The following is a 111,921-nucleotide window of genomic DNA, read 5'->3' on the forward strand; positions in this document are numbered from 1 at the left end:
TGAACCCCGAAGGCCGTCAATCGATCATCCGTCGTTTCATCACGTTGCAACGGGAAACCGGCGACGTGATCCACCGCATCACCGGCGATATGCGGCACGAGCTGGAAAAGGCGGGGATCGATGCCGAGGTGTTTGGCCGTGCCAAGAAACCCTATTCGATCTGGCGCAAGATGCAGGAAAAGGATCAGGGCTTTTCGCGCCTGTCCGACATCTATGGGTTCCGCATCATCACCCAGACGGAAGAAGACTGCTATCGTACCCTGGGCGCGATCCACCAGCGCTGGCGCGCGGTGCCAGGGCGGTTCAAGGATTATATCAGCCAGCCGAAATCGAACGGCTACCGCTCAATCCACACCACGGTGTCGGGGCGTGACGGTAAACGGGTCGAGGTTCAGATCCGCACCCGCCAGATGCACGATGTCGCCGAAACCGGCGTTGCGGCGCACTGGTCCTACCGCGACGGTGTGCGTACCGAGAACCCCTTTGCTGTCGATCCGGCCAAATGGATTTCCAACCTGACCGAACAGTTCGACAACGAAGAAGATCACGAGGACTTCCTCGAAGCCGTCAAGCTTGAGATGTATTCGGACCAGGTCTTCTGCTTCACGCCCAAGGGGGATGTGGTGAAGCTGCCGCGCGGGGCGACACCGATCGATTTTGCCTACGCCATTCACACCCGGATCGGTCATGCTTGTGTCGGGGCCAAGGTGGATGGTATCCGCGTGCCGCTCTGGACGCGGCTGAAAAACGGCCAGTCGGTGGACATCATCACCGCAGACGGTCAGACGCCGCAGGTCACATGGCTTGAGATTGCTGTCACCGGCAAGGCCCGCACCGCCATCCGCCGGGCCCTGCGCGAAGTGGATCGCGAACGGTTCATCAAGCTTGGTAAGGAACTGGCGCGTTCGGGGTTCGAGCACGTTGGGCGCAAGGCCACTGAAAAGGCGCTCGACACCGCAGCCAAGCACCTGCGACTGAAAGACCGGCATGAATTACTCGCCAGATTGGGCAGTGCCGAATTGACTGCCCATGAGGTGGTTCAGGCTGTCTATCCTGAACTGGCGAAAGACGATGGCGACGCCATTCCGCTGCGCCGTGCGGTGATTGGTCTTGAGCCCGGCCAGAAATTCGACCGCGCCCCTTGTTGTCAGCCGCTGCCGGGCGAGCGCATTGTCGGCATCACCTATCGTGGCAAGGGCGTGGTTGTGCATGCCATCGATTGCGACCGGCTCAGCGAGTTCGAAAGCGAACCCGAGCGTTGGGTCGATCTGCACTGGCATTCCGGCACCCATCCGGCCGTTTATGGCGCGACGCTGGATCTGACCATAGGCAATGATGCCGGGGTATTGGGGCGCATTTGCACATTGATCGGCGAGAAAAAGGCCAATATCTCGAACCTGGAATTTGTTGACCGCAAACCGGATTTTTACCGCCTTTTGATCAATGTCGAGCTGCGAGACCTTGAACAGTTGCATTCGCTTATGCTGATGCTCGAGGCGGAAAGTGATGTTGCGGCGGTCGAACGGTATCGGGACCGGACCAGGACTTCGGTTGCGGCTGGCTGAGAAGGGGTGATCACGGGTGGTATTCAAGCGCCGAGACCGACGCTCTCCTGTTCAGGTCGCATCGGACTTCGTCTATCCGCGTGGCGGATGGACCCGCGCCTTTCATTACGTGAAACACCGTGTCCGGCGTTTGCCGGATACCCCTGACCGGATCGCGCGTGGCATTGGGGCAGGCGTTTTTGCAGCCTTCACACCATTTTACGGGCTGCATTTTCTGGTCGCTGCCATCGGCGCCAGGCTGTTCAAGGGCAATCTTCTGGCGGCACTCAGTGGCACGTTTTTCGGCAACCCTCTGACCTATGTTCCGATTGGGGTGATCTGCCTTCAAACCGGGCATTTCCTGCTGGGCACCGAATATGAAGAAGGCGACACGCAGGGCCTGATGGGAAAATTCGCCAACGCCATCGGAGACCTCAAGAACAATTTTCTGGCGTTGTTCACGGATCGCGTGGCCGACTGGCATGGGCTTTCAAAGTTCTACGATGACGTCTTCTATCCCTATATGATCGGCGGTATCATTCCCGGCATCGTGGCAGGTGTGGTCTGCTATTATCTCAGCCTGCCGCTGATCCGCACTTACCAACAGCGCCGTCGCGCCAGGATCAAGGCGAAGTTCGACGAAATTAAACGTTTGGCCGAAGAAACGGCTGCCGTTCCTCCGTCAAAGCCACTAGGCTCGGCAAAAAATTCTACAAAAGGAATCGAGTGATGTCTGAGAACCACTTGCGCCTGGGTGTGAACATCGATCACGTCGCCACCGTGCGCAATGCGCGGGGCGGGGCTTATCCTGATCCGCTGCGCGCCGCCAAACTGGCGGAAGAGGCCGGAGCCGATGGTATCACGGCACATCTGCGCGAAGACCGCCGCCATATCTCGGATGCAGATATTGACGGGCTGATGGATGTCCTGTCGGTGCCGCTGAACTTTGAGATGGCCGCGACGGATGAGATGCAGAAAATCGCCCTGCGCCATAAACCACATGCAGTCTGTATCGTTCCAGAAAAGCGCGAGGAACGCACCACAGAAGGTGGGCTCGAAGTCGCGCGCGAAGAAAACAAACTGGCGCATTTCATCGCTCCGCTGCGCGATGTCGGTTGCCGTGTTTCAATCTTTATCGCCGCCGACCAGCGCCAGATCGAGGCCGCGCATCGCATCGGTGCCGAGGTGATCGAACTGCACACAGGCGCCTATTGTGACGCCCATGCCGAAGGCCGTATGGAGGATGCTGAGCACGAGCTAGAAGCGCTGCGCCAGATGTCCACCTTTGCCCATTCGCTGGGGCTTGAGGTTCACGCAGGCCACGGTCTGACCTATGACACGGTAAAGCCGGTCGCGGCCTTCCCCGAGGTCAAAGAACTGAATATCGGCCACTTCCTGATTGGCGAGTCGATCTTTCTGGGCCTCACCCCCGCCATTCAGGACATGCGCCGCCTGATGGACGAGGCGCGCGCGTGATCACCCCCGGCTTTGTCGCCATCTGGCTGGCCTGGCTGATGGCTGGCGGTTCTCCGGGGCCCGCCACGATGGGCATTGCGGGAACTGCCATGAATGAAGGCCGCCGCGCAGGTTTGGCCTTTGCGCTGGGCATCTGTGTCGGGTCCGCCGCCTGGGGCATTGCCGCCGCTTTGGGCCTGTCGGCGATCATGCTGGCCAATGTCTGGGTTTTCGAGGTGATCCGCTATATCGGTGTGGCCTATCTGGGCTGGCTGGCGCTGAGGGCCCTGAAGCGGGCAATGACCTCGGACGAGGTCGCCTTGGGCAAACCGGTCACCGGTTCTTTGCCGACGATCTTCGCCAAAGGTGCGGCGATCCACCTGACCAACCCCAAAGCAATCCTCAGCTGGGGCTCGATCTACGCCATCGTCGCTCCCAATGATGCCAGCCTGTCGATGCTGCTGGGTTATTTCGCGATGCTCTACGCGGGATCGCTGCTGATCTTCATCGGCTACGCGTTTCTGTTCTCATCCGAGCGCATGGTCCGCACCTACCGCCGCGCCCGCCGCTGGTTCGATTTCGCCTTTGCCGGGTTCTTTGGGGTGGCAAGTTACAAGATCCTGACGGTGCGATTGACTTAAACAAGACAGTCTTAAGGGTTTTTGAGTGAACTATTTGTTTTCGAAAGATAAACAGGTTGGATTACATCGCCCTTTGTTTGTGGGCATTGTGCTCATGAACTATGCGGCTTTTAGTATGGCAAGAAGATTTTTTTTGTTTGAATGGCCGACAAGGCTTTCCCCATTCGTTCTTTCGCTTGCGGTGGCTGCTTTGCTGTATGGTTTTGATACAGGTCGCAGAGGTTTCCAATGCGGCCCGCCAGTAAAGAACTGGATACTCGCTCGCAAAATGGTTCTGACCACTTTTCTCGCAGTACTTGCATTAGTTGTTTTTAACGTCCTGACAGACTCTCCCCGACGTTGGCATCCGCCCGAGCATTTTACACTACTGTGCTTTGAGCTCTTAATAAGTTTTGGTGTTTCCTTGATTCTGTGTCGTTACGCTTTTGTCGTTGGAGTTGGCCGGGCGTACAGCATGCATTTACGAAAAAAAGAGCAAGAAACATGATCCTCGGCATCGGCACAGACCTCGCAAACATCGACCGCATTCAGGGCACGCTTGACCGATTTGGCGACCGGTTCCGTAGCCGTGTCTTCACCGACGCCGAACAGTACAAGGCGGAACGCCGCGCCGATACCGCGGGCACCTATGCCAAACGCTGGGCCGCGAAAGAGGCGTGTTCCAAGGCGCTGGGCACCGGTCTGCGCATGGGCATTTCGTGGAAAGACATGGCGGTCACCAATCTGCGCACGGGTCAGCCTGTCATGCACGTGACCGGATGGGCCGCTGAACGCCTGAAGGAAATGACCCCCGAAGGACATGAGGCGATTATCCACGTCACCCTGACCGATGATCACCCTTGGGCACAGGCCTTTGTCGTGATCGAGGCGCGCCCGCTTCAAGATCACGCCACGCAGCCTTGACTTGCCTTCATCCCCCCCGCATGTAGCAGCGAAGCCAAGCAAAGAACTGGAGAGAGCAGTATGGCCGAAGAAGCCAAAACCGGAAGCGGCATCTGGGAGACGATCAAAACCATCGTCTATGCTCTGCTGATCGCAGGAGTATTCCGCACCCTCTTCTTTCAACCGTTCTGGATTCCCTCAGGTTCGATGAAGCAGACGCTGCTGATTGGCGATTTTCTCTTCGTCAACAAGATGGCCTATGGCTATTCGTATGCATCCTGCCCTAGTCTGATCATTCCAAGCGTCGGCCTGAATGTCGACGCCGAAGATATCTGTGGCTGGATGCAGGGCGAGGGCGACACCCGCATCTGGGGCGGCGATCCCGAGCGCGGCGATGTCATAGTCTTTCGCCATCCGGTCACAGGGCGCGACTATATCAAACGTCTGATTGGTTTGCCAGGCGACCGTATCCAGATCCGCGAAGGTCAGATCATCCTGAACGGCACACCGGTTCCACAGCAGCCCGATGGCGTATTTACCGAAGTTGCCGAACCGCAAGGCCCGCAACGTCTGCGCCCTCGCTGTGAAAATGGCCCTGTTGGTATTGGTGGCACTTGCGAAAAGTCGCGCCAGATCGAAACCTTGCCCAATGGTGTGTCCTATGACGTGCTGAACATTGGCAATCAGGGATCGGACAATACCGGCATCTATACCGTGCCCGAAGGCCACTATTTCTTCATGGGTGATAACCGCGACAATTCCAGCGACAGCCGCCTGCCGCAATCTGCGGGTGGCGTGGGTTATGTGCCGTATGAAAACCTGATCGGACGCGCCGACCGGATCATGTTCTCGTCCGCTGGCCGGTCGATGCTGTTCTTCTGGACCTGGCGCGGAGATCGGTTCTTCAAGGCGGTCAATTGAAGCTTTCGGCTGAAATAAAGGCGTTCCAGCAGCGTTTGGGGTATGAGTTCGCCAACGCTGAACTGCTGGTGCGTGCGCTGACCCATGGCTCAGTCTCGTCGACCACCCGGCCGGATAATCAGCGGCTGGAGTTTCTGGGCGACCGAGTACTGGGCCTTGTCATGGCCACCGCGCTGCTCGAAGCGGACAAAAAAGCATCCGAAGGCCAGCTGGCCCCGCGGTTCAATGCGCTGGTCCGCAAAGAGGCCTGCGCTGACGTGGCCCGCCAGATCGATCTGGGCGCGGTGCTGAAACTGGGCCGGTCCGAGATGCTGTCCGGCGGCCGCCGCAAACAGGCCCTGCTGGGTGACGCGATGGAGGCGGTGATTGCCGCCATCTACCGCGATGCAGGGTTCGAGGCCGCCCGCGATGTCATCCTCGCCCTTTGGGGGGACCGTGTCCACACGGTCGAGGCCGACGCCCGTGACGCCAAAACCGCGCTGCAGGAATGGGCACAGGCCCGTGGGCAAAAGCCGCCCTCTTATATTGAGGTCAAACGCAGTGGCCCCGACCACGCGCCGATATTCACCATTGCGGCGCGGCTGCAGGACGGCGCCGAGGCACAGGCTACCGCCGGATCCAAACGTCAGGCCGAACAGGCAGCGGCGAAGGCTCTGCTGGAGCAGTTGAGCCCGGCCAGTTCATCCTAAGGACATGAAGCTCAGACCAGCCCAGAAGGCAGATGCCGCCAGCCTGGCCGCTTTGTCGATCGAAGTCTGGATCGGCACTTACCTGCGATATGGCGTGAGTTCGTTCTTCGCCGAGTTTGTATTGTCCGAGTTCACAACGCGACGGTTCGAAGCCCTTCTCGACGAGGGGAAAGACCTTCTGGTCGTCTCCGAAAACCGCGATGGAGTCGACGGCTACATTCGGCTGGCAGAAGGTTGCGATCCGCCCGTTGACGGGCTGTCCGATCTTGAGATTGTGACGTTTTACGTGCAGCCGCGCCATCATGGTAGGGGCATCGGTTCAGCTCTGTTGCAGGTGGCGATTGACTTCTGCCGGGCCAAAGGCCGGAACGCGATTTGGCTGACGACAAATTCCGAGAATACAGCCGCGATTGATTTCTATCTGTCCAAAGGGTTCCGGCAGGTTGGCATCACGGATTTCCATATCGCAGACCAAGCCTATCCCAATCACATTCTGGCGTTAGACATTTCAGCGCGGGGCTAAGGTCAGACCACCCGGATGAACCCGGCCAGCCCGGTTTTCTGGTGCTCGATCACATGACAATGAAACGCCCAGTCGCCGGGATTGTCGGCAACCAACGCGATATCAATGATCTCGTCTTTTAACATAAGCACCGTATCGGTTACCAACGGCGGCAGCTTGCGTAGGTTTGACTTTAGCGGGACAAAAGCAAGCCCGTGCAGGTGGATCGGGTGCAGATTCGGAGACTCATTGCGCAGTCGCAGAACATAACTCTTGCCCCGTTCCAGCACGGCCAGCGGCCCGGTTCCCTGTACTGCATCCCCGGGCCACGGCGTGCGGTTAATGGACCAGAAACTGTAGCCCAGCGACCCGCAGAATCCGTCATTGGGCGCACCCCCTTCCGGGGTCCAGCCGAACACGAATTCATGCAATTCGGCCTGATTCAGATCGGGCCGCGCTGCGGGGTTTGAATTCAATGGGCGCAGCTCTCGCAGATCACGTGCAATCGATTGCCCTGTGGCCCGCAACTGTGCCATGGCGCGATGTTTCTGACCGGGAAACTTGCCAACAAGCGCTGCGGATTGTCCTTCATCGTCCGGCATGCGCAACGCAAAATCCACCCGTTGACCGGGACCCATCAACAGCGGCTCGGCTGCTGTGGGCATTGATACATCAATCTCAACCGGATGCCCGTCCCATGCGATAATCCGGGCCTCGGCCTCTTCCAAGTGTAGCTTGTAGATACGGGTCGTGTCTGTATTGACCACGCGCAACCGCACCAGGCTGCCTGCGGCGTGGTCATATATCGCCTCGCTTTGCCAGTTCGCGGTCTGCACATTACCAAACGTGCCCGCCCGTGCGGCACCACGCGCAGTATAGGCCGGCAGAAACGCACCGTCCTCGTCCAACCGGAAGTCTCGCAGATTGATCACCTGCTCACCGTCGAACCCGGAGTCTTCTGGCTCGGCAATCACCATCACACCGGTCAGCCCGTGGGCCATCTGATCCATTGTCATGCAATGGGGATGATACCAATACGTGCCCGCATCCGGAGGTGTGAACTCGTAGACAAAGCTCTCATCCTCGCCGATGGGCATCTGGGTCAGGTAGGGCACCCCGTCCATCTCGTTGGGAATGCGCAGCCCGTGCCAATGCATCGCGGTATAATCGGGCAGGGTATTGCGCACCGTCAGACGCATTGCTTCGCCCTGTTGTCCGTACAGAACCGGTGGCGGCGCATCAGGGGACAGGCTGACCATCCCTGTGGTCAGCTGATCGAGCAACCGATAGCTGGCGGATTGCAGAACCAGTTCCTGCGCCGGATCGCCTGCGGCCAGAGACAATCCTCCCAATCCCATGACACTTGCGGCGGCACCGCTTCCAAAAAGAAACTCGCGACGTTTCATGAAAACCTCACTGAACGGATCTGATGCCGGGCTGGGAATGGCTGGGCGTCTGCGTCCGTCCTGCCACCCTGCGTGCATGGCTGCAATGCGACAAATCCCTCTGGCCCGCCGGGCCTTTCTGCTATAGGGGTGCGCACTTGCAAACAGGATCGCCAGACTTATGACCACACGCGCCGGATTTATCGCCCTGATCGGAGAGCCCAACGCAGGCAAATCCACCCTTCTGAACCGCATGGTTGGGGCCAAAGTCTCGATCGTGACACATAAGGTGCAGACCACACGCACACGTATCCGCGGCGTGGCGATGGAAGGCGACGCACAACTGGTCTTTGTTGACACGCCCGGTTTGTTCAAACCGCGCCGTCGTTTGGATCGTGCCATGGTGGCCGCCGCATGGGGCGGCGCTGCCGATGCTGATGTCGTTGTCCTGATGGTTGAAGCACATCGTGGTATCACCGAAGGGGTTGAGCGCATCCTCGAAGGTCTGGAAGAGATCGGGCAGGGCCGTACCATCGCGCTGGCCATCAACAAGATCGACAAGGTCCCGTCCGAGAAGCTGCTGGCGCTCACCAGCGAGTTGAACGCGCGCTATCCGTTTGCCGAAACCTTCATGATCTCGGCCGAGAAAGGCCACGGCGTTGACGACCTGCGGAAATGGCTGGCCTCTGAACTGCCCGAAGGCCCTTGGCTCTATCCTGAAGACCAGATCGCCGATTTACCGCTGCGCATGATCGCTGCCGAAATGACGCGCGAGAAACTGACCCTGCGCCTGCATCAGGAACTACCGTATCAGCTGACCGTCGAGACCGAAAACTGGGAAGAGCGCAAAGACGGCTCCGCTAAGATCGATCAGATCATCTATGTCATGCGCGACGGCCACAAGGGCATCGTGCTGGGCAAAAAGGGTGAGACCATCAAGGCTGTCAGTCAGGCCGCACGGGCCGAGCTGGAAGAATTCCTCGACCGCAAGATCCACCTGTTCCTGCAAGTGAAGGTTCGGCCCAACTGGCTGGAAGAATCCGAGCGTTACTCGGAAATGGGTCTGGATTTCAAAGACGGCAACGCATGACCCGACTGACGGCCGATTTCTGGGTCCACGCCTATCTGGCGCGGCTGCGGTTTCAGGACATCCCGGCCTTTGTTGTTGCCCACGGCGATGACACCGCAGGTGCAGTTCTGGTTAAGCTGAACACACTGGACGGGCGGGCCGCCGCGTTCCAACGCAGCTTTGACCTGTTGAGTGGTGAGCGGAAATGGATTGAACTCTCGTCTGGTCCGGAAGCCGACGTAGATCAGGCCATCCAGCGCCAGCGCAGCTTTGACCCCGACCTCTGGGTGCTTGAGGTTGAAGACCGGCAAGGGCGGCACCTGCTGGGGGAAGAGGGGCTGGAGTAATGGTTCAAACCAACTCTATGACAGTCCGTTCCCGGACGGCCTGAGCGTCTAACTGCTTTCACCAAGATACACAAAACTCATTTTGTTCCCATCCGGGTCGCGAGCATACGCGCCAAAAAAGCTTGGGCCATACTGAGGACGATCACCCGGGTCGCCTTCGTTTGTTCCCCCGTGAGCCAGCGCAGTTGCATGCGCCTTTTGCACTTCCTCTTTGCTTTGGCATGACAGGCCGACCATGTTGCCGTTCCCAACCGTCGCCGCCTCCTGATTGAATGGTGTCGCGACCCACATGCATCCACCGCCTCGCAGTTCGTAACATACGGCGTGTGGCATGTATTCGGCGACTACTTTGCCCCCCAGTCGGGATACAACCGCGTCATAGTAGGTGCGTGCATTAGCAACATCGTTTGAACCGATCATGACGTAGTTAAGAGACATTTTGGGAGTCCTCCTGATGCGAACATAACAAGAACATTATGATCGAAAAGGCGCGCGCGCAACCCATTTTAGTATTGCCGCGAACTCGTCTTCCTATCGTCTGACCCGGCGACCTTCGGTTTCGATCCGGCAGCCATTAGTTTATGGGCGGCCTGAACCGGTTGTACCTTGAATATTTCACGGCCGTGGATCGCGTGCTATTTGCCTCCGTTCCACCCATCTTCATACTCGCCCAACGTTCTCGAGAGCCGCAGCAAAGACGCAAAAAAGCGTGCATAGACATCCCTCGATAACATGGGCTTGTTGTCATCCAGCACCTGCACTAGCTCAACGACGGCCGCGGCAAACGTCTCATAGACCTGCATGTCTGCAGCCGTCGGGTCTGGCGTCCAGATTTTGTGTTCGTCGTAAAAGGCGGCGGGTTGTGGTTCGTCATCGATCATTGCGTGGCCCCTTCTGTTCGAAACGCAGGTGGGGGTCGTGCAAACGCGCACAAGTCAGCTGGCCCAAAGTCACAAAACTATGGCGGCTTCGGAAAAAGAACGCCCGCCGAAAGAGGATAAAAAGAGGTTCCGCTCTTGCGTGCCAACCCCGCTTGGGATTTTCTGCCGTCCAACCCAACCAATAAAGGGGCCGAGTTTTGGATTGGCGCGATCACGGAATACTCCTGACTTCTCGCCGCCATGGTGAAACCTCGGCGATCATTGAGGTTTTCACCGAAGGCCACGGGCGCCATGCCGGGGTTGTGCGTGGCGGAACCAGCCGCAGGATCGCGCCGATCCTGCAACCCGGTGCGCAGCTGGACGTGCTGTGGCGCGCGCGGCTGGAAGAGCATATCGGCACGTTTCAGGTCGAGCCCCTGCGTTCGCGCGCGGCGGCGGCGTTTTCGGGGCGGCTGGCGCTGTCCGGGCTGAACGCGGTTGTGTCACTCTTGTCCTTCTGTCTGCCCGAGCGCGAGCCACACACCGCGCTCTATACGCGAACCGAACAATTGATGGACCTCTTGGGGCAGGATGAGATCTGGCCGCTGGCCTATCTGCGCTGGGAACTTGCATTGCTGGACGAGCTTGGCTTTGGCCTTGACCTGACCACCTGTGCCGTGACCGGCATGACCGAAGGGCTGATCTACGTGTCGCCCAGGACAGGTCGTGCCGTCAGTGCGAAAGGGGCGGGGGTATGGGCGGACAAGCTGCTGCCCCTGCCGCCCTGCCTGCGCGGGGAAGGCGCAGCACCGGATGCCGAAATCGCGCAGGCCCTGCGCACAACCGGGTATTTCCTCGAGCACCGTGTCGCCCCTTCACTGGGGCATAATCCACTGCCCGAGGCGCGGGCGCGGTTTGTGGATCAGGTCACTCGTCGGTTGTGAACACCATTTCGTGCCCATCCTCATTGCGCAAGATCAGCACATTGCCCGACACTTCGGATTGGGTCATGGCCATAAGGGCGGCAAAGTAGAACCCTTCTGCCTCAAGCCCTGCGCAGGCGGCCCGCGTGGCACTAAGGCCCTGAATTTCGAACCACGGGTAGGGTGCGTTCAGGGTGCCGTTGTAGCTGTTACAGGGGGCGTTCCCGGCTATCTTGCCTTCTTCAGGAAACCGCAGCAGGGCGCTGGCCTCATAAGGCTGCCCGTTGATCTCCTGCAGCACCCAAGTCTGGTCTGCCGCGCCATAGGCGGCGACAGTTTCATCCTTGTCGCATTGGAACAGGGCCATCAGGGGCAGGGTCAGGATCAGGCGAGTCATGTCTGGGTCTTAACGCATAGGGATTGTCGGTGAAACAGCGGTCAGTAGGGCAGAGACCCGTTTAACAGCTGTTCGCGCACTTCCAGCCGGGGTTTCCAGTTGTATCGCGTATCCTCGCGCACCGGTGCCCAGAACAGCGCGCCGCTGTTGCGCCAAGGATCCAGGATGATACCGTCATACATCGGATCTCCTTTGGCACTGATCGATGCCGAATGGTGGATGATGCGGAAGGGCGTCGGCGGTGACGTGGCCCAGTGTAGATCAAGTGTTCGGAAATTTTCCTGCCGCAGGCGCTTGGTCATGGCTTCGGCCCAATCATTGCATAACCCTTTTTCGCGGAAACCGTTGATGACCTTGGCATTATGGACAATGGCTGAGTCGGTGACATTCCAATCCTGCGCCAACTGCTGCGAGTAACTGTAGGCGATGGTGGCTGCCTTCTGAGCTTCGACCGGATCGACATTCGGCCCGAGCATTCGGATCGACTGAGCAAGCGCATTGACATCGCTCTGACTGGCCGTCGGCGCGGAGGTGGTGCAGCCCGCAAGAACGAGCGCCGCCAGAGTGGCGCAAAGGGCAAAAAGTGATCGGGTCATAGGGTGTCCCAAAATGCTGATCGAGTGTGTCAAGTTCAGCTGACGCTCTAACTGCGAAACGACTGGGATCAAAGGGGGAAGTTTGGACTTGTGCGGGTCACATCTGGTTGGAGCCCGGACGGTCAGAGGCATCGATATGGCCTGTATGAAACGTAAGGTCCGACGCGTGGGAGGCGTACAAATCCCACAAAGCAAGAAAAAGACCCGGCGCAAGGGCCGGGTCAGTTGGGGAAACAGGGTTGCCGGACTTGGTCACCCGAGCAGACGTCGTGCGATGACCTGTGCCTGAATTTCGGCAGCCCCTTCGAAAATATTTAGAATACGTGCGTCACACAGAACGCGGCTGATCTTGTATTCCAGCGCAAAGCCGTTGCCGCCATGGATTTGCAGCCCGTTATCGGCCGCAGCCCAAGCCACTCGCGCGCCCAGCAGCTTGGCCATACCGGCCTCAAGGTCACAGCGCTGGCCATGATCTTTTTCCCACGCAGAGAAATAAGTCAGCTGACGCGCGATCATGATCTCGACTGCCATCATCGCCAGTTTGCCAGACACGCGCGGGAAGTTGATCAGCGATTTGCCAAACTGCTTGCGATCGATCGCATATTGCATGGCGATATCCAGCGCGCTTTGTGCCACGCCAATGGCACGGGCGGCGGTCTGGATGCGGGCGCTCTCGAAGGTTTCCATCAACTGCTTGAAACCTTTACCTTCTTCGCCGCCCAGCAGGTTCTCCCCTTTGACGTGGAAGCCATCAAAACCCAGTTCGTATTCTTTCATGCCGCGATAGCCCAGAACCTCGATCTCGCCACCGGTCATGCCGGGGGTCGGGAAGGGATTCTCGTCTGTGCCCGGCGTCTTTTCCGCCAGGAACATGGACAGGCCGCGATGATCGGTGCTGTCAGGATTGGTCCGCGCCAGCAGGGTCATGACATGGGTGCGTGCGGCGTGGGTGATCCACGTCTTGTTGCCAGTGATCTTGTAATCACCGTTTTCGTCCTTCACGGCGCGCGCGCGCAGGCTGCCGAGGTCAGATCCGGTGTTGGGTTCAGTGAAGACAGCGGTGGGCAGAATTTCGGCGCTGGCCAGTTTAGGCAGCCAGTTGGCCTTTTGCTCGTCTGTGCCGCCGGCGATGATCAGCTCGGCTGCGATTTCCGAACGTGTACCCAGCGAGCCCACCCCGATATAACCGCGCGACAGCTCTTCGGACACAACGCACATCGAGGCTTTGGACAGGCCGAATCCACCGAAATCTTCGGGGATGGTCAGGCCAAAAACGCCCATTTCCGCCAGTTCTTCGATGATTTCCAGCGGAATCAGTTCGTCCTTGAGGTGCCATTCATGGGCGTGAGGTTCGACCTTTTCCTGCGCATAGCGGCGGAACTGATCGCGGATCATTTCAAGCTCGTCGTCCAGGCCCGAGGCCCCGAACATGGTGGCACCGGCCTGATCCTGCATCAGTTCGACCAGACGGACGCGTGCGGCCTGAGTGTTGGCTTGCGCCATCAGGGTTTGCACTTCGGTCGATTGAAAGCCCGACAGCGCGTCCCAGCCAAGACCCAAATCCTGAAGCCGCACAACCTCGCCCTGGTTCATAGGGATGCCGCCTGCGACCTGATGCAGGTATTCACCGAAAGCGATCTGGTGCAGCAACTGCTCGAGTTCACCGAACTTGCCTTCGGCCTGCAGTGCTTCGGCCCAGCGCTGCATCTGTTGCAGCGACTGATTGTAGGTGGCCAGCCACGCCAGGCCATGCGCTGCGGTCTGGTTCGCCTCGATCAGGGCGCCAGAGATGCGGTCGTCTGCGGTTACCATGCCGCGCACAGACTCGCGTGCTTTTTCAAAAACCGCTTCTACTGCGGGAACGGCGGCCCGGGTCAAATCCAGAAGATCAGGCAAAACTGCAGCAGTTGTCATCTCGGTCATATCCTGTCCGTCGTGGGCCATGAATCGCGTCCTTTCCTCGGTCGTCTGGTCATATCATGCTGCACGTGCAGCGCAACAAAAATACTAATTAAGCCGCCAAAAAGTTCAAAAATTACCTGAACATTTTTGCAGTGCAGAAGAAATTCCAGATGATATCTAGTGGACATGACCCTGTTTTCCATTCTTTCCCCGCAGGAACTGCTGTTGGCCATGGCTATTGCGTTTGCTGCTGGGTGGATCAAAGGCATGGTCGGTTTTGCCATGCCTATGGTTATGGTGTCGGGGCTGAACTCGTTTCTGCCGCCGGGTCTGACCTTGGCGGGTCTTATTCTGCCGACGCTGGTGACCAATGGGCTGCAGGCCCTTCGCGGTGGTGGTACCGCAGCGATTGCTTCCATTCGGCGGTTTCGGGTTTTCCTTATTGTCGGTGGCCTCTTTCTGCTGTTGAGCGCACAGCTGGTCACTTTGGTCCCCGGTTCTGTCTTTCTGTTGTTGATAGGTGGATTTGTATCTGTCTTCGCGCTGTTACAGGTTCTGGGGTTCAGAATGGCGCTGAACCGTCCGTCGAATGTCGTTGAGGCCGTGGTCGGTGGTGTGGCTGGGTTTGTTGGCGGCATGTCAGGTGTTTGGGGGCCTCCGACGGTTACCTATCTGACGGCACTGAACACTCCAAAGACCGAACAGATCCGCATTCAGGGTGTTATCTATGGTCTTGGGGCGGTTCTGTTACTGGTCGCGCATCTTGGGTCAGGTATTCTGCGTGCAGAAACGCTACCGTTTTCTGCAGCCCTGATCCTTCCGGCAATGGCAGGGATGTGGGTCGGTGTGAAATTGCAGGACCGTATCGATCAAGCAAGCTTTCGCAAGGCAACCTTGTTCGTGTTGCTCGTTGCGGGTCTGAACCTGCTGCGGCGCGGTTTGGTGGGGTGACGCTTCAACCCCGTCGCGTGTCAGCAAAGCGGAAGGCAAAGTACAAACCAAGCATCAAGAAGAACAGACCAGAGATATCGCCGATCAGAAACGCGATATATTCAACCGTTGCACTGCCAAAGGCCAGATTGGTCAACCCCGAGACAAGGAAAGACGTAATGATGCCTACGCCCATCACACATATCCAGCAGGGTTTGCGATCAGATCGGGGGAACAAATCCCACCCGATGGCCTTGAGCAGATAGAAAACGGCCGGGACAGTCAGGACCGCTATCGCGATGGCCATCAGACGGCTGGGCATGAACACGTCCGTTCCACCCAAATAGGCGAATACGATGAACACGCCGGGAAGCAAAGCAAAAATAGCTCGCCATCCCAACAGCCAGGCCGACAGAACCCGCACACCATGCGGCAGAAACAGCAGGCTTGCCCGGCTTGGATATTCTGGGAAAAATACGTTTTGCAATGGCATCAGAACGGCGAATGTAAGGATCGACGCCAGCACATAGGCCAAAGAGGCCAGTATCGTTTCAATTGCCCACGCGCGCAAAGAACTCACCGCTCCTTGCGAGTGTGCAAAGCGTCATCTGGGCGCATTAACGATGTACCGCCCCCGGTTGGCGCTGCCGCTTTGAGAAAGATAGCCCTTTTCGACAAGCGATTTCAGCGCGCGGAAGAAGGTCGGGCGCGAAACGCTCTGGACCAGCGTGTGTTCGATTAGGCCGAATGTGCGGACTTCATGATCGGATTTGGAAAGTTCTTCGGCGGCGTAGTAAATATCACGCTCAACCGGAGATAGTATCTCCAGGCCCAGCGTACGCTCCATGCTTTGCATCAGTTTGCGCAGTTCGGTGAGTTTCGAGATCTCAGTCATAATGTTACCTACAGCTTTCTGTGCCATATGCCGCTAAAATGCGACCATGTGAGCCATGCTGAATAACGTGCAAATCAGCAAGTCTCGTGTTGACACTCATCCCCATTTACTTAGATTAGGTGCGTGATTAGGTTGCTCAATCCAGCGTTGTGAGTGTGCGCACATGAGCGGCCCCAAAGTACTTTCATTCAGTGCCCGGCGCAATTGTGCCGGGTTTTTTCGTCTCAGCGGTTAGCAGGGTTAACGCAAATCGCATTTTGAAACAACGCAATTGTATGTGCTTTTTGTGACAAACAACCACAGGATGTACCGCACTTAATCGGTGCAATAAAAAAGGGGCGCTGTGGCCCCTTTTCTTATCTTATCCGATTGCGACGGCTTTTATGTCGTCGTCAATGAAGGGCAGGTACTGTTCGAAGTTCTCTGCGAACATCTGCACCAGTTTCTCGGCCTGTTTATCAAACGCGGCCTGATCATCCCAAGTGCGGCGTGGGTCCAACAGAACCTCGGCGACGCCTGGGACAGAGACTGGAACGTCAAAGCCGAAATTGGCATCCTTGCGGAACTCGGCATCGCGCAACGAACCTTCCAGCGCGGCGGTCAGCAGCGCGCGGGTTGCGCGGATCGGCATTCGGCTGCCCACGCCATAGGCGCCGCCGGTCCAGCCGGTGTTGACCAACCAGCAGGTCGCGCCGTGCTGAGCGATCTTGTCACGCAGCAAGTTGCCATATTCCTCGGGGCGGCGCGGCATGAACGGCGCGCCGAAGCAGGTCGAGAAGGTCGGTTGAGGCTCGGTTACACCACGTTCGGTCCCCGCTACTTTCGACGTGAAGCCCGACAGGAAATGATACATCGCCTGTGCGGGGGTCAGCCGCGCGATCGGCGGCAGAACACCAAACGCATCGCAAGTCAGCATGATGATATTCTTCGGGTGACCACCCAGCGCGCTCTTGGACGCGTTCGAGATATACTCGAGCGGATAGGCACAGCGCATATTCGCAGTTAGCGAGTCGTCGTCGAAATCCAGTTCTTTGGTTTCCGGATCGAAAACCATGTTTTCGATTACGGTGCCGAATTTCGAGGTGGTTGCATAGATTTCCGGTTCAGCCTCGGCATTCAGGTTGATGGTCTTTGCATAGCAGCCGCCTTCAAAATTGAAGGTGCCACGGTCCGACCAGCCATGTTCGTCATCCCCGATCAGCGTACGCGACGGATCAGCGGACAAGGTGGTCTTCCCAGTGCCGGACAGGCCAAAGAATACGGCTGTGTCGACCGGGTTGCCAACGGCATGGTTGGCCGAGCAGTGCATCGGCATCACGCCTTTTTCGGGCAACATGTAATTCAGCAGGGTGAATACGGATTTCTTGTTCTCGCCCGCATACTCAGTGCCACCAATCAGGATCAGCTTGCGGTCGAAGTTCATCGCAATCACCGTTTCGCTGCGGCAACCGTGCTTGGCCGGGTCGGCCTGAAAGCTTGGGCAGTTGATAACCGTAAAGTCTGCCGTGAAGTCGTCCAGGTCTTCGCGATCCGGGCGGCGCAACAGATGGCGGATGAACAGGTTGTGCCAGGCCAGCTCGGTGACCATACGTACATTGATTGCGTAAGCCGGGTCCGCGCCACCAACCAGATCCTGCACGAAATAGTCGCGGCCTTTCATATGGACCAGCATGTCTTCGTACAGTGCGTCGAAGCCCTCGGGGCTCATCTCGGCGTTATTTTCCCACCAGATGGTGTCAGCAACGCTTTCGGTTTTGACGACGTGTTTGTCCTTGGGTGACCGGCCAGTGAACTTGCCTGTGGTGACCAGAAACGCACCACCATTGCCAAGTGTGCCTTCGCCGCGCTTCAGCGCTTCTTCGATCAGCGCCGGTTCCATGAAGTTGTAATAGACATTGCCCAGACCCTCGATGCCCTGATCTTCGAGGCGGAATTGCGGGTTAACCCGTCCAGATGTCATGTGTGTCTTCTCCTGTGGCGGCGCGAAGGTCGTTGGTCCGTTGCGCCTTTGGGGCAGTGAGCCGGGAAAACCGGCGGCTGGGCGCGTCTTATCACGGTCATTCAGGGCATGAACAGGCGGGTTTGACGCAGTTAGCGCAACCAAGTCCGGGTTTAGCGCCATCACGAATTCAATGTCGGAAAAGCAGGCAGATTTTTGCGGGCAACAAGGCAAATTTGCCGCAGACCTGCCGCAACAAAGGCATGATTCGCAGTTACGGATTGATTCGGCGTCTTAAAACCGCCAACAATGCCTTACAAATAAGCGAATTATTGCGCGAGTGAGCAGGAATAAGGGTGAGCCCGATGTCAAAGATTGCACTTGTGGATGACGATAGAAACATTCTGACGTCTGTATCCATGACACTCGAAGCCGAAGGTTTCGAGGTTGAAACTTATAATGATGGCCAGGCCGCGTTGGACGCGTTCAACAAGAAACTGCCGGACATGGCCGTTCTGGACATAAAAATGCCGCGCATGGACGGCATGGATCTGCTGCAACGGCTGCGTCAGAAAACGCAGATGCCAGTGATCTTCCTGACCTCTAAAGACGATGAGATCGACGAGGTTCTGGGCCTGCGCATGGGCGCGGATGACTATGTGAAAAAGCCTTTCTCGCAACGATTGCTGGTCGAACGCATCCGGGCTCTGCTGCGCCGGCAAGAAGCGACAAGCGGCGATGCCGTGGCGACCAACAGCAATGATACCAAGGTTATGGACCGTGGTGAGTTGCGGATGGATCCGCTGCGCCATGCGGTCAGCTGGAAAGGGAATGATGTGTCCCTGACAGTGACCGAGTTCCTGCTGCTTCAGGCGCTGGCGCAACGTCCGGGTTTCGTCAAAAGCCGCGACCAGCTAATGGATGTCGCCTATGACGATCAGGTCTATGTGGACGACCGAACGATCGACAGCCACATCAAGCGCCTGCGGAAAAAAATGCGCGCGGCCGATTCTGAGTTCTCGGCGATCGAAACCTTGTATGGTATCGGTTACCGGTACAACGAAGAATAGGCGCGGCCGCCTGCAAGAGGTAATGGGGTCTCGTGCGCGACACCGAACAAGCCAGCGAAATGCGCGACGGTGACGTCGTACTTGGGGATGACTGGGTCATCCCCCAGGACCCCGAGTCGGCGGAGCTGAGGGAAAAGCGATCCCGGAGGAACCTGTTTTCTCTGCGCGGCTCGCCTTTGGCACGCAAGATCATCACCTTCAATCTGATCGCCTTGGTGATTCTGGTTACGGGATTGCTGTATCTGGACGACTCTCGAAAAGAGAAGGTGCAACAGACTGCGCGCAACCTGCTTGGCGACGCGCAACTGGTCAGCAACGTCTTTGAAACCCAGCTGCGTCAGGGTGCGCAGAACTCTGCGCAGAATGCCGGAAATCTGGACGTCAAGGACACACTTTCGGGGCTGACACTGCCGGAAGGCGGAGAAGTTTTTGTCTATGATGCCAGCGGCACCCTGATCGGCTGGACCCGCGGCGCCCCGCAGGCGTCGGAAATGCCCGTGCTTCTGCGACCAAATCCTGAAGTGCAGACGGGCAGCACGGTGATCAGTGATATACTGAATGCTGTCTGGACCGGCCTGTCGAACACGCTAAATTGGTCAACGGAAGTCGAAGCGCCAACTCTGGCGCAGCGCGTTCAGGCAATCATTCCACGGGCGCTTGCAGGCCAGAACCAGGTTCAGGCAGTGCAGGACAGCGCGGGTGAGACCGTAATCGTGGCAGCTACGCCAATCCTTTATGCCGAGGCCCCGGCCGGAGCCGTAGCCATCACTGGCCCGGCAGGTGAAATCGACGCTCTTGCACGGCGTGAGCAGGAGCGCATCCTTCAGATGTTCGTGGTCGCATTACTGGTGTCGGTTGGCCTGAGTCTTGTGCTGGCCTCTACCATCGCCAACCCGCTGGCTGAACTGGCGGCTGCCGCCGAGATGGGAAAAGACAGGGGTACAGGGGTCAATCCCGGACGCATCCGCATCCCTGATCTCAGTGCCCGCCCTGACGAGATCGGACGCCTCAGCCGAGCGTTGCGAGGTATGGTGACCGCGCTGTATAACCGGATCGACGCAAACGAACAGTTTGCCGCTGATGTTGCCCATGAAATCAAAAACCCACTGGCTAGCCTGCAATCCGCTGTCGGCACACTGCGCATGATCAAGCGCGAGGATCAACGCAACAAGTTACTGGATGTGATTGAACATGATGTTCGGCGTCTGGATCGGCTGGTGAGTGACATCTCGAACGCGTCGCGTCTGGATGCGGAACTGGTCAAAGAGGAAGAGCTGCCGTTCGACCTGCTCAAGTTGCTGGGTAATCTTGGTCAGTATCTGGGTGACGATGCCCGTTCCAAAGGCATTGATTACATCACCGACCTGCCATCCGAGCCGATTGTAATCAATGGGCTGGAAGCGCGGCTGGCGCAGGTCTTTGTCAACCTGATCACCAATGCCATTTCCTTCTGCGAGGAAAACGATGCAATCCGCGTTTGGGTTCGTCAGCGCGACAACCGTGTGCTGGTTGTCGTCGAAGACACTGGCCCCGGTATTCCGGAACAGGCGCTGACCAAGGTGTTCAAGCGTTTCTATTCACAACGTCCGGTAGAACATTTCGGCAATAACTCGGGCCTTGGGCTGGCCATCTCGAAGCAGATCGTCGAAGCCCATGGCGGTGTGATCTGGGCGGAAAACATCCGCCCGACCGAAGCCGACATCACATCTGACCCTCTGGGCGCGCGATTTGTCGTAGGGCTGCCTGTATAATCCATGCAAGCCGTATTGCTGTCAGATGCCAGGAAAAAGGACAATGCCTGCGTCCATGCCTCGTGCGTGTCAGTGGCCGGGTGCGGTGTGTTGATCATCGGTGCATCAGGTTCGGGGAAATCCGGACTGGCGTTGCAAATGATGGCCTTCGGGGCGCAGCTGGTTGCCGATGACCGGGTTCAACTTGAGATGCGGCAGCAGCAGGTTTTTGCAGATGCCGCGCCACAGATAGGTGGTTTGATCGAGGCGCGGTATGTCGGTTTGATCAAAGCAGAAGTTTCCGGGCCGGTCCCTTTGGGCTATGTTGTGGATTTGTCTCAGAATGAGACGAAGCGGTTGCCGGAACAGACGACTATTTCCGTTCTGAGGCAAACTGTTCCCTTGCTTCGGGGCGCGGGTGTGCCCAATTTGGCAGCAGCTTTAATGCAGCTTTCAAGAGATGGGCGTGTGACCCCGGAATGGCCGAACGAATGATATCGCAAAGGCGGATCGTATTGGTGACCGGCCCGTCGGGTGCTGGCAGATCGACCGCCATTCATGTGTTGGAAGATTTAGGTTTTGAGGCCATCGACAACCTGCCGATGGGGCTTTTGTTGCGGCTGCTTGAAAGTGCGGGCAGTGATCGCCCGATGGCCTTGGGTATAGACGCCCGAAATCGCGACTTCTCGACCATCGGTTTCATAGAACTGGCCGAAAAGCTGGGTCGCATGGCGCAGGTCGATTTGACGGTTCTGTATCTGGATTGCAGCGATGATGTTCTGGTGCGCCGATTTTCGGAAACCCGACGACGGCATCCGGTCGCCAGGAATGCCAGCCCGGAAACCGGTATCCAGCGTGAAAAAGAGCTGCTGGCGCCTATACGTGAGATTGCGGATACGCTGATCGATACAAGCCTTCTGAACGTGCATCAGCTACGGGATGAGGTCGAGAACTGGTTTGCACCCAAAGGCAGGCGACATCTGGCGGTTTCCGTCGAATCCTTCTCCTATAAACGCGGTCTTCCACGCGGGTTGGACATGGTGTTCGATTGCCGTTTTCTGGCAAACCCTTATTGGCGGACCGAGCTTCGGGCGGCGGACGGTCGACACCCCGACGTCGCGGGCTATGTGCAGTCAGACGCGAACTACTTACCGTTTTATGAACGTGTGCTGGACTTGTTGATTCTGCTGCTGCCAGCCTTTCGGGCCGAGGGTAAAGCGCATCTTTCCGTGGCGTTCGGGTGTACGGGTGGGCAACACAGATCTGTCGCTTTGGCTGAAGCCGTTGCAAAGGCTCTTGCGGAAGACGGGCAGCAAGTGGCAGTTAGGCATCGCGAGATGGAACGTCGGTCGTTGAATGTGAGGTCGGATTGATCGGAATTGTGATCGTTGCGCATGGGGGATTGGCCCAGGAATACCTGGCCGCCACGCAGCATGTGGTCGGGCCGCAGCCCAACCTTGTGGCCATTGCGATTGAAGCGGACCATGACCGGGACAATAAACAGGCCGAAATCTGCCGTGCCGCAGACGAAGTCGACATGGGGGATGGTGTTGTTGTCGTCACCGATCTCTTTGGCGGCAGCCCCTCGAATCTCAGCCTGCGTGCCTGCGCGCCTCAGGATCGGCGCATCCTATATGGAGCAAACCTGCCGATGCTGATCAAACTGGCCAAAAGCCGCCACTTGCCCATTGGTGATGCCGTCCGCCAGGCGATGGAGGCTGGACGGAAATATATCAATGCGCAGAATGTGACATTAGATTAAAAGCGGATTATTGAATATGACTAACCGAAGCCTGAAGATAATCAATGAAAAGGGCCTGCATGCGCGCGCCTCGGCAAAGCTGGTTGAGGTAGTAGAAGGGTTCGATGCATATGCTGAGGTTTCAAAAGACGGACTTTCTGCATCCGGAGACAGTATTATGGGCCTTTTAATGTTGGCAGCCTCGCGTGGAACAACTATTGACGTCGAGACGTCCGGGCCGGATGCTGAGGCATTGGCAGAAGCTCTGGAAACGCTTGTGAACGACAAGTTCGGAGAGGGGTTCTAAGCCACCCCGCCGGGACAGAAAGAACGGGAAGACCAGGAATTGGCGGAAACAACGCACGAGACCAAGACAAGCCCGGTGGTGGATGGGACCGCAGATCAGGGTGAGATCTACGATCGTAGAACTCTGACGTACGCGAACTCGTTCGACGATGTCTGGACTTCGACTGCCATTCGCGCGATCGAATGGTGCACAGGCAAGCTGACCATTCTGCGCATGGTCAACAAGTTCGAAAAAAAGAACGAAAACTACCGTGGACAGCGGTTCTGGGGCGGTGCGCTTAAGACAATGGGTATCGATCTGACCACTCCGCAGGAGCAGATTGCTCGCATTCCTGAAACCGGCGCCGTGGTTGTCGTGGCCAACCACCCCCATGGCATGGTGGATGGCATGATTCTGGCCGAGCTGATCGGCCAGGTGCGCAGTGATTACCGTATCCTGACCCGTTCGGTCCTGACAGGGCTGGACGAAGCGGCGACGTCTTTCATGATCCCGGTTCCATTTCCGCACGACCCCGAGGCACAGGCCAAGATGCTGGAAATGCGGGGTAAGGCAATGGAACACCTGAAAAATGGTGGCGTTGTGGCACTGTTCCCATCCGGTGTTGTGATGTCATCTGACGACTGGTTCGGTCCCGCCATAGAGCGTGAATGGAATGTGTTTACGGCGAAGATGATCCGCCGTTCGGGCGCGCGTGTTGTGCCGATTTTCTTTCCGGGCAGCAATTCCCGCTGGTATCAGATCGCCAACCGTATCTCGGCAATTCTGCGGCAGGGTCTGCTGCTGCATGAGATCGTCCAGTCCTGCAACAAACCTCACTCGCCGGTCATTGGCGACACGATTTCGGATCAGGACATGGAACTACTGGAACGCGATCCGCGCGGTTTCATGGCGTGGCTTAGGGATCATACAATGTCTCTGGGCAAGCCGAACCAGACCTGATCTGTGTCTTCATCAGGCTAAGAATAACCCGGGCGAAGGGGCTGACCCCCTCAGCGCGTCGGCACCGGAACCTCGCCCCTGTAATCATAGAAGCCACGCTCGGTCTTACGCCCCAGCCACCCGGCCTCGACATATTTTGTTAACAGTGGACAGGGGCGATACTTGGTGTCGGCCAGCCCGTCATGCAGCACGTTCATGATCGCCAGACAGGTGTCCAGCCCGATGAAATCCGCCAACTCAAGCGGTCCCATGGGATGATTCGCACCCAATTTCATAGACTGGTCGATGGATTGAACGTTTCCGACACCTTCATACAGCGTGTAAACCGCCTCATTGATCATCGGCATCAGGATACGGTTCACGATGAAGGCCGGGAAATCTTCAGCACTGGCAGCCGTTTTTCCCAATCGGTCCACCACTGCCTTGCAGGAGCTGAAGGTTTCTTCATCCGTGGCGATGCCCCGGATCAATTCCACCAGTTGCATTACCGGCACCGGGTTCATGAAGTGAAACCCCATGAATCGTTCGGGCCGGTCTGTGCGGCTTGCAAGGCGTGTGATCGAAATGGACGACGTATTTGATGTCAGAATCGTATGAGGTAGCAGGTGCGGCAGGAGGTCTTCGAAAATCGCCTGCTTGATCGTTTCCCGCTCGGTTGCGGCCTCAATAACCAAATCAGTTTGACCCAGTTGCGGAAGCTCCAGCGTGGTCGTAATCCGCTTCAGGGCAGCCTGCATCGCTTCGTCCGCAATCTTGCCGCGCGATGCCTGTCGCGCCAGGTTTCCCTCGATTGTGGAAATTGCGCTGTCCAGAGCATCCTGACTGACATCGTGCAGCAAGACTTCGTATTCCGCCAAAGCCATGACATGGGCAATGCCATTGCCCATTTGACCCGCGCCAATCACCCCGACCGATTTAACTTCCATGTTCAGCTGCCTTTGCCCTGGAGGATAGCGCGACAGTATCGGCAGACTGGGGCAGGCGGCAAGAGGATCGAACCCGTCAATTTCGCTTCAAATGCGCGCATTAGGAAAATCTCAATACCTAAGGCCGCAAAATGGCAACCGGGTGAAAAACGGGGGGCTTGATATGAGCTTTCATCAATCAAACAGCGGTGGAGAGGCTGTCTGTCAATACGCGGGCTCCAAACTCTGGTTCCGAGGGCCAGCCGGCACACTGGACGCGCCTTTTGTGGCCTGCCTTGGCGGGGAAGAGACCTTTGGCCGCTTCGTAGGATATCCCTTTCCGGCAGTGCTTGAGAAACAGTTGGGACACCAATGTGTCAACTTCGGCAGCCTGTTCTGCGGAGCCGAGGCGATAATCACCGATCCGGGGGTGCTGAAACTGGTCAATCGGTCAGATCTATGCGTGTTGCAGGTGCCGGATGTGCCGTGCCAGTCGAACCGATTTTATCGCGTACATCCGCGCCGCAATGATCGGTTTCTTGAGCCTTCGTGCGACCTGTTGCAGCTTTACCCCGATGTCGACTTTACGGAAATCCACTTCGTCAGACATTTGCTGGAACGGCTGCGGGCCAAGCAGGATGCGCGTTTCGAAGTCATCGCGCAGGAATTGCGAGAGGCATGGGTTCGAACCACATCAGAGGTGATACGGCGAATCGAGCCTCCTGTCATTCTTCTCTGGCTACATGTGCGACGGCAGGATGGTGTTCATGGCGATCCTGTCCTGCCGGACGCCATCATGATCGACCAACTTCGACCGCTATGTGCCAATGTAGTGGAATGTTCGGTCTGTGTGTCTGCCCAGTCCGATGAGATTGAAGATCTGTTGTTCGGCACGCTGCAACTGCCGCTCGCTGAACATATGATCGGCCCATCTGCACATAGAGAGATTGCCGGGAAACTGTTGGCTGCAGTGCGGGATCTGGATTGAAAAGGCCCGCCGTCCGGGCGGGCCTTTGCAAGATTGGTCGTCGAAAACGTCTGACTGGGATTAGCCGAGTTTTTCGGTCAGTTCCGGCACGGCGTTGAACAGGTCGGCGACCAGACCGAAGTCTGCAACCTGGAAGATCGGCGCTTCTTCGTCCTTGTTGATCGCAACGATGACCTTGCTGTCCTTCATACCGGCCAAGTGCTGAATCGCGCCCGAGATGCCGACAGCGACATAGAGGTCCGGGGCAACAACCTTACCGGTCTGACCCACCTGCCAGTCGTTCGGGGCATAGCCCGAGTCAACGGCAGCGCGCGATGCGCCAACGGCGGCGCCCAGCTTGTCAGCCAGACCTTCGATCAGTTTGAAGTCTTCTTCCGAGCCGACACCACGGCCACCCGAGACAACAACGCCAGCCGAGGTCAGTTCCGGACGGTCGCTTTCGGCTACCTTGTCCTCAACCCACGAGCTCAGGCCCGGGTTTTCGCCAACTGCGACGGTCTCGACTGGAGCGGAACCACCTTCGCCCGCGGCATCAAAGCTGGCGGTCCGGATGGTGACGACTTTCTTGGCGTCGTTCGATTTCACGGTCTGGATCGCGTTGCCCGCGTAGATCGGACGCTCGAAGGTCGACCCGTCAACCACGCCGGAGGCGTCCGAGATCACCATCGCGTCCAACAGGGCTGCCACGCGCGGCATCACGTTCTTGGCGTCGGTGGTGGCTGGCGCCACGATGTGCTCGTAGCCATCGGCCAGACCCACGATCAGGGCCGCGGTAGATTCCGCCAGGCGGTGACCCAGCGAAGCATCCTCGGCCACCAGAACCTTGGAGACACCGTCGATCTTGGCGGCGGCTTCCCCGGCAGCGGCGGCGGAACCACCAGCGGCCAGAACGGTGATGTCACCCAGTGCTTTTGCGGCGGTCACGGCCTTTGCGGTCGCGTCCAGCGCCAGTTCGCCATTGTTGACTTCGGCAAGCAGAAGTACAGCCATTACACAGCCCCCACTTCTTTGAGTTTCTCAACCAGCTCGTCGACAGAGCCTACGATGATACCGGCGGCACGTGCCGGCGGCTCTTCGGTTTTGACGACTTCCAAACGCGGAGTGACGTCGACGCCGTAATCGGCGGCGGTTTTTTCATCCAGCGGCTTTTTCTTCGCCTTCATGATGTTGGGCAGCGAAGCATAGCGCGGTTCATTCAGACGCAGGTCAACAGTGACAATGGTCGGCATCTTGACGCTGATGGTTTGCAGACCGCCGTCTACTTCACGGGTGATCTTGGCGCTGTCACCATCGATGTCCAGTTCGGACGCGAAAGTGCCTTGCGACCAGCCCAGCAGGGCCGACAGCATCTGGCCGGTTGCGTTCATGTCGTTGTCGATCGCCTGCTTGCCAGCAAGAACGATACCGGGCTGTTCTTCCTCGACCACTTTGGCCAGGATTTTGGCAACAGCCAGCGGCTCGATATCCGTGTGAACATCATCAGCGGCAACAACCAGAATTGCGCGATCTGCTCCCATGGCCAGCGCGGTACGCAGGGTTTCCTGCGCTTGCTTCACACCGATCGAAACAACAACGACTTCGTCAGCCTTGCCTGCTTCTTTCAGGCGGATCGCCTCTTCAACTGCAATTTCGTCGAACGGGTTCATCGACATTTTGACATTGGCGAGATCAACACCGCTACCGTCCGCTTTCACGCGGACCTTCACATTGTAGTCAATCACGCGTTTGACAGGCACCAGTACCTTCATTGTAGCGCTTTCTCCTCAAAAAAACGGTAAGCCGCGTAGCGACTCCACCAATGCTCTCGACGGACTAGATAGCGCTTGCTGTCGTGGCACAACAGAGCAAAATCGTCACGTCATAGTGTCGGGACGTCGCGTTTTGCTGTTTTTACGCAATGGAACGAAAGATTATTGCCTTTAGCCCCAGCTTTCATCACGCCGTCATCAGCGGTTCGCACCCGGAACCCACAAAACGTCGTTCTTGCCGTTGTTGTTGGCGCATCGGGCGGCAACAAAAAACCAGTCGCTGAGACGATTGAGGTATTTGACTGCCACATCGTTGACGGGCTCCATATTCGCCAGTTCGACCGCCAGCCGTTCCGCCCGGCGCGACACAGTGCGGCACACGTGCAATTGTGCTGCCAGACGCGAGCCACCGGGCAGGATGAAACTGCGCAGCGGTTCCAGCGTTTCGTTCATTGCGTCAATCTCGGTTTCCAGCCGGTCGATCTGGCTGTGTACGATACGCAAGGGCGTATAGTCGGCTTCAGCATCCTTATCCATGTCTGGGCGGCAGAAATCAGCACCCAGATCGAACAGATCATTTTGAATCCGCGACAGGGCGTCTTCGACAACGCTCTCGGCTTCGGTCCGTGCTACGCCGACAAAGGCGTTCAATTCATCCACAGTGCCGTAGGCAGCAACACGACCTGAATACTTTGCCACGCGTTCGCCATTGCCCAGAGCGGTCTTCCCACCATCGCCTGTGCGCGTGTAGATTTTGTTGAGTACGACCATTTATTGAACTCCTTGTCCGCGCAAATATACGAAAAGAATGATCAGCAACACGGCGATGAACTGAAAGAGGATGCGCAGCCGCATCATCTTGTTGCTTTTCTTTGCCGCTTCCATGCCGCCTTTGCCGAAATTCGCGATGCCCAGGGCCAACACAACGACAACCGCCGCCATAGCCAAAAGCAGTATGACCATTAAAAGGTCCATTTGAAGTCACCGTCCGGTTTTTTCGATTATCACCCATCTAGCGTCAGGGCGTCGAAAAGCGAACGGGAAATATCGTCTCAGATATCCGAAAGGATGCGATCAGTGGCTTTTGTGGACAGAATTCGGCGCAGGACCCCTGCGATATATGTCGGAGTGGTCACGTAATAGCGTGGCTTGGGGCGTCGTGCCTCGACCGCATGGGCCAGCTTGTCTGTAACGGCAGAGGCGGGCAATTCAAACCGGTCTGGCCCGCTGCTTTCATAAAGGCGTTTCAGCAGTGAGCCTTCATATCTGTCCCGCAGCGCCGAGTTTTCCCAGTCTATGTACTTTTCGAACATCGGGATCGCTTTTTCCCGAAGTTTCGAAGTGATGGGACCGGGTTCGATCAGAACGACATGAATACCGGTGTCCCGCAGCTCCAGCCTGAGCGTGTCGGTCAGGCCTTCGATGGCGTATTTGGTGGCGACATATGCGCCGCGCCATGGGAAGGCGACAAGACCCAGAACCGAGGAACACTGCACGATCCGGCCTTGGCCCTGTTCCCGCATGACGGGAATTACCTGACGAGTCAGTTCATGCCATCCAAAGACATTGGTTTCAAAGATATGGCGCAATCCGTCTGTTGGTACGTCCTCAACTGCGCCCGGCAAGCCATGTGCGCCATTGTTGAAAAGGGCGTCCAGTGTGCCACCCGTCGCCTTAAGAACATATGACAATCCCGAAGAAATGCTGTCGGCATCGGTGTAATCGATTCTTGGGCTCTCAAACCCCTGAGCGCGCAAGCGATCACAGTCGCGTTGCTGGCGGCAGGATGCGAAAACGCGCCAACCTCGCGCACGCATACCGTGTGCTGCGTCCAGGCCGATGCCTGACGAGCATCCCGTAATAAGAATTGATTTCTGCATGTACCTTCCGAACTTGATCCCCGCCAATAGCTATGGCGGGGTTTGCGGCAGGGCAATGACGCTTCGATGTCAGTTCGTTGTTTTCCGGACAAGTGATGCCGATATCCACCCAACCTGTTGCCCTGGCAACACGCGCAGGCGCAACCAGCCGGTGCCCGAATCCCCAAAGACCTCGACCTGCTGGCCAATTCGGGCTTTGCCGACAATCGGGTAAATTGTGCCCGGTCCGTCGCGAAGGTTAACGCGAGTTCCGGATATCTCTCGGATATCCTTGGCGGGTTCAGCAAGTGGCGGCAAGTCAACTGTTGGCAGTTCAGCGTCGGTGGTAACCTGTTCCAAAGCTGCCACGCCTTGTTCCAATGACGCCAGGGTCAAAGTAACGCTTTCGTCGCTGAACAGCGAAGGGTTTGCCTTCAAGCCTGCCGCAACCTGCGAAAGCAGTGCTTTGGTTTCGTCTTCGCCCAGCTCGGCGACGGTTTCAGTGACGGGCGGAGCCACGACCGAAGGTCTCACTGTGGCGCGCGTAACCAACCCTTCAACTGACGCCGGTTCGACAACCGGGGCCGCCGGTTTCGGTGCAGCGGCAACGCGTTCAGGTTTTGCGGTGCGAACTCCACGAGGTTCAAAATCGGGGCCCCCGCTCATCACGTAAAAGGTCCAGCCGAGTGCGGCAAAAGTAACAAGTATCAGGCGCGTCATGGCGCATCCCCCAAGCAATCGTAACATCAACAATAAGCAGCAATTCAATTGATGAGAGCCTAGCATATTTCTGCGGGTGAGTCGAAAAACCGGGGAAATCAACTGGCTGTCTCCCCCTGTTGCAAAAAGCGCGACTTTTCCCCAGCTAAATATTTGTTGCTTGCTTTACCCGGCCGCGCTTGCGTCGTATCACATCATATATGAATGACACGATCGACGACCCCAATATGGAGACCCCTGAGACCGGGGGCGAAGTGGCTGAACCGCTGCGCCGCGCGATAGGCGAGCGTTATCTGACCTATGCGCTGTCCACTATCATGCATCGCGCTCTGCCGGATGCGCGAGACGGATTGAAGCCGGTACACCGGCGAATCCTCTATGCGATGAGAGAGTTGCGACTCAGTGCAACCGGAGGTTTCAGGAAGTCCGCCAAGATTTCGGGCGACGTGATGGGCAACTACCACCCGCATGGCGATGCTGCGATCTATGACGCCATGGCGCGTCTGGCGCAGGATTTCAACGTCCGTTATCCGCTGGTCGACGGGCAGGGAAACTTCGGCAATATCGACGGCGATAACCCGGCGGCCTCGCGATACACTGAGGCGCGGATGACCATCGTGGCCGAAGCGCTGCTTGAGGGTCTGAACGAGGATGCCGTCGACTTCCGCGACAACTATGACGGCACGCTGACCGAGCCAGTTGTGCTGCCCGCGCAGTTCCCGAATCTGCTGGCGAACGGATCCAGCGGCATCGCGGTGGGTATGGCGACGAACATCCCACCGCACAACATCGCCGAGCTTTGCGACGCCTGTCTGCACTTGATCAAGACGCCCGACGCGCGCGACGATACGCTGTTGAACTACGTGCCCGGCCCGGACTTCCCGACCGGCGGTGTCATCGTCGAATCGCCCGAGAATATCGCGCAGGCCTATCGCACCGGGCGCGGTTCGTTCCGGCTTCGCTGTAAATACGAGGTCGAGGATCTGGGCCGCGGCCAGTGGCAGATCATCGTTACCGAGATCCCTTATCAGGTTCAGAAATCCAAGCTGATCGAAAAGATCGCGGAACTGATCCAGACCAAGAAAATCCCGATCCTCGCCGATGTGCGTGACGAATCCGCCGATGACATTCGCCTGATCCTGGAACCACGTTCCAAGAACGTGGACCCCGAGGTGCTGATGGGCATGCTCTATCGCAACTCGGACCTTGAGGTGCGGTTCAGCCTGAACATGAACGTGTTGATCGATGGGGTGACGCCCAAGGTCTGCTCGATGAAGGAAGTGCTGCGTGCCTTCCTCGATCACCGGCAAGAGGTGCTGCTGCGCCGGTCGCGTCATCGCATGGCCAAGATCGACCATCGCTTGGAGGTGTTGGAGGGCTTTATCGTCGCCTTCCTGAACCTTGACCGTGTGATCGACATCATCCGCTACGACGACGATCCAAAAGCCGCGCTGATGCGCGAGGATTGGGGCATTGATCACGTCCGCGCCACGGACGAATCCGACTACATCACGCCCAAACCGGGCGAGGGCGAATTATCTGAGGTTCAGGTCGACGCCATCCTCAACATGCGCCTGCGCAGCCTGCGTCGTCTAGAAGAGATGGAACTGGTCCGAGAGCGCGATGAGTTGATGCTGGAACGCGCCAACCTCGAAGACCTGCTGGCCGATCCCGCCCTCCAATGGGCCAAGATTGCAGAGCAGCTGAAAGAGACCAAGAAGACCTTTGGCAAAGACTACGAAGGCGGCGCGCGCCGGTCTCAATTCGCTGAGGCGGGTCGGGTCGAGGAAGTGCCGCTTGAGGCGATGATCGACAAGGAACCGATCACGGTCGTCTGCTCTCAGATGGGCTGGATTCGCGCCATGACCGGTCATATCGACCTGAAGCGCGAGCTGAAGTTCAAGGATGGCGACGGTCCGCGCTTCATATTCCACGCGGAAACGACGGACCGGTTGCTGGTGTTTGCGTCGAACGGACGATTTTACACTATCAGCGCCGCCAATCTGCCTGGCGGGCGCGGTATGGGTGAGCCGTTGCGCCTGATGGTTGACCTTCCGAACGAAGCGCAGATCATCGATATCCTGATCCACAAGCCCGGACGCAAACTGCTGGTGGCGTCGGATGCGGGCAACGGATTCATGGTGCCCGAGGATGACGTGTTGGCCCAGACCCGAAATGGCAAGCAAGTGCTGAACGTCAAAGGCAGCGAAACGGCCATGATCTGCAAACCGGTCGACGGCGACCACGTGGCGGTCGTATCCCAAAACGGCAAGTTCCTCGTTTTCCCAACCGAGGAACTGCCCGAGATGACTCGTGGCAAGGGGGTGCGGTTGCAGAAGTACAATATGGCGCGTGGTCGGCAGGGCACGCTTGAGCTGGATGGCGGTCTGTCGGATATCACCACCTTCAACTGGGAAGAGGGCCTGAAATGGTTTATGGGCGGTGACAAAACCCGGCATGAGGCAGATATGACCCAATGGCTGGCAAAACGTGCAGGCGTCGGAAAAAAAGCACCTTACGGTTTCCCACGGGACTATAAGTTCTCGTGATCTGGCGCTCTGATGGTGAAATTCTGCTGATACGACTTGGCACAAGCCGTATCAGTGCGCTAGATCAATAAAAAACAAGCCTATCGAGACGAGACATGTTGCGCATTCTGACGCTGATCACCGGACTGGCCCTAATGGCCGCTTGCACCCAGACGCAGGTTTACGAGCCGCCCGAGTCCCTTGGGGAATTCAAGCTACGCGTAAACTATGCCTTTGCGGACAAAGCCGTACAGGGGCCGGTATCCCGGGACGCCACACCTGATGAATGGACAAAAGCCATCCAGAACGCGGTTGATATTCGATTGGGGCGCTATGAGGGCGCGCAGGAATATGACGTCGGTATAAGCCTTGAGGGCTACATGCTGGCCCCTCCGGGTATTCCAGTGATCTACAATCCCAAAAGCACAGCGATTGTGCTGGTCAACGTCTATGATGTGAAGAAAAAAGAGTTTTTGGCCAAGGGAAAGCAGTTTCAGGTACTGGAAGACACCACAGGTGGCAGTGCATTGAAAGGGTCCGGGCACGAGCGTACCAAGGAAGAACAGATGAGTGGTCTGGCCCTGAAAGTTGCCGACCGTGTCGAAGAATGGCTGGCCGAAGAACACGACGAGAATGGCTGGTTCGACAAACGCCCGAACCTGATCCAACCGCTCGATTCCAGTGAACTAACGCAAAATCCGGCAGGATAGGTGCATTTCCCCAAGGATGTGCTTGATTTTCCGCTTTGAACCAAATATCTCGCGCGCGCAGATGTAACCACGGGACCAAGGGTCCCCCAAATCGCAAAAGGGCGCCTGAGGAATGGCAAAGGAAAAGTTTGAGCGTAATAAGCCGCACGTCAACATCGGCACGATTGGCCACGTTGACCATGGTAAAACGACGCTGACCGCAGCAATCACCAAGTATTTCGGTGACTTCAAAGCGTATGACCAGATTGACGGTGCGCCTGAAGAAAAGGCTCGTGGCATCACCATCTCGACCGCCCACGTGGAATACGAGACCGACGCGCGCCACTATGCGCATGTCGATTGCCCCGGCCACGCCGACTACGTCAAGAACATGATCACCGGTGCGGCGCAAATGGACGGCGCGATCCTGGTTGTGAACGCAGCTGACGGCCCGATGCCGCAGACGCGTGAGCACATTCTGCTGGGCCGCCAGGTTGGCATCCCGAAGATGGTCGTATTCATGAACAAAGTGGACCAGGTTGACGACGAAGAGCTGCTGGAACTGGTGGAAATGGAAATCCGCGAGCTGCTGTCTTCGTATGACTACCCCGGCGACGACATTCCGATCATTGCCGGTTCGGCTCTGGCCGCGATGGAAGGCAACAACCCTGAAATCGGCGAAGAGAAGATCCGCGAACTGATGGCGGCTGTTGATGAGTATATCGACACCCCAGAGCGTGCCGTTGACCAGCCGTTCCTGATGCCGATCGAAGACGTGTTCTCGATCTCGGGTCGTGGTACCGTTGTGACCGGTCGTGTTGAGCGTGGCGTGATCAACGTTGGCGACGAGATCGAAATCGTCGGTATCCGTGACACTTCGAAAACAACCTGTACCGGCGTTGAAATGTTCCGCAAGCTGCTGGACCGCGGTGAAGCGGGCGACAACATCGGCGCGCTGCTGCGTGGTGTTGACCGTGAAGGCGTTGAGCGTGGCCAGGTTCTGTGTAAGCCGGGCTCAGTTACACCGCACACCAAGTTCGAAGCCGAAGCCTACATCCTGACCAAGGAAGAGGGTGGCCGTCACACGCCGTTCTTCGCGAACTACCGTCCGCAGTTCTACTTCCGGACCACTGACGTGACCGGCACCGTGACCCTGGCAGCTGGCACCGAGATGGTCATGCCCGGCGACAACGTGTCGTTCGAAGTTGAACTGATCGCCCCGATCGCGATGGAAAACGGCCTGCGCTTCGCCATCCGCGAAGGCGGCCGCACCGTCGGCGCTGGCGTTGTTTCCAAAATTGTAGAATAATTTTGGAAAGCGGTGGGCGGCAGTTGCTCTGAAAGAGCAATGAGAGCCCACTCGGTTGAACTAAAGAAGGCCGTCCCACATGGGGCGGCCTTTTTGTCAAGGTTTTCGAAGAACGGATTATCTTCGAACCACTTCATGTCTAATTTTTTAACTTGCGACCCAAATTACGAACTCTTACCTGGCTCAGAAACAAACAGAGTAGCACGCTAGACCCAAAAACTAGTCCGTTGAAACGCAAGTATTCCGCCACAGTGCGCTGAGCTTGTGTATTGGAGCATTATGCGCACTTCCTACCGATCCAGATTGCTCCAAATATGTTAGTCTCGAGTCGTGATTAACGGCGTCTTTTGTAGATGTGATTTTGTGAACCCCTGTCGAATTCTCCGCTTTTGCAACGAAAGGTAATACGCCACCCTGTTTTACCACATCATCATTCAGGTCGTACGCGACAGAAATCGTTGTTGTCGAGGGAATGTCGTAATCAAGTGGGTCATACTGCTTTTGCCCTCTTTTTGGTACCCCGCCTTCATGCTGGCGATAATGCTCACGTACTGCCAGTTTAGGTGCCGCAAGCACGACACAATACACGTCATTACGTTGCTGAGCTAACGCCATGGATAAATGTCCGCCTCCAGAATGACCAAATAGAGAGAAACCTTCCCAAGAATATCTCTCTTTCAAAGCGTCCATAACGGCAGAATGGTACATCCATTCTTCAGGCTGTCGCCAATCATTGCGATCTTTGGAGAACGGACGGGTAGACACTGAAAATTTGATCGGGATCGATTGGCGATACCGAACCCAAATTGCATCTGTATCCACCATTTTCTTTTCGGGGTCATCACCATGAAAAAAAATCGGAAGATTAACAGCGATTTCACCAGAAATATTTTTTGCTAGACGAAGTTCAGCGGCTTTACCCGTTGTTATCGCGATCAACTTTGTGAAGCTCTTAGCGTCCAGAGACTCAACCAGCAATACTCCGGAGACTATTTCGCCACCAAACCATTCACACCATTCATTTGTGTTTGCCTCAGTCAGGGCTGGCAAGGGTAATGGCGCGAATACCTCAAATTCCGATATCAAACGCTGTGAGGCGCGGGCAGTTTTCCCACCCCAAAGACCATCGGAAGGGCCAGCATCATAGCCTAGTTCCTTTAACCTCTCTTGAACACAAACCAATTTAGGGTTTGAGGGTGTAGCGACGGAGGAAGTCGCGCAAAATGCCAGGGCTAGGAAAAAAAACTGCAATCGCATTGTCTGTCTCAAACCTCTGGACCGAAGAACTCAAACATTCACAATTATCATAAAATGCAATCTGAGTGTCAAAATGTTAACCTTGGTTACTAAAAAAGCTTCCCTGCTATAGAGTGATCATTACTTCGGTCAATATTGAATGTCGCGAAACAAAAAACTGCCTTGGAAATCTAACATCGCGGCATCAATTGCTTTATGTATTTGCCAAAGCCCTCTCATCCCTGTGAGTCGCGCGAATTCTCGCCAAGAACGTCAAGGCGGGGCAATTTCCGTCTATTAAGTATCCAATGCAGTTCTAAAACCGCCTTTCGATTCCAAGCTCAAAGTTGGTTTCAGAGAAGCTATAGGCGGGAATGTCTGAATCCGCGCGGCTGTATTCGATCAGTCCAAACGGGGAAAACCCGTTGCCTATGAACAGATCGTTCTTTTCGATCCGCAAAGTTGACCCCCACGAGGTCTCGTCCGGGCTTGCGGTGAGCAGCGGACTGGGTGTCTTGAAAGACTTGCTTTCCAGATAGACGGATGGCCGGAACGTGAAGCCGCCACGGGCGTCGTATCGCCCGAACACGCTCACTCTTTTACGGGTATAATTCTCCAGGGCATCTTCAACCGATTTGTCCTGATAAAAAGCGCTGATACCGATCAAACCACGACCGCCTACAGACCGCCGTAGGCCCAGCTCGCCCTCAAAGGAATGACCGTCAAGGGCGCTGGATCTGGGGTTGTGAAGCTTTGAGGCGTTCAGAGCACCAAACACCGAACCGCCCAGCAGGTTGCGCCGTTCGAAGGCGCCCTCCAGCGAGACGCGGTTTTCATAGGTCTGCCCACCGATCAACCGGGTTCCGATGGTCGGTCCGAATGAAGCCGTAGTATATTGCGACAGGGTCCGCAGACCAAATCGACCTACAAAGACATAATCGTCATAGCGCGAGGTCCGCGCTTCGGTAACGTCGAAGTTGAACGACGCAAACGCAACCGTTTGCAGGTCGGAAAACCCAAGATTGACGGGCCGCCGGAAATTTGCGGCGCCCGTTGCCCGAATCCCGACCTCGGTTGATGTATCCCGGTTGAGAGTGAATGGCAGGTTGAAGCCTAGGAAACGGAGTGTGATTTCGTCGGTATCGTATTTTCGTGGATTGCCTACGGTTGTGAACCTAAGGCTGAGGTCCCAATCAAATCCCCGACGTGCGTCGATTTCACGAATGAACGCCAATACGCGGGCTCGGACAGGATCGGGTAAATCACCGGATAAAACGGAGAAGAACTCATTGCGCGCGCGATTCCACTGGCGGGCCATGAAATAAGCGCGGGCCAGCTCAAGCCGAACCCGGACCAAGTTCGGATTTGCGGCCAGAATGGATGAGAATTTTTCTATGGCAACGTCGGGTCTACCGTTCTGCAGATCTGTCAGGCCGCTCAGAAACAGGGCTTCGATTTCGAACTGATCCGCAGATTGAGAAACGCGCTGAGTTGTGTCTGCTTTGGCCTTTACCGGATGAACGGGTCCGGCGACGATAAACATACAGGCAAAAACCAGTAATATCCGGATCATGCCAAATCCTCTCAACTTATGGTCGTGCTGCCGCAGTGCCACAGAACGCAGGGTAAAAGATCGGGTGGTTTGACCATGAGTCCCGCACTCGTCAAACGGTAGTGATTTTGCCCCTTAAAACGAACTCGTCGGACTTGAGGCAACACCAGAAAATTCCTTTAGATTGAATTCGTAACTCGGCTTGCGCCACATGGGTGAACATCTAATGTGCCGCAAAAGTATTGACTATGGAGCAGTTATGAAAACCAAAATTAGTTGCCGGATTGCAGCATTTGTTCCTGTTGCCCTGCTGAGTGCCTGTGGTGGTGTCGCAGGGCTGGATTTTGATCTCGACGGCGGCGGTGATTCGTCCTCGGGCGGATCAGGTTTTCAGGGGCCGATTTCGACGACACCCGCACAGAAAATCAATTTGCCACAGGATGGTACAGCAACATTGAATGGCCGGGCGGTTGTCCAGTCTTTCACAAAAAACCAGAGCACCCAGCAAGTCACTGTTCAAAGCCAGTCAGTGCCCTCGAATTCGAATGTGACCCTGACGACAAGCTCAGGAAACATTATCGCTGTGACGGGTTCCGCGACGGGATCAAATGTGACGTTGGACAGCCGCACTGGCGATATTGTTCAGCAAGGGGCGGTGACGACAGTTTTCAATTCGCCGGATCGGGACAACGGAGCATTGTTACTGGATCCGTCGCGAACACGTTTTGAGTACCAGACCTTCGGGACCTGGATTCAGGGGCGCCAACAAACAACCGGGACGGCAGCTGCGGGATCATATGGATCGGTTACACCGACCGCAAGCATGCCAAGTGGACGCTCTGCTTCCTACCAAGGCATAAGCACCGGTGTTGCCCGTTTGAACGACGGTCTGCAATATCAAACGAGTTCAAACATCAATGTATCCACCGACTTTTCGACGGCTACAATTTCCAGCTCAAATACGACTGCGAACAGTTTGGTGGTTGGGGTTCCGGATCGGGCTGCACCTGAACTGGACTTCGGCGGTACAGGCAATATTTCGAATTCCGGTTTTAACGCGACTATTGCAGGGCCTGGAACAAGTGGTGAAGCTTACGGAGTGTTTTATGGTCCGAACGCCGAGGAAGTCGGCGGAACCTTCCAGGCCACCGGAGCCGGCGGCGTGTCGCATATCGGCGCGTTCGGGGCTGATTGATTATTGAACCAGAGCTCTTTGCTACGAAAAGGGCTCTGTTGTTCGCCTGCAGCCCTTTTAGCTGCTGGCTGAATGCTCGGGTTCAGATGCTATTGCGACAATGCTGAATTAGCGGCTGCCCGGACGGCACGGATGTTGTCTCCGTAAACTTCTGGGGTGGAAACCGATCCACCCTTGAACACAGCTGATCCGGCGACCAAAACATCTGCGCCTGCTGCTGCAACCAGCGGAGCGGTTTGCGGGTCAACTCCGCCATCGATTTCGATATGCACCGGGCGGTCGCCGATCATTTGACGCAACTTGCGGACTTTGCTGGTCATGTCGATGAATTTCTGACCTCCGAACCCGGGGTTTACGGTCATCACGCAAACCAGATCGGTAAGATCCAGCAAATGCTCGACCGCTTCGGCAGGGGTGCCAGGGTTCAGGGCAACGCCAGCTTTCATACCGGCGGCGCTGATGGCCTGCAGGGTGCGATGTGTGTGAGGGCCTGCTTCGATATGCGCGGTCAAAATGTCTGCTCCGGCATCGGCGTAAGCCTGGATGTAGGGATCGACGGGCGTGATCATTAGATGCACATCCATCACAGTTTTCACGTGCGGGCGGAAGGCTTTGACGGCCGGGGGGCCAAAGGTGAGGTTCGGAACGAAATGGCCGTCCATCACGTCCACATGAACCCAATCTGCACCTTGCGCTTCGATGGCCTGAATTTCCTGCCCGAAATTGGCGAAATCGGCGGACAAAATGGATGGCGCGATCTTGATGGTCCGGTCAAAGCTCATGTTGGCCTCGTATCAGCTGAAGAGTCGCGGATGCGTATACCCGTGGGGCAGGGGGATGGATAGCCCTTGCGACCGCCGGGTCGTTACAAAACTTTCACCACGCTGACACATATCCGTTGAACGGCATCGATAGCAGTCCGCCAACACGAATTGGGGGTGGCACGTGCTGCGTATCGAAAAACTGACTAGGCGCTTTGGCGACAACGTTGCCGTGGATGCTGCGACGCTGGAAGTGGACAAGCCTTGCATGATCGGGATCATTGGTCGGTCAGGCGCGGGTAAATCCACCCTTTTGCGGATGATCAATTGCCTGACGGAATCCAGCGACGGTCAGGTTCTGTTCGAAGGGCGCGACATCACCCGGTTGAAAGGGCGCGAGAAACGGGCCTGGCAGGCGGATTGTGCAATGATCTTCCAACAGTTCAATTTGGTGCCGCGCATGGACGTGGTCTCGAACGTGCTGCACGGCACGTTGAATCGTCATTCCACGCTGGCAACCATGTTCAATCTTTTTCCTATGGAAGAGATCCATCGTGCCATCGACATTCTGGATCGTCTTGGCATTGCGGAACATGCGCCTAAACGCGCCGAGGCCTTGTCGGGTGGCCAACAGCAACGCGTCGCCATTGCACGCGCTCTGATGCAGGACCCGAAAACTATTTTGGCGGACGAACCGATCGCGTCCTTGGACCCGATGAACGCCCAGATGGTGATGCAGGCTCTGCGCCGCATCCACGAAGAGGATGGCCGTACTGTCATCGCCAACCTGCACACGCTGGATACCGCGCGCCGTTATTGCGACCGCGTGGTTGGTATGCGCGACGGGCGCATCGTTTTCGACGGTTTGCCGGAACAACTGACCACAGGCGTCGCACGCGAGATCTATGGCGCTAATGCCAGTTTCTCGGAAGAGGCGACATCGACCGAAATTGAAACGCTCAATGCGACCCAGAAGGCTCTGATGGAAGTAGAAGCCACCATCTGAGCCACCCCAACCCCTTTCATCGCCCGGCCCGATGAGAGGCCCGGGACATCAACCTGGAGAGAAACAGATGAAAAAATTGATTGCTGCCCTGGTGGCGACTTCAGCACTGGCCGCACCGGTCATGGCAGAAGAAATCAGCGCATTTCGCATCGGCATCCTGGGCGGCGAAAACGCTCAGGACCGTTTGAACAACAACGAATGTCTGCGTCAGTACACCGAAGAAGAGCTGGGCGTTGAAACCAAGCTGTTCGCCCCTGCCGATTATAACGGTGTAATTCAGGGCCTGTTGGGCGGGACCATTGACATGGCCTGGCTGGGCGCGTCGGGCTATGCAAAAACCTATCTGAGCGACCCTGAGGCAGTTGAGCCGGTTCTGGTCAAGGTCAACACTGACGGCGGCTACGGCTACTACTCGATCGGTTTTGCCCGCAAGGACAGCGGCATCGCCTCACTGGAAGACATGAAAGACAAAGCCTTCGGATTCGGCGACCCGAACTCGACTTCGGGCTACCTGATCCCGTCGATTGAAATCCCTCAGGCCACTGGTGCGACCATGGACTCGGGTGATTACTTCGGGGAAGTGAAGTTCACTGGTGGTCACGAGCAGACCATCGTTGCTGTAAACAACGGTGACGTTGACGGTGGCGTAACCTGGGCTGACGGCTTGGGTGATTGGGAAGACGGCTTCAACTCGGGCGCTTTACGCCGTGCCGTTGACGCCGGTCTGGTCGACATGAACGATCTGGTTATGATCTGGCAGTCCAAGCCGATCCCGGAAGGTCCGGTCGTTCTGCGCACCGCGCTGCCAGCGGACGTCAAGGAAAAGATGACAGCCCTGATGGCTGGCCTTCACGAGAAGGACCAAGAGTGTTTCTACGGTGTGGCCGCAGGTGAAGCGAAAGCGTTCGAGCCGATTACGCACGACGCCTACGAAATCATCATCGAAGCCCGCAAGCTGAAGTCCAACTGAGTCTGCAATCCAATGAACGGGGTCCGGTGCCGTACTGGACCCTGTTTTCCTCTCAGGAGCATTCCATGACAGACCTTACTGCAGGGTCCTTATCCGTCGATCAGATCCGCGACGAATACACAGGCATGACACGACGCAAGCGGGTCTATGGTGGCATTCTCATGATTCTGTTTGTGGCCCTGATGGCCGCAGGGTTTCGGACGGCCGACGACCGCAATGCGGGCAGCTTTATCGACGGCTGGCATCGCATTCTGGATTACCCATCCGAGGTTCTCTCTGAAGCGTGGGAAAAGATTGCGGAAATGCCAGCCAATCTAGTCACGTTTTTCCCCGCGTTGATCGAGACGCTCAACATCGCGGCGGCCGCCACGCTGGTTGGCACCATCGCCGGAACCTTTCTGGCCCTGATGTCGACACGTGGAATGGCGCTCTGGCCGTCATTGATCCCCCTGTTTCGCCGAATTTCAGACATCTTTCGTGCCATACCGGAAATCGTGATTGCCTTGGTTTTGATCTTCATTCTGGGCGGTGGTCCGGTTCCGGCAATGATCGCGATTGCAATCCACACAGCGGGCGCTTTGGGCAAGCTGTTCTCCGAGGTCAACGAAAATGCGTCTCTTAAGCCGGTCGAGGGGCTGTATTCTGTGGGCGCCAACTGGTCTCAGCGTATGTATCTGGGGGTGATCCCACAGGTCGGGCCGAACTATGTCAGCTACGCGCTATTGCGCTTTGAGATCAATATTCGCGCTTCGGCTATTCTAGGCTTCGTTGGGGCTGGTGGTCTGGGCTACGAGCTGCGCAATGCCATGTCCTGGGGGCAGGGGCGTTATGATGAGGCTGCGGCTATCTTCATCCTTCTTTTTGTCACAATCGTCGTGGTCGACCAGCTGTCTGGTATCCTGCGCGACCGTCTGACCCACGGGTCGGAAAAAGGAGCTTCGGCATGAGCACCTTCGCAACTGAGTTGTCCATTGGAGAGCTCAAGGCTGAAGCAGATCGCCTGTTCAGCCGTAAACGATTGACGAATTTCGGGCTGCCTGCGTTGGTGCTGGTCTATCTGATTTACGTTTACTTCGCGTTTGATGTGCCCGGCCTGGCTGGGCGGGCGAACTTGGAAAACGGCAAGACGCTGGTTTCGGACAGCTACAGTTACAAGACGCATATCGAGCGGGACAACCGTACAGGAGAGATTGCGGCCGCGATTGAAGGTGAGCGCAAGGGTGCCTATCCCGACGGTGAGGCCCCCGATTGGGTAGCCCTTGGTGAAACAACGGTGATTGATCTCGAAGACGGTCACGTTGTTCGCTTTGGTCCGGAAACGGTTGAATATGACATTCCCGGATACGGCACCATCCGCGCAACGCCTACGCGCGCAGCAGGTGTGCAGGCAGAGATGCCTGATGGTGTTGTCCCGGAATGGATCAACGTATCCAAGAACCGGTTGACGGTCACCACTGATGCAGGTCGCTTGACTGTCACGCGCAACCGTTCAGAAGTGTTCCGCTACTTCACGGGTTGGGAGTTGTTCTGGTTCACGCTCGACAGCCCTTACTATGGGCAGTCGTTCCCAGAATTGGCGTGGCGCGCGGCGTCGGGTGAAGCCGGTGCGATCTTCAACGATTTCTGGACCAACAAGATGTGGCGGCACCAGGATGTGGCTTGGGCCATCTTTGAGACGATCCTGATGGCGTTTCTGGGCACGCTTGGCGCAGCCATGGTGGCCCTGCCACTGGCCTTCCTGGCGACACGCAATTTCAATCCGATGAAATCCATTCGCTTTGCAACGCGTCGTGTCTTCGATTTCGTGCGCGGCGTGGATGCTTTGATCTGGACCGTCGTTCTGGCCCGCGCCTTTGGTCCCGGTCCGCTGACCGGCGCATTCGCCATTCTTGTTACGGATACGGGGACCTTCGGCAAGATATTCTCGGAAGCTTTGGAGAACGTGGATCAGAAACAAATCGAAGGCGTGCAGTCCACGGGCGCAAACGCCACTCAACGGTATCGATTTGGGGTGATCCCCCAGGTCACGCCTGTTTTACTCAGTCAACTACTCTACTTTCTTGAGTCCAACACCCGCAGCGCGACAGTGATCGGCGCAATCACAGGCGGTGGGATTGGTTTGCTGCTCACGCAAGCGATCATCACGCAAAAGGACTGGGAAGAGGTCGCCTATTACATCATCCTGATCATCTTGATGGTGATGCTGATGGATTGGTTCTCGGGCTGGTTGCGCAAACGTTTAATCCAAGGTGGGACGAGAAAAAAACGCAGGTCGCGTGACCCTAATCGCAAACGGTTTCTGCTGCCCTGAACTGAATTGAGAAGGTCAAGAAAATGGCGAGATTGCGTGCGGACCAACCATTCCTCCATCCCGACTGCCAGATCACAAACAGCAGCTTTGGTGCGTACGTAGAAGTTAGTGCCGGTAGTCGGGTCGCTAATTCAAACTGGGGGGATTACTCTTATTGCGACCGGACATGTGACATCGCGAATGCAGAGATCGGAAAATTCGCGAATATCGCAAGTTTCACACGGATAGGAGCCACGGATCACCCGCTGAAAAAGCATCTCTGCATCATTTCCACTATCGTTCGGCAGATTACTGGGATGACGCCGAAGATGATGCAGATTGGTTCGCGCACCGCGCCAGTCGCACGGCCCGGATCGGACATGATACCTGGATTGGGCATGCCGCGATCATCAAGCCCGAAGTCACAATTGGCAACGGCGCGGTCGTGGAGTCCGGTGCGATCGTGACCAAAGATGTTCCGCCCTATACGATAGTTTCTGGCGTAGCCGCCCACACCATTCGTCAGAGGTTTCCAAAGGACGTAGCGGAACGGATAGAGCAGCTGGCCTGTTGGGGTTGGGAGAACGCGCGCCTGAGGGCAGCCCTGCCTGATTTTCGCAATATGCGAGCTGAAACGTTTCTGGAGAAATACGAATAGGTTTTCCCTTCAATCGGCCAGTGCTCCCGCGCCCGCAGGAGCATCGGCTGCGCCAATGCACCTTGGCGGCCTTGGGCCCGGCGCCGCGCGTTGCGCGGCGCCATGCCCAACGGGATGAGACCTCCACAAGGAGGTCAAAGACGGGCGGGAGAGCTTTCGGATCTATCCTTCGTTCAGCGTCAGTGTGACACGTTCGCCCGCGAAAACGGTTCGGCCGTATTCAACAGGGTTTCCGTCCGGGTCCGCGTTCACTCCTACCGAGAAGAGAACCGGAGCCCCTTCAGGCAATTGGAGATGAAGGGCCTGTGTTGCGGTGGCACCGCGTGCGGTCACGCGAGTCGAGACGCGGACATAATCTGCGATGCCGCAGGCTTGCAGGGCTTTGGTCACGGACTGGGTGTCGGTCAGTGTTTGCAACAAGTCGGGAAAACGCTCTGCGGGGAACACGCTTTGAAACAGGCCTATAGGTTGCCCGTCTGCCAAGGACAATCCGTCATAGACGTGCACCGTATCTCCTTTGCTCAGGCCCAGAGCTTCGGCCTCAGCTGCATCGGCGGCGCGTGTGGTCAGCGCGAGGATTTTCTTGCCCGGTATTTTACCGCTGGCCGAGATGTTCTTGTGATACCGCACCCTTTTGCCGATCGGGTAATCCGTTGGTCGCGTTGCTACAAACACACCTGCGCCACGTCGGGCGTGAACCAGTCCTTGTTCAGACATGTCTGCCAATGCGCGCCGCACCGTGTGGCGGTTGACGCCGTACGTGGCGGCCAATTGCGCCTCGGTCGGCAGGCGATCTCCGGTTTGATAGCGCTCCTCGGCGATGTCCGAGGTCAGGCGCAGGGCGATGCTTTTCCAGATCGGCGTTTTGCTCATGTCATCAAATCTTCACGCAGTTGCGGATTGCGGCTCGGAAACTTAAAGGCTAATATTTGTCTAGTTGTATAGTTCATGTAGACAACCCGGCCAAGAGGCTTTGATGATAAATCAGACAGAAATCACGACCGAGGCGCGGAAGGAATGGATGGGCCTGCTGGCCCGTGCGCCGGACGATGCCTTGATGAGGCTATGGGACGGCATTCAGGATCGCCCGAGTTTTGAGTGGCTGCGCAGCCCCGAAGTGGGAGGCGTTATGGTGCGTGGACGCACCGGCGCTACCGGAGCGCCGTTCAACCTGGGCGAAATGACCGTCACGCGCTGCTCGGTTGTGTTGCAGGATGGCACGGTCGGTCATGGATATGTTCAGGGCAGATCGAAACCCAAGGCGGAAGCTGCGGCATTGATTGATGCCTTGATGCAGACGTCATCAGCGGATGATCTGCAGGCCCAATTGCTCAATCCGCTTCGGCAGCAAATGCAGGCGGTCAGGTCGGCGCGTGCGGCCAAAGCAGCCGCCACAAAGGTCGAGTTTTTCACGCTGGTTCGGGGGGAAGACTGATGGCGGCACAAACACAGTTTTCCGGTGGCTTTGAAAACGTACCTGTCCAGGCCGCCCATGCGTTCCGGGCGGCCATGACTGTCATGGCGCGCCCGGGTGAAATCCGCCGCCTGTCAGGTAGTGTGCCGCCTGCGCCCCTGTCCATGGCAGCTGGCACGTTGTTGCTGACGCTGTGCGATCCTGAAACTAAGGTCCATCTGGCGGGTGATGTTGACTGCGATGCGGTGCGCAAGTGGCTGACCTTCCACACGGGTGCGCCGATTGTGCCTGCGGGCCACGCTGATTTCGCCGTTGGTGCGTGGGACGCGCTCAGCCCGCTTAACGCATATAGCATCGGAACGCCGGATTACCCGGATCGGTCTGCGACCCTGATTGTGGAATGCGACCAGCTTGAACAAAGCGGCGCTGTTCTGAGCGGCCCGGGAATCAAGGACACTGCAAGGTTGTCTCTGCCGGGTGTTCCGGCACTTCAGAGCAATGCAGTGCTCTATCCGTTAGGGTGTGATTTCTTCTTTACCTGCGGTGACAAGGTCGCGGCCATGCCGCGCAGCACGCAGATCAGGACAGGGGGCTAAGCGATGTATGTTGCTGTAAAAGGGGGCGAAAAAGCCATCGAGAACGCCCATGCGTGGCTGGCCGAAGAACGCAGGGGCGCAACAGATGTGGCGGAACTGAGCATTGCACAGATCCGCGAACAATTGAGCCTGGCAGTGAACCGGGTCATGGCCGAAGGGTCTTTGTTTGATCCCGATCTCGCCGCGCTGGCCATCAAACAGGCGCGGGGCGATCTGATCGAGGCGATTTTCCTCTTCCGCGCTTATCGCACGACACTGCCACGATTTGGCTATTCCAATCCGGTCGAAACTGGTGAGATGGCCTGCGACCGCCGAATCTCGGCCACGTTCAAGGATGCGCCCGGGGGGCAGGTTCTGGGGCCGACATTTGATTACACGCACCGTTTGCTGGACTTCAAGCTGGCAGCTGATGGTGAAATCCCCGAGGCTCCTCAGGGTCCTGCACGTCAGGAACCGACGCCCCATATTACTGAATTTCTGAAGGGTGAGGACATCATTCAGGATGAACCGGCGTGTGATGAAACCCCAGGCGATCTGACGCGCCAGCCGATGGAATTCCCGTCCAACCGTCCCCTGCGCCTGCAGTCGCTGACGCGCGGGGATGAGGGCTTTGTGCTGGGCATGGCCTATTCCACCCAGCGCGGTTACGCCCGCAATCACGCTTTTGTGGGTGAGTTGCGGATCGGCAAGGTTGAAGTGGAAATGGACATTCCCGAACTGGGTTTTGCCGTTGATATCGGCGAGGTCGAACTGACCGAGTGCGAGACGGTGAACCAGTTCAAGGGTTCCAAAACCGAACCGCCGCAGTTTACACGCGGCTATGGATTGGTCTTTGGTCAGTCGGAACGAAAATCCATAGCGATGGCTCTGGTTGATCGTGCGCTGCGTTGGGAAGAGCTGGGAGAGGACAATCTGGGTGCACCTGCACAGGATGAAGAATTTGTCTTGAGCCACGCAGACAACATTCAGGCTTCCGGCTTCCTCGAGCATATCAAGCTACCGCACTACGTGGATTTCCAGTCCGAACTAGAACTGGTCCGCAAGCTGCGCCGTGAAGCCGAAGAACGCATCGCTCCAAAGGAGGCAGCGGAATGAAGGCAGTCGTTTTTGACATCGGAAACGTGTTGATCCGGTGGGATCCACATCTGGCATGGCTGGAGGAGATGGGTAGCCGCGAAGCGGTGGCAGAATTCCTGACGCGCATCGATTTCTTGGAACGCAACTTGCGGGCCGATGGCGGCGAGGTGTTCGCCGATCTTGCTGCCGAATTGGATGACGCTGAAGACCGGCAACGCCTCAGTGTATACGTTGAGCGCTATGGAGCGACCGTTCCGAACAAGATCGAGGGAACTTGGCAATTGCTCTACCGTCTTAAAGAGCAAGGTACTCCGGTTCATGCAATCACCAATTGGTCAGCGGAAACATGGCCTGTTGGTGTTGGCGCGCATCCGGAGTTGGGCGACGTCTTTGGCGTGACCGTCGTGTCCGGGCAGGAAAAGCTGTTGAAACCGCGACCAGAGATTTTCCATCTATTATGTGAGCGGGCCGGTCTACCCCCTGAGAGCTGCATTTTCATTGATGACGGGCTTCACAATGTCGAAGGCGCGCGCGCCGTTGGCATGGATGGCATCCATTTTACGACGCCTCAAGCGCTGGAAGGCGCGCTGATCGAAAGAGGTCTCCTATGAGCGAGTATAATTTCGCCTATCTGGACGAACAAACCAAGCGGATGATCCGCCGGGCTATCCTGAAAGGTCTGGCCGTTCCGGGTTATCAGGTGCCCTTTGCCAGCCGCGAGATGCCCATGCCTTACGGCTGGGGTACGGGTGGTGTTCAGGTCTCGGCCGCGACACTGACGCCGGATGACACATTCAAGGTGATTGATCAGGGGGCAGATGACACGACGAATGCTGTGTCGATCCGCAAGTTCTTTGAGAACACCGCCAGGGTCGCCACCACGGAAGAGACGGAAAAGGCCACTGTCATCCAGACCCGACACCGCATCCCCGAGGCAAAGCTGCGTGAAGACCAGATCATCGTCTATCAGGTGCCGATCCCGGAGCCGCTGCGCTTCTTGGAACCTCGCGAAACCGAGACGCGCAAGATGCACAGTCTTGAGGAATACGGACTGATGCATGTGAAACTGTATGAGGATATCAGCCAGCACGGAGCAATCTCGACCGCTTATGCCTATCCCGTGAAAGTGTCGGGCCGGTATGTGATGGACCCGTCTCCGATCCCGAAATTCGACAACCCAAAGCTTGAGATGGATGCGATTCAGCTGTTCGGTGCCGGGCGGGAGCAGCGCATTTATGCGGTGCCCCCGCACACTAAGGTCGTGAGCCTCGATTTTGAGGATTACCCGTTCGAGGCAACCAAGGCCGATCATCCCTGTGACCTGTGCGGGGCCGAGGACAGCTATCTGGACGAGGTCATCATGGATGACGCGGGCAGCCGGATGTTTGTCTGTTCCGATACCGATTACTGCCGGTCGCGCCGCGAGGCAGGCCATGTGGGTCAACTGGCCGAGGAGAACGCGGCATGACCCCCCTGTTGCAAGTCAAGGGCATCGAAAAACGCTATGGCGCGCGGATCGGATGCACGGATGTGAACTTCGATCTCTACCCCGGAGAAGTGATGGGGATCGTTGGTGAAAGTGGGTCGGGAAAGTCGACCTTGCTGAATTGCATGGCCGGTCATCTGGAGCCGGACGCGGGGCAAGTGATCTTTGATACCCGCGTGGACGGGCCGGTGGATACGGTCACCATGTCCGAGCCCGAACGCCGGATGCTGGGCCGCACGGATTGGGCCTTCGTGCATCAGCACGCACGCGACGGGCTGCGGATGTCTGTCAGCGCGGGCGGCAATATCGGTGAGCGGCTGATGGCAGTTGGCGACCGCCACTATGGTGACATTCGGGATAAGGCGATCGACTGGCTGGGCCGGGTCGAAATTGACGAAGCCCGCGTGGATGATCGCCCCAGCGCGTTTTCCGGCGGGATGCAGCAACGTCTGCAGATCGCGCGCAACTTGGTGACGGGCCCTCGGCTGGTGTTCATGGATGAGCCGACCGGAGGGCTGGACGTTTCCGTTCAGGCGCGCCTGCTGGACCTGCTGCGCGGGCTGGTGCGCGAGATGGGGCTGAGCGCCATCATCGTGACCCACGATCTGGCTGTGGTGCGTCTGCTGGCAGACCGCCTGATGGTGATGAAAAACGGTCATGTGGTCGAAGCCGGACTGACCGATCAGGTACTGGACGATCCGCAGCACGCTTATACGCAGCTGCTTGTGTCAAGCGTTTTGCAAGTTTGAGTAAATGAGGAAAGATGAAGCGATGATTGAACTGATCGACGTAAGCAAAAGCTTCACCTTGCATAATCAGGGCGGTGTCGTGATTCCGGTGATGGAAGGCGCGTCGCTGAAGGCTGAGCCGGGGGAGTGTATTGCTTTGACCGGATCATCCGGTGCAGGCAAATCGACGCTGATGCGAGTGATCTATGGCAATTATCTGGCTGCCTCTGGTCAGGTGTTGGTCGGGGGGGTGGACGTGGCCAAGGCCGAACCGCGCCAAATCCTGTCATTGCGTCGCGATACGTTGGGTTACGTCAGCCAGTTTCTGCGGGTTGTGCCTCGGGTGCCGACGCTGGACGTTGTGGCAGAACCCTTGTTGGCGGTCGGGTGTGACAACGAAGCGGCGCGGGGCAAGGCAGCCGGTTTGTTAGAACGGCTGAATATCCGCGAGCGTTTGTGGACCCTCAGCCCCACGACGTTTTCTGGCGGTGAACAGCAGCGGGTGAACATCGCGCGCGGCTTTGCACATGACTATCCGGCGATGTTGCTGGATGAGCCAACGGCGAGCCTGGATGCACAGAACCGCGAAACCGTTCTGTCCCTGATCGAAGAAGCAAAGCACCGCGGTGCTGCGATTGTCGGGATTTTCCACGACCTTGAAGCGCGTGAGCGGGTCTGTGACCGAGAGGTCAATGTCTCGGATTTCACACCCGGGTTGGCTGCATGACGCTTGCCCCGGTCATCGCCGTTGTCGGCCCCTCGGGCGTCGGTAAAGACAGCGTCATGCAGGCGTTGGTGGCAAAGGCACCGGGCATCCAACGTTTGCGGCGTGTGATTACCCGCCCCGAAGGGAAAGAGGGCGAGGATTTCGACCGGGTTTCTGTCGAGAGATTTCAGCAGATGGAACGAGACGGTGCTTTTGCGCTGAGTTGGCCTGCGCATGGGTTGTTTTACGGCGTACCAAACGCGATTGCGCAGCAACGGCAGGAGGCCGACGCTGTTCTGGTCAACCTGTCTCGTGCGGTATTGGTGCAGGCGCAGGAGGTCTTTGGCGATCTGATCGTGATCTCACTGACTGCCAAAGCCGGGGTTCTGGCACAACGACTGTCCTTAAGAGGGCGGGAAAACGCGGGTGAACAAGCGCGGCGGCTGGGTCGAGCCAAAGCGCCTTTGCCCGACGGTTTGAACCGGATCATCGAGGTCGACAACTCCGGCGCGCTGAAAAACACGGTCGCCGAGATCCTCTTGCGGCTTCAACCGGAGAGCGCATAGCGATGGATCAGGTGAAACCGCCCATCTTCAGCCTCGCCCATCAGGGCCAAATCGATGATCTGAAGGGGTTGCGGCAGCAACGGGGCGAGATGGGTCTGCAGCGCTTCCTGGGTCGCCCTAAGGGTCGGTTTGTCCAGCTTGCCGCTGAGCGTTATGTGAAAGCGAAACTCGTCCAGCACGTAAGGATATCCCCACTGAACCAGATTGGCGTCCTGTTCCGGGGTCAGCCCGGCGGCGCGGCGGCGGGCCAGTTCAGCCTCAGATACTACCTCGCGAAAACCGTCCAACTCCTGAACGCAGGCGTTGGCCAAGGTATTCAGCGCCTGAGTCCCGCCCAACGGGCGCAGAGCCAGAAAGCGGCCAAGCCGGGTGGTTTCAAGACCATCCAGCATGACAGGGGGCTGGCTGGAGGCGAGTTGACCGCAAGCTGTGCGCAAGGCGTCGAACGTTTGTCCGTCGCGCAGTCGGAACGGCGGCTTCAGGGTCGCGTGCAGCCCGTATTTTCGCGGCACTTCCGTGACCGCTGCAACGTCGATTCCCCTAACGTCCGGATGCGCAACCCGCGTTGCGGTTTCCATGTCCCAACCCAGCCAACTGGTTGCAAAATTCGTCCATTCCGCCCCAGCGGGTGGCGCAAAATAGATCGCGTATCGCGTGAATGTCACATTGGCCTCCTATTGCGTGGCCTTCCTCTACCTCAAAATACGTGAAGTTCAGATGACAGAAGACTTGATCCTTGCCAATGCTACGCTTGTGTTGCCGAATGAAACCGTAACCGGAAGAGTCCGAATTGTCGGAGAGACTATTGTCGAGATCGACACTGGAAACGGGGTTCCGGCCGGCGCGATTGATTGCGAGGGCGATTATGTCAGCCCCGGCCTCGTCGAGCTGCACACCGATAACCTTGAGCGTCACATTCAGCCCCGTCCCAAGGTAGACTGGCCACATGCCGCTGCGATCCTTGCGCATGACGCGGAACTGGCCAGCACCGGGATCACAACAGTGTTCGACGCCATGCGGGTGGGTTCGATTCCATCCGGGGCGGGTCGGTATGGGAAATACGCCCGTGGCCTGTCGCAAGAGTTGTGGGATCTGCGTGAACAGGATGCGCTTAAGATCAGTCACTTCCTGCACCTGCGGGCTGAGGTGTGTTCAGAAACTCTGCTCGAAGAGCTGGATGAATTTGAACCCAAGGACAGGGTTGGTCTTGTTTCCATAATGGATCACACACCCGGCCAACGTCAGTTCCGCGACATGAACAAGCTGGAATCTTATCTGAAGGGTAAATATGCCATGGACGATGATACGTTCTTTCAGCATGTGGCCCAGTTAAAAGGTCTTCGGGATCGCAATGGTGATGTGCATGAGGTCGAAACCGTCAAGGCGGCCCGCCGATTTGGAGCTGTTTTGGCCAGTCATGACGACACGACTGAAGATCAGGTGAAAGTGTCCGCAGGCCATGGCATCCGTCTGGCTGAATTCCCGACCACCGTCGAGGCAGCGCGGGCCTGCCACGAGAACGGCATTCGGGTGATGATGGGCGCGCCGAACATTATTCGCGGTGGGTCGCATTCGGGCAATGTAGCAGCCCGCGAGTTGGCCGAGCTTGGACACCTGGACATCATGTCTTCGGACTATGTGCCGTCGGCATTGCTGCTGTCGGCGGCCATGTTGGGCGAAATATGGGGCGACATGGCGCGCGGGATCGAAACGGTGACGCTGGCCCCAGCACAAGCGGCAGGATTGGAAGATCGCGGTGAATTGCGCGCAGGTGCGCGTGCAGACGTCATACGTTTTCGGATGCGTGCAGGTGTACCGGCTCTGAGCTCGGTCTGGTCGCGTGGTCGACGGGTTGCGTGATCAGGCCGTGTAGAACAGATAGCGGTCCGGGGCGATGGTCTCGGGCCCTTTGATCTGGTTGAAGCCGACGAGGGGTTGACCGGAAATCAGTAATCCTCCGGGCTGCATAACCCGCGCGATTAGCGGGCTGAGAAGTGCCGCCTCAGCCACATCTTCGTGTTTGATCCCACGCCCGAAATCGTAATGCGCCAGCGCGATCCTGCGTCCTTCAGCCGCCAGCTTCTGAAGCATTGGCTCAGCCTCGCCTTGCAGGAAGTTTTCGGTCGGTGGGGTACTGTCCGGATGGCATTGCAGAACCCGATCCATCACCCAGATCCGGCGCGCTGCAAGGATTTCGCGCAGGTGGTCATAAGTGCGACCATTGCCCAACCCCATGTCCAGCACATCACCCGGCTGGCCGCTGATTTGCTCGGCTGCCCAATTCAATCCGTCGCGTTGGGCCGTCAGTCGGCGCAGCATGGAATCCAGTCGGCTCATGGTGATGTCCTTATTTGTTTTTCGGCGCGATCCAGGCCGTGCCGGGGCCGCGCAGCAGTTTGCGCAACAAGACCTCGGTAAAGACCCAGATGTCCTGATCATGGACCAGATGATGGGTCAAGACGCCAAATGGCTCGGTGTTGTCCGTGCGGCCTTGGCGTCGGTTCCGCAACAGCTCGACTGTCTGCGCGATCAGGGTTTCAGGCGAGATCAGACCGCGTGTGCCACGCCAGTCAATCGGGTCCAGATGAGTGTTGACCTGCTCGAGTCCCGATGCGACCAGACGCGTTTTGCGCGGTGTCGCCGTGGACAAGATGCGGTATCCCAGATTCGGAAGCTGTTCGATCAATTCCGGCGCGATGCGGTTCCATGGGGGAACGAACATAGGTCTCACATTGTCCCCAAAGAGGGCGCCGAGCCGCGCCATCCCAACCTGCGCATCCACAACCATCTCGTCCAGTGTGCGATTTAGACGAAACTCGGCCTTCTTCTGACCATTGAGCGCATGGTTCGTGTGTGCCCACCCATGCACCACAGGGATGAGCGATGGTCGCCCTTCAGCATACTCGGCCAGTGCACCGGTAGCGTCGCGGGGTATGACCGCCAGATGAACAGGCAGGTTCAGATTTTCAGCCAGGTCGGACAGGTGATCCAACTGTCGTGTCGGAGCGACGGCGTCATCATCACGCCACCACAGTGGCAGGGACAAACCTGCAGCGCGCCAGTGGTCCAGTTCGGCGTCCAAAGGGTGCCAGTCAGGGTTCATGTCCGCTGCTCCAGCAGGCGTTTGGCGATGCGCACGGTTTGAGCGGCCCCGTCAAACCCGAAATCCTGTTGTGCACGGGGTCCGTCAGCCACGACACGCTCTACCGCTTGGGCCAATGCGTCCCCGCTCAACGCCTGACTTTCCAGGACATCGATTGCGGACAGGCCTGACAGGCTCTGCCCACGCAAGCCTTGCTCGACCTCCTTACCGTCATCAAACGGGACAAAAACTGCGGGGGTTCCGCTTTGCAAAATATCCATGGCGGTGTTGTAGCCGCACATGCTGACAGATGCCGCCGCGCGCGGCAACATCTGGCGAAAGTCCGGTCGCACAGGTTCCAAAATCACCGAGGTCTCTTCAGTCTGCCGAGACAGCTCATCAATCCGTGCTTCCGCGTCCGTTCCGCCTACCAACAGGCGCCAGCGCCTGTTGGGCATCTGGCGGGCGGCCTCGATGGCCGCGCGAAAGATCGGCTGCCCAACTGAGCCGCCGCCAGCGCTGACCAGGATTTCACCCTGACCTAGCGCATCTGGGTGTGGTTGAGGTAATGTCGGCGCAACAAAGCCGGTATAGTGCAGCCGTTTGGCCAACCGTTCCGACACCGGCCAACTGACCGACAAGGGTGTCACGCTTTCGGTCGAATGAACCAGAATGCCGTCATAAAAATGGGTCACTATGTCATCCGCGCGCTCTGCCTTAGCGGGTTTCGACGGCGGTGCCAGAATGTCCCGGATCGATCCGAGAATGACAGGACGCTTGGGCAAGGCGCTTGCCGCGTTCAGGGCCGCATCAAACTCTGTAGCCAACGATCGGCGGCCGAAGGGGTAAAGCTCGGTGATCAGGACCTGCGGCTGGAAACTCTCCACCGCCTTTACCAGGGCTGTCACGCGTGCAGTGTGATAGGCATTGTCAGCCTCTACGCCACTTTCGGTCAATAAACGGGTGAAGTTTGTCCCGTCCGACCTGAGAGGCGGCAGGCCAAACAAAGTCATGCCGCGGCTGTCCAGTTGGGGTGCCGACATACCACCAGTGACGACCATGACGTCGTGGCCGTCATCCCTAAATGCCCGCCCCAGCGTCAGAGCCCGGCTGAGATGCCCGGTCCCCAACAGATGCGTAACGACAATCATCACCTTCATTGCAGAGCCTCGCGCTTGATCAGGCGAATGGGGTCGGGGTCGGCGATCATCGTATCCATATCGACGATATACAGTCGATTGCGTTTGATCCTGAAGGGGGCAGGGCCGTCAAAATTCCAGCCCCACGCCTGCGCAAGTATGACGCGCATGATGCCGATATGGCAGACAGCGACTGTATCGCGACGCAGTCCGGACACCCAAGGGCGCAACCTGTCCCGGACATCGGCCGGGCTTTCGCCGTTTGGCGGGCGGAAATTCCAGCTCCAATCTTCGATATGACGGTAACCGCTTGTGGTGTCTTCGATCAGGTCGACCCCGCGCAGACCTTCCCAATCGCCCCAGTTCATTTCGGTTAGTGCGTCTGTAGTTTTTGGGCTACGGCCAGAAACAATCTGCGCCGTTTTACTAGCCCGCTGCAATGGGCTGGACCAGATTTCGGCTCCTGCCCACCCGTCCGGCAGGCGATAGCCTGCCAATTCGGATCGCGCGTCATCGTCGAGCGGAATGTCGCTACGCCCCTGTATCCGTCCCGCGCGATTCCAACAGGTATGCCCGTGGCGGAGCAGTGCAAGCCGGGTCATGATGCGTTTTTCAACAAGGGCCGGAGCGTAGCCCACAAGCGCTCTGTCGCTAGTGGCAACAGATGTCGCGTCTCTATATGGCTGCGTGCAGCATCGCCAAGCGTATGGCGCAATGTGGAATCCTCAAGCAGTATTTGCATATGACCGGCAAGGCCTTTGGCCCCGGTATCAACAGATGGATAGGCCGTAGGGGCCAGCACATCCCGCACTCCGGGCCGATCCTGAGCGATCACAGGCAGGCCCGCGGCCTGAGCTTCGAGGTAAATCATACCATAGGCCTCGTTTACACCGGGCCATACAAGCAGGGATGACTGTTGATAGATACGTTGCATTGCTTTCTGGTCGAGTTGGCCCAAAAACTGGACCCGAAGCCCGAACGGCGTCATCAGCGCTTCAACCTCTGTTCGTGCCGGACCGTCGCCTGCGATGTTCAGATGCCAGTCGCCTGTCAGATAAGAAAGCGCATCGGCGAGTATCCGGTAAGAGGACAGTTTGTCCCCGTGCCGCATCATGCCAACTGTCAGCATGGATCCATCGCCGGCAGTGGCGGCGGGCAGTTCGGACACCGGCAGGAACGGTGGCAGTTCAATCAGAGCCTGCGCGCCAAAACGGTCTCGTTTCAATGTGATCAGGTCATTGGCGGTGTGAAAAAAGATCACGTCGGCTGCGTCGCAGGCGCGATGCGCCGCAGCGGCGAAGTCGGCCCAGGGCCCGTTCAGCCTGCTTGATGCGCGGGTACTTTCCAGTTGCACATACGGAATGCCGCGCGCCTTGCAGAGTTGAGGACCAAGTAGGTCGGGGGCTTTGTAATAGTTGTGATAGGTCACCCACAGGTCGGTATCATAGGGCAGCCGGGTCATCAGCCGTTGCGCTTCCTTGTCTGCCACGCGCTGCAGAGAAAGCTGCACATCCTTGTCGCCGATTTTGTCATATATCCGCAGATCCGAGACAAGATCGACGGTGTCGCCTTCTGCTGCGAGTGCCCTGATCAGGTTTCGCGCCATTTCGCGGTCGCCCGAAGGGGTCGGACTGTTGGGGGATTTCATTGGTGCATAAAACGCAACCCGTGCCATTATGCGGTTTCCATACACAAGGCGTTGAGGCGCTTCGACAGGCGGGCAATGCCGGGGTTCATCTGAAACTCGGCAATCAGTCGATCATGCGCCGCACGCGCCATTTGTGCTGCCTGTTGCGGATCAGCTGCCAAATCTTCAATAGCTGCGGCCAGAGCGCTGGGTTCGTCATCGGACAAGATGCCATGAGTTCCGGTTTTGATGAATTCAGGGATCGCAGATATAGGAGTCGACAGGATAGGCAAAAGCTGCGACGCGGCCTCCATCAGCACATTCGGCAACCCGTCGCGGTCGCCATCCGCCGCGATGCGGCTGGGCAGGACAAACAGATCGGCCTTTCGCATCGCCTCGATCACTTCGGGCTGATCACAGGCCCCTTTCCAGGTGATGCGGTCCGCAAAACCCGCATCCTGTGCCTGTTCCCGAAGGAGATCGCCCAGACCACCGCCACCGATATGGGTCCAATGCCAGTCCAGCCTGTCCGGCAGCAAAGCAAAAGACGCGATCAGGCGGTCAAACCCTTTTTTTTCGACCAGCCGCCCGACCGAGATCATGTGGAATGGGCCGTCTGCTACGCGCAACGCGCGCTTCGGCGGTTCCGGAAACCGCGACAGGTCGAGACCGTGATAGATCAGCTCCATACGGGAAGGATCATCTGCCAAGCCACGCAGATGTTCGGCCCCGATCTCTGTGCAGGTGGCCCCAAACGCAGCCCCATGCGTTGCAGCCTGCAGCTTTTCGCGTTTTTCCCATACCGGCGAAGTCCAGATGTCCTTGGCGTGGGCAGAAAAGCTCCATGGTAATCCGCGCATGATGGCGGCATAGCGGGCCACCGACGACGGTGTGTGCATGAAATGTGCGTAAAGCCCCTGCACGCTGGCGGGCAACTCGGCGGCCAGAACGCAGGCCTGTCCGAACCTGCGGATGCGATTGGGCGTCAGGTCGCGTTTCAGGTCCTGTCGCCAGATCCGATAGGCCTCGGCATAGCCGGGAAGCGATTGGGCGACGGCGCGTGCCGCCCAGACCCGTTTTGGTTCGTCATAAAGATATTCCGGTAAGTACCGGACCTGCCCTGTGAAGCGGTCGTGCAGAGGGTGGCGTTTCGTGTCGGTCGGGTGGCGCAGAGACCAGATGTCAAAGCGATGCCCGGCTTCCTGCAAGGCGACTAGCTCTTGCGCAATGAACGTTTCAGACAGTCGCGGCCAGCCTTTGACCACAACCGCCAGGTTAGAAGAGGGCGAAGTCATCCGGTGGCTCGTTCCTGTTCCCAGGTCAGCAGGCTGTCGATACGGTCGGTGACATAGTCCAGCCCGTCCAGCAATCCGCTCTGAATAGCCTGGGACGGCAGGGATTGGTGCGGCAGTTCCCGAATGGCGCGGATCATTGATTCTGGCGTCAGGCCATCCCGGGTCTCATCCAGCATTCGGACAAGGCCCAGCCCTTCTGCGCGCGATGCGCGAATCCATTGTTCCAGTCGGGGGGTGGTGCGTGGGACGATGACGGCGCGTTTGTCGAAGGACAGTACCTCGCAGAACGTGTTGTAGCCGCCCATGCAGACAACACCTTCGGCCCCTGCAAATAACGTTTCGATCTGGGATTCGAACCCGACAGCCGTCACACGACCGTTTAGCGCGGCAACGCGGGTTTCGAAATCTTCGCGCAGCTCGCCGGACAGGAACGGACCATAGACCAGAACGGCACGTGGCGAGAGATCCGGGTCCTTTTCATACGCGGACAGGACGAGGTTGACCATCGCCTTGCCATCACCTCCGCCGCCGGGCGTGATCAGGATATAAGGCTGTTCCGGGGGGCCTCCGACGGGGCCGAGATCCCGGCGCAGATAGCCGGTCCAGTGAATGCGCGATTGCGCCGCCGCGCTTAGTGGAAGCCCTTGCGTCGGATCATAGATCGACTGCAACCCGTAAACCCAGATTTCGTGATAGAACCGCTCGGTCGCGTCAATGGCTTCCTTGCGCGCCCATTCGGCGGCCAACACTTCGGGTTCGTCTAGAACATCGCGCAACCCAAGCACCAGTTTCGTTCCGCAGTTATGTTGCAGGTAGTTCAGTGTTGGCAGCAACTCACCGCGGAATCCCGTTGGCTCCTTGTCGACGATCAGAACATCGGGATCGAATTGCTGAACAGCCGTTTGAATCAGACCCGACCGCAATTCGGTCACTTCCTCGATACCCATTCCGATTGTGCGTGCGGCATAGGACCCGTCCGCACGCTTGGTCACACCGGGCAGGCGCACGTGATCAACACGGCGGGGAAACGTAAACCGGCCAGCCACGGGCGAGCCAGTCAGAATCAGTGCCGACGCACTTTGATCTGCCCTTGTGATCGCCGCAGCCAATGCGCGCGACCGGCGCAGATGGCCCAGACCAAACGTGTCGTGACTGTAAAACAGGATACGCGGCGCGCGGTCCGGTTTGGAATTGGTTTTGCCTAGGCTCATAGTGTTGCCCGTCTTCTTGACCCCGGTTCGAAATCCGCGCGTTTGCAAGCGTTACCGTATATTTCCCAGCCACGCTTGCCAAAGGCGGAATTGTGCTTCCGCAAATGTTCCAAGCATTGCGATTTGGCAACAGCATATTGACAACTTCGCGACATATCGCACCAACACTTGAGAATGATCGCATAAGGATCGGGAAACTGGCAAAGAGGGCAGAGCCCGAAACTTGCGTTTGTTCATATTCAATTTTTACCAGATTGAAAACATCTGTGGCCAGGCAGTGCGTCAAGAACACGCCCACCGTGGATATTGAGGTGACTTCGCCGGAGTGTTTGAACTGTCTGAAACGCTTCTGTAATCTGTCCGCTATCGAGAAAACTGGATACAAAACCCTATGAAACAATCCTTTCCGGCCGCAATCTTTCTGGCTTTATGGGCTTTTGTTCTGGCGTTTCCTGTCGGCGTTTCAGCGCAAACTTCCCTGATTCCTGGCTATGGCACGGGCAGCTCGTCTGAAGCCTCGCAAGAAAGCGATCTGGCCGCCGCAATCCGTGCGGCCAGCGAAGCGGGCGCAAATGTGATTGTCATCGACAGCGCAGGTCAGGTTGTGACAACGGCTGGTGGTGCGGGTGCGGGCTCGGGTGATGCCACGAGCGAATCGAACAATCCCATGGGTGACGGTTCGCAGTTGATGAAGGCGCAAGAACGGTTCTCGAAATTCCGTGAGTCGATGCTATCTCGGCTTGAGGCACTGCCTTATTCGATCTTCGAGGTGCAGTATGTTCTGCGCCAGACCAGCCCAGATGGCCGCATCCAGACCTATGCCGAGGTATTGGCGTGGAACATCTTGTTCCTGCTTCTTGGGCGTTGGCTCTCTATCGAACTCTATGGCAAGCGCTTTGCACGGCGTTGGGTTGTGGCCCGGGTCAAAGACGATCCGGTAGGGTATCGCGAAAAGATGCCTTTCCTTGTTTTCCGCTTCCTGATGGGGATCGGGGGCACGATTTTTGCCATGTTGATGGCTCTGATTGTCGGGTACCTGTTCTTTGGTGAAGCCGAAGATATATCGATCCAGTTCACAGTAACGGCGATCTTTACCGCGTATTTCCTTTCGCGCACGGTTTCGGATCTGTGGCGTATGGTTCTCTCACCTTTCCTCAGCCAATATCGCCTTCCGCCATTCTCGGACCGGGACGCCAAGCGATTGTATATCTGGGCTTCGGCATTGGCGACATACGACATTTCGGTTGTACTTTTTTCGACCTGGGTTGCGGATTTTGGCCTGAACTACAACGTCTACGCGATGGTGTACGGCGGCCTGACTATGCTGGGCGCCTTTGGCAATGTTCTGATGATATTGTTCAATGCGCGAGCGATCTCGAACGCAATCCGTGGTGGGCGGCCATCCGATCAGGTTTCGTGGCTGTCGCGGTTCCTATCCTTCGGCTGGGCGCCTGCACTCATCGTCTATGTCGTATTCAGCTGGTTCCGTCTGGCCGTTGATCTAGCGCTGGAGAACCCGACGCCGCTGCCGCTGATCGCGAGCAGCTATATGATTTTCATGTCCGTCGTCATTGCCTATGGCGCGATGAATTATCTGCTGGAACGGTATTTTGACCGTTCCCGAATGATCGACGAGTTAAACGAAGAAGCCTTGGCTTCGGACGAAGATTTCGAGCCGGTGGAAACACCCGAAGCCGAACAACGCAAACAGTATCTTCTGACCTACGAAGATCTGGCCCGTCGGGTGGCTGGGATTCTGGCCTTCGTGATCGGTGCCTATGCGCTTGTTGTAATTTGGTATCCGGAAGCCGACTGGAGTCAGGATCTTCCGGTGGAACGTGCGCTGGATGTAATGGTCATTTTATTTATCGGCTACATTCTGTTTCATTTCTTCCGCATCTGGATCGACAGCAAGATCGCGGAAGAATCCGATGACGGCACTGAGGCCGAACTGGGCGACGAAGGCGGTGAGGGCGGGCAAAGCCGTTTGGCGACGCTGTTGCCATTGTTCCGCGGCGCCATTTTGGCCGTTGTGGTTGTTACGATCGTGCTGATCGTTCTCATGGAGTTGGGCATCAATGTCAGCCCGTTATTCGCGGGCGCTGGTGTGGTTGGTCTGGCAGTGGGCTTCGGATCACAAACCCTGGTGCGAGACATCTTTTCAGGGGCGTTTTTCCTTATGGACGATGCCTTCCGGAAAGGCGAATACATCGACATAGGGGATGTCAAAGGTACCGTCGAAAAAATCTCGGTCCGGTCTTTCCAACTGCGCCACCATCTTGGTGCGCTGAACACGATTCCCTTTGGTGAAATCAAAGTCCTTACGAACTATTCCCGTGACTGGGTGATCATGAAACTGCCGTTGCGCGTGACCTATGACACTGATGTGGAAAAAGTACGCAAGCTGATCAAGAAGCTGGGTCAGGAACTGCTGAGCGATCCTGTTATTGGGGATAATTTCATCCAGCCGCTGAAATCTCAGGGTGTGATCGAGATGCAGGACTCCGCGATGATCATCCGGGTCAAGTTCATGACCAAACCGGGTGATCAATGGCTGGTCCGCAAGAAGGTCTATCAGGATATTCGCGAGTTGTTTGCCCGGGAAGGCATCAGGTTCGCGCATCGCGAAGTCACCGTCAGGTTAGCGGATGGCAAAGAAGCCGAAGACTTGACGCCGAAGCAGCGTGAGGCCGTGACCGGTGCAGCCCAGGCCGCGATTGACGAGGACTATCTGGACGATATCGGGCCGGGTGGCGACGACCGCTAGGGGCGCTCCCGCCGGTTCGGATTGCGTCTCTGACGAGACGCGGCCCAAACCGTTGGGCCAGGCCGCGCGTCCCGCGCGGCGGTCGGGTCAGCCAGACCGGAAGGGCCATACAGGGTCAGATGTGCCCAGTTTTGACGAGGGCAAATCCCAGTGCATGACAGTCGCTCCGACCCGGAGAGCAGGGTTGAGGCGCTGACCGGGACCCCAGCCAGAGGCCTCAGACACCCCGTTGTAATCTGTCTTCACCTGACTGATGGGCGCTGCATCGACATCGTCCTTGCCAAGTACGGCCAGGAGTTCGGCGGTGCGGGCCAGGGACAGATGTGCGTGCATTACGGACTTGCCCGTTGCGGCCTCGGCCAGTGCCGATAGCGCAGCGGCTGCCATCAGATATCCTGTCGCGTGATCCAGAGCCTGAACAGGCAGGGGGGTTGGTTTGTCCGCGCCAGCCCAACCCATCCCGGCATGAGCGATACCTGCGCTCATCTGGACAAGGCTGTCAAACCCGCGCCGGGTTGACCATGGGCCTTGCCAGCCATAGGCATCCAGTGTGACTTCGATCCGGTTCGGAGCCAGCTCGTCACGTTTGGCCCGTGTCAGACCCAGAGCATCCAGCGCGCCGGGCCGGTACCCGTGCACGAACACATCCGCCTGCGACATCAACCCATGCAGACGCCCGAGGCCTTCTTCTGATTTCAGGTCGAGATAGGCGCAGTGTTTCCCCAGCGAGATGTCCGGAATCACCCCGGGTTCATCCCAGCCGGGTGGATCAATCCGCAAAACCTCGGCCCCGAAACCGGCCAATGTACGCGTTGAAACCGGGCCGGCCAGAACTCGTGTCAGATCCAGCACCCGTAATCCTGCCAGAGGCCGTTCAACCGTTGCCTGAGGCCTGTCGCGCAGTTTGACATAACGTGGCCCTTGCCAGCCGATCAACGGGTCGCGCGACACGGCACGTCCTTGCGGATGATCGAGCCACTCTGCCCGGCTGCGCATGGCCGCTGCGACCCCACCTTCGGCTATGACTGCCGTTTCCAGATTCGATACTGCCCAGGACCTGACTGCTTTTGCCACGGCCTCACGCTCTGGCGGGGCGCCAAGGACTTTCAGTGCAGCAGCGCGATGACGAGGCAGGTTCGTGTGCAACCTGATCCAGCCATCGGCAGCTTTGTAATCGCCCGCGACCGCATCCCACAGGCTAGGCATTTCCCATCCGTCCGGTTTGAATGAATAGCCGAACCATAAAGATGCCAACCGGTGATCAATGGTGATCTCAGGTGTTTTTGAGGATAGGTTGAGCGCCTGCACCAGCCGGGCCATTTCCTGGCCCACGGTTGCAAAACTCGCGGTCGCCAGTTCAGAAACGGCGAAGACGCTTGGCAGAGCGCCTGCGCCATTTCTGCGATAGCTGTTGGCAGCGGGAAGAGTGGCCAGAAGGCTCATTGCTGATAGGGGTCCAGACTGTCGCGGAGCCCGTCACCCAGGAAGTTGAACGCCAACACAATGACGATGATCGGTAGCATCGGGATGGCCGTCCACGGGTAGATCTCGATCGAAGCGAGGTTCTGCGCGTCGTTCAGCATCACACCCCAGCTGACGGCAGGCGCACGCAAGCCGAGACCAAGGAAACTGAGTGCGGTTTCCCCAAGGATCATGGCTGGGATCGACAAAGTGGCCGACGCGATCAGGTGCGACATGAAGTTCGGCAGCAGATGCTTGCGGATCACCCGACCTGAGCTTGCGCCCATCATCTCGGCCGCGCGGACATATTCCTCTTCACGCAGCGACAGGAATTTGGCGCGTACGGATCGCGCCAGCCCCGGCCAATCAAGGATGCCCAGGATGATCGAAATGATGAAAAATACCGCGACCGGGCTCCAGTTCGAAGGCACGGCGGCGGACAGGGCCAGCCACAGCGGCAATTCAGGCAGCGAACGCAGGATTTCGATAACCCGGTTGATGGTCCAGTCGATACGCCCGCCGAAATAGCCAGCCACCGAACCGAATAGGATGCCAAGAAAGAAAGACACCGAGATACCGATCAAACCCACAGTCAGAGACAGCTGTGCGCCATAGAGAATACGACTGAAGATGTCGCGGCCCAACCGGTCAGAGCCCCAAAGGAACAGGGTGGCACCGTCCGGTGCGCAAAAGAGATGCGTGTCTACCTTGACCAATCCGGCCAGACGATACTCAGAACCTTCACAAAAGAACCTGATCGGACGTGGGTCGTCGGTGTCAGGGACGAACTTCCACTGGAACGTTTCCAGATCCGCTTCTGCGACGATTGGATAGACATGGGGGCCGACGAACTTGCCTTCATAAAACCAGTTTACGGATTGAGGCGGCGCGTAAAGATGTTCTCCGTTGCGGTCATTTGGCCCATAGGGAGCAATGAAACCTGCAAAGGGCAACATCACATAGCACAGAAACAGGAAGACGCCCGAGATCAGGCCCAGTTTATGTGTACGGAACTTGCGCCAGACCAGCAGCCAATTAGGGGCATCCAGATCGGCGCGCTCCAGTTGCTGGATCGAGGCCTGCGGATCAAATGGCGCATCATCGACGAAGCGGTTGTCAGGACGGTCGGTCATGCTTCGCGCCCCTCATATCGAATGCGTGGGTCCAGCATCACCAGCAGAATATCCGAGATCATCGTGCCGATCAGCGTCAATAGCGCGACAAACATCAGGATGAACGCGGACAGGAATTGATCCTGCGTTTTCAGTGCGGTCAGCAGGGTCGGGCCGATGGTTTGCAGGCCCAGAACAACCGAGACCAGAACCGAGCCGGAGACCATTGATGGTAGCAAGTTACCGATGTCCGCAACGAAAGGGTTGAAGGCCACACGCAGGGGGTATTTGGTCAGCATCCGCGACGGGGCCATGCCCTTGGCAATGGCGGTTTCCACGTAAGGTTTTCCCAACTCATCCAGCATATTCGCGCGCAGGCGCTGCATCATCGCCGATGCGCCCGAGGTGCCAATGACGAAGGTTGGAACGATCAGGTGGATCAAAATGGATTTCAGCTTGGCCCAGCTCATCGGCTCACCTTCAAAACTGGGATCCATCAGGCCCCCGATTGGCAGGTTGAAATACTGGTGGCCATAGTAAAATAGGATCAGCGCCAGCAGAAAGTTGGGTGTCGCCAAGCCCAGATACCCCACGAAAGCCGAGGTATAGTCGATCCATGTCCGCGACCGCGCTGCTGCCAGGACGCCCAGGGGCAGGGCTACGGCATAGACAAACAGGATTGCGGCCAGATTGACGACAACTGTCAGCCAAAGCGTATCACCGACGATTTCGGATACAGGGCGGTCGAATTCGAAGGACCAGCCATAATTGCCCTGAATCAACCCGGAAAACCCGTGCGGCCCGGGCCAGAAGCCAGCCCAGATCAGATACTGTTCCCACATGGGGCGATCCAGCGCGTATTCAGCACGCAGGAATTCTGCCTTTGCGACGCCTGCCGACTGACCCGAGGCCTGAAGTTCGGCGATCTGGTTGCTCAGGTAATCGCCGGGCGGAAGGTTGATGATTACAAAAACCAGAACCGAGACCACCAACAACGTCAGCAGCATCGTGAAAAAGCGATACACCGCATAGCGCAGCATGACCATTTAGCTGCTCCTGCTTAGTCGGCGAAAAAGAACTCGTCCGGGCGGTGGACGCCGAAATGTGCACCGGGTTCCCAAGCCCACATGGCTTGTTCCGGTACATTGCGCAGGCGGTTTGACACGACAACAGGTTGCGGTGCTCCGTTCAAAATGCCGATGGCATAGAGCTGGTCCGCATGGATGTTCAACATCTCGGTCCAGACAGCCTCGCGGTCTTCATCGGTCTTGGCGATTTGCCATTCATGCGCCAACTCCATCAGACGTTCAGCTTCTGGCAAATCGGGGGCTTCGCCTACTTCTCCACCGGTCTGATAGTACTGCCCCCATTTTGGCCAGGCCAGAAAGACCTGATCTGTTGGGGCCAGATAGGCTGGCGATGTGTGCGCCTGCGGAATCCCGTCATCCCAACCAAACCAGACGGACGCCATCGAGTTGCCCGCAAAAACACGGTTGCGCAGGATATCGCGATCCAGCGGGCGCATGATCAGTTTGACGCCGATTTCGCGCCATGTGTCCGTGACGATTTGCAAGGCGTTTTCGACCTCCTGCCGCTCACCTGCGGTTTCGATCACCAGTTCCATCGGGCGACCGTCTGGCAACAGGCGAATGCCGTTTTTGTCGCGCTGGTCCAAACCGGCCTCATCCAGAAGCGCATTGGCTTGATCGATATCGTACTGCGCCCAGGCCTTGGCATTCTCCTCATCATAGAAGGGCGAGGCGGGCAGAACCGACATCGCGCCAGGATGCGCAAGTTTAAAGTACAGGGCCTGATTGATGGTTTGCCGGTCAATGGCCAGCGACAAGGCGCGCCGCACACGTACGTCACGCAACACATTGCGCCAGGCGTCATCGGCGAAGTTGAGGTTCGGATAGATCGCAATCTGCGACGCTACGCCGGTTTTCCACAACAGCGTCTTGTATCCACCTTGCGCTTCACCTTTTTTCAGAATTGATGCATCCCGGAAAGCAAGTCCGCGACCTTGCAGATCGCTTTCACCAGCGTTGGTTTTGGCGGCAACAAGACCAGAGGCGACGATCTCCATCTCGACCACATCAATATAGGGAAGTTGTACCCCCTTGCTGTCGATGCGGTGATAATACGGGTTCCGGACAAAGTTGTGGCGGATCTTCTTGCCCGAGCTTGCGTTTAGCCATGGCTGCAACGTCGGAAGTTCGTGGTTGTCGAACTTATACAGATTGTCCAGCTTGTTGTGCAGCGCTGCCCAGCTTTTGACCCTTGCATCGTCAACCTGAAAGGCAAGCTCTTCGGCGTCTGCGTATTTCTCGTGATATTGTTTCAGAAACCCGGCCGGCCGGTAAATAAAGGGCGGTCGCGCCTGGGCCAGTGATTGCAGGAAATCCGGGTTTGGGTCATCCCATTCGAAGATCACCGTGGTTTCATCCGGGAACGTGACTTTGGGTGCCTTGCCTTCGACGATCAGAAAATCAGGCGGGCCCGACGGGCTGAGCAATTCGTTATTGGCAACATCTTCCCACCAATAGCGGAAGTCTTCCGACGTAAAGGGCGAGCCGTCCGACCACTTGTGTCCTTCGCGCAGTTTCAGGGTGAACCTGCGATTGTCCTCATTTTCAAACGAGGCCAGCAGGTCGGGGATAATTTCGTAATCCTGGTTGAAGCCGACCAGCCGGGCATAGCCATAAACAACCATCTGTCGGATGTCTTTGGATCGTGTGACCATGGTGCGCAGGGTTCCACCCGGTGTTCCGAATTCCCGTCCTTTTGCGGATAGATCAACAATCAACGGATCCTTCGGCAAGCGTTCCTGCACGGGCGGAAGATTGCCGCTTTCAACTTCGGCGCTCCAAAAGGTGCTTTCCTGAGGTGCCGGGATTGTTTCCGCCGCCGCGGGCAGCATCCCGGATAAAGCCAGCGAAACGGCCAGCAGCAAGGGGCAAGTGGTCTTAAACATGGCAACGTACCTTATGGCCCGGTTCCAATTCCACCAGTGAGGGTATCACGGTGTCCGAGAAACGAAAGGCTTCATCCCAACTGTCCGGCGCGCCGGCGCCCAGAGAAACCAATTGCAGGTCAATCGGGCGATTGATGTCGGGTTCGGGTTGAGCGGCAATCAGCGCCTTGGTGTAAGGATGGCGCGGATTGTAGAAAAGAGTTTCGGGCGGTGCCTGTTCGACAATCAGGCCACGCCGCATGACGGCAACTTCATCAGCGATCCGTGCCACAACGGCCAGATCGTGTGAAATGAACAGATAGGAAAGGTTCAGGCTGTCCTGCAGGTTTTCCAGCAATGTCAGGATTTGTTCCTGAACCGACACGTCCAGAGCCGAAGTAGGTTCGTCACAAACGATCAATTGCGGGTCCAGCATCATGGCGCGTGCGACGGACAGGCGCTGTCTCTGGCCGCCGGAAAAGGCGTGCGGATAACGTTTCAACATGTCTTCTGTCAAACCGACACGCTGCAACATCTCGGCGGCTTTGTCGCGTTGTTCCGCAGTTGTGCCGATACGGTGGATCTCGAGCGGCTCGGTCATGGCGTCCTGAATGCGCATTCGGGGGCTGAGCGAGCTATAGGGGTCCTGAAACACCATCTGCGCCTTGCGCTGAAAGGCTGTGCGCTGAGCACGGGTCATGCTGTGCACCGTGATCGGATCGGCGTCGGGCGCAGTTCGAAACAGAACTTCACCCCCAGGGTCGGGCAATTCAGCACCCAATGCAATGCGGGCCGCTGTCGTCTTTCCTGATCCGCTTTCACCAACAATGGCCAGCGTCTTGCCACGAGCCAGGTTCAAGTCAACGCCGCGACATGCATAGATCGCTTTGTCGGCCTGCCACCCTTTGCTGGACCGCATGGTATATGTCTTGGACACGCCCTTCATTTGTAGGATCAGATCCTCGTTCGGCATCGGGATGCCCACGGCATCCTGATCCGGAATTTCCGGCGCGGCATCGAACAGCTGCTTTGTATAGGCGTGCGCCGGGGCGGTCAGGATTGGCGCGGCAGCGCCCGCCTCCATGATGCGACCCTTGTGCATCACAACGACCTGCTCGGCCATGTTGGCGACCACGCCCAAGTCATGGGTCACCAGAATGAGTGCCATGCCGGTTTCGCGCTGCAGTTCTTTGATCAGACCAAGCACCTGCGCTTGCGTGGTCACGTCCAGCGCGGTGGTTGGTTCGTCCGCGATCAGCAACTCAGGCTTGGAAACCATGGCCATGGCGATCATGGCGCGCTGGCGCATGCCGCCCGACAGCTCGAACGGATAGGAATCATAGGCGCGTTGCGGGTCAGGAAAGCCTACGCGCTCAAATTGGGTCAGAACCTGTTTGCGTGCCTCAGACTCGGACAGCCCGCGATGCAGCCACAGGACCTCGCTGACTTGATTGCCGATCTTGTGAAGGGGGGACAGTGACCGCATTGGTTCCTGAAAGATCATCGAAACCCGATTGCCGCGAATTTTGCGCAGTTCACGTTCTGACACTGTTGTCAGGTCACATGTGCCTTTGGAATCAGTCAGGGTAATCGAGCCGCTGCGGATCTGTGCCGTTCGGGGCAGGATACGTAAAGCTGCGCGGCACGTGATAGTCTTACCTGACCCCGATTCACCGACCAGGGCCAGGGTTTGTCCGGCTTTCACGTCGAAGTTGACACCCGTGACCACGGAATTGCCCGTACCAAAGCCGATGCTGAGGTCTCTCACGGACAACAACGCGCTCATGCGGGCTTTCCACCCGTTGGACCGTTCGATGACATCGGCTATTTCAACTCCCCGTGATTTTTTCGTCAGTGTCGCGCGGTTCCGCCCGTCTAGTCAAACCCGTTCTTAGGCTGAAATGTCGCGATAATGTGAAACTTTTGGCTTCCTCGCTACACAAAGTCTTGAGAATTTGTCATCAAGGGCTGCGTCGGGCGCATCTATGCTTTCGACTGGTATCAAGGAGATATTTGCCGGTGTCCGAGAATCAAAGCCGTCTTGATCTGTTCATCGATCGCATGGTATCGCAACGTGCCTGTCTGGATCACGCGATTGAGCAAACGGCCGGCATGTCTGGCCCGGTGTTCGAACTGGGCCTGGGCAACGGGCGCACCTATCACCATCTTGTGCAGCATATGGATGACCGTCCGGTCTATGTGTTTGAGCGTGCAGTGGCCTCGCACCCCGACTCGACCCCGCCCGAGGATCGCGTGATTCTGGGCGATGTGCGGGAAACCCTGCCTGCGTCGGTCGAGCGTTTTGGCGCGTCAGCCAGCCTGATCCACGCTGATCTTGGCGGGCACAACCGCGAAAAGAACGACAAGTTCGCACGGTTTGTGTCTCCACTTATCGAGCCCTTGATCGCACCGGGTGGTCTGATGGTGTCCAGTGACCGGATGTATTTCGAGCAGTTGACCGAATTCCCGCTGCCCTATGGCGCCGTTGAAGGGCGCTGCTTTATCTATCGCCGCTGACCGCAAAGGGGCACAGGTATGATTTTCTACGATTGTTCCACTGCTCCGAACCCGCGCCGTGCGCGGATGTTCATTGCCGAAAAAGGGCTGGGCATCGAAACGCGCGAAATCTCGATTGCCAAAGGCGAGCAATTGAGCGAGAGCTTTCGCGCTGTGAACCCAAGGGCGACGGTACCGGTTCTGGTGACGGATGGCGGCATCGTTCTGACTGAGAATCTGGCAATCGCGGCTTTTCTGGAAGCCCGGTTTCCCGAACCGCCTCTGATGGGCCGAACCCCTGATGAAAAAGGGTTGGTTCTGATGTGGAACGCGATTGTCGAGCAGCAGGGTGGTGCCCCCATAGGCGAAGCGTTGCGCAACAGCCATCCGGCCTTCAAGGACCGGGCGATTCCCGGCCCGTCTAATCACACGCAGATCCCCGAACTGGCACAGCGCGGGCGCAAGCGTGTAACATCGTTTTTTGAAATGCTTGAAACGCGTCTGACAGAAAGCCCGTTTATCGCGGGCGATGTTTTTTCTTTGGCGGATATCTCGACTTTCGTTTTTGTCGATTTCGCCCGCGTCATCAAGATGCGGATCCCGGAAAACAACACCGCTTCACTGGAGTGGTTCCAGGCTATCCAGTCTCGCCCTAGCGCAAACCTGTAAACATGCCTTGCTGTGCCGTGGACATCACTGTACAGAAATGTCTAGACAGAACTGAACAGTGCTACTAGCGTCTCCTTAGAATCTTTTCAGGGAGGTCGGGATGAAATCCCAATATCGCGTAGTGGTCATCGGAGGCGGCGTCGTAGGTGCCTCGGTTTTGTATCACCTGGCCAAGTTCGGTTGGTCCGATGTGGTCATGCTAGAGCGGCGGCGGTTGGCGTCGGGTTCGTCCTGGCACGCGGCGGGGGGCATTCATGCCTTGAACGCTGACCCGAACATGGCCTCGTTGCAGGCCTACACCATTGACCTGCTCAGCGAGATTGAGAAGGAATCCGGCCAGAATATCGGTTTACACATGACTGGCGGCCTGACGTTGGCTGGAACACCCGAACGTTGGGAATGGTTGCAGGCCAACTACCGCATCTTCCAGTCCATCGGCATTGACGACTGCGAATTGCTGTCGCCGGAAGAAGCGCAGAAGCGCTGCCCGATCATGTCGACGGATGGTGTTTTGGGTGCGATGTGGGCAGACCGTGAGGGCTATATCGATACGACCGGCACAGTTCAGGCTTATGCGACAGCGGCCAAAAAGCGTGGCGCGGAGTATTACGAAGAAACCAAGGTCGAGGAGCTGGTCCAGACCGATGACGGCTGGCAGGTTGTGACCGACAAGGGCACAATTTCTTGTGAGCATGTGGTCAACGCCGCAGGCCTGTGGGCCAAGCAGGTGGGTCGCATGGCTGGGGTCGAGCTGCCGGTCTCGCCTTTGAAGCACCACTATCTGATCACTGATACCGTGCCGGAAGTTGCGCAGGCAGATTTCGAGATGCCGATGACCGTGGACCTCGAAGGGTTCACCTATATGCGGCAGGACCAGAAAGGCGTTCTGGTCGGCATTTACGAAGTCGATCACGAACACTGGGCCATGGGCGGCGCGCCTTGGAACTATGGGGAAGAGCTGTTTCAGGAACAGCTCGACCGGATCGAGAACGAGTTGACGCTGGGCTTTGAACGTTACCCTTCGATCCAGAATGTTGGCATCAAGACATGGGTGAATGGGGCGTTTACATTCTCGCCCGACGGCAACCCGCTGGTGGGGCCTGTCCCAGGCAAGCGCGGCTACTGGACGGCCTGTGCGGTCATGGCGGGCTTCCTGCAGGGCGGCGGCGTTGGCAAGACGCTGGCCGAATGGATGATCCACGGCGAGCCTGAGGCCGATGCCTGGCCGATGGACGTGGCCCGCTATGGCGGTTTTGCACAAAATAAGCGGTATATTCGCGAGACTACGGGGCAGTTTTACTCCCGCCGTTTCGTGATGACCTATCCGAACGAGCAATTGCCAGCTGGCCGCCCGCTGAAGATGGCGCCAGCGCATGATGCGATGACCGAGGCGGGGTGCAAATGGGGCGTCAGCTGGGACCTGGAAGTGCCCTTGTATTTTGCGCCGAAAGGGTTCGAGGAAACACCAACGCTCAAGCGATCGAACGCGCATGAAATCGTGGCCGAGGAATGCAGGACAATCCGAGAAGGCGTGGGTCTGATGGATATCTCGGGGTTTTCGCGGTTCGAGGTGTCCGGCCCGAATGTTGAAGCCTGGCTCGACAATGTCATGGCGTCGAAACTGCCCGGCCCGGGCCGCGCCAAGCTTGCCCCGATGCTGGGTGAGGATGGCCGTCTGAAAGGTGACCTGACCGTACTCAATTGGGGCGACGGGACCTGGTGGATCATGGGCAGTTACTATCTGCGCGCCTGGCATATGCGCTGGTTCGACGACCACATGGTAGACGGGGTCAATATCCGTGATTTGGGCGAGGAATACTGCGGCTTTGCCGTGGTCGGGCCGAAATCACAGGCGGTGGTCGAGAAACTGGCTGAACAGGATATCTCGGACCTGAAGTTTATGGGCTGTGGCGATTTTGATATCGGCCTTGTTCGGGCTCGCGTTGCCCGCATGTCGGTGACCGGCGAAAAAGGATACGAGATCAACTGCCGTTATGGCGACCACATCAAGCTGCGCCGCATATTGCTGGAAGCCGGGGCCGAGGAAGGCATCCGCGAGTGTGGCTTCAATGCGATGCTCTCAACACGGCTTGAGAAAAGCTTTGGTATATGGTCGGCGGAATTCACGCAGGCCTACACACCGGGCATGACCGGAATGGATCGCTGGATCGACTGGGGCAAGGATTTTGTTGGAAAGGAGGGCGCGCTTGCCGAGCGTGATGGCAACGGTCCGGCGCAGGTACAAGCGACACTGGAAATTGATGCGTTGGACGCAGATGCCAGTGGATATGAGCCGATCTGGGCCAATGGCGAACGCGTTGGGTTCGTAACCTCGGGTGGCTATGGGCACTATATCGGCAAGTCTCTGGCGATGGCCCTGATTGATCGCGACAAAGCCGAACCGGGCACGGAACTGTCCGTCCACGTGGTTGGCGTGGAACGCCCGGCGCGCGTGATTGTGCCATCGCCCTATGACCCACAGGGCAAAGCAATGCGAGGTTGATGATGACAGCTCAAGACCGAGGGCGTCGACGGCGAGGGCGGGGGGCTGAAGCCTCCCCGCCGCCCGGCCGCGATGTGAACTATCGCCAGCTCAGGAATCCTTTCCCGTTGATGGAAGTATTTCCGGCAGATCAAATCGCGGACATGCATGAGACCGCCTTGCGCACGTTAGAGGATTTGGGCGTAAAAACCCTGCTTCCCGAGGCGCGGAAACTGTTCAAGCTGGGCGGTGCTCGGGTGGATGAAGACAGCGAAATGGTCTTCATCGGGCGTGATATGGTCGAGGCCGCTGTCGCCTCAGCCCCAAAATCCATCGCCTGTCGCGCCGGTGCGCGGCGTCGGGATTTCACTCTGGAACTGGGTTCTCTGGTATTTCAACCGGGGGCTGGCGCCCCGAACGCCACCGATCTTGAACGCGGTCGGCGACCGGCGACGGGTCAGGATTATCTAGAGTTTTTGAAACTTACGCATCATTTTGATGTTTTCCAAATGATCTCGCCCCAGGTCGAGCCGCAGGACGTGCCGACCCATCTGCGCCACTACTTCACAACGCAGGCGCAGATGGAGTTAACGGACAAGTTCCCGTTTTTCTTCTCGCGCGGAACACCGCAGGTCATGGATTGCTTTGAGATGCTGTCCACAGCGCGTGGCCTCTCGGATGATGAATTCCGCACCAACGCGCATTGCTACACGATCATCAACACCAATAGCCCGCGCACGTTGGATATTCCAATGGCACAAGGTCTGATCGATTTCGCCCGTCACGGTCAGATGTCGATCATCACTCCGTTTACCCTGATGGGGGCGATGGCACCGATTACGGTGGCCGGGGCGATTACTTTGTCCCATGCCGAGGCCCTTGCTGCACTGACTTTGACGCAACTGGCCAAGCCGGGTGCCCCGGTCTGCTATGGAACGTTCACCAGCAATGTGGACATGAAGTCCGGCGCACCAGCCTTTGGGACGCCATCGCATTTTCAGGCGTCACTGGCGGCGGGCCAATTGGCGCGGCATCTTGGTTTGCCATGGCGGTCGGCTGCCGGATCAGCATCGAATGTCAACGATGTACAAGCGGCGAATGAGAACCAGTTCGGCCTATGGGGATGCCTGATGGCCGGGGCCACAGTGATCATCCACTCGGCTGGCTGGTTGGAAGGTGGACTGACCGTGTCGTTTGAGAAGCTGGTTTGCGATGCAGAAGTGCTGAATATGGTCGCGGAGCTCTGCTCGGGCGCGCAGGCGGGTACGTCAGAGATTGGCTTTGACACCGCATTACGTGAGGTTGATCCCAGCGGTCACTTCTTTGCCACAAGCCAGACAATGGAGCGCTACAACACTGAGTTCTATCAACCACATGTCCATGATTACGCCAACTTCGGCACATGGGCCGAACGTGGGTCAGTGGACGCAAATCATCGGGCAACAGATGTTTGGAAGGGCATTCTGAACGAATTCAAAGCGCCCGCCATCGACAATGATCGAGTAGGCGACTTACATGATTTCATTGCCCGTCGTACCGCCGAGGGCGGTGCACCTCCGGAGAGTTGAATGAATACCAAACCGATCCTTCATCGTGATGACCCTGAGGCTGAACCGCTGATTGGTAACATTAAGGTCACTCGTGACGACTGGCTGAATGTGGCAATGGATGTGTTGATTTCGGACGGAGTAGACCAGATCAAGGTTTTGAACCTGGCCGAACGGATGGCCGTTTCACGCTCGTCCTTCTACTGGTACTTCAAATCCCGACAGGAGTTGCTGGATGCGCTGCTGGCCCGCTGGCAGGCGACCAACACGGCTGCTTTGGTTGCGCAGGCCGCAGCCCCGGCCGAGACGATCACGGCGGCCGTTTGTAACGTGCATCGCTGTGTGGTGAACACCGATCTGTTTGATACTGCACTGGACTTTGCCGTGCGCGATTGGGCGCGCAAATCAGGCAAAGTGCGGCGGGCGCTGGACCAATCGGACACACGCAGGCTTGAGGCGCTGCACGCCATGTTCGCGCGCTTCGGCTATTCCGGGATCGAAGCCGAAACCCGGGCACGCGTGCTGTACTACATGCAGATTGGTTACGATCTGGCGCAATTGAACGAAGCCATTGAGACGCGGATCTCGATGGTGCCGCATTATCTCTACGCCTTTACCGGCGTCGAACCGAAACCCGAAGAAATTGAAGAGTTCAGTGCATATTCCCTGCGCCATTGGAAAGGAGCCCCGACATGAGCCAAACAGACGCAATCATCATAGGCACCGGTGTGATCGGCGCAGCCATTGCGTTCGAGATGTCCAAGGCGGGGTGGAAAACCCTGTCACTGGACCGGAACTCTCAGGTCGGGCACGGCTCAACGGCCGGATCTTGCGCGATTATCAGAATGCACTATTCCACCTTCGACGGAACCGCGTTTGCGTGGGAAGGCTACCACTACTGGCGCGACTGGGCTGAGTATCTTGGCTTGCCTGAAGATGCGGACATTGCTCAGTTCCGCGAAACCGGTTGCCTGGTCATGAAAACCGAAGCGAATGGCATGTTGGAAAAGCACATGCGAAATTCGTCCGATTTGGATTGCCCGTTCGAGGAATGGTCGGGAGAAAAAGTGGTGGAACGCTTGCCGGTCTATTCGCTGGACAGCTTTGCACCGGCGCGTCGTATGGATGATCCGGAATTCGGTCAACCCAACGGGCGCAAGATGACGGGCGGCGTATATTGGCCCCAGGCGGGGTATGTCACCGACCCGGCGTTGTCGGCGCAAAATCTGATGGATGCTGCGAAACAGCGCGGGGCCGAAGTGCGTACCGGAGCCGAAGTTACGGAAATTCTGACTGAAAGCGGACGCGTGTCTGGTGTCAAACTGGCGACGGGTGAGGAAATCCGTGCCAAGGTTGTCGTCAACGTGGCCGGACCCGGTTCGGCGATCATCAACGAGATGGCCGGTGTCCTGGATGATATGACCATCAAAACCCGTCCCTTGCGGCAAGAGGTCGTGCATGTTCCTGCCCCGGAAGGGTTCGACTTTGAAAATGACGGAACCATTGTCTCGGACAGCGACATCGCCTGTTACTGTCGCCCGGAACACGGCAATCACATTCTAGTCGGGTCGGAAGACCCGGAATGTGATCCGCATCAGTGGTGTGAGGATGACGTGAACTACAATCACGATTTCACAGATCAGTGGACGACACAGGCGATGCGATACGCCCAGCGTGTTCCCAGCCTGGGCATTCCTTCAAAGACACGCGGTGTTGTAGATCTTTATGATGCCTCGACCGACTGGATTCCGATCTACGACAAATCCAACTTACCTGGGTTCTACATGGCCTGTGGTTCCAGCGGGAACCAGTACAAAAACGCGCCAATTGCAGGCAAGATGATGGCTGCGCTGATCGGGTATTGCGAAGAAGGGGCCGATCACGACGCAGAGCCTTTGCAGTTCGAACTGCCATACATCAAGCGGACCATCAACGTGGGTTTCTACTCGCGCAAACGTCCGATCAATGAAGAAAGCAGTTTTTCGGTTCTGGGCTAGCCCAGTTACACGAACAGTCTAAGTCATGTGGGGTTGGTAACGAGGGTGGCCCCACAATGACCTGCCAAGAGACCAGTGTCTTGATCCTTGGAAGCGCTCCTTCAGCGCTGGTGGCACGGACGTGGCCGCGCGAGTGCTTCACGCATATCGTCGCCATCAACAACGCGTGGCGTATCAGAAGGGATTGGGATTACCTGATCCATCCAGAGGATTTCCCAGCCGAGCGTCGCCCGGCGGAGGTGTCTTCCTCTCAGCGCATCGTCACTGCTGAGGAATATGTCCCCAGACAGAATGACTTTGGTGGGTTCGTTTATGCCGGTGGAACGATGGCCTTTACCGCCGGTTACTGGGCGCTGTCAGCCTTAAAGCCTGATATTTTGGCGTTTTTTGGCTGTGATATGATGTACTCAGGTTCAGGGCGAACGCATTTTTACGGAAACGGAGCTGCGGACCCGTTGCGAGATGATGTGACACTGCGCTCGCTTGAGGCGAAATCAGCACGATTGGGACTTTTTGCAGCTGCTCAGAGGTGCAGAACCGTACGGTTGTCCAGCGGGCCGAGCCGGCTAGTCTTTCCATCAGCCAGCTTATCCGACCTGACTACCACCCCGCTGCTCGAATTTACCGACATGCGTGCTGCTTTGCATACTGAAAACAAATTGGGATATTATGTTGCATCGGGGCAGTACTGGGAAGTTGAGCACCGGTTCGATCCCGAAGAGATTGACGCCTTGGATCAGAAGTGGCTGTCGGCCTATCGGGTCGGAGCCATGGACAACGCGACCTAATACCATTCAAGCGGCAGCAAAGGTAACCCACGCCCAAACCATCGCCACATATGTCAGGTTGTGCATCAACTGATCCAGGCCCGCCGCACGCCAGAATGCGGCTTGAGTTGGCTCGAGTCGCTTTTTGTCTGAATAGCGGGCTTTGACGAAATCGATGTTGAAATGGATGATCCATTCCAGTGCCGCGATGATCAGGATGAAACGCAAAGGCGCGCCGAACATCAACAAAACGACAACAGAGCCCACAACATGCACACCAGCATGTTGCGCGCGTCCCAAGTGAAAATACTCGCCCCGGCCGGACAGCATTTTCGGAGTCTGGAGGTAGTAGTCAGCGAACATATGCTTGATCAGTAAAAGACAAAGCATAAGAAACACTGCGCCAAAACTGGCAGCCAAAAGAACCCTCCCGATATCGTTCTGCCGCCAACCTTAGGCAACAAAACGGGTATGCGTAAATGAACTAGTTCACATTAGATTAAGAATTTTCTCAAAAGGAAAAAAAATTGCGTATCTTGTCTGGATGATATTAGATTCATGCTGTTGAATTTGCGTGCATAACGTTCACTCCGCATCGTCGGTCAGCAGTAGGGGCAGATTCCATAGAACGCACGATCTTCCGCTTTATCTGGAAATACTCTAAACGCGACCAGCTGAGCCTGCTGGCCGTGACATCAATGCTGTTTCCGCTGCTCTATCTTACGCTTGAATTGCCAAAACGCATCATCAACGATGCGATCGGGTCATCCACCACTGAGGTGACGATCTGGGGCTTCACCATGTCCCAGACAAATTTTTTGGTCATTTTGTGTATTGCCTTCCTGGCTGCGGTTCTGGCTCATGGCCTGATGAAGATGCGCATCAACACCATGAAAGGTGTGCTGAGCGAACGGATGCTGCGTCGTCTTCGGTATCAGTTGATCAGTCGGGCCCTGCGTTTCCCTCAACCCTATTTCGAGAGGGTCAGCCAGGGAGAGATGGTTTCGATGGTCACGGCCGAAAGCGAGCCGATGGGCGGCCTGATGGGTGATGCGATCAGCCAGCCGGTTCTGCAGGCCGGGCAAATGATCACGATCCTGTCCTTCCTGTTTTTGCAAAGTGTCTGGTTTGGGATGGCCGCTGTGGCCCTAATTCCGTTACAGGCCTGGTTGATCCCTAAGCTGCAGCGCCAGATCAACCTACTGAACAAAAAGCGTATTCAAGAGGTTCGGGTGCTGGCCGCACAAATCGGTGAGAATGCGGCAGGCGCGTCCACCTTGCGGACCAATGGAGGCTGGCGCTATCGCCGGTCGATGATCTCTGACCAATTGGGACGACTGTTCGGCATCCGTTTTGAGATTTATCAAAAGAAGTTCTTTATGAAATTCATAAACAACTTCATCTCGCAACTGACGCCGTTCATGTTCTATCTGATTGGCGGTCTGTTGGTGCTGCAGGGCTCTGTCTCTCTGGGGGCATTGGTTGCCGCATTGGCGGCTTACAAGGATCTCAGCTCTCCGTGGAAAGAGCTGCTGACCTACTACAACCAGACCCAGGACATGTCGTTGCGCTGGGATGTGGTCGTTGACCGTTTTGCTCCGGCCGGAATGCAGGACGAATCCTTGTTTGAAGGGGAACCTGCCGAACGGCCGCATCTGAGCGGCGATATTGTGCTGGATCATGTTTCGGTGCGTGACATGGATGGCAATCAGGTGCTGGACGACCTGGACCTGATCTTTCCTGCCGGGAAAACAATTGGCATCGCCGCTCCCAGTGAAGAGGATCGACGCGCCATTGGCGAGGTCCTGACGCGGGAAATTCTCCCCAGTGCAGGCAGGGTTCGGATCGGTGACGTGAACCTGTCAGAACTGCATCAGAGTATCGTTGCTGCGCGCATCGGATATGCCTCGTCGCGCCCGGTAATGTTTCAGGGAACACTGGGCGACAACGTAATGATGCCGATGCGGTACAAACCGCTGTCTGACACCGTGGATGACCCCGGCTTTCCGGAAACTCTGCGGGCAGGCAATAGCGCCGATCCGTTCAAGGTTGATTGGCTGGATCCATCCCGGGCCGGGTATCAGGATGAGGCCGGGTTGCGGGATTGGTGGTTGCAACTGATCGATGGCGTGGGGTCGGGCGCTGCCTTGTTCCAACGTGGTGCAGAGCAGAGTTTTGACGCGATACACCATGCCGATCTGGCAAAGAAACTGATCGAACTGCGCCCTCTTGTGCGGCAAGCCGTTCAAGACGCTGGCCTTGAACAAGAGGCTCTCATCTTTGATCGAGGCGATTACAACCCTGCCTTGCCTGTTGTCGAGAACTTGCTTTTTGCAACACCCTGTGTGCCGGTGACACAGGCTTTGCTTGCCCAGCAAAAGGTCTTTTTGGGACAATTACGAGAGCTGGGACTGGACAAAACACTGATTGCCCTGACCAGAGACGTGATCGAGATGTTGCGCCAGATCTTTGGGTTTGACGGAACAGATCATCCGTTGTTCCGCAAGCTTGGCCTTGATGCAAAGACCTATGAGGCGGCGGTAGAGCTGGTTGAACTCACTCGTAAAGAGGGCATATCGGGGCTGGATGACGAACAACTGGCGAATATGCTGGCCGTACCCTTTGTGATCTCGGCGGAGCAGATCGGGCCTGCATTCACGGACGAGTTGAAAGATCGAATCCTCGAACTGCGGCGCACCCATTCCGCCAAGCTGTTGGAGCGATTGCATGATGTCTTTGTTCCGTTGGACCCGAATGCCTTTGCACCTGGTTTGACAGTTATGGAAAACGCGCTGTTCGGAAAAGTCAGTCAGATTGGAGGTGCCCGCTCGGATGAGGCTCGCAAGCTGATTGTTGACGTGCTGGCCGAGAACGGCGCGCGCCCGTTGGTCACTGAATTGATCTATGATGTACCGGTCGCATTGGGTGGCCAGAACCTTCCCGCGGTGTTCGCCGAACCGCTGGCCTTTACCCGTGCAGCGATCAAGAAACCGGATATTCTGATCCTGGAAAACGCGTTGGCCAGCTATGACATGAAAACGCAGGTGGCCGTTTACAAAAAGTTGCGCGAGCTATTGCCGGAAACCACGGTCATCTACCTGAATGATCAATTCGAAAACCCGGATGTATTCGACATGTTCGCGGAAGTCAGACAAGGTCGTGTGGTTTCGGACGGGGGGCCCGTGGACGTGGAGGAAGACAGCGCAGCTTCGGCAGATTTGGCGCGGAAATTACGTGCATTGGAACAGACACCTTTGTTTTCGGGTCTTGACCGACGACAGCTGCGCCTGCTGGCTTTTGGTGCCCGCTGGTTCGATGCCGCACCGGGGCAGGTTGTGTTCTTGAAAGACGATCAGCCGACAGATGGCGCCTATGTTGTGTTGGCGGGCGAAGCTGGCCTGTACCTGCCGCAGGACCAAGGGGCGGACCAATTGATCACCAAGGTCGGACCCGGCGCTTTGGTGGGTGAGTTGGGTCTGATCCGAAAAGAACCACGTGCGCTGAGCATGGTAGCTGAAACCCAGCTGTCCTGCCTGCGGATCGGTGAGGAAGAATTCCTGGCCGTGGTAGAAAACGATGCCGCGACCGCGTTCAAGCTGTTGCAGGTTATTGCGGGCTATGTGTCCAACTAGCGATCAGTTGTCCGGATTGCAGAACAGATCATAGAGCAGACCGATCACCTGTTCGGTATTTCCATCGCGCAAAGAATAATAGATCGTTTTGCCGTCCCGGCGCGTCGAAACCAACTCTTCCTCGCGCAAGCGGGCCAGCATCTGGCTGACTGCGGCCTGCCGCAACTGAAGCAATTCTTCTAGTTGGCCTACAGATTTCTCGCCGCTGCCGAGATGACACAAGATCATAAGGCGCCCCTCATGCGCCAGAGTCTTGAGAAACGCAGCCGCGCGGGTAGCGTTATCTTTCATGTCTGACAGGGTGTCCGTGGTATGTGCCTGAGGATCGGTTTCTCTGAGTGCCACTTTATGACCGTTATTCAGCTTTTTATGGTGCTAATATGCATCAAAGCTAAGGGTGTTGTCACCCCTCGGTTGCCGGAGCGCCTCCTTGAAATGCGTTGCCGTTAACGTAATCACACGGGTCTTCCTGCATTTGCAGATGCAACTCGTTCCCCTTGTATGGATGCGCACGGGCCAGGTCTTCGTCGACATCGATCCCAAGGCCCGGAGCGGTCGGGGCAATGACAAACCCATCCTCGATTCGGATTGATCCCTTGATCAGTTGATCATGGAACGGTGTTTCGATGGTTTCCAAAAGCAGCAGATTGGGAATTGAAGCTGCCAGATGGATATTGGCGGCCCATTCTACAGGACCGGCATAAAGATGCGGTGCCATCTGTGCATTGAAGATCTCGGCCATGGCCGCGACTTTCTTCATCTCCCAAATTCCACCTGCACGGCCCAGCGCCGGTTGCAGGATTTCGGCAGCTCCGGCGCGTAGGACGGCTCCAAACTCGGCCTTTGTGGTCATCCGTTCTCCGGTAGCAACCGGGATGCGGACGTTGCGGGCGACGCGGGCCATATCTTCGATCATGTCGGGCGGCGTGGGTTCTTCAAACCAAAGCGGCTGGAGCGGCTCTAACGCTTGCCCCAGCCGAATGGCTCCGGCGGTGTTGAACTGACCATGTGTGCCGAACAACAGATCGGCCTTGTCGCCCACTGCTTCGCGGATCGCCTTGCAGAAGGCGACGGACATGGAAATGTCGCTCATCGCAGGCATGTGGCCACCACGGATCGTATAGGGGCCAGCCGGGTCGAATTTCACGGCGGTGTAACCACGGCGTACCATTTCGGCAGCCGATTCGCCCGCCTGTTCGGGAGAGGTCCAGAATTCGTCCAGGTTGTGCTGGGCCAGGGGATAAAGGTAAGTATAGGCCCGGATGCGATTGTTCATCCTGCCGCCCAGCAGAGCATAGACCGGTCGATTTCGATCTTTGCCCAGAATATCCCAACAGGCGATTTCCAGCCCAGAGAATGCACCCATCACCGTCAGGTCAGGGCGTTGCGTAAAGCCACTGGAATAGGCGCGACGGAACATGAGCTCGATGTTTTCAGGGTTCTCGCCCAGCATATGCCGTTCAAACACATCCCGAATGACGTGGCGCATCGCCTCTGGCCCGACAGAGGAGGCATAGCATTCGCCCCAGCCGGTGATGCCGGTATCTGTTGTCACTTTGACAAGTATCCAGTAGCGCCCACCCCAGCCCGGAGCAGGCGGGGCAGTAACGATGATGTCGAGATCCTGCAGTTTCATCCCAAATCCTTTCGGTGGGTCAGGTCCTGTCGAACAGGATCACATTGCGCTTGGCCGATCCGGTTTTGGTGTCGGCGATGGCCTCGTTGATCTGATCCAGTGACCAGCGGCCCGAGATCAGCTCATCCAGTTTCAAACGCCCCTGTTCATACAGGTCCACCATCCACGGTATATCGCGTTGGATAACCACATCGCCCATTTTCGATCCAACCACGCCCTGACCAAGGGCTGCCAGCACCACGGGTTCATAACTGGCCATGTCTCCAGAATGCGGCATCCCGATCATGATCGCCTTGCCGCCACGGCCGAGATAGCGCGGGGCCTGGTCATAGGCAGGGATCGCGCCGACCGTGATCAATACCGCATCCGCGCCGCGCCCGCCAAGCGCCTTGTAAGCGGCTTTCCATGGCTGATCCAAACTGGCCAATACACCGTGGGTCGCGCCGAACTCCTTGGCGATCTCAAGCTTTTCTTCGGTCATGTCTACGGCCACAATCCGCCGTGCGCCTGCAATCCGCGCGCCCTGAATGGCGTTCAGCCCAACGCCGCCTGCGCCGATGACCACTACGTCCTGACCGGGGCGCAGGTCTGCCGCGTTCACCGCAGCACCGATCCCGGTGATCACCCCGCAAGACAGTAGGCTGGCCAGTTCTTTAGGCAGGTATTCGGGAATTTTGACGATCTGCCGATGGCTTACCACGACTTTTTCCGCAAAGGCACCACAAGCCATCGCCTGCTCCAGCGGACCGCCGTCACTGGTTTTCAATGGGCCTTTGACAGTATCGTACGGTGTTTCGCAAATTGTCGGCTGACCGCCAGCGCAGGAAGGGCAAGACCCGCAGGCACGGATCAGAGTCACGACTACAGGGTCACCGACTTTGAAATCTCCCGCGGCTTCTCCAACTGCGCTGATCACGCCTGCAGCCTCGTGCCCGTATACGGCGGGCAGAAATCCACCCCATGCCCCTTCGGCAAATGATATGTCTGAATGACAGATGGCCACGGCGTCCAGCGTCACTTCGACCTCGCCCGTGCCGGGGGGTGCCAGCTGAACCTCTTCGATCACCAGTGGCTCGCCAAATGCCCGGCAGACTGCGGCTTTGATTGTTTGCATGTTTTCCCTCATTCCCGTTGGGTTCACGGTGGCGCGGGAAAAGGCGGCTCGCAAGGCCGAAATCGCCATTTGTATGTCGTTGTTACGCTATGACAGGCCGGGTTCGGCGAAACATCAGGAATCCCGCCAGCATCAATACAAGTGCCAGCAGGAAGGGTGCTCCGGGCAGGTAGAGCGGGGTGTCGGGTCGAATAAACTGTGCGAACACGCTGGTCATCACCAACGGCGAGATCACCATGGAAAGAGCGTGCAACGCAGTCAGGACGCCCTGCAATTCCCCCTGTTGCGAATCCGGTGTGGCCTTTGACATCATTGCCTGAAGGGCCGGCGTGATTACCGCCCCGATGGCAGTGATCGGGATGAGCAGCAGCGCAATAAGGCCGTTGGTCAGAAAGGCCAGAATGGCGAAACTTATGATTTCAAAAACCATTCCATAAATGACGGTGCCCCGCTCGCCCAGTAAGCGGATGGCAGGGCGGATCAGTCCGCCCTGCACGACGGCCATGCCAATACCGTAGACACCAAGTGACAGGCCGATCATCTGCGGTGACCAACCGAACCGCTCGGTGGTAAAGTAAGACCAGATTGCGGGATAGACGTAGATCGAAACCGAATACAGGAAATACACCCACAGCATTGGCCGGATGCCGGGCAAAGCGGCAATGGCGCGAAGCGAGTTCACCGGGTTTGCGCGCCGCAGACTGAAAGCACGCCGGTTTTTGTCAGTGACAGTTTCGGGCATCACGAAATAACCAACGCAAAAGGTCAGCGCCGCTAGCCCTGCTGCCGCCCAGAACGGTGCACGGGTGCCATATTCGCTAAGCAATCCTCCGATCACCGGCCCCAGGACGAAACCCACGCCAAAAGCCGCGCCCAGAAGGCCAAAGTTTGCGGCCTTATCTTTGGGATCGGACACGTCTGCCATGAAAGCCGCCGCAGTCGAATGAGTAGCTGCCGTGATGCCACCAACAATACGACCGACAAGTAAAAGCCAGATACCGCCCGCCACGGCCATGACGATATAGTCCAGCGCCATGACGAAGAGTGACACCAGCAATACGGTTCTGCGCCCGTAAGCGTCCGACAGATTTCCCAGAATTGGCCCGAAGACGAACTGCATCGCGGCAAACGCCGTACTCAGCACGCCGCCCCAGATCGCGGCATTGGCCAATGTGCCACCCTGAACTTCGACAATCAGTTGCGGCATGATCGGCATCACAAGACCAATACCCATGGCGTCGATCATGACGATACTGAGAATGAAGAAAAACGGCAGACGCATGGGACCTGAACAAGTGAATTGTGAGCGGCACCCTAGGCATGCTGAGGAGATGAGGGAAGAGAGAGTTCGCCATCATCCCCGATGCCGTTGCGACAGGTCGCTAAAGTTTGCTTGCCAGTTCAGTAAAAAGCCCTGCCAATTCCTGCGGATGTGAAAAAAACGGTGAATGTGAGCTATTGATTGTGCGTCGAAGACTTTCAGGAACGCAGGCGCTCATCTGTGCCTGATATTCGGTTGGGATCGTGCGGTCGTCAGTTGTTCGGATATAGGCCTTAGCAACTTTGGCAAAGCGCGGACCGACGGGCAGCGGTGTTTCCTGTGGGCGGATGGCCTGCGGACACAGTCGCGCATACGCGTATGGCAGGATATCGTCCGAGCAATCGTGAAAAAACAGCTTCGGAATAGCATCCACAGACACGGTGTAAGATAACCCGTCTGCAGATTTCTCTACCGCGTGAGCGATGGTTTGTTGTGGCCCGCGTCTGCGCATCTCAGCCATCGAAAGACCATCCTGAGGGACATAGGCGCACAGGTAAATCAGGGCGTGCATGGCGTCTGGCTGCGCTTCGGCAGCTGCACTGATCGGATAGCCGCCCCAGGAGTGGCCCACGACAATTGTGTCTGGCGTGCAGGCGTTCAAAATGGCATCGCGGCAGCTTTCCAGCGTGACCTCGGCCACTGGTGTGGGGTCTGCACCATGGCTTGGCATGTCGATTGCTCGGGCGGTATGACCTTGGGCCTCTAGTGCGGGAATCAGATCGCGCCAGCACCAGGCGCCGTGACAGGAACCGTGGATCAACAGGAAGGACGCCATTGCTGTTCTCCTTCAGACATGTCCGATTTCGGTCAGATACCGGGTCAGGATTGCTGCATATTCCGTGGGTTTTTCAACGCAAGGCAAATGCCCGGCACGGCGGATCAGCTCGAACCGGGATCCGGGGATCAGATCAACGGTTTCGCGCATCAAGTCGGGCGGCGTCGATCCGTCTTCGCTGCCGGCAATCCCAAGCGTCGGCAGCCGCAGACCGCTTGTGGGTGTATAGAAGTCGGTGCCGGCGATAGCTGCGCAACAACCGAGATACCCGTCAACCGGTTGGCTGACCATCATGTCGCGCCATGGAATATGGTTTTCGGCGTTTCGGAACTCACGGGAAAACCAACGTTCCATCGTGGCATCGGCCAGAGCCTCGATCCCGCCTTTGCGGATGGCTTGAATTCTCTCTTCCCAAATCGAAGGCGTGGCGATCTTGGCGGCTGTGTTCGACAGAACCAAAGCACGGATTTGGTCCATGCGTTTGACCGCAAGCCCTTGCGCAATCATCCCACCAATGGAAAGACCAACAAAGACGCTATCGCGAACCTGCAGGTAATCCAGCAGCGTCTCGGTATCGCGAATCAACGCACCCATGGAGTACGGCGCAGGCGGCACCGAGGATTGTCCGTGACCGCGCTTGTCATATCGGATGATGCGCAGACCGTCGGGCAGGTGCGGCAACACCGTGTCCCAAAGGTGCAGGTTGGTTCCCAAGGAATTGGCAAACACCAATGGTGCACCGTCCGCAGGGCCGTCGATACGATAATTCAGTTTCACGTCGCCCAGATCAGCGATCTTCATGACTCAGGTCCTTGTCGTCATGGTGTTCAAGGTGCAATTTGCACAGCTTTGGTGCGCCTGTCAGGTCAGGAATTCCAACGCGTTAGCAAAAATCCCCGGATCGACATTCCCGCCCGATGTGACAACGATCACATCGTCGCCCTCGATCTCGTCGCCTCGAAACACGGCTGCGGCCAATGCCACCGCACCGCCGGGCTCCAATACGATTTTCAGACGCAGGAAGGCCAGCGCCATGGCGTGCAAGGCTTCTTCTTCGGTAACCGACAATCCCGGTCCGCAAAGACGGTGGAGGATCGGAAATGTAATGTCGCCGGGTTGCGGTGTCAGGATTGCATCGCAGATATTGCCCGAAGCCGCGTTGTTGTTTTGAATTCGACCGGATGCCAATGATCGTTTGACGTCATCGAACCCTTCTGGCTCACACGGACGCGCCCGCAGGTTGGGTGCATGCTTTTCCAGCGCCAGTGCGATGCCCGAGGTCAGACCTCCGCCACCGCAACAGACTAGCACATCCGCATGGGAAACCCCAAGTTCCGCAGCCTGTCGGGCTATTTCGAGCCCAGTCGTGCCTTGCCCGGCGATGACTTGGGGTTCGTCATAAGGGCGGATCAGAGTCAGGCCACGCTCGGCTGCGATGGCTTCACCAATCTCTTCCCGGCTTTCATTTGCGCGATCGTATAAAACGACTTCCCCGCCCAGCACACGCGTATTTTCGATCTTTAATTGCGGCGCGTCCGACGGCATGACAATGACCGAGGCAATGCCGTGTTTCGATGCGGCCATCGCAACGCCCTGCGCGTGGTTGCCCGAGGAATAGGCGATTACACCTCGCTTGCGATCGGCCTCTTCCAAAGCGGAAATAGCTGACCACGCCCCCCGAAACTTGAAACTGCCTGTATGCTGCAGGCATTCCGGTTTGATCCAAATCCGGCGCCCCGCAAGCGTGTCAAGAAAAGGAGAAGACAGGATCGGCGTTTCGCGTGCATGTCCCTTCAGCCGTTCTGCGGCGGCTTCGATCATCTCGATTGTACTCATGCGGCGTTCTTCAATACCTTTTGTATCAGGTCCAGGGATTGGGGTTCGTTCAGAAACGGAACATGTCCGCGATCGGGAACGTCGACCGAGATCAGACCCGGATGACGGCTGTGCATCTCACCCAGGGTTGCCACGCCCAGAACATCCGAATTCGCGCCCCGGATCACGCCGGTGGGAATGTCGCGCAAAGCTTCGAAGAACATCCATAAATCCGGCGTCGCCCCGCTTGCAGCTTGCTCAATCAGAGCATTGCGCAGTGCCGCGTCGTACCGCAGTTTCAGCCCGTCGGCTAGCTTTTCGTACTGATTTTCAGCCTGTTCGCGCCAGGTTTCCAGCGGAACTCCGGGGAACTGTGGCTCCATAACGTGTTTCAGGACGGCAGCAGCCTCGTCATAGGTTTTCGCACTGGGTTGTGCGCCCACATAAGCCATGATCTTTGCAATTCCCGACGGCTCGATGACCGGCCCAACGTCATTCAGGATCACACCGGCCAGACGCTCGGGATGGCTTGCGGCCAGCGCCATGGCAATCAGCCCGCCGCGCGAAGTGCCCAGTATGACCGCTTTTTCAATACCCAGAACATCCAACAGCTCAATCGCGTCATGAGATTCGCGAAAGATGTTATAGTTCATGAAATCGGGATCGTATTCAGAACGGCCGCGCCCCCTGTAATCCATCGCAATCATGCGCAGACCAACGGCATGAGGAGCAAAGAACGAAAAGTCGCCGCTGTTTCTGGTTAGCCCGGCCAAGCATAGAAGCGGTGTACCGGTGCCGGTCTCCTCGTAATAGACGCGCCTGCCGTCCGAAGTAGTGAAGTCTGGCATCAAAGGCCCGCCAGTTTCGGAATCGAGGTCAAATCGGACAAGACATGCGCAGGTGTCCACGGCAGCCGATCCATCGGTTCGCCGATCCGGTTGACCCAGGCGGTCACAAAGCCATAGCCACTGGCACCGGCGGCGTCCCAACCATTCGAACTGACGAACAGCACTTCGTCGCGGGCGCAGCCAAACCTGTCCTGTACAAGATCATAGACGCTCGAATGGGGTTTGAAGACCCCAACGCTTTCAACCGACAGAACATCATCCAATACATCGCCAATACCAGCGGATTGCACAGCGCCGTCCAGCATTGGGGGCGAGCCGTTGGACAGGATGGCTGTCTGCAGCCTGCCATCCTTGAGGGCTTTCAACATGGCGGGAACTTCAGGATAGGCCTGCAATTCCCAATACAGATCAAGCAGACGCTGGCGTAACTTCGGATCGCCCTGCAAGCCTGCGACCTCCAGCGCCCAATCCAGCCCGTCTTGCGTGACGTCCCAGAAATCCGCATGCGCATCTGCCACGGCACGGAGCCATGTGTATTGCAGTTGTTTCAGACGCCAATGCCCTGCGACGGCGGGCCATTTTTCCTTCAGGGCTTCAAACCCCGGCTCGTCTGCCGCTTGACGTGCGGCCGCCGCGACGTCGAATAGTGTTCCATAGGCATCGAACACGCAGGTCGTGATCGCCATATGATCCTCCTCTGATTGCGCGCAGGTTGGCACAACGCGTTAAGGGGTGAAAGGGCCAAGGGTTTACAACATTGTGTCAACCTCTAGGGTTGGCCGCCTAATTCCCTAGAACGGCCGGAGGCCACGATGACCGAAATCAAACAGGGCGACACGGTTCGCATCCACTACACCGGGACGCTGCTGGACGGCAAAGTCTTTGACAGCTCGGACGGGCGCGATCCGCTGGAGTTCGTGGTTGGATCGGGTCAGATCATCCCGGGTCTGGACAGCGCCATGCCTGGTCTGTCCGCCGGGGATAAGAAACGGGTCGAAATTGCCTGCACGGACGCTTACGGCCCGATCAACCCAGCGATGAGGCAGGAAATTCCCCGCGAGGGCATTCCGGGCGACATTCCGCTGGATCCCGGTACGCAGTTGCAGATGCAGACACCGGACGGTCAGGCCGTACCGGTAACGGTCGTAGACGCAAACGACGCAACTGTGACGCTGGACGCAAATCATCCGCTGGCAGGGCAAGACCTGATTTTCGAGATCGAAGTTGTCTCAATCGACTGAGACGCGGTTCGGGCCGATTTTCCGGCCCGGACATCAGCCGGTCAGGGATTCAATCGCGGCACGCACCTGTGGTTGAGTGAAGAAGACAAACACCAGCAACAGTGTCGTCAGAGTAAGCAACAGCACTCTGGCCCGTTGGCCGAGAAAACCGGATTTACGCCGGCTTTGCGTTGCGCGTGCATTGTTTGCAATGATTTGATCTAACTTGCTCATATGCAAGTCCTGCCGTGCAAAGATGGTGAAATCTTGGCAGCGGCAGGGAAAGATATGGTCACATGGCTTCGGGTTGGGGCATACCGAGTACGTGGAAACCACCGTCGACGCGGATGATTTCACCCGATGTGCAGGTACCGGCATCCGAAGTCAGGTACACAGCGGTTCCGCCAACTGCCTCAAGTGTTGCATTCGACCGCATCGGTGCGTTCTGATCGCAGAATTTGTAGGTCCTGCGGGCACCGCCAATCGCTGCACCTGCGAGAGTTTTCATGGGCCCCGGCGAAATGGCGTTCACGCGGATGCCATCGGGTCCCAGATCATTGGCCAGATAGCGCGTCGCCGATTCCAGCGCAGCTTTGGCAACGCCCATAACGTTGTAGTTCGGAACAACCCGATTTGACCCCTGATAGGTCAGGGTCAGCAAAGAGCCGCCATTATCCTTCATCATCGGATATGCGCGGCGCGCGACTTCGATGAAAGAATAAGCCGAGACATCCATCGAGTGTTTGAAGTTTGCCCGCGTGGTATTCAGGAACCGCCCTGTCAGTTCAGACTTGTCCGAATAAGCGATGGCATGAACCACGAAGTCGATGGTGGGCCAGCGCTCTGCCAATTCGCCAAAGGCGCGGTCCAGCGACTCGTCGTCGGTGACGTCTGCATCGACCATAAAGTCGCTGCCCAGGCTCTGCGCCAACGGTTCCAGCCGTTTGCCGAATGCTTCGCCCTGATAGGTGAAAGCCAGTTCGGCGCCGGCCTCGTGCATGGCCTTGGCAATGCCCCACGCAATCGAGCGGTCATTGGCCACGCCCATGATCAAGCCGCGTTTACCCTTGAGAAGATCCGACATCACATTCACCCGTTATACTTTGACAGAATCATGGACCCGTTGGTGCCGCCAAAGCCGAAGCTGTTGGTCATGACACTGTCCAATCCTGCGTTTTCAACCACTTGAGTTGCAATTTCACCGGGCTCGATGCCGTCGGCAAGAGTGTCGACATTAATCGACGGTGTAATAAAGTCGTTGTCCAGCATCAGCAGACAGAAGATCGCCTCAAGCGCGCCCGCCGCACCCTGTGCATGGCCGGTCATCGACTTGGTCGAAGAAATCGGTGGTACCTTGCCTTCGCCAAAGATACGGCGCACGGCCTCAACCTCACCTACATCCCCGACCGGGGTCGAGGTGCCGTGGGCGTTGATGTAACCGACTTCGCGGCCCTCGGGCAGGGTATCCAAGGCGAGACGCATCGCGCGCTCACCGCCCTCACCTGAAGGGGCTACCATGTCGTGACCGTCTGACGTTGCTGCGTAACCCGTAACTTCGGCGTAAATTTTCGCGCCGCGGGCCAGCGCATGGTCCAGCTCTTCCAGAACAACGATACCGCCGCCGCCGGAAATCACGAACCCGTCCCGGTTTTCGTCGAATGCGCGTGAAGCCTTTTCCGGCGTGTCGTTGTATTTCGACGACATCGCGCCCATCGCGTCGAACAGACAGGACAGTGTCCAGTCCAGCTCTTCGCCGCCGCCTGCGAACATCACGTCTTGTTTGCCCAGCATGATCTGTTCTGCAGCATTGCCGATGCAATGCAGCGAAGTCGAACAGGCCGAGGTGATCGAATAGTTGATACCTTTGATCTTGAATGCGGTCGCCAGGTTGGCAGAAATGGTCGAGCACATGCATTTCGGAACCGCAAACGGCCCGATCCGCTTGGTCGCGCCTGTTTTCAGCACAGTCTGATGCGCCGTCAACATGGCGCTTGTCGATGGGCCACCCGATCCGGCAACCAAACCTGTGCGCGGGTGAACCACCTGATCTTCAGTCAGGCCGGAATCTGCAATCGCTTGAGTCATGGCGATATGGGCATAGGCTGCGCCGGGGCCCATGAAGCGCAGCGTGCGCTTGTCTACATGCTGGGTTACGTCGATCTTGAGCGTACCGGCGATCTGGCTGCGAAAGCCATGTTCGACCATCTGCTCATTGGCCACGATCCCGGATTTGCCGGCTTTGAGTGAGGCCAGAACCTCTTCGACATTGTTCCCGATCGAGGACACAACCCCCAGACCGGTGACGACTACTCGACGCATGTGCGCACTCCTTGTTTCGGGCCGGTCAGGCTCAGGCCTCGGAAAGAACGACCTTCATGTCTTTGACATCATAAATCATCTCACCATCGGCTTCGACGATGCCATCTGCCACACCCATCGTCAGGCGGCGTGTCTGAATCGCTTTCTTGAAATCAATTTTATATGTCAGCATCTTGCGGTCCGGACGGACCATGCCGGTCAGTTTCACCTCGCCGACGCCAACGGCCATGCCACGCCCCTGCCATCCACGCCAACCAAGGTTGAATCCGGTCAGTTGCCACAGCCCGTCAAGGCCCAGACAACCTGGCATGATCGGGTTGCCGGGAAAATGACAGTCAAAGAACCAAAGGTCAGGGGTGATGTCGAATTCAGCCAAAACGTGGCCTTTTCCGTGCAGGCCACCATCGCCCGAGATATCGGTGATCCGATCCATCATTAGCATTGGCGGGGCGGGCAATTGCGCGTTGCCAGGGCCGAATAATTCGCCGCGGGCGCATTTCAGCAGATCATTTTTGTCAAAACTGCTTGGGAACTGGGCCATTCTGCCGCCTTTCCTGCCTGGGGTCTGTCTTTATATCTGGCCTCGTCTAACACCCGTTTGCAAGGTCCTGCAAGAGCAGCGCGCCACATCATGTTGTGTATACGGTGTTCTTTGCGAATGAATTTCATTTGAAATTGATGGTGATGCGCCCCTATATATAATAGCAGCAACTATGGGTATCGGATCGATGACACCTCAGAGCCGCGAAATTGCAACGGGTTGGCTGGTGAATGCCGGCTTACGACCGACGCGTCAGCGCGTGGCGCTGGCTGAACTTCTGGTTGGCGACGGCCGCCATCGTCATGTCACCGCCGAAAGCCTGTTTGAATCGGCTAAGACAAACGGGGATGCCGTGTCTTTGGCGACGGTCTACAATACCCTGCGCGCATTCTGTGACGCCGGTGTTCTGCAGGAAATCACGGTCGACGGATCGAAGAGCTATTTCGACACGAATACGCATGATCATCCACATTTCTATTGGGAAGATGACGCAAGGCTGAGTGATGCGCCGTCGGATCAACTGGTCATCCAGCGCCTTCCCGAAGCGCCGGAAGGTGTCGAGATTGCGTCTGTCGATGTTGTTATCCGCTTGCGCAAGAAGTGACGATTCAGGCGCCATTCAGCTTGTCTGACAATACACGCTCGGCCTGATCAATGATCGGGTCAGCAGGGCCCGTGCCATGCCGCGCAAGAACAACGGATTCTGCAGCATCCTGATCGGTGATCGGTACACTGACCAGACGCTTTTTGTCATAGCTGAAGGTACTGGGTGGGCTGGCATAGCTGATCCCGATCCCCTCACCATGAGCGGCAAGGCTGCGTTGAATTTCAAGGGATGCCGCCCGATGCGCGACGGTCGGGCGCAGGCCGTTTTGCCGGAACAGGCCAAGAATGTGTTGGGCGGACAGGCCCTCCGCAGACAGAATCAGCGGATAGCTTTCTAACTCGGCCAAGGTGACATTGCTGGCTGTCGCCAGAGGATGGTCTGGGGACATCAGTGCTTTCGGCGTGCTGTCGAACAACTTCTTACGGGCGAACCCTGCGTCCATTGTAAGATCGTATGTAATCGCAATATCCACCTGCCCATCAATTAACCCGTTCAGCAATCCCTCGAAGGACCCGGCAACATAAGTGACGGCGACACTTGGGAAGGTATTGCGCAGATGTTGAAGGGCTGGGGCCAACAAGAACGGAGCGAGGTCGGTAAAGCAGCCCAGCCTTAGCTGGGTTGTTTCTGGCGACGATGTTTCAGAGCCTTCGATTCGGGCTGCGTCTTTCAGTAGGAGTTCAGCGTGTTCTATGAACGTGCGCCCCTGAGGTGTCAGCACCATGGTCGCACCTCGGCGGCGGATGAAGAGGGGATAGCCCAGATGCGCCTCGACACGCGTCAACGCGGTAGAAAGGGCCGGTTGCGAAACGTTCAGATATTGGGCTGCCGCAGACAGACTGCCACGTCGTCCGACCGCGCAGACATATTCATATTGGCGTAGCGAAACATATAACATGAGCCTAATGGTAGATTTGAAAGATATGATTTGAACAGAATATAATTTTCGGAGCAAAACAGGCAAAAGCCAAAGGAGACTCTGATGCCACACCCTCTCGTTTCTCAGGAGATGATCGATACCTACCAGGCAGATGGCGTTGTTCTGATCAAAGGGCTGTTTGCCGATCACGTGGAACAGTTGCGGGATGGCGTGGCCGCGAATATGGCCGATCCTGGTCCCTATGCGTCCGAAAACAAGAAATCGGGGGAAACTGGGCGGTTCTTTGATGACTATTGCAACTGGACCCGCATTCCACAATTTCGTGAAGTGATTGAGACCTCGCCTGCTGCCGAGGTCGCTGCGGATCTGATGCAATCGAAAAGCATTCAGATGTTCCATGATCACGTTCTGGTCAAAGAGCCTGGAACATCCATGGCCACGCCGTGGCATCAGGATGGCCCTTATTACTTCGTCGAAGGCCAACAGACGATCAGCTTCTGGTCTCCGTTGGATCCGGTCCGACAGGCTACCTTGCGCTGCGTTGCCGGATCACACCGTTGGGAGAAAGAGGTTCTGCCAACGCGCTGGGTTTCGGAGGACGGCTTTTTCGCAGATGAAGGTCAGTACATTCCAGTGCCGGATCCGGATGCCGATGGCATGAAGGTTGTCGAATTCGAAATGGAGCCCGGCGACGCGGTGGCTTTCAACTATCGCACGCTGCATGGCGCGCGTGGGAACCAGTCTGACAGCCGCCGCCGCGCCTTTTCTCTGCGGCTTGTGGGTGACGATGCCCGGTATGTGGAGCGCCCCGGCCGAACCTCGCCCCCGTTTCCCGGGCATGACATGACCCCGGGACAGCGCCTGCGCGAAGATTGGTTTCCCATGCTGTTGCGGCGCTGAGGCGGTTCAGAACCACTGACCTGATTCGATCAGACCCAGATCCAGCAGCTGGCGCGAATGCCATTCAAACGGCACTGAATTGCGCCAGAGAAAGCTGGGGATGTCAAATGTGGACCCTGCATTTGTCTTTAGGGCTTTTGCAGCCCGAAAAGAACAAATAGCGGCAGTCATGTTGTGATGCCAAGGGCAGGAATAGGTGTTGTATTCCGGTTCGTTAAACGTGTGATCGGGTTTAAGCGCCAGGTCTTTTTGTGCCTTGAACAGAGCAATGCGGTCGATCCGTCGCCGTTCATAGGGCACGTGGTCTTCGAACCGCCATCGCAGCCCGCCTGACAGATCTACTTGTCTTTCCAGCGGCTGCCCGCTTGGGTCGTGGCGGGCATGCGCGTAATATCCGGCGCAGTCGAACAAGGCCTGGTCGGGGGCGACGCCGTTGGGATATGCGTTTAGATCCTCTGCATAGAGGTCAATCACATAGCCGAGCATCGCATTGCGACGTTCTTCGCTGTGAAAGGCCAGCATTTCGCCCACGCTGCGCGTTTCGCAAAATGGAAAGAACAGGTATTCAGCGTTGTAACAGTAGTACAACCAGACGTTAGGCGCGGACTGGATAATCCTGTTTATGGTTTCAAACACCACAGATCGTGGAACACATTTCAAAGCGACCCGGTGCACCTGATCCGACAGCTCTGTTTCCAACTGAAATTCGTTAGGCATAAACGCAATGACGGATTTGAAACCCAGCTTCAGATGGTGGTGCAATGTGCCTTCCAGCTCCACGTCGTCCTCAGCAAAAATCAAGGCAACGGGGCCTTTGGCCAATGCGGCCTGACCCGATTTCAGGAAATGGTCGAGGGATTCGTGCTTCATCGGGTGTTTTCGGATCGGCCTTGCTGGAAAGTCCCGCCAAATTCGGGTAATTGCGCCCACATTGCAAGCGGCGTTCGAAACATATAGAGGACGCCGGTCCAGCGAATGCAAAGGCCCGTCTCATGTCTGAACCGAAAAAGCTGTTTATCAAGACCTATGGCTGTCAGATGAATGTCTATGACAGTGAACGCATGTCCGAGGCGCTGGGCGGGCAGGGGTATGTCGAAACCAAGACGCCTGGCGATGCGGATATGATCTTGCTGAACACCTGCCACATTCGTGAAAAGGCGGCAGAGAAAGTGTATTCGGAACTCGGCCGCTTCAAAGGGCTGAAAGCCGAGAAGCCTGACCTGAAAATCGGCGTGGCGGGTTGTGTCGCGCAGGCTGAAGGTGAAGAGATCATGCGCCGCCAGCCGCTGGTTGATCTGGTGGTTGGCCCGCAAAGCTATCACCGTCTGCCTGAGATGGAGGCCAAGACCCGCGCGGGTGAAAAGGCGCTGGACACGGATTTCCCCGAGGAAGACAAATTCGAGAAACTGAAAAACCGTCCCAAGGCCAAGCGCGGTCCAACGGCGTTTCTGACGGTTCAGGAAGGCTGCGACAAGTTCTGCGCCTTTTGCGTTGTACCGTATACCCGTGGCGCCGAAGTCAGCCGCCCGGCGGATCGCATCATCCGTGAAGCCCACGATCTGGTCGAACGCGGAGTGCGCGAGATCACGCTTTTGGGTCAGAACGTCAACGCATACCACGGTGCCGGGTCGAACGGTGACATGACACTGGCGGGATTGATCTGGGAACTGAACAAGGTCGACGGGCTGGAACGCATCCGCTTTACTACGTCGCATCCCAATGACATGGCCGATGATCTGATCGAGGCGCACGGTACTTGCGACAAGTTGATGCCGTATCTGCACCTGCCGGTTCAATCGGGTTCGGATCGTATTCTCAAGCGGATGAATCGCAGTCACACGGCGGAAAGCTATCTGCGCTTGATTGACCGTATTCGTGCGGCGCGCCCCGACATTGTGATGTCAGGAGATTTCATCGTCGGCTTCCCCGAGGAGACGGAAGAGGATTTTCAGGCAACAATGGATTTGGTTGAAGAGGTCAAATACGGCTACGCCTATTCTTTCAAATACTCCACACGTCCCGGAACGCCGGCGGCCGAGCGGGCTCAGGTCGATCCGCAGGCGGCGGATGAACGGTTACAGCGGCTTCAGGCTCTTATAACCCGTCACCAAAGGGAAATTCAGGACGGCATGGTGGGGCGCACAGTCCGCGTTCTGTTTGAAAAACCGGGTCGCCTGACCGGTCAGATGGTCGGAAAATCCGAGTATCTGCATTCGGTGCACGTCAAAGGCCCCGAGATTGCCGTTGGTAACCTGAAAGAAGTTCGGATCACCGCGTCGGGCGCCAACTCTTTGGCGGGTGAGTTGATCTAGGTCGGTGGGATTCAGCCGTTTGCGCACCATAGTTGGTATTTGTTTCCAAAATTTACCCTTGATTTATTGCTTGGAACTATGCTCCGAGAGGAGCCATGTTTTTTCAGGCAACCGTTTTTGTGCCTATGAAACGATTATGTGCCGGTCCTGAGATCGGAGTGATGGAGGTACGAGTGACGATCCTAGTGAACTTCAGGACCCTGAGCCTAAGGAGAACATTGCCTTTGGCTTCGGTGGTCACTCTTCTTGCCAGCGCGACGATCGCCGGAGATCTGAAAGGCGATGTAACAGATCCGGCGGTGCTTAGCCCCAAAAAATTTGGCAGCGACGTTGGTGCCTTTTATCTGGGGCTTTCCGGTGGCTACGGCTCGGGCGGGGATGATCGTTTTGGCCTGACGACGCCCGCTGGGCTGTTTGATGTCGGCGATCAGAAAGTGTCAGGAGCTTACGGGGGCGTTCGTGGCGGTTGGCGCGGTGTTCTGCCTGCCAAAGGAGGGCGCGATTTTGTGTATGGCTTTGAAATTGGATATGATTTCGGTTCTTTGGACGACAGTGTCAGGGCACAGATTAGCGGTGTGAATGTTCAAGGTGGTACGGATGTTTCCGACATTCTGACCCTCAGGTATCGAAGCGGCCTGACAAACCGAAGCGGCCGGGTTCTGTATTTTTTCAGTGTCGGTTATCTATGGGGCGATGTCGAAACAACCAATAGCATCGCAACAGGAACTTCAGTGCAGAACTTTTCTGTGTCGGACCGCCGGAGCGGGTATTCCGCGAGCATCGGGGCCGAACACAAGCTGACCGACAGCTGGTCGATCACCGGCGAATATGAATACGTCCAGTTTCAATCAGAAGACATTCAGTTCAGCTCGGGCTTTTCTACCAAGTCCACACCGAAATTCAGCGGTTTGCGGTTCGGGTTGAACTACACATTCTGACGTTGACCTGACTGGCGTTTTCTTCCTGTCTGGTTGGCGCTTTTGTCATCAGCAGGTTTATTTTTGAAACTGTGGCTTGCGCCCACCAAGATTTGTTGTCTACGGTCGGGGTGAACTGCCAAGACAGGAGAACGGATTGGCCATCGGTGCCCTGACCCCACCGCAAGATGAAATGCCCCAACGCGAGGCGTTTGTAGAATTTCCCGACAACCGATTGTTGATTGACCTGTGCGGCGAATACGACCGCAACCTGGCCGAGATCGAAAGCAAGCTTTCCGTCCAGATCGTGCGCCGTGGTAATCAGCTTGTTGTGATGGGCGATGAAGACGCCCAGAAACAGGCTGTCGAGGTGTTGCAATCGCTTTACACACGGCTGGAAGGCGGGCGCGACGTTGAGGCCGCGGACGTGGACCGTGAACTGAGAATGGGTGCTTCGGAACAAGAGACCGGAAGTCGCGACGGTGATCAGCTTGAAATGTTCAAAGGCGGCTCGGTCGAAATCAAGACGCGTAAGAAACTGGTCGAACCGCGCACGGATGCGCAGAAAGCTTATGTCCAATCCTTGTTCCAGAACGAACTTGCCTTTGGCATCGGGCCTGCCGGCACAGGAAAAACCTATCTGGCCGTTGCTGTCGGCGTTTCGATGTTTATCGGCGGACATGTGGACCGAATCATCCTGAGCCGCCCAGCGGTCGAAGCAGGTGAAAAACTCGGCTATCTGCCCGGTGACATGAAGGACAAGGTCGACCCCTACATGCAGCCGCTTTACGATGCGCTGAACGACTTCCTGCCTGGCAAACAACTTGCCAAGCTGATTGAAGAGAAGCGAATCGAAATCGCTCCGCTGGCGTTCATGCGCGGACGGACATTGGCCAACGCCTTTGTGGTTCTGGACGAAGCACAAAATGCCACGACCATGCAGATGAAGATGTTCCTGACCCGCCTGGGTGAGGGCAGCCGCATGGTGATCACCGGTGACAGGTCTCAGGTAGACTTGCCGCGCGGCGTACAGTCGGGACTGCAGGATGCCGAGAGGTTGTTGAAAACGATTCCCAATATCAGCTTCAACTATTTCACCTCGAAGGATGTGGTGCGCCACCCGCTTGTGGCCGCCATCATCGAGGCGTATGAGGCCGATGCGGGCCACGAAACCAGTTGAGTGCAGGGCCCATCCTCAGGGCTGTTGTGCGACAAGATGAATCTGGAACTCACTGTTGAAGACGACCGGTGGCAAGGGCTTGAGGCGTTGTCCCAGCAGGCGATCACTGCCGTTCTGGCGTATGCCGGACTGGACCCCGAGCTTTGCGAGGTCAGCGTTCTGGGGTGCGGTGATGCGCGCATTTCGGAACTGAACGCTGAGTTTCGCGGCAAGCCGACCCCCACCAACGTTCTGAGCTGGCCAGCCGAGGATCTGGCCCCGGATGAAGTTGGACGAGCGCCGCATCCGCCAGAGCCGGATTTCACCGGAGAAATTCCACTGGGCGATATTGCGATTTCCTATGACACTTGCGCACGAGAGGCAGCCGAGGCTGGCAAGGCAAGAGACGATCACGTCGTACATTTGCTCGTTCACGGAACGTTGCATTTGCTGGGTTATGATCACATTCGTGACCCCGATGCCGCTATGATGGAAGGGATTGAGGTCGAGATACTTGGCAAATTGGGTATTGATGACCCATATAGTGTATGAAGTGGGTCAGATGACCCGATCAGTTGGAATAAGGTAATGGGCGATACAGACGGCAGTTCTAGGGCGGCGCAAAGCGCGCAACCTCAGGACAGCAGCAATAACACTGAAGAGAAAAGCGGGTTCATTTCTCGGATTTTCGATGCGTTTTCGGGTCAAGAGACCCCGCAAAGCCCGGTAGTGAACGGGCACAGCTCAGCGGCGGCTGAGCCTCACGGGATGATCAACCTGCGCCGGATGCGTGTTGAAGACGTGGCCATTCCTACGGCGGAGATAATCTCGGTCCCATCGACGATTTCAAAGGATGAATTGGCGGATGTATTCCGGGGTAGTGGGTTGTCCAGAATCCCGGTCTATGAAGGTACGCTGGATACGCCGCTGGGCTTTATCCACCTGAAAGATTTCGCGCTGACCCATGGGTTCAATGGCGGTGCGGACGAGTTTGACCTGATTTCAATGTTGCGTACGCTGCTATTCGTGCCGCCATCTATGCCTATCGGTGTCTTGCTGACCAAGATGCAGACCGAGCGGCGCCATATGGCGTTGGTGATTGATGAATACGGCGGAGTGGATGGCCTGCTGACAATTGAAGACCTGATCGAACAGGTTGTGGGCGAGATCGCCGACGAACACGACGCAGCCGAAGATCAATTGTGGGTGCAGGAAAAGCCTGGCTGTTACGTGGTGCAGGCTCGCGTGCCGCTTGAAGATTTTGAGGCCGAAATTGGCCGTTCTCTGACCAGCCACGAGGACGTGGATGAAGAGGAAATAGATACGCTTGGCGGTCTCGTGTTCATGTTGTCCGGACGCGTACCGGCACGGGGTGAGGTCGTGATCCACCCTGAAGGCCCGGAATTCGAAGTTATCGAAGCCGATCCGCGGCGCATCAAACGGTTGCGTGTCATGCTGCCGGAAGTCGCTGCATGACGCCTCTTAGGGGCTGGCCTTTTTCGCTGAGACTATTTGCTGCTGCCGCTCTGGGTGCGGTTGGCGCTTTTGGTCAGGCGCCGCATGGGTATTGGATCGCTACGGTATTGGCTTTAATCCTGATCGCTCCGGTGTTCCTTGCCAGCGAAACCCGTGCACGCGCGGGATGGGTCGGCTGGTTCTTCGCCACCGGCTATTTTGCACACGCGCTCAGCTGGATTATCGAACCATTTCAGGTAGACGCACAGCGCCATGCCTGGATGGCACCGTTTGCGCTGGTTTTTATGGCGGGCGGGCTGGCCCTGTTCTGGGCCGTCGCTTTTCGCCTGTCACGACATGTTGGGGCGACCGTCTTGCCCCAAGGCATTTTGCTGGTCGCAACTCTGTCTCTGGCTGAGCTGGCCCGAGGCTATGTGCTGACCGGGTTTCCCTGGGCCGGAGTTTCGCAAGCCTGGGTGGATACACCTGTGGTTCAAGTGTTGTCTCTGGTCGGGCCCTACGGGCTGAATGCGCTGACCTTCGCCATAACAATACCAATTGGGGCGGCCTTGTTTCAGGACATATCCTTGCACAGGTTGGCCGGGCCGATGGGCTTTGCACTTGCGTTTGCAATCTTGGTTGTGGGCTATGCGTCAGCGCGGCCTCCGGTTCAGGAAGGTCCACACACAGTTCGTGTCATTCAGCCAAATGCGCCACAGCATCAAAAGTGGGACCCGGCGTATGCGCCCTTGTTCTTCGCCCGTCAGATTGACTTTTCCGCCGCATTACCCAAGCCGGATCTGATCGTCTGGCCCGAGACCGCGGTGCCCGCTTGGTTGGGCAGTGCGCAACCGTTTCTGGAGGCCATTGCAGATGCCGCTCAGGGGACACCTGTGGTTCTTGGAATTCAACGTGGAGACGGCCCAAGGATTTACAACTCGATGGTCTATCTTGACGAAACCGGGCAGCGGGCCGGTTTGTACGACAAACACCACCTGGCTCCATTCGGAGAGTATGTCCCGTTCGGTGATCTGCTAGGTCGCTTTGGGATTCGCGGGCTGGCGGCCACGACCGGGCATGGGTTCAGCGCGGGGGCAGGTCCTGATCTTCTAGACATTGGTAAGCTGGGTAAGGCGTTGCCCTTGATCTGCTACGAAGCAGTTTTCGCGCAGGATGTGAATGGGGCACCCGGCCGGTCGGATTTCCTGCTGCAGATCACCAATGACGCGTGGTTTGGAACACGTTCGGGACCGTATCAACATCTGGCGCAGGCCCGAATGCGGGCGATCGAACAAGGTCTCCCAATGATCCGTTCGGCCAATACCGGGATATCGGCCATGATTGACCCGCTCGGGCAAATAACCGCTTCGTTGACTTTGGGCAAAGCGGGATATGTGGACGCGAACCTTCCGCTGCCGCAGCGGCCAACTGTTTATTCCCGTATTGGGGATAGCCCCGTTCTACTAGTGTTATTGTTTCTTACCACGTCGGCGTGGTTCAGCGTCCGCCGCTTCCGAAATAATTAGAGATTGACCCCATCATTGGCTGCGCGTATGCGTCTGTGACCTGTCACAACGGCTTCCTGACGTGGCGGAGAAACCCCTATTGGAGCGCATTTATGTCCCGACAGAACTATACATTTACCTCGGAATCAGTTTCCGAAGGGCACCCGGACAAGGTCTGTGACCGTATCTCGGATGCTGTCCTTGACGCATTTCTGAATGAAGAACCAGAAGCACGTGTGGCTTGCGAAACCTTTGCCACGACCAACCGCGTCGTTATCGGTGGCGAAGTTGGCCTGTCTGATCAAGACAAACTGCACGACTACATGGGCCGCATCGAACAGATCGCGCGCGACTGTGTGAAAGACATCGGATACGAGCAGGATAAGTTCCACCACGAAACCGTCGAGGTGACGAACCTGCTGCACGAACAATCTGCCCACATCGCGCAGGGCGTTGATTCTGCCGCCGACAAAGACGAGGGTGCTGGCGATCAGGGCATCATGTTCGGCTACGCCACTACCGAAACACCCGAGCTGATGCCTGCGCCTATTCAGTATTCGCATGCAATCCTGCGGCGCCTGGCAGAAGTGCGTAAAAACGGTACCGAGCCTGCGCTGGGACCTGATGCAAAGTCGCAGTTGTCGGTCGTGTACCGCGATGGCAAACCGGTCGGCGTGAGCTCGATCGTTTTGTCGACGCAGCACCTGGAGGAGGCTCTGACGTCGGATGACATCCGAGCCATCGTTGAGCCCTATATCCGCGAAACCCTGCCCGAAGGCTGGCTGTCGGCTGAAACCGAATGGCACGTCAACCCGACCGGCAAGTTCGTTATTGGCGGACCGGATGGAGATGCGGGCCTGACCGGGCGCAAAATCATCGTAGACACCTATGGTGGCGCAGCACCGCATGGCGGCGGGGCATTCTCGGGCAAAGACCCGACCAAGGTTGACCGTTCGGCAGCCTATGCCGCGCGCTATCTGGCAAAAAACGTAGTGGCCGCCGGTATGGCCGAGCGCTGCACGATTCAGCTGAGCTATGCGATTGGCGTCTCAAAGCCGTTGTCGATCTATGCTGACACGCATGGCACGGGCCAGATAGCAGACGCTATCATCGAAAAGGCCGTGGGCGAGATCATGGATCTGACACCGCGCGGCATTCGTCAGCACCTGCAGATGAACAAGCCGATCTATCAACGTACAGCGGCTTACGGTCATTTCGGCCGCGAACCCGAAGCCGATGGCGGCTTTAGCTGGGAACGCACCGATCTGGTCGATGCGCTGAAGGCCGCAGTCTGATCTGAACAACACAAAGCGCGCCCTTCGGGGCGCGCTTTTGCTTTGTGGGCGCCGCTCGCCCTTGCAACGTACTCTGGCGCGCAGTATGGCGACCGCCATGAGCACCGAGACCCCAAAACGCCCGCGCAGGAACTTCTATGGCCGCTTCAAGGGCAAGACTCTGAAGCCCAGTCAGAAGACATATCTGAACGAAGATCTGGCCTCTCTTGCGCCCGGAGCGGTGGATTGGGAGGCCAACCCTGAACGCAATCCGCTGGACTTAGACAAGCTGTTTGGTGGCAAACCGGTTTGGTTGGAGGTCGGCTTTGGTGGCGGCGAGCATCTGGTGCATCAGGCGGAAAACAACTCCGATATCGGCATCATCGGGGCCGAGCCTTATATTAACGGGGTTGCCATGCTGCTGGGCAAAATCCGGAAAGCGGGCGTTGAGAACCTTGCCGTGCATCCCGGTGATGCGCGGGATCTTTTTGACGTTTTGCCCGAAGCCAGCATTTCGCGTGCGTTCCTTCTTTATCCCGATCCGTGGCCCAAAACACGGCACCACCGCCGCCGTTTTGTCACGCAAGAGCATCTTGAGCCATTGGCAAAAGTGCTGAAGCCCGGATCGATCTTCCGGGTTGCCACCGACATTCCCGACTATGTGCGACAGACGCTGGAGGAAGTTCCACGTGCAGGGTTTGAATGGTTGGCGGAAGGCCCCTCGGATTGGCGCGAACCGTGGGATGACTGGATTTCCACACGCTACGAACAGAAGGCGTTGCGCGAAGGCCGGACACCCCATTACCTGACCTTCCGCCGCAAGGACTGATTGCCGCTGGACCAACCGGCTCCAATTCGCTAATCGGCTTGGGCACTGATAGCGCAAAAGGAGCCCCCATGTCCGGACACGGCACGCCCATCCCGATGATCTCGCATCCCTGCGGCCCGCTGACGGGCACGGCAGAGGTGCCTGGCGACAAGTCGATCTCGCACCGGTCGTTGATCCTGGGCGCGATGGCCGTAGGCGAGACCAGGATTTCGGGCCTGCTGGAAGGTGAAGACGTTCTGGACACTGCCAAGGCGATGCGGGCCTTTGGGGCTGAGGTGACAGATCACGGCGGCGGCGAATGGACAGTGCTGGGCGTCGGTGTCGGTGGGTTTGCGGAACCTGGTCAGGTGATTGACTGTGGTAACTCCGGCACTGGGGTACGATTGATCATGGGCGCGATGGCGACCTGTCCGATCACAGCGACCTTTACGGGTGATGCCAGCCTGAACAAACGCCCCATGGCACGGGTGACTGATCCGTTGGCGCTGTTTGGTACACAGTCGGTTGGGCGGTCAGGTGGGCGTTTGCCGATGACTATCGTCGGTGCGGCAGACCCGACCCCGGTGCGGTACGAAGTTCCGGTTCCGTCGGCTCAGGTGAAATCCGCCGTGCTGTTGGCGGGGCTGAATGCGCCCGGCAAAACTGTTGTGATCGAGAAAGAGGCAACGCGCGACCACTCTGAGCGGATGCTGGCCGGGTTCGGCGCTGAGATCACGGTGGAAGATACCGATGAAGGCCGAGTCATCACTCTGACGGGCCGCCCCGAGTTGAAGCCGCAGGTCATCGCCGTCCCGCGTGATCCGTCCAGCGCGGCCTTCCCTGTTTGTGCGGCACTGATCACACCCGGATCGGACGTCTTGGTGCCTGGCATCGGCCTGAACCCGACCCGCGCGGGCCTCTTTATCACTTTGCGCGAGATGGGTGCGGATCTGACCTATGAGAATGAGCGCGAAGAGGGCGGCGAGCCGGTGGCTGATCTGCGTGCAAAATACTCGCCCAACATGAAGGGGATCAATGTTCCTCCGGAACGCGCGGCATCAATGATTGATGAATATCCGGTTTTGTCTGTGATGGCTGCAAACGCCACGGGCACCACGATGATGGGCGGCGTGAAAGAGCTGCGGGTGAAAGAAAGCGACCGCATCGACGCTATGGCCCGTGGCCTGCGTGCGAACGGTGTTACCGTTGCCGAGGGTGACGAATGGTGGTCGGTCGAAGGGCTCGGCATCGGCAACGTTCCAGGTGGCGGCACCTGCGAAAGCTTCCTGGATCATCGCATTGCCATGTCGTTCATGATTTTGGGGATGGGCGCCGAGAAAGGCGTCACCGTCGACGATGCCGGTCCGATCGCCACGTCTTTCCCAATTTTTGAACCACTGATGGCCAGATTGGGTGCCAAGCTGCTTAGGAACAATCGGTCGGTTTGATGTCAGGCGCGCCCTTCACAATCGCAATTGATGGCCCAGCCGCTGCGGGCAAGGGAACGATCTCAAAAGGAGTAGCGTCTCATTTTGAGTTTGCTCATCTGGACACCGGCTTGCTGTACCGCGCTGTTGGGCGGCGTACCCTCGAAGGGTTTGGTGCGCTTGAAGCCGCGCAGGCCCTGACAGCCGAAGTGCTTGAGCAGGGAGATTTGCGAACCGCTGAAATCGCGCAGGCGGCGTCCAAAGTAGCGGTTATTCCCGAAGTGCGCGCCGCCCTGGTGGATTTTCAGCGTGCCTTTGCCCGCAGGGCAGGCGGGGCTGTACTGGACGGGCGGGATATTGGCACGGTGATCTGCCCCAATGCCGACGTGAAACTGTTTGTGACGGCCAGCGCCGAAGTGCGTGCTGAACGCCGGTTTCTTGAACTCAGCGCCAAAGGTGCCGATGTGACGCGCGATCAGGTTCTGGCAGATGTAAGAGAGCGGGATGCGCGGGACGCAGAGCGCAGTACCGCTCCGATGAAGCCTGCCGACGATGCGGTGCTGCTGGATACTACCGATCTGAGCATTGAGGCCGCATTGGCCAAGGCGTTTGAAGTCATCAACACGAAATTGCCCGCGACGCGCTGACGCCACGGGCAAGGGGGTTAGAGCTTACAGCTCGCCTACGGCGACGCTCTTGATATTCGCCCACTGATCGTCCGCCGTTTTTGCGGTGGCGGGAACGTCTTTCAGGAAGGCCGCGCGGGTTTCGGCGTTCAGGAACAGATACAGCTTGCCATCTGCAACCAGGTACTGATCCGGGTCGCCGTCAAACTTCTTGCCGACCGACACGCCGAACGAGCAGAACCCGCCATGCTGCGGCAGATAAGCCGCTGGGTTCGCCTCGAACGATTCAAGGTTCGCAGCGGAGGCGAAGTAATAGGATGCGCCGTCATACGTCGCCGAATGGGTGGCGAAGCCTTCGACCGGGTTACCATCATTGACCAATGCAACCAGATCGACCCCGTGTGCGGCCAGCGGTGCGCCTGCGGCCGAGATGCCGTTGGACACGTTGATTTCGTCGGCCGCAAAGGCCGGTGTGGACAGGGCGATGGCGACTGTCAGGGCGGTGAAGACGATAGATTTCATTACGTGTTTCCTTTTGGTACTGGGTTCAGGTCAACCGGATCGTCGACCGATGAAACATAGTTAGGTGGTGAATTTCGGACGTGTAATCGCAGATAAGCCATCAAATTTTGCAGATCGTACAAGCTGCTGAATGGTGTGAATAATGCGTTCACTAAGCTTTGTTTGGTCAGTGTGAATTTCTGTTCGTATGATGAAAGAGCGTCTGCAGGAGTGACCTCATGATCCGATTAGTCTTCTTTCTGATTTTCGCCGCCGGAAGCCTTTCCGCACAAGAGGCGGTGCCGCAGACTCCCGAAGCGGAGCCGCCGATGACCTACGAACGTTTGGGCAATATTCTCTTTGCGCTCGATCCCGGAGCCGAGCCGAGTGGCCCCGGATTCCAAATGACGGTAGCGGGCGTACAGGTTTTGGTGATCACTGACATCAACGCTGACCGGATGCGCGCCATGGTCCCGATCCGCAGCGCCGAGGCACTGTCCGACGAGGATCTGGTCCGTATGATGCAAGCCAATTTCGACAGCACGCTGGACGCGCGTTACGCGATTGCCAATGGCACTTTATGGGCTGCGTTCATTCACCCGTTGTCTCTTTTGGAAAAAGACCAGTTGATCTCGGGGCTGGCCCAGACTGTGAACATCGCCACGACATATGGCACGCTGTATTCCGGCGGTGCAGCGGAATTCGGAGGGGGTGACAGCACTGATCTGCAGCGCGCTCTGATTGAAGAGTTGCTGAAGAAAGGCGAGGAAATCTGACGGACGTCCGAACATAGCGCTTGCCGTGATGCACGCCGGTCTCGCAGATGTTGCGATGCCAGTGACCGCGGGCAAGTCAGTTTTTGTAGTGTGCAGGGTCTGCGGTCGGCCATGCGGGTTGGGTCGTCATAGACCCTAGATGGACGCAGGAAAGCTGCTATAGTTCCTCGCAAGCGAAAAGGGAAAGCTGCGATACAAGCCCAAAAAAGGGACGCAGCTAAACAATCCCCCAAGCCAACAGGGACAAAACTACATGAATAATCGTTTGAGAAAAATCACCATCGTGGGTGGGGGTACGGCTGGGTGGATGACCGCACTGCTCCTGGACATGGTGTTTTCCCGCACGTCAGGGCCCAAGGATCGCCCGCAAATTTGCCTGATCGAGAGCCCCAATATCTCTACCGTGGGTGTGGGTGAGGCTACTGTGCCGCGCATGCCGGTCACGCTCCGTCAGGCGGGCATTTCAGAACGAAGTTTCTTCCGCGAGACCAACGCATCATTCAAGCTGGGTGTGAAGTTTTGCAATTGGAATAATGACGCCAAGGGCAATCGCATCGATTACATGAACCCCTTTGCCCACGGTCAGATGTTGGAAGGGTTGGAGACTGCCGAGTATTTCTTGCGCTTTGGCAATGGGGATCGGGATTTCACACAATCCATCTCTCCGCATGATGATCTGGCCCGTCTGTGCAAGGGCGCGCGGCAGCTGGGTCAGCCTGAATTCGAGCAACGGTTTGGCTATGCCTATCATCTGGATGCTGTGAAATTTGCAGGCATGCTCACCAAGATCTGCACCAAGCGCGGCGTGGAACATATTCAGGATGAGGTGAAATCGGTTGAACTGGACGAACAGGGCAATGTCAGCCATCTCATGTTGGAGGCCAAGGGCCGCCATGACATCGAGATGGTCGTGGATTGCACCGGGTTCCGGGGATTGATCATCAATAAGGCACTCGGTGAGCCGTTTTTGGATTACTCGGACTATCTGCCGAATGATCGGGCCCTGGCGTTGCAGATCGAGCATCCCGACCCGGAAAAGATTGAAAGCGCTACACGGTCAACCGCTCTGGGCGCAGGCTGGACTTGGCGGGTACCGCTTTATAACCGCGTGGGTACGGGCTATGTTTATTCGTCCGCGCACCGAACAGATGATCAGGCGGCAGACGAATATCTCGAATGGTTGGGTGACAGCGGCAAGGGTCTGACACCACGTGTAATCCCGATGCGCGTCGGGCGCGTGCGCAATGCCTGGGTCAAGAACTGTGTAGCGATTGGTCTGTCTGGCGGGTTTATTGAACCACTTGAAAGTACCGCGATCCATATGATCGACCATGCGATACGTTGGTTCGCCGAGCACTTGCCCACCCGGGATATCGAGCCATCACTTCGTGACAGATATAACCGGCAGATGGACAAGCTCTATAACGAGGTTCTGGAGTTCATCTGTCTGCACTATCGGTTGGGCAATCGTACCGATGATCAATACTGGATCGATGCGCGAACTGAGATGAAGGTGCCGGACCGGTTGGCCGAAAACCTTGAGTTATGGCAGTACCGCTTGCCGATGGACCACGATATCGAGTTCGCTACACTGTTTGACAGCCGCGTGTATCAGACCGTTCTTTTGGGCAAACAGGTCTATGATACAGGCTACGGCGCTGGCATCCGCGACCGTCTTCGGCCATTGAAGAAACCGATTTGGTTTCAGGGTATGAAGCGTGCGAAAATGGACTTGGTGAAGATCGTCAAAACTATGCCGGATCATAAAACGCTACTACGCGATATCCGAGGGGAGCTTGAGCAACCCACCTTTGGTATGGCGGCGGCAATGAAGCCTACAGTGGCGATGCCGGGCGCGGCACCGGCCCCCGTGGTGGTCGAGAACATGCCGAATTTTGCTGAAATCCAAAGCGGTAAGAAGGATTTGCAGTTGTTCTAAAAGTACTCCGTGCTCCATGCCGGGGTTATTTGGAAACAAATGAAGGGCGGGGGGTTAAATACATCCCCGTCTCAATAGCCTTCTTTGGGATATTTATGGGCTTTGCGTCCTTCACAAGCAGTCTTGTGCGTTGCGTAAATGTAATGTAATTACATTTAGATTTGGTGAGGAACATACGCATTGCAGGGTCAGTTTGGACAAGGCCGCAAAGTTGGGCGGAATTTGCATAGCAGTCTCAAGCGTCGGAGACGACAGACTGCGCCGATGCAGGTGTATGACTCTCTGCCACCAGGGTTGCGGCAGTGGCTGGCCGCCGCCAGCTTGCCGTGGAGCCCTGTCTCGGCTCAGAAGATCTGGAACCGGGTAGGCGGCGCGCGGGACCCGTCCGCCGCACGGATGCGTCTGGATGAAATCGAACAGGCCATGCTACAGCGCGATGCCGGGGTTTGGGGTGCCAAAAGCTGAACCGAGCACTCGCAAAGACCTGCCGAACCTTGAAAACATGGGCTTTGCCCTTGCACATATCGGGGAATCCGCCTATACGCGCGCTGTCGATACAAGGGCGGTCAACGTCCGGATGACGTTTCTGAGCAGGGCCGGGTCACCTCGGCCCTTTGTGTTTGTTTGCTCAGCGGCGTACCGGGTCACGCCTGAAGACATCATGAAACAAGACCGGCGGAGACAACCGCTCGGCCAGTAAAAACGTTATGTAAAGGAAAACACTGCCAGATGGCTGATACAACCATGGAGGAATTCGAAGCCCTCCTGAACGAAAGCTTCGAAATGGACACGCCCGAAGAGGGTTCTGTTGTCAAAGGCAAGGTTCTCGCGATTGAAGCGGGCCAGGCCATCATCGACGTCGGCTACAAAATGGAAGGCCGCGTTGATCTGAAAGAATTCGCAAATCCCGGCGAAGCCCCTGATATTGCTGTTGGCGACGAGGTCGAAGTTTACCTACGCGCTGCAGAAAACGCCCGTGGCGAAGCTGTCATCTCTCGCGAGATGGCCCGCCGTGAAGAGGCATGGGACCGTCTGGAAAAAGCATATGCTGACGACCAGCGCGTCGAAGGTGCTATCTTTGGCCGCGTTAAAGGTGGCTTCACTGTCGATCTGGGTGGCGCAGTTGCGTTCCTGCCCGGCTCGCAGGTTGATGTTCGCCCCGTGCGCGACGCTGGCCCGCTGATGGGTCTGAAGCAGCCATTCCAGATTCTGAAAATGGACCGCCGCCGTGGCAACATTGTTGTTTCGCGTCGCGCAATCCTTGAAGAATCACGTGCCGAACAGCGTGCCGAAGTCATCGGCAACCTGTCCGAAGGTCAAACCGTCGAGGGTGTCGTCAAAAACATCACCGAATACGGTGCATTTGTTGATCTGGGCGGCGTTGACGGCCTGCTGCACGTCACCGACATGGCATGGCGCCGTGTGAACCACCCGTCCGAGATTCTGACGATCGGCGAAACCATCAAGGTTCAGGTCATCAAGATCAACAAAGAGACCCACCGCATCAGCCTGGGCATGAAGCAGCTGCAGGAAGATCCATGGGATCTGGTTGCTGCTAAATACCCGCTGAGCTCGGTCCATCAGGGTCGCGTCACCAACATCACCGACTACGGCGCGTTCGTCGAGCTGGAAGCCGGTGTCGAAGGTCTGGTGCACGTGTCCGAGATGTCCTGGACCAAGAAAAACGTCCACCCCGGCAAGATCGTTTCGACCAGCCAAGAAGTCGACGTCATGGTTCTGGAAATCGACGGCGCCAAGCGTCGCGTATCCCTGGGCCTGAAGCAGACTCAGCGCAACCCGTGGGAAGTGTTTGCAGAAACACACCCCGAGGGCACCGAGGTCGAAGGCGAAGTCAAAAACATCACCGAATTCGGTCTGTTCATTGGTCTCGAAGGCGACATCGACGGCATGGTTCACCTGTCCGACCTGTCCTGGGACGAGCGTGGCGAGGATGCGATCCAGAACTACCGCAAAGGCGACATGGTTTCGGCCGTTGTCTCGGAAGTCGATGTGGACAAAGAGCGTATCTCGCTGTCGATCAAAGCCCTGGGCGGTGACAAGTTCGCCGAAGCCGTGGGCGGCGTGAAGCGTGGCTCGATCGTGACCGTCGAAGTGACCGCGATTGAAGATGGCGGCATCGAGGTGGAATACGAAGGTATGAAATCCTTCATCCGCCGTTCGGACCTGTCGCGTGATCGTGCAGAGCAGCGCCCTGAGCGTTTCTCGGTCAGCGACAAGATCGATGTTCGCGTCACCAATGTCGACAGCAAGACCCGCCGTCTGGGCCTGTCGATCAAGGCACGCGAGATTGCCGAAGAAAAAGAGGCCGTGGAACAGTACGGTTCTTCCGATTCGGGT

At 57.2% G+C, this 111,921-nt stretch carries 114 protein-coding genes, 1 pseudogene and 1 riboswitch (2 of these 116 running past the window's edge); of the genes and pseudogenes, 65 read left to right on the top strand and 50 right to left on the bottom strand.

All coding sequences use genetic code 11. The features are described from left to right. The 9 genes in view from Q0816_RS08875 to Q0816_RS08915 are tightly spaced (at most 60 nt apart) and all read left to right on the top strand, a layout consistent with a single transcriptional unit that may run on beyond the window. A protein-coding gene (locus Q0816_RS08875; RefSeq protein WP_298849576.1) for a bifunctional (p)ppGpp synthetase/guanosine-3',5'-bis(diphosphate) 3'-pyrophosphohydrolase crosses the window boundary here: on the top strand, positions 1 to 1,565 show its 3' portion. The gene continues 568 nt to the left of window position 1, outside the view; the window shows 1,565 of its 2,133 coding nt (coding positions 569-2,133); its start codon lies beyond the left edge, outside the window; the stop codon is at positions 1,563 to 1,565. A 16-nt stretch (positions 1,566 to 1,581) separates the two neighbouring features. Continuing rightward, the gene (locus tag Q0816_RS08880) at positions 1,582 to 2,274 is read left to right on the top strand and encodes a DUF2062 domain-containing protein (RefSeq protein WP_298849577.1); all 693 of its coding nucleotides are present in this window, start codon (positions 1,582 to 1,584) and stop codon (positions 2,272 to 2,274) included. After that, positions 2,274 to 3,020 (top strand): pyridoxine 5'-phosphate synthase, encoded by a 747-nt coding sequence (locus Q0816_RS08885; RefSeq protein WP_298849578.1) that lies wholly within the window; start codon positions 2,274 to 2,276, stop codon positions 3,018 to 3,020. Before Q0816_RS08880 ends, Q0816_RS08885 begins: the two co-directional genes overlap by 1 nt. Then, a complete protein-coding gene (locus Q0816_RS08890; protein ID WP_298849579.1) occupies positions 3,017 to 3,640 on the top strand; it encodes a LysE family translocator in 624 nt (207 codons plus the stop codon). Before Q0816_RS08885 ends, Q0816_RS08890 begins: the two co-directional genes overlap by 4 nt. A 25-nt stretch (positions 3,641 to 3,665) precedes the next feature. After that, positions 3,666 to 4,127 (top strand): hypothetical protein, encoded by a 462-nt coding sequence (locus tag Q0816_RS08895; protein ID WP_298849581.1) that lies wholly within the window; start codon positions 3,666 to 3,668, stop codon positions 4,125 to 4,127. After that, entirely contained in the window at positions 4,124 to 4,543 is a 420-nt protein-coding gene (gene acpS, locus Q0816_RS08900) for a holo-ACP synthase (RefSeq protein ID WP_298849583.1), read from the top strand. The genes Q0816_RS08895 and acpS overlap by 4 nt, the downstream gene beginning before the upstream one ends. A gap of 60 nt (positions 4,544 to 4,603) precedes the next feature. After that, positions 4,604 to 5,443 carry a signal peptidase I gene (lepB, locus tag Q0816_RS08905; protein WP_298849585.1) on the top strand — a complete coding sequence of 280 codons (840 nt, stop codon included), beginning with the start codon at positions 4,604 to 4,606 and terminating at the stop codon, positions 5,441 to 5,443. Then, positions 5,440 to 6,132 carry a ribonuclease III gene (gene rnc / locus Q0816_RS08910; RefSeq protein WP_298849587.1) on the top strand — a complete coding sequence of 231 codons (693 nt, stop codon included), beginning with the start codon at positions 5,440 to 5,442 and terminating at the stop codon, positions 6,130 to 6,132. Before lepB ends, rnc begins: the two co-directional genes overlap by 4 nt. 4 nt (positions 6,133 to 6,136) lie before the next feature. Beyond that, entirely contained in the window at positions 6,137 to 6,655 is a 519-nt protein-coding gene (locus tag Q0816_RS08915; RefSeq protein WP_298849589.1) for an N-acetyltransferase, read from the top strand. Positions 6,656 to 6,657: 2 nt separating this feature from the next. Here Q0816_RS08915 and Q0816_RS08920 read toward each other — a convergent pair whose 3' ends face one another. Further along, on the bottom strand, positions 6,658 to 8,040 hold the full coding sequence (locus Q0816_RS08920) for a multicopper oxidase family protein (protein WP_298849590.1): 1,383 nt from the start codon (positions 8,038 to 8,040) through the stop codon (positions 6,658 to 6,660). Between the two features lie 160 nt (positions 8,041 to 8,200). Here Q0816_RS08920 and era point away from each other — a divergent pair, with 160 nt between their 5' ends. Together era and Q0816_RS08930 are read left to right on the top strand one after the other, a co-directional pair. After that, positions 8,201 to 9,109 carry a GTPase Era gene (era, locus tag Q0816_RS08925; protein WP_298849592.1) on the top strand — a complete coding sequence of 303 codons (909 nt, stop codon included), beginning with the start codon at positions 8,201 to 8,203 and terminating at the stop codon, positions 9,107 to 9,109. Next, positions 9,106 to 9,435, top strand: a complete 330-nt coding sequence (locus tag Q0816_RS08930) for a DUF1491 family protein (protein ID WP_298849594.1) — start codon at positions 9,106 to 9,108, stop codon at positions 9,433 to 9,435. Before era ends, Q0816_RS08930 begins: the two co-directional genes overlap by 4 nt. Positions 9,436 to 9,483: 48 nt before the next feature. On the opposite strand, the gene Q0816_RS08935 is transcribed toward Q0816_RS08930, so the two are convergent. Both Q0816_RS08935 and Q0816_RS08940 read right to left on the bottom strand, forming a co-directional pair. Then, positions 9,484 to 9,873 (bottom strand): VOC family protein, encoded by a 390-nt coding sequence (locus Q0816_RS08935; RefSeq protein WP_298849596.1) that lies wholly within the window; start codon positions 9,871 to 9,873, stop codon positions 9,484 to 9,486. A gap of 197 nt (positions 9,874 to 10,070) precedes the next feature. Next, the gene (locus tag Q0816_RS08940; protein ID WP_298849597.1) at positions 10,071 to 10,316 is read right to left on the bottom strand and encodes a hypothetical protein; all 246 of its coding nucleotides are present in this window, start codon (positions 10,314 to 10,316) and stop codon (positions 10,071 to 10,073) included. Between the two features lie 197 nt (positions 10,317 to 10,513). On the opposite strand from Q0816_RS08940, the gene recO reads away from it, so the two are divergent. Continuing rightward, entirely contained in the window at positions 10,514 to 11,239 is a 726-nt protein-coding gene (gene recO / locus Q0816_RS08945) for a DNA repair protein RecO (protein WP_298849599.1), read from the top strand. Here the strand turns inward: recO and Q0816_RS08950 are convergent. From Q0816_RS08950 to Q0816_RS08960, 3 genes are all read right to left on the bottom strand, one after another. After that, positions 11,223 to 11,615 carry an META domain-containing protein gene (locus tag Q0816_RS08950; protein ID WP_298849600.1) on the bottom strand — a complete coding sequence of 131 codons (393 nt, stop codon included), beginning with the start codon at positions 11,613 to 11,615 and terminating at the stop codon, positions 11,223 to 11,225. The two genes, recO and Q0816_RS08950, sit on opposite strands and share 17 nt — an antisense overlap. 41 nt (positions 11,616 to 11,656) lie before the next feature. Beyond that, positions 11,657 to 12,211 carry a hypothetical protein gene (locus Q0816_RS08955; protein ID WP_298849601.1) on the bottom strand — a complete coding sequence of 185 codons (555 nt, stop codon included), beginning with the start codon at positions 12,209 to 12,211 and terminating at the stop codon, positions 11,657 to 11,659. A gap of 252 nt (positions 12,212 to 12,463) precedes the next feature. After that, complete coding sequence (locus Q0816_RS08960) at positions 12,464 to 14,155, bottom strand: acyl-CoA dehydrogenase family protein (RefSeq protein ID WP_298849602.1); 1,692 nt, start codon at positions 14,153 to 14,155, stop codon at positions 12,464 to 12,466. Positions 14,156 to 14,299: 144 nt separating this feature from the next. Between Q0816_RS08960 and Q0816_RS08965 the strand changes: the two genes are divergently transcribed. Beyond that, positions 14,300 to 15,064, top strand: a complete 765-nt coding sequence (locus tag Q0816_RS08965) for a sulfite exporter TauE/SafE family protein (protein ID WP_298849603.1) — start codon at positions 14,300 to 14,302, stop codon at positions 15,062 to 15,064. A gap of 4 nt (positions 15,065 to 15,068) precedes the next feature. Here the strand turns inward: Q0816_RS08965 and Q0816_RS08970 are convergent, their stop codons facing one another. The 3 genes from Q0816_RS08970 to Q0816_RS08980 all read right to left on the bottom strand — a co-directional run bounded on the left by Q0816_RS08970 (position 15,069) and on the right by Q0816_RS08980 (position 17,898). After that, a complete protein-coding gene (locus tag Q0816_RS08970; protein ID WP_298849604.1) occupies positions 15,069 to 15,623 on the bottom strand; it encodes a hypothetical protein in 555 nt (184 codons plus the stop codon). 24 nt (positions 15,624 to 15,647) lie between these two features. Next, on the bottom strand, positions 15,648 to 15,938 hold the full coding sequence (locus tag Q0816_RS08975) for a hypothetical protein (RefSeq protein ID WP_298849605.1): 291 nt from the start codon (positions 15,936 to 15,938) through the stop codon (positions 15,648 to 15,650). Positions 15,939 to 16,299: 361 nt separating this feature from the next. Continuing rightward, positions 16,300 to 17,898 carry a phosphoenolpyruvate carboxykinase gene (locus tag Q0816_RS08980; RefSeq protein WP_298849606.1) on the bottom strand — a complete coding sequence of 533 codons (1,599 nt, stop codon included), beginning with the start codon at positions 17,896 to 17,898 and terminating at the stop codon, positions 16,300 to 16,302. A gap of 344 nt (positions 17,899 to 18,242) precedes the next feature. Here Q0816_RS08980 and Q0816_RS08985 point away from each other — a divergent pair, with 344 nt between their 5' ends. The 7 genes from Q0816_RS08985 to Q0816_RS09015 are packed head-to-tail and all read left to right on the top strand — an operon-like array spanning position 18,243 to position 23,664. Continuing rightward, positions 18,243 to 18,947, top strand: coding sequence for a response regulator transcription factor (locus Q0816_RS08985; RefSeq protein WP_298849607.1), 705 nt, complete (start codon positions 18,243 to 18,245; stop codon positions 18,945 to 18,947). A gap of 59 nt (positions 18,948 to 19,006) precedes the next feature. Next, a complete protein-coding gene (locus tag Q0816_RS08990; RefSeq protein WP_298849917.1) occupies positions 19,007 to 20,698 on the top strand; it encodes a sensor histidine kinase in 1,692 nt (563 codons plus the stop codon). 3 nt (positions 20,699 to 20,701) lie between these two features. Then, complete coding sequence (locus Q0816_RS08995) at positions 20,702 to 21,172, top strand: serine kinase (protein ID WP_298849609.1); 471 nt, start codon at positions 20,702 to 20,704, stop codon at positions 21,170 to 21,172. Beyond that, positions 21,157 to 22,050: an RNase adapter RapZ gene (gene rapZ / locus Q0816_RS09000; protein ID WP_298849610.1), complete on the top strand. Its 894-nt coding sequence runs from the start codon at positions 21,157 to 21,159 to the stop codon at positions 22,048 to 22,050. Before Q0816_RS08995 ends, rapZ begins: the two co-directional genes overlap by 16 nt. After that, positions 22,047 to 22,439, top strand: a complete 393-nt coding sequence (locus Q0816_RS09005) for a PTS fructose transporter subunit IIA (RefSeq protein WP_298849611.1) — start codon at positions 22,047 to 22,049, stop codon at positions 22,437 to 22,439. The genes rapZ and Q0816_RS09005 overlap by 4 nt, the downstream gene beginning before the upstream one ends. A 16-nt stretch (positions 22,440 to 22,455) precedes the next feature. Beyond that, positions 22,456 to 22,725 (top strand): HPr family phosphocarrier protein, encoded by a 270-nt coding sequence (locus tag Q0816_RS09010; protein WP_298849613.1) that lies wholly within the window; start codon positions 22,456 to 22,458, stop codon positions 22,723 to 22,725. 39 nt (positions 22,726 to 22,764) lie between these two features. Then, positions 22,765 to 23,664: a lysophospholipid acyltransferase family protein gene (locus Q0816_RS09015; RefSeq protein ID WP_298849615.1), complete on the top strand. Its 900-nt coding sequence runs from the start codon at positions 22,765 to 22,767 to the stop codon at positions 23,662 to 23,664. 50 nt (positions 23,665 to 23,714) lie between these two features. On the opposite strand, the gene Q0816_RS09020 is transcribed toward Q0816_RS09015, so the two are convergent. Then, positions 23,715 to 24,590, bottom strand: a complete 876-nt coding sequence (locus Q0816_RS09020; RefSeq protein WP_298849617.1) for a 3-hydroxybutyryl-CoA dehydrogenase — start codon at positions 24,588 to 24,590, stop codon at positions 23,715 to 23,717. A 163-nt stretch (positions 24,591 to 24,753) separates the two neighbouring features. Here Q0816_RS09020 and Q0816_RS09025 point away from each other — a divergent pair, with 163 nt between their 5' ends. Beyond that, positions 24,754 to 25,557 carry a DUF6473 family protein gene (locus Q0816_RS09025; protein WP_298849619.1) on the top strand — a complete coding sequence of 268 codons (804 nt, stop codon included), beginning with the start codon at positions 24,754 to 24,756 and terminating at the stop codon, positions 25,555 to 25,557. A 60-nt stretch (positions 25,558 to 25,617) separates the two neighbouring features. On the opposite strand, the gene Q0816_RS09030 is transcribed toward Q0816_RS09025, so the two are convergent. From Q0816_RS09030 to Q0816_RS09055, 6 genes are all read right to left on the bottom strand, one after another. Further along, positions 25,618 to 26,547, bottom strand: a complete 930-nt coding sequence (locus Q0816_RS09030) for an FAD-binding protein (protein ID WP_298849621.1) — start codon at positions 26,545 to 26,547, stop codon at positions 25,618 to 25,620. Next, positions 26,547 to 27,305 carry an electron transfer flavoprotein subunit beta/FixA family protein gene (locus Q0816_RS09035; RefSeq protein ID WP_298849623.1) on the bottom strand — a complete coding sequence of 253 codons (759 nt, stop codon included), beginning with the start codon at positions 27,303 to 27,305 and terminating at the stop codon, positions 26,547 to 26,549. The genes Q0816_RS09030 and Q0816_RS09035 overlap by 1 nt, the downstream gene beginning before the upstream one ends. 198 nt (positions 27,306 to 27,503) lie before the next feature. Beyond that, positions 27,504 to 28,076 (bottom strand): cob(I)yrinic acid a,c-diamide adenosyltransferase, encoded by a 573-nt coding sequence (locus Q0816_RS09040; protein WP_298849625.1) that lies wholly within the window; start codon positions 28,074 to 28,076, stop codon positions 27,504 to 27,506. Next, positions 28,077 to 28,280: a twin transmembrane helix small protein gene (locus tag Q0816_RS09045; protein ID WP_298849627.1), complete on the bottom strand. Its 204-nt coding sequence runs from the start codon at positions 28,278 to 28,280 to the stop codon at positions 28,077 to 28,079. A 77-nt stretch (positions 28,281 to 28,357) separates the two neighbouring features. Continuing rightward, positions 28,358 to 29,185 carry an SDR family NAD(P)-dependent oxidoreductase gene (locus Q0816_RS09050; RefSeq protein WP_298849629.1) on the bottom strand — a complete coding sequence of 276 codons (828 nt, stop codon included), beginning with the start codon at positions 29,183 to 29,185 and terminating at the stop codon, positions 28,358 to 28,360. Between the two features lie 69 nt (positions 29,186 to 29,254). Continuing rightward, entirely contained in the window at positions 29,255 to 29,884 is a 630-nt protein-coding gene (locus Q0816_RS09055) for an SH3 domain-containing protein (RefSeq protein ID WP_298849631.1), read from the bottom strand. A gap of 200 nt (positions 29,885 to 30,084) precedes the next feature. Here Q0816_RS09055 and parC point away from each other — a divergent pair, with 200 nt between their 5' ends. The 3 genes from parC to tuf all read left to right on the top strand — a co-directional run bounded on the left by parC (position 30,085) and on the right by tuf (position 34,410). After that, positions 30,085 to 32,433 (top strand): DNA topoisomerase IV subunit A, encoded by a 2,349-nt coding sequence (gene parC / locus Q0816_RS09060; RefSeq protein ID WP_298849633.1) that lies wholly within the window; start codon positions 30,085 to 30,087, stop codon positions 32,431 to 32,433. A gap of 95 nt (positions 32,434 to 32,528) precedes the next feature. Continuing rightward, complete coding sequence (locus Q0816_RS09065) at positions 32,529 to 33,122, top strand: hypothetical protein (RefSeq protein WP_298849635.1); 594 nt, start codon at positions 32,529 to 32,531, stop codon at positions 33,120 to 33,122. Positions 33,123 to 33,234: 112 nt separating this feature from the next. Then, a complete protein-coding gene (gene tuf / locus Q0816_RS09070; RefSeq protein WP_298849637.1) occupies positions 33,235 to 34,410 on the top strand; it encodes an elongation factor Tu in 1,176 nt (391 codons plus the stop codon). 219 nt (positions 34,411 to 34,629) lie between these two features. On the opposite strand, the gene Q0816_RS09075 is transcribed toward tuf, so the two are convergent. Both Q0816_RS09075 and Q0816_RS09080 read right to left on the bottom strand, forming a co-directional pair. Next, positions 34,630 to 35,667 carry a peptidoglycan-binding domain-containing protein gene (locus Q0816_RS09075; protein ID WP_298849640.1) on the bottom strand — a complete coding sequence of 346 codons (1,038 nt, stop codon included), beginning with the start codon at positions 35,665 to 35,667 and terminating at the stop codon, positions 34,630 to 34,632. 295 nt (positions 35,668 to 35,962) lie between these two features. Then, positions 35,963 to 37,219, bottom strand: coding sequence for a tetratricopeptide repeat protein (locus tag Q0816_RS09080; RefSeq protein WP_298849642.1), 1,257 nt, complete (start codon positions 37,217 to 37,219; stop codon positions 35,963 to 35,965). 238 nt (positions 37,220 to 37,457) lie between these two features. Here Q0816_RS09080 and Q0816_RS09085 point away from each other — a divergent pair, with 238 nt between their 5' ends. Then, complete coding sequence (locus Q0816_RS09085; RefSeq protein WP_298849644.1) at positions 37,458 to 38,393, top strand: transferrin-binding protein-like solute binding protein; 936 nt, start codon at positions 37,458 to 37,460, stop codon at positions 38,391 to 38,393. Between the two features lie 89 nt (positions 38,394 to 38,482). Here the strand turns inward: Q0816_RS09085 and rpe are convergent, their stop codons facing one another. After that, entirely contained in the window at positions 38,483 to 39,175 is a 693-nt protein-coding gene (rpe, locus tag Q0816_RS09090) for a ribulose-phosphate 3-epimerase (RefSeq protein WP_298849646.1), read from the bottom strand. Positions 39,176 to 39,338: 163 nt separating this feature from the next. On the opposite strand from rpe, the gene phnC reads away from it, so the two are divergent. The 5 genes and pseudogenes from phnC (at position 39,339) to Q0816_RS09115 (ending at position 44,078) form a co-directional block, all read left to right on the top strand. Further along, a complete protein-coding gene (gene phnC, locus Q0816_RS09095; protein ID WP_298849648.1) occupies positions 39,339 to 40,160 on the top strand; it encodes a phosphonate ABC transporter ATP-binding protein in 822 nt (273 codons plus the stop codon). Positions 40,161 to 40,227: 67 nt separating this feature from the next. Next, on the top strand, positions 40,228 to 41,130 hold the full coding sequence (gene phnD / locus Q0816_RS09100) for a phosphonate ABC transporter substrate-binding protein (RefSeq protein WP_298849650.1): 903 nt from the start codon (positions 40,228 to 40,230) through the stop codon (positions 41,128 to 41,130). Between the two features lie 65 nt (positions 41,131 to 41,195). Further along, complete coding sequence (gene phnE, locus Q0816_RS09105) at positions 41,196 to 42,077, top strand: phosphonate ABC transporter, permease protein PhnE (protein ID WP_298849653.1); 882 nt, start codon at positions 41,196 to 41,198, stop codon at positions 42,075 to 42,077. Next, positions 42,074 to 43,441 carry a phosphonate ABC transporter, permease protein PhnE gene (gene phnE / locus Q0816_RS09110; protein WP_298849654.1) on the top strand — a complete coding sequence of 456 codons (1,368 nt, stop codon included), beginning with the start codon at positions 42,074 to 42,076 and terminating at the stop codon, positions 43,439 to 43,441. The genes phnE (Q0816_RS09105) and phnE (Q0816_RS09110) overlap by 4 nt, the downstream gene beginning before the upstream one ends. A gap of 23 nt (positions 43,442 to 43,464) precedes the next feature. Then, positions 43,465 to 44,078: pseudogene (locus tag Q0816_RS09115) on the top strand (chloramphenicol acetyltransferase). A gap of 162 nt (positions 44,079 to 44,240) precedes the next feature. On the opposite strand, the gene phnF reads toward Q0816_RS09115, so the two are convergent. Continuing rightward, complete coding sequence (phnF, locus tag Q0816_RS09120; protein WP_298849656.1) at positions 44,241 to 44,951, bottom strand: phosphonate metabolism transcriptional regulator PhnF; 711 nt, start codon at positions 44,949 to 44,951, stop codon at positions 44,241 to 44,243. Between the two features lie 103 nt (positions 44,952 to 45,054). On the opposite strand from phnF, the gene phnG reads away from it, so the two are divergent. Genes phnG through Q0816_RS09160 form a run of 8 tightly spaced genes read left to right on the top strand, consistent with a single transcriptional unit; the run spans position 45,055 to position 50,651 of the window. Beyond that, positions 45,055 to 45,513: a phosphonate C-P lyase system protein PhnG gene (gene phnG, locus Q0816_RS09125; protein ID WP_298849658.1), complete on the top strand. Its 459-nt coding sequence runs from the start codon at positions 45,055 to 45,057 to the stop codon at positions 45,511 to 45,513. Next, positions 45,513 to 46,088 carry a phosphonate C-P lyase system protein PhnH gene (gene phnH, locus Q0816_RS09130; RefSeq protein ID WP_298849659.1) on the top strand — a complete coding sequence of 192 codons (576 nt, stop codon included), beginning with the start codon at positions 45,513 to 45,515 and terminating at the stop codon, positions 46,086 to 46,088. The genes phnG and phnH overlap by 1 nt, the downstream gene beginning before the upstream one ends. Positions 46,089 to 46,091: 3 nt before the next feature. Then, on the top strand, positions 46,092 to 47,183 hold the full coding sequence (locus tag Q0816_RS09135; RefSeq protein WP_298849661.1) for a carbon-phosphorus lyase complex subunit PhnI: 1,092 nt from the start codon (positions 46,092 to 46,094) through the stop codon (positions 47,181 to 47,183). After that, positions 47,180 to 47,776, top strand: a complete 597-nt coding sequence (locus tag Q0816_RS09140; protein WP_298849663.1) for an HAD family phosphatase — start codon at positions 47,180 to 47,182, stop codon at positions 47,774 to 47,776. The genes Q0816_RS09135 and Q0816_RS09140 overlap by 4 nt, the downstream gene beginning before the upstream one ends. Beyond that, a complete protein-coding gene (locus Q0816_RS09145) occupies positions 47,773 to 48,633 on the top strand; it encodes an alpha-D-ribose 1-methylphosphonate 5-phosphate C-P-lyase PhnJ (RefSeq protein WP_298849665.1) in 861 nt (286 codons plus the stop codon). Before Q0816_RS09140 ends, Q0816_RS09145 begins: the two co-directional genes overlap by 4 nt. Further along, complete coding sequence (phnK, locus tag Q0816_RS09150) at positions 48,630 to 49,400, top strand: phosphonate C-P lyase system protein PhnK (RefSeq protein WP_298849667.1); 771 nt, start codon at positions 48,630 to 48,632, stop codon at positions 49,398 to 49,400. The genes Q0816_RS09145 and phnK overlap by 4 nt, the downstream gene beginning before the upstream one ends. A 22-nt stretch (positions 49,401 to 49,422) precedes the next feature. Next, a complete protein-coding gene (gene phnL / locus Q0816_RS09155) occupies positions 49,423 to 50,106 on the top strand; it encodes a phosphonate C-P lyase system protein PhnL (protein ID WP_298849919.1) in 684 nt (227 codons plus the stop codon). Beyond that, positions 50,103 to 50,651: an AAA family ATPase gene (locus tag Q0816_RS09160; protein WP_298849669.1), complete on the top strand. Its 549-nt coding sequence runs from the start codon at positions 50,103 to 50,105 to the stop codon at positions 50,649 to 50,651. The genes phnL and Q0816_RS09160 overlap by 4 nt, the downstream gene beginning before the upstream one ends. Here Q0816_RS09160 and Q0816_RS09165 read toward each other — a convergent pair. Beyond that, positions 50,633 to 51,316, bottom strand: coding sequence for a DUF1045 domain-containing protein (locus Q0816_RS09165; RefSeq protein WP_298849671.1), 684 nt, complete (start codon positions 51,314 to 51,316; stop codon positions 50,633 to 50,635). The two genes, Q0816_RS09160 and Q0816_RS09165, sit on opposite strands and share 19 nt — an antisense overlap. A 52-nt stretch (positions 51,317 to 51,368) precedes the next feature. Between Q0816_RS09165 and Q0816_RS09170 the strand changes: the two genes are divergently transcribed. Next, positions 51,369 to 52,511, top strand: coding sequence for an alpha-D-ribose 1-methylphosphonate 5-triphosphate diphosphatase (locus Q0816_RS09170; protein WP_298849673.1), 1,143 nt, complete (start codon positions 51,369 to 51,371; stop codon positions 52,509 to 52,511). On the opposite strand, the gene Q0816_RS09175 is transcribed toward Q0816_RS09170, so the two are convergent. The 7 genes from Q0816_RS09175 to Q0816_RS09205 are packed head-to-tail and all read right to left on the bottom strand — an operon-like array spanning position 52,512 to position 59,005. Next, a complete protein-coding gene (locus Q0816_RS09175; protein ID WP_298849674.1) occupies positions 52,512 to 52,988 on the bottom strand; it encodes a class I SAM-dependent methyltransferase in 477 nt (158 codons plus the stop codon). A gap of 10 nt (positions 52,989 to 52,998) precedes the next feature. After that, on the bottom strand, positions 52,999 to 53,754 hold the full coding sequence (locus Q0816_RS09180) for a polysaccharide deacetylase family protein (protein ID WP_298849676.1): 756 nt from the start codon (positions 53,752 to 53,754) through the stop codon (positions 52,999 to 53,001). After that, positions 53,751 to 54,893 carry a glycosyltransferase gene (locus Q0816_RS09185; RefSeq protein ID WP_298849678.1) on the bottom strand — a complete coding sequence of 381 codons (1,143 nt, stop codon included), beginning with the start codon at positions 54,891 to 54,893 and terminating at the stop codon, positions 53,751 to 53,753. The genes Q0816_RS09180 and Q0816_RS09185 overlap by 4 nt, the downstream gene beginning before the upstream one ends. Then, the gene (locus tag Q0816_RS09190; RefSeq protein ID WP_298849679.1) at positions 54,890 to 55,474 is read right to left on the bottom strand and encodes a histidine phosphatase family protein; all 585 of its coding nucleotides are present in this window, start codon (positions 55,472 to 55,474) and stop codon (positions 54,890 to 54,892) included. The genes Q0816_RS09185 and Q0816_RS09190 overlap by 4 nt, the downstream gene beginning before the upstream one ends. Beyond that, positions 55,471 to 56,547 carry a glycosyltransferase family 4 protein gene (locus Q0816_RS09195; RefSeq protein WP_298849681.1) on the bottom strand — a complete coding sequence of 359 codons (1,077 nt, stop codon included), beginning with the start codon at positions 56,545 to 56,547 and terminating at the stop codon, positions 55,471 to 55,473. The genes Q0816_RS09190 and Q0816_RS09195 overlap by 4 nt, the downstream gene beginning before the upstream one ends. Next, positions 56,547 to 57,794, bottom strand: a complete 1,248-nt coding sequence (locus Q0816_RS09200) for a glycosyltransferase family 4 protein (protein ID WP_298849683.1) — start codon at positions 57,792 to 57,794, stop codon at positions 56,547 to 56,549. The genes Q0816_RS09195 and Q0816_RS09200 overlap by 1 nt, the downstream gene beginning before the upstream one ends. Next, positions 57,791 to 59,005, bottom strand: a complete 1,215-nt coding sequence (locus tag Q0816_RS09205; protein WP_298849685.1) for a glycosyltransferase — start codon at positions 59,003 to 59,005, stop codon at positions 57,791 to 57,793. The genes Q0816_RS09200 and Q0816_RS09205 overlap by 4 nt, the downstream gene beginning before the upstream one ends. A 391-nt stretch (positions 59,006 to 59,396) precedes the next feature. Here Q0816_RS09205 and Q0816_RS09210 point away from each other — a divergent pair, with 391 nt between their 5' ends. Continuing rightward, positions 59,397 to 61,772 (top strand): mechanosensitive ion channel family protein, encoded by a 2,376-nt coding sequence (locus Q0816_RS09210; protein WP_298849687.1) that lies wholly within the window; start codon positions 59,397 to 59,399, stop codon positions 61,770 to 61,772. An 87-nt stretch (positions 61,773 to 61,859) separates the two neighbouring features. Here the strand turns inward: Q0816_RS09210 and Q0816_RS09215 are convergent, their stop codons facing one another. From Q0816_RS09215 to Q0816_RS09235, 5 genes are read right to left on the bottom strand one after another with little or no spacing between them, the layout of a single operon-like run. Beyond that, on the bottom strand, positions 61,860 to 63,215 hold the full coding sequence (locus Q0816_RS09215) for a CoA transferase (RefSeq protein WP_298849689.1): 1,356 nt from the start codon (positions 63,213 to 63,215) through the stop codon (positions 61,860 to 61,862). Then, a complete protein-coding gene (locus tag Q0816_RS09220) occupies positions 63,212 to 64,366 on the bottom strand; it encodes an ABC transporter permease (RefSeq protein WP_298849691.1) in 1,155 nt (384 codons plus the stop codon). The genes Q0816_RS09215 and Q0816_RS09220 overlap by 4 nt, the downstream gene beginning before the upstream one ends. Continuing rightward, positions 64,363 to 65,391, bottom strand: coding sequence for an ABC transporter permease (locus Q0816_RS09225; protein ID WP_298849693.1), 1,029 nt, complete (start codon positions 65,389 to 65,391; stop codon positions 64,363 to 64,365). The genes Q0816_RS09220 and Q0816_RS09225 overlap by 4 nt, the downstream gene beginning before the upstream one ends. Before the next feature lie 14 nt (positions 65,392 to 65,405). Then, positions 65,406 to 67,265 carry an ABC transporter substrate-binding protein gene (locus Q0816_RS09230; RefSeq protein WP_298849921.1) on the bottom strand — a complete coding sequence of 620 codons (1,860 nt, stop codon included), beginning with the start codon at positions 67,263 to 67,265 and terminating at the stop codon, positions 65,406 to 65,408. A 46-nt stretch (positions 67,266 to 67,311) separates the two neighbouring features. Further along, positions 67,312 to 69,084, bottom strand: a complete 1,773-nt coding sequence (locus Q0816_RS09235; protein WP_298849695.1) for an ABC transporter ATP-binding protein — start codon at positions 69,082 to 69,084, stop codon at positions 67,312 to 67,314. 233 nt (positions 69,085 to 69,317) lie between these two features. Between Q0816_RS09235 and Q0816_RS09240 the strand changes: the two genes are divergently transcribed. The 7 genes from Q0816_RS09240 to Q0816_RS09270 all read left to right on the top strand — a co-directional run bounded on the left by Q0816_RS09240 (position 69,318) and on the right by Q0816_RS09270 (position 77,277). Further along, positions 69,318 to 69,815, top strand: coding sequence for a class I SAM-dependent methyltransferase (locus tag Q0816_RS09240; protein ID WP_298849697.1), 498 nt, complete (start codon positions 69,318 to 69,320; stop codon positions 69,813 to 69,815). Between the two features lie 18 nt (positions 69,816 to 69,833). Further along, complete coding sequence (locus Q0816_RS09245) at positions 69,834 to 70,463, top strand: glutathione S-transferase family protein (protein WP_298849699.1); 630 nt, start codon at positions 69,834 to 69,836, stop codon at positions 70,461 to 70,463. Positions 70,464 to 70,563: 100 nt separating this feature from the next. Further along, a complete protein-coding gene (locus Q0816_RS09250) occupies positions 70,564 to 72,966 on the top strand; it encodes an FAD-dependent oxidoreductase (protein ID WP_298849701.1) in 2,403 nt (800 codons plus the stop codon). Positions 72,967 to 72,968: 2 nt separating this feature from the next. After that, on the top strand, positions 72,969 to 74,513 hold the full coding sequence (locus Q0816_RS09255) for a trimethylamine methyltransferase family protein (protein WP_298849703.1): 1,545 nt from the start codon (positions 72,969 to 72,971) through the stop codon (positions 74,511 to 74,513). Beyond that, positions 74,514 to 75,188 (top strand): TetR/AcrR family transcriptional regulator, encoded by a 675-nt coding sequence (locus Q0816_RS09260; protein ID WP_298849705.1) that lies wholly within the window; start codon positions 74,514 to 74,516, stop codon positions 75,186 to 75,188. Next, positions 75,185 to 76,489 carry an FAD-binding oxidoreductase gene (locus Q0816_RS09265; RefSeq protein WP_298849707.1) on the top strand — a complete coding sequence of 435 codons (1,305 nt, stop codon included), beginning with the start codon at positions 75,185 to 75,187 and terminating at the stop codon, positions 76,487 to 76,489. The genes Q0816_RS09260 and Q0816_RS09265 overlap by 4 nt, the downstream gene beginning before the upstream one ends. A gap of 56 nt (positions 76,490 to 76,545) precedes the next feature. Beyond that, positions 76,546 to 77,277: a hypothetical protein gene (locus Q0816_RS09270; protein ID WP_298849709.1), complete on the top strand. Its 732-nt coding sequence runs from the start codon at positions 76,546 to 76,548 to the stop codon at positions 77,275 to 77,277. 6 nt (positions 77,278 to 77,283) lie between these two features. Here Q0816_RS09270 and Q0816_RS09275 read toward each other — a convergent pair whose 3' ends face one another. Then, positions 77,284 to 77,646 carry a DUF3307 domain-containing protein gene (locus tag Q0816_RS09275; protein ID WP_298849923.1) on the bottom strand — a complete coding sequence of 121 codons (363 nt, stop codon included), beginning with the start codon at positions 77,644 to 77,646 and terminating at the stop codon, positions 77,284 to 77,286. 308 nt (positions 77,647 to 77,954) lie between these two features. On the opposite strand from Q0816_RS09275, the gene Q0816_RS09280 reads away from it, so the two are divergent. Further along, a complete protein-coding gene (locus tag Q0816_RS09280) occupies positions 77,955 to 80,888 on the top strand; it encodes an ABC transporter transmembrane domain-containing protein (protein WP_298849713.1) in 2,934 nt (977 codons plus the stop codon). 3 nt (positions 80,889 to 80,891) lie between these two features. Here Q0816_RS09280 and Q0816_RS09285 read toward each other — a convergent pair whose 3' ends face one another. The 9 genes from Q0816_RS09285 to Q0816_RS09325 form a co-directional block, all read right to left on the bottom strand. Then, a complete protein-coding gene (locus Q0816_RS09285) occupies positions 80,892 to 81,179 on the bottom strand; it encodes a helix-turn-helix transcriptional regulator (protein WP_298849925.1) in 288 nt (95 codons plus the stop codon). Positions 81,180 to 81,291: 112 nt separating this feature from the next. Next, positions 81,292 to 82,524 carry a mandelate racemase/muconate lactonizing enzyme family protein gene (locus Q0816_RS09290; protein ID WP_298849715.1) on the bottom strand — a complete coding sequence of 411 codons (1,233 nt, stop codon included), beginning with the start codon at positions 82,522 to 82,524 and terminating at the stop codon, positions 81,292 to 81,294. 19 nt (positions 82,525 to 82,543) lie between these two features. Next, entirely contained in the window at positions 82,544 to 83,638 is a 1,095-nt protein-coding gene (locus tag Q0816_RS09295) for a Zn-dependent alcohol dehydrogenase (RefSeq protein ID WP_298849717.1), read from the bottom strand. Between the two features lie 82 nt (positions 83,639 to 83,720). Next, positions 83,721 to 84,920 (bottom strand): TCR/Tet family MFS transporter, encoded by a 1,200-nt coding sequence (locus Q0816_RS09300; protein ID WP_298849719.1) that lies wholly within the window; start codon positions 84,918 to 84,920, stop codon positions 83,721 to 83,723. A gap of 100 nt (positions 84,921 to 85,020) precedes the next feature. Next, positions 85,021 to 85,734 carry an alpha/beta fold hydrolase gene (locus Q0816_RS09305; RefSeq protein WP_298849721.1) on the bottom strand — a complete coding sequence of 238 codons (714 nt, stop codon included), beginning with the start codon at positions 85,732 to 85,734 and terminating at the stop codon, positions 85,021 to 85,023. A gap of 12 nt (positions 85,735 to 85,746) precedes the next feature. Further along, positions 85,747 to 86,535 (bottom strand): 3-oxoadipate enol-lactonase, encoded by a 789-nt coding sequence (gene pcaD / locus Q0816_RS09310; protein ID WP_298849723.1) that lies wholly within the window; start codon positions 86,533 to 86,535, stop codon positions 85,747 to 85,749. A gap of 60 nt (positions 86,536 to 86,595) precedes the next feature. After that, positions 86,596 to 87,570 (bottom strand): threonine/serine dehydratase, encoded by a 975-nt coding sequence (locus Q0816_RS09315; RefSeq protein WP_298849725.1) that lies wholly within the window; start codon positions 87,568 to 87,570, stop codon positions 86,596 to 86,598. Beyond that, a complete protein-coding gene (locus Q0816_RS09320; RefSeq protein ID WP_298849727.1) occupies positions 87,567 to 88,397 on the bottom strand; it encodes an alpha/beta hydrolase in 831 nt (276 codons plus the stop codon). The genes Q0816_RS09315 and Q0816_RS09320 overlap by 4 nt, the downstream gene beginning before the upstream one ends. Then, positions 88,397 to 89,083, bottom strand: coding sequence for a haloacid dehalogenase type II (locus Q0816_RS09325; RefSeq protein ID WP_298849729.1), 687 nt, complete (start codon positions 89,081 to 89,083; stop codon positions 88,397 to 88,399). Before Q0816_RS09325 ends, Q0816_RS09320 begins: the two co-directional genes overlap by 1 nt. 126 nt (positions 89,084 to 89,209) lie before the next feature. On the opposite strand from Q0816_RS09325, the gene Q0816_RS09330 reads away from it, so the two are divergent. Continuing rightward, positions 89,210 to 89,638, top strand: coding sequence for a peptidylprolyl isomerase (locus Q0816_RS09330; RefSeq protein ID WP_298849731.1), 429 nt, complete (start codon positions 89,210 to 89,212; stop codon positions 89,636 to 89,638). Positions 89,639 to 89,671: 33 nt separating this feature from the next. Here Q0816_RS09330 and Q0816_RS09335 read toward each other — a convergent pair whose 3' ends face one another. The 4 genes from Q0816_RS09335 to fabA are packed head-to-tail and all read right to left on the bottom strand — an operon-like array spanning position 89,672 to position 92,477. Beyond that, positions 89,672 to 89,851, bottom strand: a complete 180-nt coding sequence (locus Q0816_RS09335; RefSeq protein ID WP_298849733.1) for a hypothetical protein — start codon at positions 89,849 to 89,851, stop codon at positions 89,672 to 89,674. Between the two features lie 58 nt (positions 89,852 to 89,909). After that, a complete protein-coding gene (locus Q0816_RS09340; RefSeq protein ID WP_298849735.1) occupies positions 89,910 to 90,701 on the bottom strand; it encodes an enoyl-ACP reductase in 792 nt (263 codons plus the stop codon). Between the two features lie 5 nt (positions 90,702 to 90,706). Next, a complete protein-coding gene (gene fabB, locus Q0816_RS09345; protein ID WP_298849737.1) occupies positions 90,707 to 91,936 on the bottom strand; it encodes a beta-ketoacyl-ACP synthase I in 1,230 nt (409 codons plus the stop codon). 31 nt (positions 91,937 to 91,967) lie between these two features. Further along, a complete protein-coding gene (fabA, locus tag Q0816_RS09350) occupies positions 91,968 to 92,477 on the bottom strand; it encodes a bifunctional 3-hydroxydecanoyl-ACP dehydratase/trans-2-decenoyl-ACP isomerase (RefSeq protein ID WP_298849739.1) in 510 nt (169 codons plus the stop codon). A gap of 187 nt (positions 92,478 to 92,664) precedes the next feature. On the opposite strand from fabA, the gene irrA reads away from it, so the two are divergent. Then, positions 92,665 to 93,081 carry an iron response transcriptional regulator IrrA gene (gene irrA, locus Q0816_RS09355; RefSeq protein ID WP_298849740.1) on the top strand — a complete coding sequence of 139 codons (417 nt, stop codon included), beginning with the start codon at positions 92,665 to 92,667 and terminating at the stop codon, positions 93,079 to 93,081. Between the two features lie 4 nt (positions 93,082 to 93,085). Here the strand turns inward: irrA and Q0816_RS09360 are convergent, their stop codons facing one another. After that, complete coding sequence (locus Q0816_RS09360) at positions 93,086 to 93,982, bottom strand: LysR family transcriptional regulator (protein WP_298849742.1); 897 nt, start codon at positions 93,980 to 93,982, stop codon at positions 93,086 to 93,088. Positions 93,983 to 94,066: 84 nt separating this feature from the next. Between Q0816_RS09360 and Q0816_RS09365 the strand changes: the two genes are divergently transcribed. Continuing rightward, positions 94,067 to 94,864 (top strand): phytanoyl-CoA dioxygenase family protein, encoded by a 798-nt coding sequence (locus tag Q0816_RS09365; RefSeq protein ID WP_298849744.1) that lies wholly within the window; start codon positions 94,067 to 94,069, stop codon positions 94,862 to 94,864. A 6-nt stretch (positions 94,865 to 94,870) separates the two neighbouring features. Here the strand turns inward: Q0816_RS09365 and Q0816_RS09370 are convergent, their stop codons facing one another. Beyond that, positions 94,871 to 95,734 carry a hypothetical protein gene (locus Q0816_RS09370; RefSeq protein ID WP_298849745.1) on the bottom strand — a complete coding sequence of 288 codons (864 nt, stop codon included), beginning with the start codon at positions 95,732 to 95,734 and terminating at the stop codon, positions 94,871 to 94,873. A gap of 122 nt (positions 95,735 to 95,856) precedes the next feature. Here Q0816_RS09370 and miaB point away from each other — a divergent pair, with 122 nt between their 5' ends. The 10 genes from miaB (at position 95,857) to Q0816_RS09420 (ending at position 106,368) form a co-directional block, all read left to right on the top strand. Continuing rightward, positions 95,857 to 97,176, top strand: a complete 1,320-nt coding sequence (miaB, locus tag Q0816_RS09375) for a tRNA (N6-isopentenyl adenosine(37)-C2)-methylthiotransferase MiaB (RefSeq protein WP_298849748.1) — start codon at positions 95,857 to 95,859, stop codon at positions 97,174 to 97,176. A 95-nt stretch (positions 97,177 to 97,271) separates the two neighbouring features. Beyond that, a complete protein-coding gene (locus Q0816_RS09380) occupies positions 97,272 to 98,114 on the top strand; it encodes an outer membrane beta-barrel protein (protein WP_298849750.1) in 843 nt (280 codons plus the stop codon). A 136-nt stretch (positions 98,115 to 98,250) separates the two neighbouring features. Further along, positions 98,251 to 99,273 carry a PhoH family protein gene (locus Q0816_RS09385; RefSeq protein ID WP_298849752.1) on the top strand — a complete coding sequence of 341 codons (1,023 nt, stop codon included), beginning with the start codon at positions 98,251 to 98,253 and terminating at the stop codon, positions 99,271 to 99,273. A 36-nt stretch (positions 99,274 to 99,309) separates the two neighbouring features. After that, entirely contained in the window at positions 99,310 to 99,804 is a 495-nt protein-coding gene (gene ybeY, locus Q0816_RS09390) for an rRNA maturation RNase YbeY (protein ID WP_298849754.1), read from the top strand. Between the two features lie 36 nt (positions 99,805 to 99,840). Beyond that, positions 99,841 to 100,728 (top strand): hemolysin family protein, encoded by an 888-nt coding sequence (locus Q0816_RS09395; protein ID WP_298849756.1) that lies wholly within the window; start codon positions 99,841 to 99,843, stop codon positions 100,726 to 100,728. After that, positions 100,725 to 102,233 (top strand): apolipoprotein N-acyltransferase, encoded by a 1,509-nt coding sequence (gene lnt / locus Q0816_RS09400; RefSeq protein WP_298849759.1) that lies wholly within the window; start codon positions 100,725 to 100,727, stop codon positions 102,231 to 102,233. Before Q0816_RS09395 ends, lnt begins: the two co-directional genes overlap by 4 nt. A 37-nt stretch (positions 102,234 to 102,270) precedes the next feature. Continuing rightward, a riboswitch (SAM-SAH riboswitch) is annotated at positions 102,271 to 102,320 on the top strand. Between the two features lie 5 nt (positions 102,321 to 102,325). Continuing rightward, entirely contained in the window at positions 102,326 to 103,507 is a 1,182-nt protein-coding gene (metK, locus tag Q0816_RS09405; RefSeq protein ID WP_298849762.1) for a methionine adenosyltransferase, read from the top strand. A 97-nt stretch (positions 103,508 to 103,604) separates the two neighbouring features. Then, on the top strand, positions 103,605 to 104,315 hold the full coding sequence (locus Q0816_RS09410) for a tRNA (guanosine(46)-N(7))-methyltransferase TrmB (RefSeq protein ID WP_298849765.1): 711 nt from the start codon (positions 103,605 to 103,607) through the stop codon (positions 104,313 to 104,315). Between the two features lie 68 nt (positions 104,316 to 104,383). Next, positions 104,384 to 105,742: a 3-phosphoshikimate 1-carboxyvinyltransferase gene (aroA, locus tag Q0816_RS09415; protein ID WP_298849767.1), complete on the top strand. Its 1,359-nt coding sequence runs from the start codon at positions 104,384 to 104,386 to the stop codon at positions 105,740 to 105,742. Further along, a complete protein-coding gene (locus tag Q0816_RS09420) occupies positions 105,742 to 106,368 on the top strand; it encodes a d(CMP) kinase (protein WP_298849769.1) in 627 nt (208 codons plus the stop codon). The genes aroA and Q0816_RS09420 overlap by 1 nt, the downstream gene beginning before the upstream one ends. Positions 106,369 to 106,392: 24 nt before the next feature. On the opposite strand, the gene Q0816_RS09425 is transcribed toward Q0816_RS09420, so the two are convergent. After that, positions 106,393 to 106,869: a YHS domain-containing (seleno)protein gene (locus Q0816_RS09425; RefSeq protein ID WP_298849771.1), complete on the bottom strand. Its 477-nt coding sequence runs from the start codon at positions 106,867 to 106,869 to the stop codon at positions 106,393 to 106,395. Between the two features lie 218 nt (positions 106,870 to 107,087). Between Q0816_RS09425 and Q0816_RS09430 the strand changes: the two genes are divergently transcribed. The 4 genes from Q0816_RS09430 to rpsA form a co-directional block, all read left to right on the top strand. After that, entirely contained in the window at positions 107,088 to 107,624 is a 537-nt protein-coding gene (locus Q0816_RS09430; RefSeq protein WP_298849773.1) for a hypothetical protein, read from the top strand. A 253-nt stretch (positions 107,625 to 107,877) separates the two neighbouring features. Further along, the gene (locus tag Q0816_RS09435; RefSeq protein WP_298849775.1) at positions 107,878 to 109,563 is read left to right on the top strand and encodes a tryptophan halogenase family protein; all 1,686 of its coding nucleotides are present in this window, start codon (positions 107,878 to 107,880) and stop codon (positions 109,561 to 109,563) included. 222 nt (positions 109,564 to 109,785) lie between these two features. Further along, a complete protein-coding gene (locus Q0816_RS09440; protein ID WP_298849927.1) occupies positions 109,786 to 110,028 on the top strand; it encodes a DUF6525 family protein in 243 nt (80 codons plus the stop codon). 264 nt (positions 110,029 to 110,292) lie between these two features. Further along, a protein-coding gene (rpsA, locus tag Q0816_RS09445) for a 30S ribosomal protein S1 (RefSeq protein ID WP_298849777.1) crosses the window boundary here: on the top strand, positions 110,293 to 111,921 show its 5' portion. The gene runs 48 nt beyond the window's last position; the window shows 1,629 of its 1,677 coding nt (coding positions 1-1,629); it begins with the start codon at positions 110,293 to 110,295; its stop codon lies off the right edge, out of view.

Origin of the sequence: uncultured Ruegeria sp. (genome assembly GCF_947497005.1) — a bacterium.
Classification (GTDB): domain Bacteria; phylum Pseudomonadota; class Alphaproteobacteria; order Rhodobacterales; family Rhodobacteraceae; genus Ruegeria.

Excerpts from the sequence above, each read along its gene's own strand:
- Q0816_RS09035 (WP_298849623.1), bottom strand. The coding sequence starts at position 27,305 with ATGAAGGTACTGGTGCCTGTCAAACGCGTGATTGACTACAATGTGAAG.
- era (WP_298849592.1), top strand. The coding sequence starts at position 8,201 with ATGACCACACGCGCCGGATTTATCGCCCTGATCGGAGAGCCCAACGCA.
- Q0816_RS09255 (WP_298849703.1), top strand. The coding sequence starts at position 72,969 with ATGACAGCTCAAGACCGAGGGCGTCGACGGCGAGGGCGGGGGGCTGAA.
- Q0816_RS09215 (WP_298849689.1), bottom strand. The coding sequence starts at position 63,215 with ATGAGCCTTCTGGCCACTCTTCCCGCTGCCAACAGCTATCGCAGAAAT.
- Q0816_RS08990 (WP_298849917.1), top strand. The coding sequence starts at position 19,007 with ATGCGCGACGGTGACGTCGTACTTGGGGATGACTGGGTCATCCCCCAG.
- Q0816_RS09380 (WP_298849750.1), top strand. The coding sequence starts at position 97,272 with ATGTTTTTTCAGGCAACCGTTTTTGTGCCTATGAAACGATTATGTGCC.
- Q0816_RS09075 (WP_298849640.1), bottom strand. The coding sequence starts at position 35,667 with ATGCGATTGCAGTTTTTTTTCCTAGCCCTGGCATTTTGCGCGACTTCC.
- Q0816_RS09080 (WP_298849642.1), bottom strand. The coding sequence starts at position 37,219 with ATGATCCGGATATTACTGGTTTTTGCCTGTATGTTTATCGTCGCCGGA.
- Q0816_RS09160 (WP_298849669.1), top strand. The coding sequence starts at position 50,103 with ATGACGCTTGCCCCGGTCATCGCCGTTGTCGGCCCCTCGGGCGTCGGT.
- phnH (WP_298849659.1), top strand. The coding sequence starts at position 45,513 with ATGGCGGCACAAACACAGTTTTCCGGTGGCTTTGAAAACGTACCTGTC.
- Q0816_RS09300 (WP_298849719.1), bottom strand. The coding sequence starts at position 84,920 with ATGCGTCTGCCGTTTTTCTTCATTCTCAGTATCGTCATGATCGACGCC.
- phnG (WP_298849658.1), top strand. The coding sequence starts at position 45,055 with ATGATAAATCAGACAGAAATCACGACCGAGGCGCGGAAGGAATGGATG.
- Q0816_RS09040 (WP_298849625.1), bottom strand. The coding sequence starts at position 28,076 with ATGGTCGTACTCAACAAAATCTACACGCGCACAGGCGATGGTGGGAAG.
- Q0816_RS08930 (WP_298849594.1), top strand. The coding sequence starts at position 9,106 with ATGACCCGACTGACGGCCGATTTCTGGGTCCACGCCTATCTGGCGCGG.
- Q0816_RS09280 (WP_298849713.1), top strand. The coding sequence starts at position 77,955 with ATGCTGTTTCCGCTGCTCTATCTTACGCTTGAATTGCCAAAACGCATC.
- Q0816_RS09430 (WP_298849773.1), top strand. The coding sequence starts at position 107,088 with ATGATCCGATTAGTCTTCTTTCTGATTTTCGCCGCCGGAAGCCTTTCC.
- rapZ (WP_298849610.1), top strand. The coding sequence starts at position 21,157 with ATGGCCGAACGAATGATATCGCAAAGGCGGATCGTATTGGTGACCGGC.
- Q0816_RS09410 (WP_298849765.1), top strand. The coding sequence starts at position 103,605 with ATGAGCACCGAGACCCCAAAACGCCCGCGCAGGAACTTCTATGGCCGC.
- Q0816_RS09230 (WP_298849921.1), bottom strand. The coding sequence starts at position 67,265 with ATGCTGCCCGCGGCGGCGGAAACAATCCCGGCACCTCAGGAAAGCACC.
- Q0816_RS09270 (WP_298849709.1), top strand. The coding sequence starts at position 76,546 with ATGACCTGCCAAGAGACCAGTGTCTTGATCCTTGGAAGCGCTCCTTCA.
- Q0816_RS09260 (WP_298849705.1), top strand. The coding sequence starts at position 74,514 with ATGAATACCAAACCGATCCTTCATCGTGATGACCCTGAGGCTGAACCG.
- Q0816_RS09225 (WP_298849693.1), bottom strand. The coding sequence starts at position 65,391 with ATGGTCATGCTGCGCTATGCGGTGTATCGCTTTTTCACGATGCTGCTG.
- Q0816_RS09290 (WP_298849715.1), bottom strand. The coding sequence starts at position 82,524 with ATGAAACTGCAGGATCTCGACATCATCGTTACTGCCCCGCCTGCTCCG.
- Q0816_RS09020 (WP_298849617.1), bottom strand. The coding sequence starts at position 24,590 with ATGGAAGTTAAATCGGTCGGGGTGATTGGCGCGGGTCAAATGGGCAAT.
- Q0816_RS09315 (WP_298849725.1), bottom strand. The coding sequence starts at position 87,570 with ATGAGTACAATCGAGATGATCGAAGCCGCCGCAGAACGGCTGAAGGGA.
- Q0816_RS09275 (WP_298849923.1), bottom strand. The coding sequence starts at position 77,646 with ATGCTTTGTCTTTTACTGATCAAGCATATGTTCGCTGACTACTACCTC.
- Q0816_RS08885 (WP_298849578.1), top strand. The coding sequence starts at position 2,274 with ATGTCTGAGAACCACTTGCGCCTGGGTGTGAACATCGATCACGTCGCC.
- phnF (WP_298849656.1), bottom strand. The coding sequence starts at position 44,951 with ATGAGCAAAACGCCGATCTGGAAAAGCATCGCCCTGCGCCTGACCTCG.
- fabB (WP_298849737.1), bottom strand. The coding sequence starts at position 91,936 with ATGCGTCGAGTAGTCGTCACCGGTCTGGGGGTTGTGTCCTCGATCGGG.
- fabA (WP_298849739.1), bottom strand. The coding sequence starts at position 92,477 with ATGGCCCAGTTCCCAAGCAGTTTTGACAAAAATGATCTGCTGAAATGC.
- Q0816_RS09200 (WP_298849683.1), bottom strand. The coding sequence starts at position 57,794 with ATGACTTCGCCCTCTTCTAACCTGGCGGTTGTGGTCAAAGGCTGGCCG.
- Q0816_RS09395 (WP_298849756.1), top strand. The coding sequence starts at position 99,841 with ATGGGCGATACAGACGGCAGTTCTAGGGCGGCGCAAAGCGCGCAACCT.
- lnt (WP_298849759.1), top strand. The coding sequence starts at position 100,725 with ATGACGCCTCTTAGGGGCTGGCCTTTTTCGCTGAGACTATTTGCTGCT.
- Q0816_RS09190 (WP_298849679.1), bottom strand. The coding sequence starts at position 55,474 with ATGACCCGGCTTGCACTGCTCCGCCACGGGCATACCTGTTGGAATCGC.
- Q0816_RS09135 (WP_298849661.1), top strand. The coding sequence starts at position 46,092 with ATGTATGTTGCTGTAAAAGGGGGCGAAAAAGCCATCGAGAACGCCCAT.
- phnE (WP_298849654.1), top strand. The coding sequence starts at position 42,074 with ATGAGCACCTTCGCAACTGAGTTGTCCATTGGAGAGCTCAAGGCTGAA.
- Q0816_RS09220 (WP_298849691.1), bottom strand. The coding sequence starts at position 64,366 with ATGACCGACCGTCCTGACAACCGCTTCGTCGATGATGCGCCATTTGAT.
- Q0816_RS09140 (WP_298849663.1), top strand. The coding sequence starts at position 47,180 with ATGAAGGCAGTCGTTTTTGACATCGGAAACGTGTTGATCCGGTGGGAT.
- Q0816_RS09295 (WP_298849717.1), bottom strand. The coding sequence starts at position 83,638 with ATGCAAACAATCAAAGCCGCAGTCTGCCGGGCATTTGGCGAGCCACTG.
- ybeY (WP_298849754.1), top strand. The coding sequence starts at position 99,310 with ATGAATCTGGAACTCACTGTTGAAGACGACCGGTGGCAAGGGCTTGAG.
- Q0816_RS09330 (WP_298849731.1), top strand. The coding sequence starts at position 89,210 with ATGACCGAAATCAAACAGGGCGACACGGTTCGCATCCACTACACCGGG.
- pcaD (WP_298849723.1), bottom strand. The coding sequence starts at position 86,535 with ATGAAGATCGCTGATCTGGGCGACGTGAAACTGAATTATCGTATCGAC.
- Q0816_RS09055 (WP_298849631.1), bottom strand. The coding sequence starts at position 29,884 with ATGACGCGCCTGATACTTGTTACTTTTGCCGCACTCGGCTGGACCTTT.
- Q0816_RS09145 (WP_298849665.1), top strand. The coding sequence starts at position 47,773 with ATGAGCGAGTATAATTTCGCCTATCTGGACGAACAAACCAAGCGGATG.
- miaB (WP_298849748.1), top strand. The coding sequence starts at position 95,857 with ATGTCTGAACCGAAAAAGCTGTTTATCAAGACCTATGGCTGTCAGATG.
- phnD (WP_298849650.1), top strand. The coding sequence starts at position 40,228 with ATGAAAAAATTGATTGCTGCCCTGGTGGCGACTTCAGCACTGGCCGCA.
- Q0816_RS09425 (WP_298849771.1), bottom strand. The coding sequence starts at position 106,869 with ATGAAATCTATCGTCTTCACCGCCCTGACAGTCGCCATCGCCCTGTCC.
- Q0816_RS09185 (WP_298849678.1), bottom strand. The coding sequence starts at position 54,893 with ATGAAGGTGATGATTGTCGTTACGCATCTGTTGGGGACCGGGCATCTC.
- metK (WP_298849762.1), top strand. The coding sequence starts at position 102,326 with ATGTCCCGACAGAACTATACATTTACCTCGGAATCAGTTTCCGAAGGG.
- irrA (WP_298849740.1), top strand. The coding sequence starts at position 92,665 with ATGACACCTCAGAGCCGCGAAATTGCAACGGGTTGGCTGGTGAATGCC.
- Q0816_RS09170 (WP_298849673.1), top strand. The coding sequence starts at position 51,369 with ATGACAGAAGACTTGATCCTTGCCAATGCTACGCTTGTGTTGCCGAAT.
- Q0816_RS09370 (WP_298849745.1), bottom strand. The coding sequence starts at position 95,734 with ATGAAGCACGAATCCCTCGACCATTTCCTGAAATCGGGTCAGGCCGCA.
- tuf (WP_298849637.1), top strand. The coding sequence starts at position 33,235 with ATGGCAAAGGAAAAGTTTGAGCGTAATAAGCCGCACGTCAACATCGGC.
- Q0816_RS08985 (WP_298849607.1), top strand. The coding sequence starts at position 18,243 with ATGTCAAAGATTGCACTTGTGGATGACGATAGAAACATTCTGACGTCT.
- Q0816_RS09030 (WP_298849621.1), bottom strand. The coding sequence starts at position 26,547 with ATGGCTGTACTTCTGCTTGCCGAAGTCAACAATGGCGAACTGGCGCTG.
- Q0816_RS09065 (WP_298849635.1), top strand. The coding sequence starts at position 32,529 with ATGTTGCGCATTCTGACGCTGATCACCGGACTGGCCCTAATGGCCGCT.
- Q0816_RS08950 (WP_298849600.1), bottom strand. The coding sequence starts at position 11,615 with ATGACTCGCCTGATCCTGACCCTGCCCCTGATGGCCCTGTTCCAATGC.
- Q0816_RS08995 (WP_298849609.1), top strand. The coding sequence starts at position 20,702 with ATGCAAGCCGTATTGCTGTCAGATGCCAGGAAAAAGGACAATGCCTGC.
- Q0816_RS09025 (WP_298849619.1), top strand. The coding sequence starts at position 24,754 with ATGAGCTTTCATCAATCAAACAGCGGTGGAGAGGCTGTCTGTCAATAC.
- Q0816_RS08915 (WP_298849589.1), top strand. The coding sequence starts at position 6,137 with ATGAAGCTCAGACCAGCCCAGAAGGCAGATGCCGCCAGCCTGGCCGCT.
- lepB (WP_298849585.1), top strand. The coding sequence starts at position 4,604 with ATGGCCGAAGAAGCCAAAACCGGAAGCGGCATCTGGGAGACGATCAAA.
- Q0816_RS09180 (WP_298849676.1), bottom strand. The coding sequence starts at position 53,754 with ATGAACCCTGACTGGCACCCTTTGGACGCCGAACTGGACCACTGGCGC.
- Q0816_RS09265 (WP_298849707.1), top strand. The coding sequence starts at position 75,185 with ATGAGCCAAACAGACGCAATCATCATAGGCACCGGTGTGATCGGCGCA.
- Q0816_RS09235 (WP_298849695.1), bottom strand. The coding sequence starts at position 69,084 with ATGAGCGCGTTGTTGTCCGTGAGAGACCTCAGCATCGGCTTTGGTACG.
- Q0816_RS09420 (WP_298849769.1), top strand. The coding sequence starts at position 105,742 with ATGTCAGGCGCGCCCTTCACAATCGCAATTGATGGCCCAGCCGCTGCG.
- Q0816_RS09175 (WP_298849674.1), bottom strand. The coding sequence starts at position 52,988 with ATGAGCCGACTGGATTCCATGCTGCGCCGACTGACGGCCCAACGCGAC.
- acpS (WP_298849583.1), top strand. The coding sequence starts at position 4,124 with ATGATCCTCGGCATCGGCACAGACCTCGCAAACATCGACCGCATTCAG.
- Q0816_RS09360 (WP_298849742.1), bottom strand. The coding sequence starts at position 93,982 with ATGTTATATGTTTCGCTACGCCAATATGAATATGTCTGCGCGGTCGGA.
- Q0816_RS09250 (WP_298849701.1), top strand. The coding sequence starts at position 70,564 with ATGAAATCCCAATATCGCGTAGTGGTCATCGGAGGCGGCGTCGTAGGT.
- Q0816_RS09435 (WP_298849775.1), top strand. The coding sequence starts at position 107,878 with ATGAATAATCGTTTGAGAAAAATCACCATCGTGGGTGGGGGTACGGCT.
- Q0816_RS09210 (WP_298849687.1), top strand. The coding sequence starts at position 59,397 with ATGAAACAATCCTTTCCGGCCGCAATCTTTCTGGCTTTATGGGCTTTT.
- Q0816_RS09335 (WP_298849733.1), bottom strand. The coding sequence starts at position 89,851 with ATGAGCAAGTTAGATCAAATCATTGCAAACAATGCACGCGCAACGCAA.
- Q0816_RS09050 (WP_298849629.1), bottom strand. The coding sequence starts at position 29,185 with ATGCAGAAATCAATTCTTATTACGGGATGCTCGTCAGGCATCGGCCTG.
- Q0816_RS09340 (WP_298849735.1), bottom strand. The coding sequence starts at position 90,701 with ATGTCGGATCTTCTCAAGGGTAAACGCGGCTTGATCATGGGCGTGGCC.
- Q0816_RS09045 (WP_298849627.1), bottom strand. The coding sequence starts at position 28,280 with ATGGACCTTTTAATGGTCATACTGCTTTTGGCTATGGCGGCGGTTGTC.
- Q0816_RS08940 (WP_298849597.1), bottom strand. The coding sequence starts at position 10,316 with ATGATCGATGACGAACCACAACCCGCCGCCTTTTACGACGAACACAAA.
- Q0816_RS08980 (WP_298849606.1), bottom strand. The coding sequence starts at position 17,898 with ATGACATCTGGACGGGTTAACCCGCAATTCCGCCTCGAAGATCAGGGC.
- Q0816_RS08960 (WP_298849602.1), bottom strand. The coding sequence starts at position 14,155 with ATGGCCCACGACGGACAGGATATGACCGAGATGACAACTGCTGCAGTT.
- Q0816_RS08935 (WP_298849596.1), bottom strand. The coding sequence starts at position 9,873 with ATGTCTCTTAACTACGTCATGATCGGTTCAAACGATGTTGCTAATGCA.
- Q0816_RS09245 (WP_298849699.1), top strand. The coding sequence starts at position 69,834 with ATGATTTTCTACGATTGTTCCACTGCTCCGAACCCGCGCCGTGCGCGG.
- Q0816_RS09305 (WP_298849721.1), bottom strand. The coding sequence starts at position 85,734 with ATGGCGTCCTTCCTGTTGATCCACGGTTCCTGTCACGGCGCCTGGTGC.
- phnK (WP_298849667.1), top strand. The coding sequence starts at position 48,630 with ATGACCCCCCTGTTGCAAGTCAAGGGCATCGAAAAACGCTATGGCGCG.
- Q0816_RS09325 (WP_298849729.1), bottom strand. The coding sequence starts at position 89,083 with ATGGCGATCACGACCTGCGTGTTCGATGCCTATGGAACACTATTCGAC.
- parC (WP_298849633.1), top strand. The coding sequence starts at position 30,085 with ATGAATGACACGATCGACGACCCCAATATGGAGACCCCTGAGACCGGG.
- Q0816_RS09010 (WP_298849613.1), top strand. The coding sequence starts at position 22,456 with ATGACTAACCGAAGCCTGAAGATAATCAATGAAAAGGGCCTGCATGCG.
- Q0816_RS09320 (WP_298849727.1), bottom strand. The coding sequence starts at position 88,397 with ATGCCAGACTTCACTACTTCGGACGGCAGGCGCGTCTATTACGAGGAG.
- Q0816_RS08965 (WP_298849603.1), top strand. The coding sequence starts at position 14,300 with ATGACCCTGTTTTCCATTCTTTCCCCGCAGGAACTGCTGTTGGCCATG.
- Q0816_RS09365 (WP_298849744.1), top strand. The coding sequence starts at position 94,067 with ATGCCACACCCTCTCGTTTCTCAGGAGATGATCGATACCTACCAGGCA.
- Q0816_RS09195 (WP_298849681.1), bottom strand. The coding sequence starts at position 56,547 with ATGGCACGGGTTGCGTTTTATGCACCAATGAAATCCCCCAACAGTCCG.
- Q0816_RS08920 (WP_298849590.1), bottom strand. The coding sequence starts at position 8,040 with ATGAAACGTCGCGAGTTTCTTTTTGGAAGCGGTGCCGCCGCAAGTGTC.
- Q0816_RS08955 (WP_298849601.1), bottom strand. The coding sequence starts at position 12,211 with ATGACCCGATCACTTTTTGCCCTTTGCGCCACTCTGGCGGCGCTCGTT.
- Q0816_RS09285 (WP_298849925.1), bottom strand. The coding sequence starts at position 81,179 with ATGAAAGATAACGCTACCCGCGCGGCTGCGTTTCTCAAGACTCTGGCG.
- rpe (WP_298849646.1), bottom strand. The coding sequence starts at position 39,175 with ATGAGCTTTGACCGGACCATCAAGATCGCGCCATCCATTTTGTCCGCC.
- Q0816_RS09205 (WP_298849685.1), bottom strand. The coding sequence starts at position 59,005 with ATGAGCCTAGGCAAAACCAATTCCAAACCGGACCGCGCGCCGCGTATC.
- Q0816_RS09085 (WP_298849644.1), top strand. The coding sequence starts at position 37,458 with ATGAAAACCAAAATTAGTTGCCGGATTGCAGCATTTGTTCCTGTTGCC.
- Q0816_RS08975 (WP_298849605.1), bottom strand. The coding sequence starts at position 15,938 with ATGACTGAGATCTCGAAACTCACCGAACTGCGCAAACTGATGCAAAGC.
- phnL (WP_298849919.1), top strand. The coding sequence starts at position 49,423 with ATGATTGAACTGATCGACGTAAGCAAAAGCTTCACCTTGCATAATCAG.
- aroA (WP_298849767.1), top strand. The coding sequence starts at position 104,384 with ATGTCCGGACACGGCACGCCCATCCCGATGATCTCGCATCCCTGCGGC.
- phnE (WP_298849653.1), top strand. The coding sequence starts at position 41,196 with ATGACAGACCTTACTGCAGGGTCCTTATCCGTCGATCAGATCCGCGAC.